General features: G+C 70.0%; 116 protein-coding genes, 3 tRNA genes and 2 pseudogenes. 63 read left to right on the forward strand and 58 right to left on the reverse strand.

Going from position 1 to position 108,233, the window contains the following annotated elements; genetic code table 11:
* Positions 1-172: 172 nt before the first annotated feature.
* Complete coding sequence (locus GN153_RS03240) at positions 173-484, forward strand: antibiotic biosynthesis monooxygenase (protein WP_159899787.1); 312 nt, start codon at positions 173-175, stop codon at positions 482-484.
* Here the strand turns inward: GN153_RS03240 and GN153_RS03245 are convergent, their stop codons facing one another.
* Complete coding sequence (locus GN153_RS03245) at positions 485-850, reverse strand: cupin domain-containing protein (RefSeq protein ID WP_159899789.1); 366 nt, start codon at positions 848-850, stop codon at positions 485-487.
* A 434-nt stretch (positions 851-1,284) separates the two neighbouring features.
* On the opposite strand from GN153_RS03245, the gene GN153_RS03250 reads away from it, so the two are divergent.
* Entirely contained in the window at positions 1,285-2,874 is a 1,590-nt protein-coding gene (locus GN153_RS03250) for an acyl-CoA carboxylase subunit beta (RefSeq protein WP_201287802.1), read from the forward strand.
* A gap of 37 nt (positions 2,875-2,911) precedes the next feature.
* Here GN153_RS03250 and GN153_RS03255 read toward each other — a convergent pair whose 3' ends face one another.
* Complete coding sequence (locus tag GN153_RS03255; RefSeq protein WP_159899791.1) at positions 2,912-4,348, reverse strand: amidase; 1,437 nt, start codon at positions 4,346-4,348, stop codon at positions 2,912-2,914.
* Between the two features lie 164 nt (positions 4,349-4,512).
* On the opposite strand from GN153_RS03255, the gene GN153_RS03260 reads away from it, so the two are divergent.
* Complete coding sequence (locus GN153_RS03260; RefSeq protein ID WP_159899793.1) at positions 4,513-5,652, forward strand: epoxide hydrolase family protein; 1,140 nt, start codon at positions 4,513-4,515, stop codon at positions 5,650-5,652.
* Positions 5,653-5,718: 66 nt separating this feature from the next.
* On the opposite strand, the gene GN153_RS03265 is transcribed toward GN153_RS03260, so the two are convergent.
* A complete protein-coding gene (locus GN153_RS03265) occupies positions 5,719-6,393 on the reverse strand; it encodes an MBL fold metallo-hydrolase (RefSeq protein WP_159899795.1) in 675 nt (224 codons plus the stop codon).
* A 124-nt stretch (positions 6,394-6,517) separates the two neighbouring features.
* Here GN153_RS03265 and GN153_RS03270 point away from each other — a divergent pair, with 124 nt between their 5' ends.
* Positions 6,518-7,249: an SDR family oxidoreductase gene (locus GN153_RS03270; protein ID WP_159899798.1), complete on the forward strand. Its 732-nt coding sequence runs from the start codon at positions 6,518-6,520 to the stop codon at positions 7,247-7,249.
* 115 nt (positions 7,250-7,364) lie between these two features.
* The gene (locus tag GN153_RS03275) at positions 7,365-8,717 is read left to right on the forward strand and encodes a glycosyltransferase (protein ID WP_159899800.1); all 1,353 of its coding nucleotides are present in this window, start codon (positions 7,365-7,367) and stop codon (positions 8,715-8,717) included.
* Positions 8,718-8,757: 40 nt separating this feature from the next.
* Here the strand turns inward: GN153_RS03275 and GN153_RS03280 are convergent, their stop codons facing one another.
* Positions 8,758-9,117 (reverse strand): hypothetical protein, encoded by a 360-nt coding sequence (locus GN153_RS03280; RefSeq protein WP_159899802.1) that lies wholly within the window; start codon positions 9,115-9,117, stop codon positions 8,758-8,760.
* 95 nt (positions 9,118-9,212) lie between these two features.
* Between GN153_RS03280 and srp19 the strand changes: the two genes are divergently transcribed.
* From srp19 to GN153_RS03295, 3 genes are all read left to right on the forward strand, one after another.
* Complete coding sequence (srp19, locus tag GN153_RS03285) at positions 9,213-9,491, forward strand: signal recognition particle subunit SRP19 (RefSeq protein ID WP_159899804.1); 279 nt, start codon at positions 9,213-9,215, stop codon at positions 9,489-9,491.
* Positions 9,492-9,493: 2 nt separating this feature from the next.
* Positions 9,494-9,718 (forward strand): H/ACA ribonucleoprotein complex subunit GAR1, encoded by a 225-nt coding sequence (locus GN153_RS03290; protein WP_159902162.1) that lies wholly within the window; start codon positions 9,494-9,496, stop codon positions 9,716-9,718.
* Between the two features lie 72 nt (positions 9,719-9,790).
* Entirely contained in the window at positions 9,791-10,867 is a 1,077-nt protein-coding gene (locus tag GN153_RS03295) for a presenilin family intramembrane aspartyl protease PSH (protein ID WP_159899806.1), read from the forward strand.
* A gap of 32 nt (positions 10,868-10,899) precedes the next feature.
* Here GN153_RS03295 and GN153_RS03300 read toward each other — a convergent pair whose 3' ends face one another.
* Positions 10,900-11,901, reverse strand: a complete 1,002-nt coding sequence (locus GN153_RS03300) for an ornithine cyclodeaminase family protein (RefSeq protein WP_159899808.1) — start codon at positions 11,899-11,901, stop codon at positions 10,900-10,902.
* A 178-nt stretch (positions 11,902-12,079) separates the two neighbouring features.
* Here GN153_RS03300 and GN153_RS17430 point away from each other — a divergent pair, with 178 nt between their 5' ends.
* Complete coding sequence (locus tag GN153_RS17430) at positions 12,080-12,247, forward strand: DUF7331 family protein (RefSeq protein WP_201287803.1); 168 nt, start codon at positions 12,080-12,082, stop codon at positions 12,245-12,247.
* 3 nt (positions 12,248-12,250) lie between these two features.
* Here the strand turns inward: GN153_RS17430 and GN153_RS03305 are convergent, their stop codons facing one another.
* Together GN153_RS03305 and GN153_RS03310 are read right to left on the reverse strand one after the other, a co-directional pair.
* Positions 12,251-12,676: a DUF3054 domain-containing protein gene (locus tag GN153_RS03305; protein ID WP_159899810.1), complete on the reverse strand. Its 426-nt coding sequence runs from the start codon at positions 12,674-12,676 to the stop codon at positions 12,251-12,253.
* Positions 12,677-12,685: 9 nt separating this feature from the next.
* Positions 12,686-13,240 (reverse strand): class I SAM-dependent methyltransferase, encoded by a 555-nt coding sequence (locus GN153_RS03310; RefSeq protein ID WP_159902164.1) that lies wholly within the window; start codon positions 13,238-13,240, stop codon positions 12,686-12,688.
* 153 nt (positions 13,241-13,393) lie between these two features.
* Here GN153_RS03310 and GN153_RS03315 point away from each other — a divergent pair, with 153 nt between their 5' ends.
* Positions 13,394-13,909, forward strand: coding sequence for a GNAT family N-acetyltransferase (locus GN153_RS03315; protein ID WP_159899812.1), 516 nt, complete (start codon positions 13,394-13,396; stop codon positions 13,907-13,909).
* Between the two features lie 9 nt (positions 13,910-13,918).
* Here GN153_RS03315 and GN153_RS03320 read toward each other — a convergent pair whose 3' ends face one another.
* Complete coding sequence (locus GN153_RS03320; protein WP_159899814.1) at positions 13,919-14,758, reverse strand: hypothetical protein; 840 nt, start codon at positions 14,756-14,758, stop codon at positions 13,919-13,921.
* A gap of 91 nt (positions 14,759-14,849) precedes the next feature.
* Here GN153_RS03320 and fen point away from each other — a divergent pair, with 91 nt between their 5' ends.
* Entirely contained in the window at positions 14,850-15,824 is a 975-nt protein-coding gene (gene fen, locus GN153_RS03325) for a flap endonuclease-1 (protein ID WP_159899816.1), read from the forward strand.
* On the opposite strand, the gene GN153_RS03330 is transcribed toward fen, so the two are convergent.
* Positions 15,821-16,366, reverse strand: a complete 546-nt coding sequence (locus tag GN153_RS03330; RefSeq protein WP_159899818.1) for a hypothetical protein — start codon at positions 16,364-16,366, stop codon at positions 15,821-15,823. The genes fen and GN153_RS03330 overlap by 4 nt on opposite strands.
* A gap of 123 nt (positions 16,367-16,489) precedes the next feature.
* Between GN153_RS03330 and GN153_RS03335 the strand changes: the two genes are divergently transcribed.
* On the forward strand, positions 16,490-17,902 hold the full coding sequence (locus tag GN153_RS03335; RefSeq protein WP_159899820.1) for a class II fumarate hydratase: 1,413 nt from the start codon (positions 16,490-16,492) through the stop codon (positions 17,900-17,902).
* Positions 17,903-17,983: 81 nt separating this feature from the next.
* Here the strand turns inward: GN153_RS03335 and GN153_RS03340 are convergent, their stop codons facing one another.
* Both GN153_RS03340 and GN153_RS03345 read right to left on the reverse strand, forming a co-directional pair.
* A complete protein-coding gene (locus GN153_RS03340) occupies positions 17,984-18,667 on the reverse strand; it encodes a uracil-DNA glycosylase family protein (protein WP_368372786.1) in 684 nt (227 codons plus the stop codon).
* A gap of 77 nt (positions 18,668-18,744) precedes the next feature.
* Positions 18,745-20,559: a S9 family peptidase gene (locus tag GN153_RS03345; RefSeq protein ID WP_159899822.1), complete on the reverse strand. Its 1,815-nt coding sequence runs from the start codon at positions 20,557-20,559 to the stop codon at positions 18,745-18,747.
* Positions 20,560-20,673: 114 nt separating this feature from the next.
* Here GN153_RS03345 and GN153_RS03350 point away from each other — a divergent pair, with 114 nt between their 5' ends.
* Entirely contained in the window at positions 20,674-21,990 is a 1,317-nt protein-coding gene (locus GN153_RS03350) for a PQQ-dependent sugar dehydrogenase (RefSeq protein WP_159899824.1), read from the forward strand.
* Positions 21,991-22,033: 43 nt separating this feature from the next.
* Here the strand turns inward: GN153_RS03350 and GN153_RS03355 are convergent, their stop codons facing one another.
* Both GN153_RS03355 and GN153_RS03360 read right to left on the reverse strand, forming a co-directional pair.
* A complete protein-coding gene (locus GN153_RS03355; RefSeq protein ID WP_159899826.1) occupies positions 22,034-22,675 on the reverse strand; it encodes a DsbA family oxidoreductase in 642 nt (213 codons plus the stop codon).
* 75 nt (positions 22,676-22,750) lie between these two features.
* Positions 22,751-22,821 (reverse strand) — tRNA-Gly (locus tag GN153_RS03360).
* A 96-nt stretch (positions 22,822-22,917) separates the two neighbouring features.
* Between GN153_RS03360 and GN153_RS03365 the strand changes: the two genes are divergently transcribed.
* Entirely contained in the window at positions 22,918-23,232 is a 315-nt protein-coding gene (locus GN153_RS03365) for an MTH1187 family thiamine-binding protein (RefSeq protein ID WP_159899828.1), read from the forward strand.
* A 61-nt stretch (positions 23,233-23,293) separates the two neighbouring features.
* Here GN153_RS03365 and GN153_RS03370 read toward each other — a convergent pair whose 3' ends face one another.
* From GN153_RS03370 to GN153_RS03385, 4 genes are read right to left on the reverse strand one after another with little or no spacing between them, the layout of a single operon-like run.
* Positions 23,294-24,121, reverse strand: a complete 828-nt coding sequence (locus GN153_RS03370; RefSeq protein ID WP_159899830.1) for an ABC transporter permease subunit — start codon at positions 24,119-24,121, stop codon at positions 23,294-23,296.
* Entirely contained in the window at positions 24,118-24,873 is a 756-nt protein-coding gene (locus tag GN153_RS03375; protein WP_159899832.1) for an ABC transporter ATP-binding protein, read from the reverse strand. Before GN153_RS03375 ends, GN153_RS03370 begins: the two co-directional genes overlap by 4 nt.
* Positions 24,863-26,791 (reverse strand): NosD domain-containing protein, encoded by a 1,929-nt coding sequence (locus tag GN153_RS03380; RefSeq protein ID WP_159899834.1) that lies wholly within the window; start codon positions 26,789-26,791, stop codon positions 24,863-24,865. The genes GN153_RS03375 and GN153_RS03380 overlap by 11 nt, the downstream gene beginning before the upstream one ends.
* Position 26,792: 1 nt before the next feature.
* Positions 26,793-27,449, reverse strand: coding sequence for a nitrous oxide reductase accessory protein NosL (locus GN153_RS03385; protein ID WP_159899836.1), 657 nt, complete (start codon positions 27,447-27,449; stop codon positions 26,793-26,795).
* 292 nt (positions 27,450-27,741) lie between these two features.
* Between GN153_RS03385 and GN153_RS03390 the strand changes: the two genes are divergently transcribed.
* The 7 genes from GN153_RS03390 to GN153_RS03420 all read left to right on the forward strand — a co-directional run bounded on the left by GN153_RS03390 (position 27,742) and on the right by GN153_RS03420 (position 32,772).
* Positions 27,742-28,407: an SCO family protein gene (locus GN153_RS03390; RefSeq protein ID WP_159899838.1), complete on the forward strand. Its 666-nt coding sequence runs from the start codon at positions 27,742-27,744 to the stop codon at positions 28,405-28,407.
* Positions 28,404-28,931, forward strand: coding sequence for a TlpA family protein disulfide reductase (locus GN153_RS03395; RefSeq protein WP_159899840.1), 528 nt, complete (start codon positions 28,404-28,406; stop codon positions 28,929-28,931). The genes GN153_RS03390 and GN153_RS03395 overlap by 4 nt, the downstream gene beginning before the upstream one ends.
* Entirely contained in the window at positions 28,928-29,584 is a 657-nt protein-coding gene (locus tag GN153_RS03400) for a cytochrome c biogenesis CcdA family protein (RefSeq protein ID WP_159899842.1), read from the forward strand. Before GN153_RS03395 ends, GN153_RS03400 begins: the two co-directional genes overlap by 4 nt.
* Before the next feature lie 114 nt (positions 29,585-29,698).
* Positions 29,699-30,526: a bacteriorhodopsin gene (locus GN153_RS03405; protein WP_159899844.1), complete on the forward strand. Its 828-nt coding sequence runs from the start codon at positions 29,699-29,701 to the stop codon at positions 30,524-30,526.
* A 114-nt stretch (positions 30,527-30,640) separates the two neighbouring features.
* Complete coding sequence (gene mch / locus GN153_RS03410; protein ID WP_159899846.1) at positions 30,641-31,570, forward strand: methenyltetrahydromethanopterin cyclohydrolase; 930 nt, start codon at positions 30,641-30,643, stop codon at positions 31,568-31,570.
* Positions 31,570-32,055 (forward strand): hypothetical protein, encoded by a 486-nt coding sequence (locus tag GN153_RS03415; protein ID WP_159899848.1) that lies wholly within the window; start codon positions 31,570-31,572, stop codon positions 32,053-32,055. The genes mch and GN153_RS03415 overlap by 1 nt, the downstream gene beginning before the upstream one ends.
* A gap of 39 nt (positions 32,056-32,094) precedes the next feature.
* Positions 32,095-32,772 carry an HAD family hydrolase gene (locus GN153_RS03420; RefSeq protein ID WP_159899850.1) on the forward strand — a complete coding sequence of 226 codons (678 nt, stop codon included), beginning with the start codon at positions 32,095-32,097 and terminating at the stop codon, positions 32,770-32,772.
* Positions 32,773-32,813: 41 nt separating this feature from the next.
* Here GN153_RS03420 and GN153_RS03425 read toward each other — a convergent pair whose 3' ends face one another.
* Positions 32,814-33,593 carry an SDR family oxidoreductase gene (locus tag GN153_RS03425; RefSeq protein WP_159899852.1) on the reverse strand — a complete coding sequence of 260 codons (780 nt, stop codon included), beginning with the start codon at positions 33,591-33,593 and terminating at the stop codon, positions 32,814-32,816.
* Between the two features lie 86 nt (positions 33,594-33,679).
* On the opposite strand from GN153_RS03425, the gene GN153_RS03430 reads away from it, so the two are divergent.
* Positions 33,680-34,336: a helix-turn-helix domain-containing protein gene (locus tag GN153_RS03430; RefSeq protein ID WP_159899854.1), complete on the forward strand. Its 657-nt coding sequence runs from the start codon at positions 33,680-33,682 to the stop codon at positions 34,334-34,336.
* A 21-nt stretch (positions 34,337-34,357) separates the two neighbouring features.
* On the opposite strand, the gene GN153_RS03435 is transcribed toward GN153_RS03430, so the two are convergent.
* Both GN153_RS03435 and GN153_RS03440 read right to left on the reverse strand, forming a co-directional pair.
* Positions 34,358-36,022 (reverse strand): GTPBP1 family GTP-binding protein, encoded by a 1,665-nt coding sequence (locus tag GN153_RS03435; RefSeq protein ID WP_159899856.1) that lies wholly within the window; start codon positions 36,020-36,022, stop codon positions 34,358-34,360.
* A 178-nt stretch (positions 36,023-36,200) separates the two neighbouring features.
* The gene (locus tag GN153_RS03440) at positions 36,201-36,935 is read right to left on the reverse strand and encodes a phosphoglycolate phosphatase (protein WP_159899858.1); all 735 of its coding nucleotides are present in this window, start codon (positions 36,933-36,935) and stop codon (positions 36,201-36,203) included.
* Between the two features lie 101 nt (positions 36,936-37,036).
* On the opposite strand from GN153_RS03440, the gene GN153_RS03445 reads away from it, so the two are divergent.
* Complete coding sequence (locus tag GN153_RS03445; RefSeq protein ID WP_159899860.1) at positions 37,037-37,921, forward strand: MBL fold metallo-hydrolase; 885 nt, start codon at positions 37,037-37,039, stop codon at positions 37,919-37,921.
* On the opposite strand, the gene GN153_RS03450 is transcribed toward GN153_RS03445, so the two are convergent.
* Positions 37,900-38,520 (reverse strand): J domain-containing protein, encoded by a 621-nt coding sequence (locus GN153_RS03450; protein WP_159899862.1) that lies wholly within the window; start codon positions 38,518-38,520, stop codon positions 37,900-37,902. The genes GN153_RS03445 and GN153_RS03450 overlap by 22 nt on opposite strands.
* Positions 38,521-38,985: 465 nt before the next feature.
* Here GN153_RS03450 and GN153_RS03455 point away from each other — a divergent pair, with 465 nt between their 5' ends.
* A complete protein-coding gene (locus GN153_RS03455) occupies positions 38,986-39,189 on the forward strand; it encodes a hypothetical protein (protein WP_159899864.1) in 204 nt (67 codons plus the stop codon).
* On the opposite strand, the gene GN153_RS03460 is transcribed toward GN153_RS03455, so the two are convergent.
* Both GN153_RS03460 and pyrF read right to left on the reverse strand, forming a co-directional pair.
* Complete coding sequence (locus GN153_RS03460; protein WP_159899866.1) at positions 39,186-39,890, reverse strand: sensor domain-containing protein; 705 nt, start codon at positions 39,888-39,890, stop codon at positions 39,186-39,188. The genes GN153_RS03455 and GN153_RS03460 overlap by 4 nt on opposite strands.
* A gap of 71 nt (positions 39,891-39,961) precedes the next feature.
* The gene (gene pyrF, locus GN153_RS03465; protein WP_159899868.1) at positions 39,962-40,777 is read right to left on the reverse strand and encodes an orotidine-5'-phosphate decarboxylase; all 816 of its coding nucleotides are present in this window, start codon (positions 40,775-40,777) and stop codon (positions 39,962-39,964) included.
* 113 nt (positions 40,778-40,890) lie between these two features.
* Between pyrF and GN153_RS03470 the strand changes: the two genes are divergently transcribed.
* Positions 40,891-41,547: an HAD family hydrolase gene (locus GN153_RS03470; RefSeq protein ID WP_159899870.1), complete on the forward strand. Its 657-nt coding sequence runs from the start codon at positions 40,891-40,893 to the stop codon at positions 41,545-41,547.
* On the opposite strand, the gene GN153_RS03475 is transcribed toward GN153_RS03470, so the two are convergent.
* Both GN153_RS03475 and GN153_RS03480 read right to left on the reverse strand, forming a co-directional pair.
* Positions 41,525-41,854: a hypothetical protein gene (locus GN153_RS03475; RefSeq protein WP_159899872.1), complete on the reverse strand. Its 330-nt coding sequence runs from the start codon at positions 41,852-41,854 to the stop codon at positions 41,525-41,527. The two genes, GN153_RS03470 and GN153_RS03475, sit on opposite strands and share 23 nt — an antisense overlap.
* The gene (locus tag GN153_RS03480; protein WP_159899874.1) at positions 41,854-42,294 is read right to left on the reverse strand and encodes a DUF2240 family protein; all 441 of its coding nucleotides are present in this window, start codon (positions 42,292-42,294) and stop codon (positions 41,854-41,856) included. The genes GN153_RS03475 and GN153_RS03480 overlap by 1 nt, the downstream gene beginning before the upstream one ends.
* A gap of 120 nt (positions 42,295-42,414) precedes the next feature.
* Between GN153_RS03480 and GN153_RS03485 the strand changes: the two genes are divergently transcribed.
* From GN153_RS03485 to ppk1, 3 genes are all read left to right on the forward strand, one after another.
* Complete coding sequence (locus tag GN153_RS03485) at positions 42,415-42,786, forward strand: 30S ribosomal protein S8e (protein ID WP_159899876.1); 372 nt, start codon at positions 42,415-42,417, stop codon at positions 42,784-42,786.
* Between the two features lie 93 nt (positions 42,787-42,879).
* Positions 42,880-43,581, forward strand: a complete 702-nt coding sequence (locus GN153_RS03490) for a metallophosphoesterase family protein (protein WP_159899878.1) — start codon at positions 42,880-42,882, stop codon at positions 43,579-43,581.
* The gene (gene ppk1 / locus GN153_RS03495) at positions 43,582-46,053 is read left to right on the forward strand and encodes a polyphosphate kinase 1 (protein ID WP_159899880.1); all 2,472 of its coding nucleotides are present in this window, start codon (positions 43,582-43,584) and stop codon (positions 46,051-46,053) included. It begins immediately after the preceding gene.
* Here the strand turns inward: ppk1 and GN153_RS03500 are convergent.
* Positions 46,050-47,048, reverse strand: coding sequence for a phosphate signaling complex PhoU family protein (locus GN153_RS03500; RefSeq protein WP_159899882.1), 999 nt, complete (start codon positions 47,046-47,048; stop codon positions 46,050-46,052). The genes ppk1 and GN153_RS03500 overlap by 4 nt on opposite strands.
* A 347-nt stretch (positions 47,049-47,395) precedes the next feature.
* Between GN153_RS03500 and phoU the strand changes: the two genes are divergently transcribed.
* Positions 47,396-48,070, forward strand: coding sequence for a phosphate signaling complex protein PhoU (gene phoU, locus GN153_RS03505; RefSeq protein ID WP_159899884.1), 675 nt, complete (start codon positions 47,396-47,398; stop codon positions 48,068-48,070).
* Positions 48,071-48,104: 34 nt separating this feature from the next.
* On the opposite strand, the gene radB is transcribed toward phoU, so the two are convergent.
* On the reverse strand, positions 48,105-48,800 hold the full coding sequence (gene radB / locus GN153_RS03510) for a DNA repair and recombination protein RadB (protein WP_236544746.1): 696 nt from the start codon (positions 48,798-48,800) through the stop codon (positions 48,105-48,107).
* Between the two features lie 110 nt (positions 48,801-48,910).
* Between radB and GN153_RS03515 the strand changes: the two genes are divergently transcribed.
* The gene (locus GN153_RS03515) at positions 48,911-49,660 is read left to right on the forward strand and encodes a hypothetical protein (RefSeq protein ID WP_159899888.1); all 750 of its coding nucleotides are present in this window, start codon (positions 48,911-48,913) and stop codon (positions 49,658-49,660) included.
* A 5-nt stretch (positions 49,661-49,665) separates the two neighbouring features.
* Here the strand turns inward: GN153_RS03515 and GN153_RS17635 are convergent, their stop codons facing one another.
* Together GN153_RS17635 and larC are read right to left on the reverse strand one after the other, a co-directional pair.
* A complete protein-coding gene (locus tag GN153_RS17635; protein WP_236544783.1) occupies positions 49,666-49,998 on the reverse strand; it encodes a DUF952 domain-containing protein in 333 nt (110 codons plus the stop codon).
* A 15-nt stretch (positions 49,999-50,013) separates the two neighbouring features.
* Positions 50,014-51,330, reverse strand: a pseudogene (gene larC / locus GN153_RS03520) (nickel pincer cofactor biosynthesis protein LarC); the annotation flags it as partial.
* Positions 51,331-51,444: 114 nt separating this feature from the next.
* On the opposite strand from larC, the gene GN153_RS03525 reads away from it, so the two are divergent.
* Entirely contained in the window at positions 51,445-52,266 is an 822-nt protein-coding gene (locus GN153_RS03525) for an ABC transporter ATP-binding protein (RefSeq protein ID WP_159899892.1), read from the forward strand.
* On the forward strand, positions 52,263-53,951 hold the full coding sequence (locus tag GN153_RS03530) for a hypothetical protein (RefSeq protein ID WP_159899894.1): 1,689 nt from the start codon (positions 52,263-52,265) through the stop codon (positions 53,949-53,951). The genes GN153_RS03525 and GN153_RS03530 overlap by 4 nt, the downstream gene beginning before the upstream one ends.
* A gap of 23 nt (positions 53,952-53,974) precedes the next feature.
* Here the strand turns inward: GN153_RS03530 and GN153_RS03535 are convergent, their stop codons facing one another.
* Entirely contained in the window at positions 53,975-54,427 is a 453-nt protein-coding gene (locus tag GN153_RS03535) for a universal stress protein (RefSeq protein ID WP_159899896.1), read from the reverse strand.
* A 126-nt stretch (positions 54,428-54,553) separates the two neighbouring features.
* Between GN153_RS03535 and GN153_RS03540 the strand changes: the two genes are divergently transcribed.
* Together GN153_RS03540 and GN153_RS03545 are read left to right on the forward strand one after the other, a co-directional pair.
* Positions 54,554-56,776: a CDC48 family AAA ATPase gene (locus GN153_RS03540; RefSeq protein WP_159899898.1), complete on the forward strand. Its 2,223-nt coding sequence runs from the start codon at positions 54,554-54,556 to the stop codon at positions 56,774-56,776.
* Between the two features lie 396 nt (positions 56,777-57,172).
* Complete coding sequence (locus GN153_RS03545; RefSeq protein ID WP_159899900.1) at positions 57,173-57,496, forward strand: hypothetical protein; 324 nt, start codon at positions 57,173-57,175, stop codon at positions 57,494-57,496.
* Positions 57,497-57,882: 386 nt separating this feature from the next.
* Here the strand turns inward: GN153_RS03545 and GN153_RS03550 are convergent, their stop codons facing one another.
* Complete coding sequence (locus GN153_RS03550) at positions 57,883-59,025, reverse strand: CBS domain-containing protein (protein WP_159899902.1); 1,143 nt, start codon at positions 59,023-59,025, stop codon at positions 57,883-57,885.
* A 141-nt stretch (positions 59,026-59,166) separates the two neighbouring features.
* Here GN153_RS03550 and GN153_RS03555 point away from each other — a divergent pair, with 141 nt between their 5' ends.
* Entirely contained in the window at positions 59,167-59,526 is a 360-nt protein-coding gene (locus GN153_RS03555) for a lycopene cyclase domain-containing protein (RefSeq protein WP_236544747.1), read from the forward strand.
* Here GN153_RS03555 and GN153_RS03560 read toward each other — a convergent pair.
* Positions 59,523-60,047 carry a hypothetical protein gene (locus tag GN153_RS03560; protein ID WP_159899904.1) on the reverse strand — a complete coding sequence of 175 codons (525 nt, stop codon included), beginning with the start codon at positions 60,045-60,047 and terminating at the stop codon, positions 59,523-59,525. The genes GN153_RS03555 and GN153_RS03560 overlap by 4 nt on opposite strands.
* Before the next feature lie 278 nt (positions 60,048-60,325).
* Here GN153_RS03560 and GN153_RS03565 point away from each other — a divergent pair, with 278 nt between their 5' ends.
* From GN153_RS03565 to GN153_RS03570, 3 genes are all read left to right on the forward strand, one after another.
* Positions 60,326-61,171: an SDR family oxidoreductase gene (locus GN153_RS03565; protein ID WP_159899906.1), complete on the forward strand. Its 846-nt coding sequence runs from the start codon at positions 60,326-60,328 to the stop codon at positions 61,169-61,171.
* Between the two features lie 111 nt (positions 61,172-61,282).
* Positions 61,283-61,441, forward strand: a complete 159-nt coding sequence (locus GN153_RS17435; RefSeq protein ID WP_201287804.1) for a hypothetical protein — start codon at positions 61,283-61,285, stop codon at positions 61,439-61,441.
* A 75-nt stretch (positions 61,442-61,516) separates the two neighbouring features.
* A complete protein-coding gene (locus GN153_RS03570) occupies positions 61,517-61,954 on the forward strand; it encodes a peroxiredoxin (RefSeq protein WP_159899908.1) in 438 nt (145 codons plus the stop codon).
* Between the two features lie 19 nt (positions 61,955-61,973).
* Here GN153_RS03570 and GN153_RS03575 read toward each other — a convergent pair whose 3' ends face one another.
* Together GN153_RS03575 and fdhF are read right to left on the reverse strand one after the other, a co-directional pair.
* Positions 61,974-63,176 (reverse strand): CaiB/BaiF CoA transferase family protein, encoded by a 1,203-nt coding sequence (locus GN153_RS03575; RefSeq protein WP_159899910.1) that lies wholly within the window; start codon positions 63,174-63,176, stop codon positions 61,974-61,976.
* 99 nt (positions 63,177-63,275) lie between these two features.
* Positions 63,276-65,318 (reverse strand): formate dehydrogenase subunit alpha, encoded by a 2,043-nt coding sequence (fdhF, locus tag GN153_RS03580; protein ID WP_159899912.1) that lies wholly within the window; start codon positions 65,316-65,318, stop codon positions 63,276-63,278.
* Between the two features lie 207 nt (positions 65,319-65,525).
* Between fdhF and GN153_RS03585 the strand changes: the two genes are divergently transcribed.
* Together GN153_RS03585 and GN153_RS03590 are read left to right on the forward strand one after the other, a co-directional pair.
* Entirely contained in the window at positions 65,526-66,218 is a 693-nt protein-coding gene (locus GN153_RS03585; RefSeq protein ID WP_159899914.1) for a haloacid dehalogenase type II, read from the forward strand.
* A gap of 79 nt (positions 66,219-66,297) precedes the next feature.
* Positions 66,298-67,422 carry an alanine racemase gene (locus tag GN153_RS03590; RefSeq protein ID WP_159899916.1) on the forward strand — a complete coding sequence of 375 codons (1,125 nt, stop codon included), beginning with the start codon at positions 66,298-66,300 and terminating at the stop codon, positions 67,420-67,422.
* A 25-nt stretch (positions 67,423-67,447) separates the two neighbouring features.
* On the opposite strand, the gene GN153_RS03595 is transcribed toward GN153_RS03590, so the two are convergent.
* Positions 67,448-68,644 (reverse strand): D-arabinono-1,4-lactone oxidase, encoded by a 1,197-nt coding sequence (locus tag GN153_RS03595; protein WP_159899918.1) that lies wholly within the window; start codon positions 68,642-68,644, stop codon positions 67,448-67,450.
* A 142-nt stretch (positions 68,645-68,786) separates the two neighbouring features.
* Here GN153_RS03595 and GN153_RS17440 point away from each other — a divergent pair, with 142 nt between their 5' ends.
* On the forward strand, positions 68,787-68,933 hold the full coding sequence (locus GN153_RS17440; protein WP_201287805.1) for a hypothetical protein: 147 nt from the start codon (positions 68,787-68,789) through the stop codon (positions 68,931-68,933).
* A gap of 52 nt (positions 68,934-68,985) precedes the next feature.
* Here GN153_RS17440 and GN153_RS03600 read toward each other — a convergent pair whose 3' ends face one another.
* Complete coding sequence (locus GN153_RS03600; RefSeq protein WP_159899920.1) at positions 68,986-69,489, reverse strand: NUDIX hydrolase; 504 nt, start codon at positions 69,487-69,489, stop codon at positions 68,986-68,988.
* A 124-nt stretch (positions 69,490-69,613) separates the two neighbouring features.
* Here GN153_RS03600 and GN153_RS03605 point away from each other — a divergent pair, with 124 nt between their 5' ends.
* The 4 genes from GN153_RS03605 (at position 69,614) to GN153_RS03620 (ending at position 73,179) form a co-directional block, all read left to right on the forward strand.
* The gene (locus tag GN153_RS03605; RefSeq protein ID WP_159899922.1) at positions 69,614-70,147 is read left to right on the forward strand and encodes a GNAT family N-acetyltransferase; all 534 of its coding nucleotides are present in this window, start codon (positions 69,614-69,616) and stop codon (positions 70,145-70,147) included.
* 134 nt (positions 70,148-70,281) lie between these two features.
* A complete protein-coding gene (locus GN153_RS03610) occupies positions 70,282-70,914 on the forward strand; it encodes a hypothetical protein (protein WP_159899924.1) in 633 nt (210 codons plus the stop codon).
* A gap of 406 nt (positions 70,915-71,320) precedes the next feature.
* The gene (locus GN153_RS03615) at positions 71,321-72,571 is read left to right on the forward strand and encodes a hypothetical protein (protein ID WP_159899926.1); all 1,251 of its coding nucleotides are present in this window, start codon (positions 71,321-71,323) and stop codon (positions 72,569-72,571) included.
* Positions 72,572-72,654: 83 nt separating this feature from the next.
* Positions 72,655-73,179 carry a hypothetical protein gene (locus tag GN153_RS03620; RefSeq protein WP_159899928.1) on the forward strand — a complete coding sequence of 175 codons (525 nt, stop codon included), beginning with the start codon at positions 72,655-72,657 and terminating at the stop codon, positions 73,177-73,179.
* A 212-nt stretch (positions 73,180-73,391) separates the two neighbouring features.
* Here the strand turns inward: GN153_RS03620 and GN153_RS03625 are convergent, their stop codons facing one another.
* Positions 73,392-73,721, reverse strand: coding sequence for a DUF4878 domain-containing protein (locus GN153_RS03625; RefSeq protein WP_159899930.1), 330 nt, complete (start codon positions 73,719-73,721; stop codon positions 73,392-73,394).
* A gap of 583 nt (positions 73,722-74,304) precedes the next feature.
* Here GN153_RS03625 and GN153_RS03630 point away from each other — a divergent pair.
* Positions 74,305-75,435, forward strand: coding sequence for an outer membrane protein assembly factor BamB family protein (locus GN153_RS03630; protein ID WP_159899932.1), 1,131 nt, complete (start codon positions 74,305-74,307; stop codon positions 75,433-75,435).
* A 140-nt stretch (positions 75,436-75,575) separates the two neighbouring features.
* On the opposite strand, the gene GN153_RS03635 is transcribed toward GN153_RS03630, so the two are convergent.
* Positions 75,576-75,650 (reverse strand) — tRNA-Val (locus GN153_RS03635).
* A 152-nt stretch (positions 75,651-75,802) separates the two neighbouring features.
* On the opposite strand from GN153_RS03635, the gene trpD reads away from it, so the two are divergent.
* Genes trpD through trpG form a run of 4 tightly spaced genes read left to right on the forward strand, consistent with a single transcriptional unit; the run spans position 75,803 to position 79,717 of the window.
* Positions 75,803-76,804: an anthranilate phosphoribosyltransferase gene (gene trpD / locus GN153_RS03640; RefSeq protein WP_159899934.1), complete on the forward strand. Its 1,002-nt coding sequence runs from the start codon at positions 75,803-75,805 to the stop codon at positions 76,802-76,804.
* A complete protein-coding gene (locus GN153_RS03645) occupies positions 76,801-77,433 on the forward strand; it encodes a phosphoribosylanthranilate isomerase (protein WP_159899936.1) in 633 nt (210 codons plus the stop codon). Before trpD ends, GN153_RS03645 begins: the two co-directional genes overlap by 4 nt.
* A gap of 35 nt (positions 77,434-77,468) precedes the next feature.
* The gene (trpE, locus tag GN153_RS03650; protein ID WP_159902168.1) at positions 77,469-79,106 is read left to right on the forward strand and encodes an anthranilate synthase component I; all 1,638 of its coding nucleotides are present in this window, start codon (positions 77,469-77,471) and stop codon (positions 79,104-79,106) included.
* Complete coding sequence (gene trpG, locus GN153_RS03655) at positions 79,103-79,717, forward strand: anthranilate synthase component II (protein WP_159899938.1); 615 nt, start codon at positions 79,103-79,105, stop codon at positions 79,715-79,717. Before trpE ends, trpG begins: the two co-directional genes overlap by 4 nt.
* A 39-nt stretch (positions 79,718-79,756) precedes the next feature.
* Here the strand turns inward: trpG and GN153_RS03660 are convergent, their stop codons facing one another.
* Positions 79,757-79,951 carry a hypothetical protein gene (locus tag GN153_RS03660; protein ID WP_159899941.1) on the reverse strand — a complete coding sequence of 65 codons (195 nt, stop codon included), beginning with the start codon at positions 79,949-79,951 and terminating at the stop codon, positions 79,757-79,759.
* Between the two features lie 362 nt (positions 79,952-80,313).
* Between GN153_RS03660 and GN153_RS03665 the strand changes: the two genes are divergently transcribed.
* The 3 genes and pseudogenes from GN153_RS03665 to GN153_RS17855 all read left to right on the forward strand — a co-directional run.
* A complete protein-coding gene (locus tag GN153_RS03665; protein WP_159899943.1) occupies positions 80,314-83,475 on the forward strand; it encodes an adenosylcobalamin-dependent ribonucleoside-diphosphate reductase in 3,162 nt (1,053 codons plus the stop codon).
* Positions 83,456-84,121: a rhomboid family intramembrane serine protease gene (locus tag GN153_RS03670; protein WP_159899945.1), complete on the forward strand. Its 666-nt coding sequence runs from the start codon at positions 83,456-83,458 to the stop codon at positions 84,119-84,121. The genes GN153_RS03665 and GN153_RS03670 overlap by 20 nt, the downstream gene beginning before the upstream one ends.
* Positions 84,122-84,186: 65 nt before the next feature.
* A pseudogene (locus GN153_RS17855) lies at positions 84,187-84,312 on the forward strand (HVO_2523 family zinc finger protein); the annotation flags it as partial.
* Positions 84,313-84,327: 15 nt separating this feature from the next.
* Here GN153_RS17855 and GN153_RS03680 read toward each other — a convergent pair.
* Positions 84,328-84,996, reverse strand: coding sequence for a TVP38/TMEM64 family protein (locus GN153_RS03680; RefSeq protein WP_159899949.1), 669 nt, complete (start codon positions 84,994-84,996; stop codon positions 84,328-84,330).
* A 34-nt stretch (positions 84,997-85,030) separates the two neighbouring features.
* Here GN153_RS03680 and GN153_RS03685 point away from each other — a divergent pair, with 34 nt between their 5' ends.
* Entirely contained in the window at positions 85,031-85,420 is a 390-nt protein-coding gene (locus GN153_RS03685) for a DUF5830 family protein (protein WP_394350877.1), read from the forward strand.
* 33 nt (positions 85,421-85,453) lie between these two features.
* Here GN153_RS03685 and GN153_RS03690 read toward each other — a convergent pair whose 3' ends face one another.
* Positions 85,454-86,668 carry a DUF7115 domain-containing protein gene (locus GN153_RS03690; protein ID WP_159899953.1) on the reverse strand — a complete coding sequence of 405 codons (1,215 nt, stop codon included), beginning with the start codon at positions 86,666-86,668 and terminating at the stop codon, positions 85,454-85,456.
* A gap of 129 nt (positions 86,669-86,797) precedes the next feature.
* Between GN153_RS03690 and GN153_RS03695 the strand changes: the two genes are divergently transcribed.
* The gene (locus tag GN153_RS03695; protein WP_159899955.1) at positions 86,798-87,037 is read left to right on the forward strand and encodes a hypothetical protein; all 240 of its coding nucleotides are present in this window, start codon (positions 86,798-86,800) and stop codon (positions 87,035-87,037) included.
* On the opposite strand, the gene purL is transcribed toward GN153_RS03695, so the two are convergent.
* Positions 87,038-89,299 (reverse strand): phosphoribosylformylglycinamidine synthase subunit PurL, encoded by a 2,262-nt coding sequence (gene purL, locus GN153_RS03700; RefSeq protein ID WP_159899957.1) that lies wholly within the window; start codon positions 89,297-89,299, stop codon positions 87,038-87,040.
* 161 nt (positions 89,300-89,460) lie between these two features.
* On the opposite strand from purL, the gene GN153_RS03705 reads away from it, so the two are divergent.
* Entirely contained in the window at positions 89,461-89,748 is a 288-nt protein-coding gene (locus GN153_RS03705) for a YgaP family membrane protein (protein ID WP_159899959.1), read from the forward strand.
* Positions 89,749-89,786: 38 nt separating this feature from the next.
* Here the strand turns inward: GN153_RS03705 and GN153_RS03710 are convergent, their stop codons facing one another.
* The gene (locus tag GN153_RS03710; protein ID WP_159899961.1) at positions 89,787-90,125 is read right to left on the reverse strand and encodes a hypothetical protein; all 339 of its coding nucleotides are present in this window, start codon (positions 90,123-90,125) and stop codon (positions 89,787-89,789) included.
* 88 nt (positions 90,126-90,213) lie between these two features.
* Between GN153_RS03710 and GN153_RS03715 the strand changes: the two genes are divergently transcribed.
* The gene (locus GN153_RS03715; RefSeq protein WP_159899963.1) at positions 90,214-90,582 is read left to right on the forward strand and encodes a cupin domain-containing protein; all 369 of its coding nucleotides are present in this window, start codon (positions 90,214-90,216) and stop codon (positions 90,580-90,582) included.
* A gap of 77 nt (positions 90,583-90,659) precedes the next feature.
* A complete protein-coding gene (locus GN153_RS03720) occupies positions 90,660-90,893 on the forward strand; it encodes a DUF2249 domain-containing protein (RefSeq protein WP_159899965.1) in 234 nt (77 codons plus the stop codon).
* A 46-nt stretch (positions 90,894-90,939) separates the two neighbouring features.
* Here GN153_RS03720 and GN153_RS03725 read toward each other — a convergent pair whose 3' ends face one another.
* The 4 genes from GN153_RS03725 to rqcH all read right to left on the reverse strand — a co-directional run bounded on the left by GN153_RS03725 (position 90,940) and on the right by rqcH (position 95,842).
* Positions 90,940-91,209 (reverse strand): DUF2249 domain-containing protein, encoded by a 270-nt coding sequence (locus GN153_RS03725; RefSeq protein ID WP_159899967.1) that lies wholly within the window; start codon positions 91,207-91,209, stop codon positions 90,940-90,942.
* Positions 91,210-91,295: 86 nt separating this feature from the next.
* Positions 91,296-91,370 (reverse strand) — tRNA-Glu (locus tag GN153_RS03730).
* Between the two features lie 83 nt (positions 91,371-91,453).
* Positions 91,454-93,427: a 3-hydroxyacyl-CoA dehydrogenase/enoyl-CoA hydratase family protein gene (locus tag GN153_RS03735; RefSeq protein WP_159899969.1), complete on the reverse strand. Its 1,974-nt coding sequence runs from the start codon at positions 93,425-93,427 to the stop codon at positions 91,454-91,456.
* A 288-nt stretch (positions 93,428-93,715) separates the two neighbouring features.
* On the reverse strand, positions 93,716-95,842 hold the full coding sequence (rqcH, locus tag GN153_RS03740; RefSeq protein ID WP_159899971.1) for a ribosome rescue protein RqcH: 2,127 nt from the start codon (positions 95,840-95,842) through the stop codon (positions 93,716-93,718).
* 140 nt (positions 95,843-95,982) lie between these two features.
* Between rqcH and GN153_RS03745 the strand changes: the two genes are divergently transcribed.
* Positions 95,983-97,356: a geranylgeranyl reductase family protein gene (locus GN153_RS03745; protein WP_159899973.1), complete on the forward strand. Its 1,374-nt coding sequence runs from the start codon at positions 95,983-95,985 to the stop codon at positions 97,354-97,356.
* A gap of 30 nt (positions 97,357-97,386) precedes the next feature.
* On the opposite strand, the gene GN153_RS03750 is transcribed toward GN153_RS03745, so the two are convergent.
* The gene (locus GN153_RS03750; protein ID WP_159899975.1) at positions 97,387-98,679 is read right to left on the reverse strand and encodes an amidohydrolase; all 1,293 of its coding nucleotides are present in this window, start codon (positions 98,677-98,679) and stop codon (positions 97,387-97,389) included.
* Positions 98,680-98,733: 54 nt separating this feature from the next.
* Positions 98,734-99,057, reverse strand: coding sequence for an uS10/mL48 family ribosomal protein (locus GN153_RS03755; RefSeq protein ID WP_159899977.1), 324 nt, complete (start codon positions 99,055-99,057; stop codon positions 98,734-98,736).
* 147 nt (positions 99,058-99,204) lie between these two features.
* On the opposite strand from GN153_RS03755, the gene GN153_RS03760 reads away from it, so the two are divergent.
* Together GN153_RS03760 and GN153_RS03765 are read left to right on the forward strand one after the other, a co-directional pair.
* Positions 99,205-99,642 carry a bis(5'-nucleosyl)-tetraphosphatase gene (locus GN153_RS03760; RefSeq protein ID WP_159899979.1) on the forward strand — a complete coding sequence of 146 codons (438 nt, stop codon included), beginning with the start codon at positions 99,205-99,207 and terminating at the stop codon, positions 99,640-99,642.
* A gap of 105 nt (positions 99,643-99,747) precedes the next feature.
* Positions 99,748-100,239 (forward strand): DUF7321 family protein, encoded by a 492-nt coding sequence (locus GN153_RS03765; RefSeq protein ID WP_159899981.1) that lies wholly within the window; start codon positions 99,748-99,750, stop codon positions 100,237-100,239.
* A 71-nt stretch (positions 100,240-100,310) separates the two neighbouring features.
* Here the strand turns inward: GN153_RS03765 and GN153_RS03770 are convergent, their stop codons facing one another.
* The 3 genes from GN153_RS03770 to GN153_RS03780 are packed head-to-tail and all read right to left on the reverse strand — an operon-like array spanning position 100,311 to position 102,261.
* Positions 100,311-100,709 (reverse strand): thioredoxin family protein, encoded by a 399-nt coding sequence (locus GN153_RS03770; RefSeq protein ID WP_159899983.1) that lies wholly within the window; start codon positions 100,707-100,709, stop codon positions 100,311-100,313.
* A gap of 60 nt (positions 100,710-100,769) precedes the next feature.
* Positions 100,770-101,456 carry an endonuclease III gene (gene nth / locus GN153_RS03775; RefSeq protein ID WP_159899985.1) on the reverse strand — a complete coding sequence of 229 codons (687 nt, stop codon included), beginning with the start codon at positions 101,454-101,456 and terminating at the stop codon, positions 100,770-100,772.
* A gap of 25 nt (positions 101,457-101,481) precedes the next feature.
* A complete protein-coding gene (locus tag GN153_RS03780; protein WP_159899987.1) occupies positions 101,482-102,261 on the reverse strand; it encodes a TrmB family transcriptional regulator in 780 nt (259 codons plus the stop codon).
* Positions 102,262-102,318: 57 nt separating this feature from the next.
* Here GN153_RS03780 and GN153_RS03785 point away from each other — a divergent pair, with 57 nt between their 5' ends.
* Entirely contained in the window at positions 102,319-103,113 is a 795-nt protein-coding gene (locus GN153_RS03785; protein WP_159899989.1) for a phosphotransferase, read from the forward strand.
* Positions 103,114-103,138: 25 nt separating this feature from the next.
* On the opposite strand, the gene GN153_RS03790 is transcribed toward GN153_RS03785, so the two are convergent.
* From GN153_RS03790 to GN153_RS03815, 6 genes are all read right to left on the reverse strand, one after another.
* Complete coding sequence (locus GN153_RS03790) at positions 103,139-103,621, reverse strand: SRPBCC family protein (protein ID WP_159899991.1); 483 nt, start codon at positions 103,619-103,621, stop codon at positions 103,139-103,141.
* A gap of 91 nt (positions 103,622-103,712) precedes the next feature.
* Complete coding sequence (locus GN153_RS03795; RefSeq protein ID WP_159899993.1) at positions 103,713-104,966, reverse strand: Glu/Leu/Phe/Val family dehydrogenase; 1,254 nt, start codon at positions 104,964-104,966, stop codon at positions 103,713-103,715.
* Between the two features lie 108 nt (positions 104,967-105,074).
* Positions 105,075-105,986: a class 1 fructose-bisphosphatase gene (locus GN153_RS03800; RefSeq protein ID WP_159899995.1), complete on the reverse strand. Its 912-nt coding sequence runs from the start codon at positions 105,984-105,986 to the stop codon at positions 105,075-105,077.
* Position 105,987: 1 nt separating this feature from the next.
* Positions 105,988-106,788 (reverse strand): class I fructose-bisphosphate aldolase, encoded by an 801-nt coding sequence (locus GN153_RS03805; RefSeq protein WP_159899997.1) that lies wholly within the window; start codon positions 106,786-106,788, stop codon positions 105,988-105,990.
* Positions 106,789-106,872: 84 nt separating this feature from the next.
* Positions 106,873-107,310 carry a universal stress protein gene (locus GN153_RS03810; RefSeq protein WP_159899999.1) on the reverse strand — a complete coding sequence of 146 codons (438 nt, stop codon included), beginning with the start codon at positions 107,308-107,310 and terminating at the stop codon, positions 106,873-106,875.
* 101 nt (positions 107,311-107,411) lie between these two features.
* The gene (locus tag GN153_RS03815; RefSeq protein ID WP_159900001.1) at positions 107,412-107,726 is read right to left on the reverse strand and encodes a PadR family transcriptional regulator; all 315 of its coding nucleotides are present in this window, start codon (positions 107,724-107,726) and stop codon (positions 107,412-107,414) included.
* 81 nt (positions 107,727-107,807) lie between these two features.
* Between GN153_RS03815 and GN153_RS03820 the strand changes: the two genes are divergently transcribed.
* On the forward strand, positions 107,808-108,134 hold the full coding sequence (locus GN153_RS03820) for a DUF7111 family protein (RefSeq protein WP_159900003.1): 327 nt from the start codon (positions 107,808-107,810) through the stop codon (positions 108,132-108,134).
* Positions 108,135-108,233: the final 99 nt, after the last annotated feature.

Consider the following 108,233-nt stretch of genomic DNA (forward strand, 5'->3'; position numbering starts at 1 on the left):
GCGCTGCGTGTGGGTTGCGCCGCGCGGCCGGGGGGGCGGGGGGGGGGGGGGGGGGGGGGGGCGCCCCCCCCCCCCCGACGCCGGGGGCTTTCCAGCGGTACGTGACTACGCCCGACGCACTACCGAAGCCTGTGACCCAACCACCTTCACCCCGGAGTCACAACCCCCGGCCATGATCGCGCGGCTGTGGCACGGCTGGACAGACCCCGACGACGCCGACGACTACGAGACCCTCCTCCGGGAAGAACTCTTCCCTCGCTTCGCTGATGAGGTCGGCGAGGGCTACGCGGGCGCGGAGCTGTTGCGCCGCGAGCGCGACGAAGACGTCGAATTCCTCACGCAGATCCACTTCGACTCCTGGGACGCCGTCGAGGCCTTCGCCGGCGAGGACTACGAGCAAGCCCACGTCCCGCCCGAAGCCGAGGAACTTCTCGCGCGCTACGAGGACGGGGCGACCCACTACGAGGTCCGCGAGCGGGCGTGATCAGTTCAGGTGGTCGAGGTCCGTCCGGGTGCGCTCGGTCTCGACATCGCCGGTGTTGCGCGTCTCCGCGGGCTCGAACAGGAGGATCTCGGCCTCCTCGTCGGCGACCGGGCGGTGTTCGACGCCGGCGGGGACCACGAGCAGGTCGCCCTCTCCGAGCGTGGCGGGCTCGCGGTCGCGGAACTCGATGTCGAGTTCGCCCGAGACGACGAGGAAGAGTTCGTCGGCGTCCTCGTGGCTGTGCCAGACGAACTCCCCCTCGACCTTGGCGAGCTTGACGGCCTGGCCGTTGAGTTCGGCCGCGACCCGGGGCGCCCACTGCTCGTCGAAGCCCTCGAAGGCCTCGCTGAGTGTGACTTGCTGCACGTGTGGACGTGGGTCTGTGCGCTCAAAACCCGTTCGACGACGCTGGAGGAAGTGCTTCGGTTCGTAATACCCGGTACGAGTGCTAGAAAGCCCCCGCGTTCTCGACTCGCGCGGCTCGCTGCGCTCCTCGTTACACTGCGGTGCTTGCGTCACCGGGCTTCGTCGAGAACGCGGCCCCCTCCAGTCCCACCCGGAGCCACACACCTCCCCAGCCGACTGCGCTCCTCGCTTCGCTGCGGTGCTCATCCCTCGCACGGCGGCTGTCGCGCGATGGACCGCGCGACAGCGCGCGCCACACAGTCGGTCCGGGTCTCCGAGGGGACTGGAGTTCTCCCGGGTCCATCTCGAAGCACTATCCGCCACCGTCGGCCGGTCTTTATGCCCGGTCGGCCCGAGGGTGGGGCCATGACAGCACTGGAGCGGGAGGCGAGTCGATGAAACGCGAGGACAGGGAGATGGACCGGCTGGTCGAGCGGGTCCGCGAAGCCAAGAAGGCGGTCGGCGACGAGGGCCGGCCCGAGGCCGTCGAGTACCAGCACGACCTGGGCAAGCTGACCGCCCGCGAGCGGGTCGACTACCTCTGTGACGCGGGCAGCTTCGAGGAGGTCGGCCGGCTCGGTGCCCCGCATCCGACAACTCCGGAGGTGTACGACTGGGAGCGGGAGGACGCCCCCGCGGACGGGATCATCACGGGCATCGGCGATGTCGACGGCCGGCCGGTCGCGGTGATGGCGACCGACTTCACCGTCAAGGGCGGCTCGATCGGCCACACCGGCGGCCAGAAGATGGCCCGCGTGGCCGACCTGGCCATCGAGCGCGGGCTCCCGTTCGTGATGTTGCACGACGGCGGCGGCCACCGGATCCAGGAGGGGCTGGACGCCGGGCCCTTCGCCTCCGGGGACGGCGGCTTCGCCAACACCCAGGAGACCATGTCGGGGTGGGTGCCGACCGTCGCCGCGATCATGGGCCCTGGCTTCGCCGCGGGGACCAACTTCGCCGCCTACTGCGACTTCGTCCCGATCGTCGAGGGGACGGCCACGATGGGCGTCGCCGGCCCCGCGCTCGTCGATGCCGCGCTGGGGGTCGACCTCTCGAAGGAGGAACTGGGCGGGGCGGACTTCCAGACCGCCGAGACCGGGATGGCCGACCTGGCCTGCGAGGACGACGAGGCGTGCCTCGATGCCATCAAGCGCTATCTCTCCTATCTGCCGGGCAACGCCCAGGAGGACCCGCCGGCGACCGATGGGTGGGAGCCCCCCGCGACGGAGCGGACCGAGCGGCTCGCGGAGGTCATCCCCGCGGACACCTCGAAGGGCTTCGACGTCTACGAGGTCATCGAGGGGATCGTCGACCGGGACGCATTCTTCGAGAAGAAACCCCGCTACGCCCGCAACGTCGTCACCGGCTTCGCCCGCCTCGAAGGGCGACCCGTCGGCGTGATCGCCAACAACCCCCGGATCAAGGCCGGCACCGTCGACACCGGGATGTCCGACAAGGCCGCCCACTTCGCGAGCATCTGTGACGCCTTCGGCCTGCCCATCGTCACGCTGGTCGACGTGCCCGGCGTCCTCCCGGGCCCCGACTCCGAGCGGGAGGGGGTCGCCCGCCACGCCGCCAAGCTCCCCTTCGAACTCAACCGCGCGACGGTGCCGCGGCTGAACGTCGTCCTCCGGCGGGGCTACGGCTTCGGCTACGTGGCGATGGGCGGCGGCCGGTCGACTGACAACGACCTGACCGTGGTCTGGCCCAGTGCCGAGATCGCCGCGATGGGGATCGAGGGGGCCGTCGACATCGCCTACCGCCGGGAGCTGGAGGCCGCCGACGACCCCGAAGCCAGACGGCGGGAGCTGATCGAGGAGTTCACCGAGCGGACGAACGCGGTCCGGGCGGCCGAGCGGCTCGGGGTCGACGCCGTCGTCGAGCCCGGCGAGACCCGCGACCGGCTCGTCACCGCTCTCGAGCGCTCCCGCGACCGGTCGGGCGACGACTGGCCGCCGAAGAAACACTCGATCAACCCGGTCTGACTGAGACCGACCCAGTCGCGGCTCGGCGGTCGGCGGGCTACGCGCCGGGGTAGCCCCAGGGGCTGACCTCCTCGACCGTGGCCGCGACCCCCAGCAGGTCCGCCTCCGAGAACGTCGGCCCGACGACCTGCATCCCGACCGGGAGCCCGTCTGCGAGGTCGGCGGGGACGTTCACCACGGGGTGACCGGTCAGATTGAAAACCCAGGCCATCGCCCAGTCGGTGGGCATCCCTTCAGTTTCGACGCCGTCGATCTCCGGCGGGAACGGCTCGTCGTGGGTCAGCGGCGGCGTCGCCACCGTCGGACAGACCAGGGCGTCGTAGTCTCCCACGACCTCCTGGACGGCCCGGTAGAGGTCGGTCCGCGGGAAGTTGCTGTTCGTGTACGCCGTGATGTCGTGGCTCTCGCCCACCTCGACGATCTCCCGGAGCTGGTCGGGGACCTCCCCTTCGTGTTCCTCCAGCAGGTCGTAGCCCAGGTCGCGGTTCAGCTCCTCGACGGTCTCCGCGAAGTAGGCCGTGACCGTCGTCATGTAGGTCTCGTTGACGGTGTGCCGGTCCGGCGTGTCAAGCTCGACCTCCTCGACGGTCGCGCCCGCGCTCTCTAGGTCACCGAGGGTGGACTCGATGGCGTCGCGGGTCTCGGGGGCGACCGGGAACAGATCCAGTCCCGGCGAGTACGCGATCTCGAGGTCGGCCGGGTCGCGGGACTCGGCCGCTCCCTCGTAGTCGTCGGTCGCGGGGACGCTGAAGGGGTCGATGGGGTCGACGCCGGCCATCACGTCGAGCATCCGGCCCAAACTCCGCGTGTCGCGGGCCATCGGCCCCCGGACGGAGACGGGGGTGTGGCCGTGAAAGCCGTTCAGGTCGCTGCCGTTGGGGACGAGCCCGTGGGTCGGCTTGACCGAGACGACGTTACAGCACGCGGCGGGATTTCTGAGCGAGCCGCCGACGTCCGAGCCGGTGGCGAGCGCGACCAGCCCGTCCGCGAGCGCGGCCGCGGACCCGCCCGAGGAGCCGCCGGCGTTGCGTTCGGGGTCGAAGGGCGTCCCCGTCGGCCCGACCACGTCGTTGACCGTCCGGACCGTGTGGCCGAGCGCCGGCGTGTTCGTTGTGCCGACCGGGACCGCCCCGGCCTCCTCCAGCCGCCGGACCGTCAGCGCCGTCTCGTCGGCGACGTCGTCTGCCAGCGGAGCCAGCCCTCTCGTGTGGACAACACCCTCCTTGGTGTCGCCGAGGTCCTTGATCCCCAGCGGGACGCCCGCCAGCGGGAGGTCCTCACCGGCCTCGACGCGCTCGCGGACCTCGCGGGCCTGTTCGCGGGCCTCTTCGGCGATGACGGTCACGAATGCGTTTGTCACGTCGTTTCGCTCCTCGATGCGCTCGACGGCGGCGTCGACGACCTCGACGGGGTCAGCCTTGCCTGCGTTCACATCCGCCGCGATGTCGACCGCCGACCGGTAATGGTCTGCCATGACACCCACCTCGCAGAGACGCGCGAAAAGGATTGTGTCAACATCCGGTCACTGGGCCGCGCGTGGCGGAGCTATTAGTGAGCCACGCACGTCCGGTGGGGTATGGACGCCACGACTCCGGGAGAACACAGTCACAGGGAAACGCCGCCGGCCGGGAGGCGGTCATGAGCGCGGACGTCGAACCCTTCGAGGTGGACGTCGAGGAAGGGACGGTCGCGGACCTGCGCGAGCGGCTGGAGCGCACCCGGTGGCCCGACCAGCTCCCCGACGCCGGCTGGGACTACGGGATGGAGCGGGAGACGCTCCGCGAGATGTGCGAGTACTGGCGGACGGAGTACGACTTCGCGGGCTACGAGCGCCGGATGAACCGCTTCGACCAGTACACGACGACGGTCGACGGCCAGCGGATCCACTTCTACCACGTCGAGTCCCCGGAGCCGGGCTCCCGGCCGCTCCTGCTCAGCCACGGCTGGCCGGGGTCGGTCGTGGAGTTCCACGACGTTCTGGAGCCGCTGACCGACCCTGCGGCCCACGGCGGCGACCCTGAGGAAGCCGTCGACGTGGTCGCGCCCTCGCTGCCGGGCTACGGCTTTTCGGGGCCGACGACCGACCGCGGCTGGGACATCCCGCGGATCGCCGACGCCTTCGCGGAACTGATGGCCCGCCTGGGCTACGAGGACTTCCTCGCCCAGGGCGGCGACTGGGGCTCGCTCATCACCGTCAACCTCGGCGCCAGCTATCCCGACCGCGTCGAGGCCATCCACACGAACATGCTGTCGGTCCAGCCCTCCGCGCTGGGCGTCGAGGACCCGATGAGCCTGCTCGACGAGGAGGGCCGCGAGACGGTCCGGGAGGTCCGGTCGTTCCAGGGCGCAGAGACGGGCTACCAGGAGATCCAGTCGACCAAGCCACAGACCCTGGCCTACGGACTCACGGACTCGCCGGCGGGACTCGCGGGGTGGATCCTCGAGAAGTTCCAGACGTGGGCGGACGGCGGGCTGGAGGCCTTCGACCGCGACCGGCTGCTCGACAACCTCACCACCTACTGGGTGACCGAGACGATCAACGCATCCACCCGCCTGTACTACGAGACCGACACCGAGGAGGCGCTTCCCTCGAGCGTCGACGTGCCGACCGGGCACGCCCGGTACCCCGTCGAGATATACAAGACCCCGCGGCCGTGGGCCGACCGCGTCTACGACATCGTCCACTGGGCGGAGTTCGAGGAGGGCGGCCACTTCGCCGCGATGGAAGTGCCGGAACTGTTCGTCGACGACCTCCGGGAGTGGATGCGGGTGGTCTGAGATAGCGCTGTCCGGCGTAGACTGGCGATTATCGCGGCGGTCCCGCCGGAGACTGCGGTGCCCCTCCTACCGCATCGATGCGACGACCTCACGGACCCGCTCGCCGTCGGCCTCGACGTAGCCGCCGTGATAGCAGAGGACTCCCTGAATGTCGCGGTCGGTGAGTCGCTCCGCCGAATCGAGTGCCTCGTCCATCTCCAGGGTGAACTCCTCGCTCGGCCCCTGGAGCCCCGACGCGTCGGCGGTCAGGGCGTCGGCCGCCAGCAGCGTCCCCGAGTCCGGGAAGTGCAGCGAGACGTGACCCGGCGCGTGCCCGGGCGTGAAGACGACGTCCATCGGGCCGGCCGCGGTCCGGAACCGGACGCCGTCGACGAGTTCGACGTCCACATTGACGGGCTCGTAGCGCTGACCCTCGGGGCTCTTGATGGGGTGTTCGCGGCCGTCGACGTAGGGCGCACACCGCTGGTGGGCGTAGACGACCGCGCCGGTGCGGGCAACCAGTTCCGCGAGCGCGCCCGCGTGGTCGCCGTCCTGGTGTGTGACCAGCGCGGCGCGGACGTCGCCCAGGCTCAGGCCCGCATCGGCCAGGCCGTCCTCGAGCTGGTCGAGTTCGCCGGCGTAGCCGACATCGATGAGGACGACGCCGGTCGGCGTCTCGACGGCGGCCGGGTGGATGGTGACGGTTCGCTCGCCCCGTTCGACGGTCTGTGTGAGGTGGTGGACGCCTTCGGGAAGCGACATGCGTGGACCGACGGCGAGAGCTGTCAAAACACCCGGGGGTGACGGTGCCGGCGCAACGGGTGGCAGACGACATCCGGCCGACGGCCCGCGGTGGCTTGAAGACGCCGGGGGGCGCAGGGAGCGTATGACACTCGACGACGAGGTCATCATCGTGACGGGCGCGAGCCGCGGGCTCGGGAAGTCGATGGTCGAGCGCTTCTCGGCGGAGGGCGCCCGCGTCGTGCTCACCGCACGCGACGAGGACCGGATGGAAGAGGTCGCCGCGGACCTCCCGACCGAGTCGCTGGTCGTCCCCGCGGACGCCCGCGACGCCGACGACGTTGAGCGGGTCGTGGAGGGGACCGTCGACGCGTTCGGCCGGGTGGACACGCTCGTGAACAACGCCGGCGTGAGCATCCTCGGGATGCAGGACGACCGGAAGTTCATTCAGGACGTCACCGAGGAGGAGTACGACACCGTTCTGGAAGTGAACCTCAAGGGAGTGTTCCTGTTCACCCGCGAGGTCCTCCCGCACATGTACGACCGGGGGCGGGGAAACGTCGTCAACATCTCCTCCGGGCTGGGTCGCAACGCCATCGCCGGCGCGGGCTGTTACGTCGCCTCCAAGTGGGGACTGGAGGGGTTTACCCGCGTGACCGCACTCGAGGGCGAGGGTCGGGGCGTCAACGCCAACGCGCTTGACCCGGGCGGGCGAGTCAACACCGATATCTGGGCTCACCTCCCGCAGGAAGAGCGCCAGCAGATCCTCCAGCCGGACGTGATGGACGACGCCGCTGTCCTGTTGGCAGCCCAGGGACCCGACGGTGTCTCCGGGGAGTCGATGACTGCCGAGGAGTGGGAACAACACTTCGAATAGGTCCGACCGCGCGGCGGCCGTCGGGTGTCGTCGTCCGCCGGTGTCTCGGTCCGGAGCGGGAGCAGCCGACAGACACTTGACAACCTTGATATGACGCGCAATCGTGGGGTCGGCCATGGACGTAAAGACGGTTGACGAAACCTCCTTCTCCTACCGGAAGGTGCTTTTCTACTTCCTGGTCACGGTGGGTATCTGTGCGGTGGTCGTCGCGCCGGTGTTCGTCTCCCAGCCCTACGGCCGGCTGCTGAACACGGTCATGCTGCTGGCGCTGTTCGGGCTGGTCACCCGGACCGTCGTCTCCTCGGTGCTCACCTTCGCCCGCGTCGACAGGCCGGAACTCCCCGACGACGCCGACCTCCCCGACGTCAGCGTCGTCATCCCCGCGTACAACGAGGCGCCGGTGCTCAGAGACACCATCGAGGCCTGCCGGAACCTCGAGTATCCCAAAGAGAAGCTGGAGGTAATTCTCTGTTACGAGGCGGCCTCCGTCGACGGGACCTGCGAGCTCGCCGAGCGGCTGGCCGCCGAGGACGACATCACGAGGGCCATCGAGCGCGACGAGCCCGGCGGGGGCAAGGCCAAGGCGACGAACTACGCGCTGCAGTACGTCACCGGGGACGTCATCGCCAGCATCGACGCCGACCACGAGTTCGAACCGCGTGCCGTCAGGCGCGCGGTCGCGTGGTTCCTCGACGACGAGGACACCTGGTGTGTCAAGGGTCGGTGTTACGGGCGGAACCCGACGGACTCGGTGATCGCCCTCCACGCCACCGTCGAGCGCCACATCGCCGAGAAAGGCGAGATCGCCGCCCGCGAGCTGTACGACGGCTACACCTTCTTCGGCGGCGGGCAGGCCTTTTTCCGGGCGGAACTGTTCGAGGAGATCGGCCTCTTCGACGAGCAGATCATGGTCGAGGACATCGACATGTCCTCGAAGATCCACGAGGCCGGGAAGGACCTGCACGTCGACCCGACGGTCATCACCTACGAGGAGAACCCCGCGACGCTCGATGCGTGGTGGAGCCAGCGCAAGCGGTGGGCCCGCGGGTGGATGCAGGTGACGAATCGTTACCTCTCGCGGGTGCCGAGCACGTCGACGCTATCCCCCCGCCAGCGCCTCGACGGCATCTACACGATGATGTACGCCGTCGTCCCCGCGCTTCTCGTGCTCGCCTTCCCGATGGGGATCCTGTCGGCGCTGACCAGCATCAGCGCGCCCACCTACGTCCCCCTCTCGGACAGCACGCTTTGGACGCTGCCCTTCCTCGCGCCCGGTGCCGTCTTCGGGCTCATCGCCCTGCAGGACTACCGGGACGGCCTCTCGCACAACCCCGCGGAGTACCTGGCGGCACTGACGCTGGGGCCGTATCTCATCTTCCAGACCGCCGTCTACGTCACCGCGTTCATCCAGGAGTACCTCCTGCGCAAGCCGAGCGTCTACGTGACGACCTCCAGAAGCGACGGCTGAGCAGCCGCGTCACACTCCGCGTCGCGTCCGGGTGGTAAGCCTACTCCCTGCCGACCAGCTCCGGCTCGCCCTCGGGCGGCTCGACGCGCACCTCGTGGCGGGTGTGGCGGGCGTGGGTCTCGGCCCACCGCCGGGCGGGCGCTGCCGAGAGGAAGGCGTCCTCGTCGGGGCACTGCCGGCAGTCGACCAGCCACGGCGTGACGTCGTCGGGGAAGTGACCGGTGTGGCGGCGGTGGTCGAGCGCGAACCGCTCGAGGGCGCGGTTACCGACCTGGAGCTCGTCGAGTTCGTAGCTCAGCTCCCAGCTCTCCCCACACCGCGAACAGCTCACTGTCGGTGTCGTCTCGGGCTCTGTCGGGGGTTCGGCCGGACCGTCGCCGTCGGGACCGTCGTCGGGCACACACGACCCGAGGTCGTCCGCACACTTAGCCGGAACGGCCGGGCGACCGGCGGCCGAAGAGACAGCGGTTTCAGGCGGGGGGAAAAAGGGAGGATATGGTCGAGAACGTCATCTGGCCGGCGTACCTCGATGCCGACCTGAGCCGCTCGGAGGGACGGCGCGTCCCGGAGGACCTTGCGGTCCCCGGGCCGACGGTCGACGAGATCGCCGAGGCGGTCGGCCAGGTGGGCTACGACGCGGTCATCGAACGCGACAAGACCTACTCCCGGGAGTACGAGCCCCGCGGGCGGGTCCTCGTGAAGGACGCGGACGACGCGAGCAAGAGCGACCTCCTCGGTGCCGTCGCCGCCTACCTGGGAGCGATCCGCGCGTGAGCATGCGACGGGCCGGCGAGGTCGTCCGGGCCGCCCAGGGGCTCGCGGTCGTGCGCGCGCCCGGCGAGGAGTTCCCCGGCGAGGGTACGACCCTCGTCGACGAGTCGCTGGCGGAGGTCGGCGAGGTGGTGGCGGTGTTCGGCCCCGTCGAGCGCCCCTACCTCGCGGTCGCGCCCGCGGCCGGGCCGGTGGCACGGCTGGTCGGCGAGGCCGTCTACGCGCGATGAACCCGGACAGCGAAGCGGGTCGCACGCGCCGATGACGAAACCCTCAACACCGTTCCCGCCGCCGTGGGGAGTATGAACGGCCGGGCGCGAGTGCTTGCTGCCTGTGGCGGGATCGCCGCCATCTTCCTGTGTGTCCAGCTCGGCGCGCTGGCGCTGGTCGACCCCCTGAAGGCCGGCGGCAACCAGTTCGTCGAGAACACCGGCGACCCGACCAACAGCATCGTCTACATCGCGCTGATCCTCGTCGCGACGGCGGGCATGCTCGCGGTCATCAAACTCGGTCTGGAGTGGGTCCTCCGGGGCCTCGTCATCTTCTCTGGGGTCTACATCGCGTGGTACGTCTTCCGGGTGGTCGTCCCCGGCGTCTACGTCCCCGTCGGCGGCTTCCCGGTCAACGTCCTCGCGGTCGCCCTCGCAGTCGGGCTCGGGGCCGCGCTGTACGTCTATCCGGAGTGGTACGTGGTCGACGCCGCGGGCGTCGTGATGGGGGTCGGTGCGGCCGGACTCTTCGGGATCAACTTCGGCATCCTCCCCGCGCTGGTCCTGCTGACGGTGCTCGCGGTCTACGACGCCATCAGCGTCTACGGGACCGAGCACATGCTGACGCTCGCCTCCGGCGTGATGGACCTGCGGATCCCGGTCGTCCTCGTCGTGCCGCTGACGCTCTCTTACTCCTTTCTCGACGCCGACCTTCCGGACCCGGAAGCCGAAGAGGCCGACGAACAGACTGACCCGGCGGCCGCCGACGGGGGAGAAGGCGGGGCGGTCGGGGACGAAGGCGCCGACGCCGACGAGGGCGGCCCCGACACCGCCGACGGTAGCGACGCCGAGGCCGACTACGGCCGGGACGCGCTGTTCATCGGGCTCGGCGACGCGGTGATCCCGGCGGTGCTCGTGGCGAGTGCGGGCTTCTTTCTCACCGATGTGCCCGCCCTCCCGGTCCCCGGCCTCGCGCTGACGCTGCCGGCGGCGACGGCGATGGCGGGGACCTTTCTCGGGCTGGTCGTCCTCCTGCGGATGGTGCTGGCGGGCCGGGCCCACGCCGGCCTCCCGCTTCTAAATGGCGGCGCGATCGCGGGCTATCTGGTCGGCGCGCTGGCCAGCGGGCTGTCGCTGACGCAGGCGCTGGGTCTCGAGGGGCTGCTGTAGCGTGCCCGTCGTCGCGGCGCTCTTGCTCCCGCTCAGAACGCCTCGCTCGCAGGCGTGACCGAGATCGTCTCTCCCAGGTCCTGCTCGCGGGCCCGCTCGTAGAGCATCCCCGCGGCGGCGACCGTCTCGATGCCGGTACCGCCGCTGTCGAACAGCGTTACCTCCGTGCTGCTGGTGCGACCCGGCTCGGTTCCGGCGACCACTTCGCCGAGTTCGGCGTGGAGGTGGTCCGCGTCGACGGCCCCCTCCCGGACCGCCTGGATGTAGGCACCTGCGTCGCCGGTCTCGAGGTCCGCCCGCGCCCGCAGGTCGGGAACGTACTTCGCCCGGGCGACGGTCGTGCCGTCGACCTCGCGGGCGTCGGGGCTGTACTGGCCCATGGCCGTGACGTGGGCGCCCTCCGCCAGGTCATCGCCGTCGAAGACCGGTTCGGTGGCCCGCGTGGCCGTGATGACGATGTCCGCATCGGCGACGGCGGCTGCCGGCGAGTCGACCGCCGAGACCGCCGCCGTCCGCAGCCGGTCGTCGAACTCCGCGGCGAAGGACGCTCTGCTCTCGGGGGTCGGCGAGTAGACCCGCACGCGGTCGAGGTCCCGGACGGTCGCGGTCGCGGCCACCTGTGCGCGGGCCTGCGAGCCGCTGCCGATGACCGCCAGCTCCGCGGCGTCTTCGCGGGCCAGTGCGTCCACGCCCACGGCGCCGGCTGCGCCGGTCTTGTAGGGGTTCATGCTCGCGCCGTCGAACAGCGCCAGGGGTTCGCCGCTGTCGGCGTCGAACAGCGGAAGCAGGAAGTGGGCGTCCTCGGCCCCGAAGCCGGCGGCGTAGGTGTAGGTGCCCATCGCCCCGGTCTCGGGCAGGATCGCCATGTACGCGGTCAGAAAACCCGGCGGGTCGGCGCTTGTAAGGCTCGTCCGGGGCTTCGCGGGCGCACCCTCGCCGACCTGGCGGTACCCCTCCCTGACGGCGTCCACGTAGTCGGCGTACGACGCGAGCCCGGCCACATCGTCGCTTCCCAGAACGCGTACCTCGGGCATGGCCGCCCTATAGGGGCGGGCGGTATAGACCTTCGGAGAGACTGTCCGGGCCGGTCCGGGCGGGTAGCCGGCGCGGCCGCGGCCCAGTATCAGTCCCGAGAGCCGGCCAGAAAGCTTCTTACGTGGGGTGTGTGTATCCCTGCCACGGACGCGGGACGGCCCCCGCACGCCTCCAGCGATGACTCCCGACACGGGCGACGACACCGAGCGGGCGGGTGCGGACGGCGGGACCAGCCGGTACGGCGAACTCGAGGTCGGCGACGAGGAGGTCGTCATCTACGACCGCGAGAACCACCGGGCCTGGCTCCAGTCCTCCGTGACGGTGACTGTCGAGGACCGTCGCTGACCGTCACGTTGCGGGCGGTTTCGAGACGAACACCGCCAGCGCCCGCCAGCCGAGCAGGAATGCACCCCCGACGACCGCCGAGATGACGACGAACGCGACGGCGGTGCTGCCGCTGACCAGGATCCGCAGGCCGTGTGCGACCGGCAGTGCGACCAGCCAGGCCGGCAGCGCCCACCCCAGCCCCCGTCGGAACGAGGCGAGCGCGTCGTCGGTGTACAGCCCCCCGAGGACGGCGACGGCGACCCAGGCGAGTACGAAGGGGAAAAGCGCCTCCAGATAGGCGAGCGGGTTCGCCAGCGGCTGCATGCTGTGGCCGAACTGCTGGCCGATGAAGACGAAGGCACCCAGCGCGAGGACGTCCCCGACGAGGAGGCCGGCGGTGGAGGCAGAGGGGTCCACCCGCGTCCGGAGGTACGTGCTCGTGCTCATACCCACCGCTCAGGCGCGCCCGGACTTGTGTCTCCCGCTTCCCGCCACGCTCCCGCTTCCCGCCACGCCGACGACCGTGTAGCCGAACCCGCCGTCGAGGACCGTCGCCTCGAACCCCCCCGCCGCCAGCAGGTCGACGAGGGCGGCAGGCGCGTGGAAGGTGGAGTCGAACCCCCAGGCGCGCTCGGCGGCGACGAGCGCCCGGCCGCGGAGCGTCGTCGGGTCGAACTCGCGGACGACGACCACGCCACCCGGGCGAAGCACCCGGTACAGCTCCGCGACCACTGCGGGGTGGTCGGGCATGTGGTGGAGCGCGTCGACGACGAGGGCGGCGTCGACGGAGGCGTCGGCGACCGGCAGCCGCGTCGCGTCGCCGGCGACCGCCGCGTGGCCCTTCGACCGCGCCCGCCGGAGCATCCCCGGTGCGGCGTCGACGACGACCGTCTCCGGGCGGATGGCCGACGCCCCGCGCCCGGTGCCGCCGCCGAGGTCCAGCGCGCGGTAGACGGGGCGCTCGGCGCGGGCCAGCCCCTCGACCAGCGGCGTCTCCCTGGTCGGGGGCATCGCCAGGTCGTACAGCCGCGCGAGCCGGTCGAAGGTGGAGACGTCCCGGGTGACAGTCGAGCGGTCTCCCCGGGTGACAGTGGAGGTGTCGTCCACGGCTCGCGTACGCGCGGGCGACACAAATCCCTTACTCGCCGAGGCCCCAGTGGCGGTATGGAACTGGCCGTCCGGAACTGGCCGCCAGAGGGCGAGGCGCTGGCGCTGGACCACGAGCGGTTCATCTACGGCGGGAAGTTCAACACCGGGCGGACGGCCAAGGCCGTCGCACGCGAGGACGGCGAGGTGGTCGCCGCCGTCGCCTTCAACGAGGACCGTACCGACGCGGACACGCTGCGCTTCCGGTACGTCTCGGTCCGGGTCGACCGCCGCGCCGAGGGGGTCGGACCGCGGCTGCTGGCCTTCGCGGCCGACCGCGCCCGCGAGCACGGCTACGAGCGCGTCGGGATCGCCGTCAACAATCCCTACGCCTACGAGGCCTGCTACCGCGCCGGCTTCGCGTTCACCGGCGAGGAGACCGGGATGGCGGAACTCCTCATGACCTACCCCCCGGAGGACCGCTCGCCGGCGCGCTACCGGGAGGGGCTGGACGTCTTTGCTGAGCGGGACCTCCCGACCGACCAGGCCGACTTTGTCGCCCGGACCGACGACACGCCGCCCGAGACCATCTAGGGCTTCCAGTCAGACGGGCGTCTCGAACAGCCGGGCGCCACAGTCCGGGCAGGCCACCGCCGCGACCTCGCGGGTCGAACAGCAGGACTCGACGGTCTCGGTGCCGAACTCGGGAGTGCCCGAACAGGCCGGGCAGGTGTCGACGAACAGCCGGAGGCCGTTGAGCAGTTGCCCGCGGGCTCGCACCGGGAGGTCGCTCCACCCGCCGTACCGCTGTTCGAGGGCGTGGGCGGCCCCGAGGTCGGCGAGGAAGGCCGCCCGCGACTCCCACCGGCCCGCCTCCTTCCCGTCGACGACCAGCCGGAAGGCGTCGCCGAACTCCTCGGTTTCGGCCCCGCCGGGAACCCCGAGGGCGTCGCGCAGTGCCCCGCGGTCGGCGTCGCGGGCCTGCTCGACCCCGGCGTTCCACGCCCTCCGGAACGACTCTGTGAGACAGAGGTCGTCGCTGTCGGCACACTCCTCCAGCGCGCCGACATCCATGAGGACAGCCTCGGGGTCGAGGTTCTCGGCGTCCGGGGCCGTCTCCTCACTGTCGGCCCCGGCCACCCCCGCGAACTCGCCGGCCGGCTCTTTCCCGAACAGCGCCAGCAGCCACGGCGGGAAGTACCGCTTGGTCAGCGTCGGCGTCCCGGGGACGAGATAGCCACGGAGGTAGATGGCCGCAAGCGAGAGCCCGACCAGGATGGCGCCCGCCGCGAGCCCGATGCCGGCGTTGCTGGTCGCGACACCGGCCGCGGCGACGGCCCCGCCGAGGGCGATGGCGATGAGAACGTTCACGACAGTACAGGGGAGACACCGGTTCTCGCCGGTGTACTCGGGTTGTCGAAACCGACTGACTGCGCCGCTCATGCCCGGGGCCTCGGGCGCAGCCGGCATCAACGTTGCGTCGCGGTCGCGCCGGTCGGGGGATTCAAGCCGGTCTCGCCCCTACGGAGGGGCGATGGGAAACGCGGACCTTCGTGACCTGGCGGTCATCGAGGAGGTGTCGTTCGACGACCTCTCGGGCGTGGTCGCCGTGGACGCCCACAACTGGCTCTACCGGTACCTCACCACCACCGTCAAATTCACCGACAGCCGCGCCTACACCACGGCAGAGGGTGAGGAGGTGGCAAACCTCATCGGGGTGGTCCAGGGGCTCCCGAAGTTCTTCGAACACGACCTCACGCCAGTGTTCGTCTTCGACGGCGCCGTCACAGACCTCAAAAGCGACGAGGTCGAGCGCCGCCGCGCCCAGCGCGAGCGCTACGAGGAAGACCTGGCGGAGGCCCGCGAAACCGGCGACGAGGTGGCCATCGCCCGCCTCGACTCGCGGACACAGCGGCTCACCGACACCATCGTCGAGACGACCCGGGGGCTGCTGGAGCGGCTGGACGTGCCGGTCGTCGACGCGCCCGCCGAGGGGGAGGCCCAGGCCGCCCACATGGCCCGCCACGGCGGGGCCGATTACGCCGGCAGCGAGGACTACGACACCCTCCTCTTCGGCGCGCCGCTGACCCTGCGCCAGCTCACGAGTTCGGGCGACCCCGAGCTGATGGACTTCGAGGCCACCCTCGCGGACCTGGAACTGACCTGGGAGCAACTGGTCGACGTCGCCATCCTCTGTGGAACCGACTTCAACGAGGGCATCTCGGGTGTGGGGCCGAAGACGGCAGTCGACCTCGTCCGCGAACACGGCGACCTCTGGGCGGTCTTCGAGCGCGAGGGCTACCACGTCGAGGGGGCCGACCGCATCCGTGACCTCTTTCTCGACCCCGCGGTGACCGACGTCGAGGTGGACACCGACGTCGACCCGGACTTCGACGCCGCGCGCCGGTACGTCACGGAGACCTGGGAGGTCGACGCCGGCGAGGTCGAGCGCGGTTTCGAGCGCATCGAGGAGGCGCTCGTCCAGACCGGCCTGGACCGCTGGAGCTAGGAGAGCCGCTCGCGAAGCTGTTCGGTCTGCTCGCGGAGCTGGTCGATCTGGTCCTGGAGCTGACCGCTCGCGTCCGCCTGCATCTCCTCGAGCTGCTCCTCGGTGCGGTCGAGGAACTCCTCGGCCCGCGTCTCCATCTCCTCGTGGGCCTCGACGAGCACGTCGAGTTGCTGGGAGACGGAGTCGAGATACGCCGCCGAGAGGTCGTCGTACCCCTCGAGCCCCTCCTCGGCGAGGTCGGCGGCCTCCGAGCGGGCCTGCTCGGCGGCCTCGAACTGCTGGTCCATCGCCTCGCGGACCTGCTCGACGCCCGCTTCCGAGCCGGGGACCGTCGACTCGATGGCCTCGAGGTAGCGCTCGATGGCTTCGTGGGTCATCTCGGCGCTCCGCGCGCTCGCGTCGGTCCCGCTGTCCATCCCCTCCACCATCGCCTCGTTGAGCCGCTTCTGGAGTTCGACCGACTGTTCGAGGGCCTGCTGGCTCCGTTCGAGCGTGCGCCGCTGGAGTTCGAACGCGGCGGCGATCGGGTTCCGGTCGGCCATACCCCCAGGTTCGTCCGGGGCCCACATCAAACCACAGGCGGCCCTGGATTAGCGGAGGGGGTCCCCGCGGACACCCGGCGCCGTACCGGAGGCTTTTACGCGCCGGCGGGCGACTCCTCTCCCATGAGCGAGGACAGCGAGTACCGGACAGAGCGGGACAGCCTCGGGGAGATGCAGGTGCCGGCGGACGCCTACTGGGGCGCCCAGACCCAGCGCGCGCTCGGGAACTTCCCCATCAGCGACGTCACCTTCGGGCGCCGATTTATCCGCGCGCTCGGCGTCGTCAAGAAGGGCGCGACCCAGGCCAACCGGGAGCTCGGGCTGCTCGACGAGGAGACAGCCGAGCACATCGTCGCGGCCGCGGACGAGGTCATCGACGGCGAGCACGACGACCAGTTCCCAGTCGACGTCTTCCAGACCGGGTCGGGGACCTCCTCGAACATGAACGCGAACGAGGTGATCGCCAACCGCGCGACCGAACTCGCCGGCGGCGAAATCGGTTCCCGGGAGATCCACCCCAACGACCACGTCAACTACGGCCAGTCGAGTAACGACGTGGTCCCGACGGCCATGCACGTCGCCAGCGCCGAGGCAGTCGAGAAGGACCTCCGGCCCGCCCTGGAGACGCTTCGCGACGCGCTCCAGGCAAAGGAAGAGGAGTTCGACGACGTGGTCAAGACCGGCCGCACCCACCTCCAGGACGCCACCCCCATCCGGCTGGGCCAGGAGTTCTCGGGCTACCGCGCCCAGGTCGAGAAGGGGGTCGAGCGCCTCGACGCCGTCCGGTCACACCTCCGCGAGCTCGCGCTCGGGGGCACCGCAGTCGGGACGGGGCTGAACACCCACCCCGACTTCCCGGAACTCGCCGCCGAGTACATCAGCGAGGAGACCGGCGTCGAGTTCCGCGAGGCCGACAACCACTTCGAGGCCCAGGCCGCCCACGACGCCATGAGCGAGGCCCACGGCGCGCTCCGCACCGTCGCTGGCAGTCTCAACAAGATAGCCAACGACCTCCGGCTGCTCGCGTCGGGCCCGCGCAACGGTCTCGGCGAGGTCGAGCAGCCCGAGAACCAGCCCGGTTCCTCGATCATGCCCGGAAAGATCAACCCCGTGGTGGCGGAGGCGGTCAACCAGGTTCACAAGCAGGTGGTCGGCAACGACGCCGCCATCTCTGCGGGCGCCGCCGAGGGCCAGATCGACCTGAACCTCTACAAGCCGGTCATCGCCCACAACTTCCTGCAGTCCGCCAAGCTCCTCGCGAACGGTAGCGAGGTCTTCGCCGAGAAGTTCGTCGCCAAGCTCGAAGCGAACCGCGAACACTGCGCCGAGCGCGTCGAGCAGTCGATGGCCCTCGCCACGGCGCTCAACCCCGCCATCGGCTACGACAAGGCCTCGAAGGTGGCGAAGCAAGCGATGGACGAGGGCAAGACGATCAAGGAAGTCGTCGTCGAGGAGGGCTATCTCACTGCCGAGGAAGCCGAAGAGGTGCTCGACCCGGCGAAGATGACCGAGCGGGTAATTCTCGGCGGCGAGTAGGCGGCGAGGACTGTTCCGCGTGTCCGAGCCGCAGTCGCCGGCGAGCAGGAGACGACTGAACTCCGATCGCGGCCACCCTGGCTACCGCACGAAGTAGGGCTCGTCGCCCGGGTGAAAGCGCCCGAGGTCGGAGGTCTGGCGATAATCCGACTCGCGGAGCGCCACCAGGGCGTCCGCGAGCGCGTCGGCGTGGGCGTCGTTCCAATCTGTCGGCTCCAGGACTGGAACAACGAGCCACCCCGACCCCTTGGTCTCGGTCGCGTGCAGCGCCTCCATGTCGACCTCCGCCTCGCGCGAGCGGCTGGTGTACGCCTCGAAGACGTGCCGGGTCGCCCGTTCGCCGACGGGGAGCAGGACGTGGGCCGTCACCGCCCGGAGTTCGGCGTCGAAGTACGGCTCCAGGGCGGCGTAATCGCTCTCCGTCGGCGAGCCGGCCGCGTCCCCCTCTGTGGGTGCGTCGGCCCCGCCCGTCATGCTCCCGGGTGCACACGTGTGCAGGTAGGAGAGGAAGGTACGCCGGACCCGAACCTCGCCACTGTCGGGGTCGACGCCGTCGACGAGCCCGCCCCGCGAGAGCGCGTCGAAAAACGACGGCGACCAGGGGCGACCCGTGAACGGGACCCGGGCCTCGAGGCCGCCGTGTACGCCGGGGTGGTCGCCGACGACGTGGAAGTGTGCCCGCGTATCGCCGTAGCCCGGGACCGAGTGCTCGCAGGGTGGGTCCATTCCGAACGGATTCCGGAGCGTGTCGGCGACGTACTCCACAGGGGAGCCAGCCCCGCGAGCGACAATAGTCTGCCGGCGGCCGACGACCGTCGGGGCCGCGATACCGCGCGACCGGCTCAGACGTGCTCGTCGAGGAAGTCGACGACCCGGGTGTAGGCCTCGACCTGGTTCTCCAGTTTGGCGATGCCGTGTCCCTCGTCCTCGAATACGAGTTTCTCGACGGGGACGCCCCGCTCGCGGACCTCCTCCACGATCTGCTCGGCCTCACCGACCGGGACCCGCGGGTCGTTGGCGCCGTGGAGGACGAAGAGCGGCGCCTCGATGTTCTCGACTCTGTTGATGGGGCTGATCTCCTCCAGGAGCTCGCGGTCCTCGGCCAGCGAGCCGTACTCGGCCTCCCGGAGCTCCCGGCGCCAGGGGCCGGTGTTCTCGAGGAACGTGACGAAGTTGGCGATGCCGACCGCGTCGACGCCCGCGGCCCAGCGGTCGGGGTACTCCGTCAGCGCCGCGAGCACCATGAACCCGCCGTAGGAGCCGCCCTTCGCGACCACGCGGTCGGCGTCGAGCTCGGGCTGTGCGACCAGCCAGTCGACCGCCGCGTCGATGTCCCGCACGGCGTCCATCCGCTTCTCCACGTCGTCGAGGTGGGTGTACGCTTTCCCGTAGCCCGTCGAGCCGCGGACGTTGGGCTCGAAGACCGCGTAGCCACGCGAGAGGAAATACTGGGTGAGGCCGGTGAAGGAGGGACGGCGCTGGCTCTCCGGGCCGCCGTGGATGTCGACGACGACCGGCGCGTCGTCGGGCTCGCCGCGCTCGACGCCCTCGGGGACCGAGTAGAGGGCGGGGACCTCCCGGCCGTCGAAGGTCTCGTACCTGACGAGGGCGGGCTCGACGAAGGTCTCGCGGGGGATCCCCGCGGTCCCCGCGCGAGTCCACTGGCGCGCGCCCCCGCCCTCGCGCAGCCCCGGGACGGGGACGACGAAGACGTTGGTGTTGAGCGCGCGGCCCGACGCCGACAGCGCCAGGCGGTCGCCCGCGGGGCCGAAACTCACGCCCCCGGCGACGTCGCCGGGCAGGTCCGGGAGCGGGTACTCCGTGAGGTCGGTGCCCTCGACGTCCGCCAGCGTGAGTTCGGTGTAGCCGTCGACGTTGCGGGAGTACACGAGCAGGCCGTGCTCGTCGTCGACGGCCACGCCGTCGATGTTCCACTCCCCGCCCTCGCGGACCGGCTCCAGGTCGCCCGTCTCCGGGTCCAGCCGGGCGAGATACAGCGTGTCGCTGCCCTCGTCGGTGACGGTGTAGAGCCCGCCGTCCGGCCCCCACTCGACGCTGCCGTAGCGCACGTCGCCCTCGTGGGGCGTGAGGTGGGTCCGCTCACCGGTCCCGATGTCCAGCACGTAAACGTCCTGGTCGAAACTGGAGTGAGCCTCAGTGAGGACAAGCCGGTCGTCGGCGGGCGCCCAGCCGCCGACGGTGAGCCAGCCGTCGCCCTCGAAGACCAGGTCGGCGTCGTCGCCGCGTTCCTCGCGGCCCTGGGTGTAGATGTCGAAGACCGACTCGTCGCGGCGATTGGAAGCGAACGCGAAGCGGTCGCCGCCGTGGCTCCAGCCGCCCCACCGGTGTTTCGCGTCGGGCAGCCCGGTCAGCTCTGCGATGGTGCCGCCCTCGTCTAGCCGGTACAGTTGCATCCGTTCGTTGCCCCCCTCGTCCATGCCGAAGACGAGCTCCGGCCGGGTCGGCGAGTAGCTGGCGAAGGAGACGGGCTCGTCGTAGAAGGTCCGCTGGGTGGGCCAGCCGCCGGGCTCCTCCAGCGTCCACACCTGGCCGGTCCCGGTCGTGTCCATCAGGAAGGCGAGCGTCCCGTCCGGCCCCAGCGTCGCGCCGTAGGCCCGCCGGACGGTCAGGTACCGCTCGAGGTCGTACTCGTGCACTCCCGAGGGCACGGGTGGCGCGCACATAGGTCTGTGGCCGCCGATTCGGGCCCGAGGGTCCGGAGCGCCAGCCCGGAGGCCCGCGCTTTTGTGGGTCTGGCCCCTACCGGGCTCATGCGACGCCGAACGCTCCTCGCAACCCTCGCCGGCGGCGCGGCGGGGCTGGCCGGCTGCAGCCAGGGCGCGCCGTCCGGGAACGGAAACGACGGCGACCGCCCGGGGGACGGTAACGGCGGTGGGTCCGGCACACCTCTCGACGGAGTCCCCGACGCTGTCGCTCTCGACCCCGTCGCCGAGGGGTTGCGCGCGCCGCTCGACATCGCCTTCGCCCCCGACGCCGACCGCCGCTACATCGCCGAACAGCAGGGGGTCGTTCGCGTCCACGGGACCGACGGGCTCCGCTCCGAACCGCTGCTCGACCTCCGGGAGACGGTCGTCACGGGGTTCGAGCAGGGACTGCTCGGGCTGGCGCTTCACCCCGACTTCGCGGAGAACCGCCGGCTGTTCGTCCGCTACTCCTCGCCGCCCCGGAGTGGGACGCCCGACGGCTACAGCCACACCTTCGTCCTCGCGGAGTTCCGGGTGAGCGAAGACGGCCGGACGGCCGTCCCGGACTCCGAGCGAACCGTCCTCGAGGTCCCCGAGCCACAGGCCAACCACAACGCCGGCAGCGTCGTCTTCGGCCCGGAGGGGTATCTCTACGTCGGGGTCGGCGACGGCGGGGCCGGCGGCGACCAGGGAGAGGGGCACGTCGAGGACTGGTACAGCACCGTCCCCGGCGGCAACGGCCAGGACGTCACCGAGAACCTCCTGGGGAGCGTCCTCCGGCTCGACGTCGACGGGCGGGAGGACGGCAAGGGGTACGCCGTCCCCGACGACAACCCCCTGGTCGGGCGGGAGGGACTCGACGAACAGTACGCCTGGGGGTTCCGAAACCCCTGGCGGCTCTCGGTCGACGGCGAGGCGCTGTACGCCGGCGACGTGGGCCAGAACCGCTACGAGGAGATCGACCGCGTCGAGCGTGGCGGGAACTACGGCTGGAACGTCCGGGAAGGACGGCACTGCTTCGGCGCGGGCGAGTGTCCCGACAGCACGCCCGAGCGCGTCCGCGACGGCGAGCCGCTGCGCGAGCCGGTGCTCGAATACCCTCACTCCGGCGCCGCCGTCAGCGGCATCTCGGTCATCGTCGGCAACGTCTACCGCGGCTCGACGGTGCCGGGGCTGGACGGGCACTTCGTCTTCGGCGACTACCGGGCCAACGGCCGGCTGTTCGTCGCGGACCCGGCCGACGGCTGGACCAGCGGCGTCCTGCCGGTCGCCGGCGACGACACGGTCGAGCGGGTCCTCTCCATCGCCCGCGGTCCCGAGGGCGAGATGTACGTCCTCGGAACGGGCGAGCGCGGCGGCGTCTACCGGCTCACGTCAGGCTGAGCGCAGGGTCGCTCCGCCGGCTCCCGCCGGTCTCCCGTTCGCGCTACCCTCCGGTCCCTTCGACGAGCCGCTGGAGGTGCTCGGGCGGGACCGCACCCCGCGCGGCCGTACCGTCGCAGACGAAGGTCGGCACGCCCGTGACCCCCTGCTGTTTGGCCCGGTCGAACTCGGCCTCCAGTTCCTCCCGGAGGGTGTCGTCCTCAAGCGCTCCCTCGACGACGCCGGGGTCGATGCCGATATCGGCAGCGATATTCTCGAGCACTTCGGGGTCGCCGATGTCCTGTCCCTCTTTCCAGAGGGCATCGAAGACCGCCTCGTCGAAGGCCAGCCAGGTGCCGTAGGCCTCGGTCTCCCTGACCCGGTAGGAGACCAGCTGGGCGTTCAGCGAGTCCACGTCGGTCCGGAGTTCCTCGACCATCTCGACGTCGTACTGCTCCTGTAGCCGGCGGACGTTCTCCCGGGCCTGCTCGTAGTAGGCCTCGTCCTTGCCGTCGTCGGCCTCGTGGTCGATGGTGCCGTCCTCGTTGCGCTTGCCCGCCCGGAGGCCGAAGGGGTGCCAGTCGATCCTGAGAGGGGCCTCGCGGGTCTCCTCGTACTGTTCCAGGGACTGGCGCCCGAGATAGCAGAAAGGGCAGACGTAGTCCGAGTATACCGTCACCTCGGCCGTGGTCTCTGTCTCGCTCATGCCCCCGCTACGGCCCGGGCACTGATAAGCGGGCAGGCACGCGGCGGTTCGGCCGCCGCTCGCGATGGAGAGAAGTGCGCTGGCCGAGATTTGAACTCGGGTTAGGACCGTGGCAGGGTCCTGTGATACCACTACACCACCAGCGCCTGTCCCAAACTGGGAGCAAGGGAGACAAAAGCGTTCCGAATACCGGCGGCGTCACCTCCCCGGGACTTAGGCGACCCCCGACCCTACCCCCGGCCATGACAGTGATCGCGATGCTGTCGGTCGCACCGGTTCGCGAGGGGAGCATGGCGGGCGACGTCGCCGACGCCGTCGCGGCGCTCGAGGGTTTCGACGTCTCCTACGAGACGAACCCGATGGGGACCGTCATCGAGGCCGAGGACATCGACACCCTCCTCGCGGCCGTGGCCGCGGCACACAAGGCCGTCGACGCCGACCGGGTGAGCACCTTCCTGAAGGTCGACGACAAGCGGACCGTCGACCAGCGCGCGCGGGAGAAAGTCGAGGACGTCGAGGCGGAACTCGGCCGGGAAGCGCGCAGCGACCCGGCCTGACCGCGGCCGGCGTGCGGTTCCGGACGGGACCGCAAACGCCCCCCGGCCGGTAGAGCGCCGCTCAGGGGCGGAAGACGACGGCCCTGGCGGCAGCCAGCGAGACGCCGAACCAGGCGACGAGCCCGAGTGCCGCCGGGAGCGTGGCCGCGGCGACGGGGAGTTCGCTCGCGCCGGTCGGCGCGACGGCGAGCGAGAACACCAGGCTCCTGTAGGCGGCGTTCGGACTCAGCGCGAGCAGCGCGGTCAGGTCCGCCGGCGAGACCAGCCCTCCCGAGAGTGCGGCGACGAAACTGCTGTCGAAACCGACGACCAGCGCGAGCACCAGGCCGGTGGCGAGCGCCAGACCGGCACGCGTCGAGCGCGCGACCGTCGAGACCAGCACCGCCAGCGCGAGCACGACTGCCGCGAAGACGGCCGTGACGACGACAAAGCGCAGGAACGTGACCGGCGTGTCGACGGTGTTGTGGACCGCGATGACGGAGACCGTCTCGCCGCCGCCCGCGGTGGTCACCGCGACGCCGACGCCGACGAGCGAGAGGAGGACGACGCCGAGCAGGGGGACCAGCCGCCCGAGATACACCCCGAGGACGTACTCGCCGGCCGAGACGGGGAAGGTCCGGATGGCCTCTATCTCACCGCGGTCGTGGTCGCCGAGCACCGCGCGGTAGCCGAGCGCGAACCCCAGCACCGGGAGCAGGACCTCGTGGGGCAACAGCAGGTCAAGCACGGCCGGCAGGTAGCCACCCGGCGCCGAGAGCAGCGTGAGCCCGACCACGAGCCCCACGTAGCCGACGGCGAGGGCGGCCACCGTTCGGCTCCGGAGGACGGTCTGGAACTCCCGCTGGGCGACGGCCATCGTCCGGGCCGTTCGCGTCCGGGCGGGGCTCACTCCTCCTCACCCCGCTGTCTGCCGGCGTAGACTGTCGGCATCTCCGCGCCGACGAGCGTCTCGAGGGCGTCCGCGAGCGAGTCCGTCCCGGTCTCCGCCAGGAGCTCTCCGGGCGGGTCGGCCGCGACGAGCGTCCCTCGGTCGAGCACCAGCACCACGTCCGCGACGCGCTCGGCGGCGGTCAGGTTGTGCGTCGCGAGCACGACCGCGTCGCCGGTGTCGGCGACGTCCCCGATGACGCCGGTGATGTAGGCGGTCATCATCGGGTCCAGCCCGCTCGCGGGCTCGTCCAGCAGGAGCACGCCGGGGTCGCCCACGGTGGTCAGTGCCAGCCCGAGCAGGCGGGTCATCCCGCCCGAGAGGGCGTCGACGGGTCGGTCGGCAACCGGCGTCAGCCCCACCCGCTCCAGCGTCGCGTCCACGTCGACGTCGGTCTCGACCAGCGAGCCGTAGAAGGCGACCGTCTCGGCGACGGTGAACTGCGGGCGGAACGCGGGGGTCTGTGCGAGGTAGCCGACCGGCCGGTCGCCCCTGGCGTCGACCTCGACGCTGCCGTCTGTCGGCTCGATCAGCCCGCCGAGCAACCGCATGAGCGTGCTCTTGCCGGAGCCGTTCGGCCCGATGAGACAGGCGACCGTCCCCGGCGCCAGGGCGAAGGAGATCTCCTCGAGCACCGTGAGGTCGCCGTAGGCGTGGCCCAGCCCCTCGACGTCGATGACCGGTCCCTCGGCGGGGTCCTGCTCATCCGTCACGGCTCGTCACCCCCGTCTCCACGCCGAGCCGGTCGAGGACGTCGGGTCTGACGGGCCGGCTCAGCGGGGCGGGGTCGATGGCCCCCTCCGCGCGCAGCCCGGGGACGGCGCGCTGGAACCCCCGCATTACCGTGACCGCCGGCGAGTCGGCCAACGTTGCGGCCCCGGCCGACCGGTTCGCGGCGCTGTCGACGGTGTCGGTCGGCCGGTAGGGCCGGTCGATCACCCCGTCACCGTCCCGGTCGCGGCCCGGGATCGGGCCCCAGTAGTTGCCGCGACCGCCGACGGCCCAGGTGTCGCGGCTCCCCGGCGCGACCTCGACCGGTCGGCCGTTCGCGAGGATATCGTTCTCGGCGATGTCGTTGGTGGGCAACAGCGTCCCGTCGCGTACCCCGACGTCGTTCCGGACGACGGTGTTGTGGGTCACCAGCGAGCGGTCGGCACCGACCGAGATCCCCAGCCCGTTGTCAGCGACCACGTTCCAGGCCACGAGGGAGGTGCTCCCGTCGACGGAGACCCCCCGTCCCGAGTCCCGGACGTCGTTGCCGACGACCAGGTTCCCCTGCGGCCGCGTCATCACGACGACCCCCACCTGTGTCTCACGGACGGAGTTGTTGGCGACCAGCGTGTCCCGCGTGTACATCTCGTGGACCCCGTACCGCATCCCGCGCATGGTGTTGTCCCGGACCACGAGCCCGTCGGAGTAGTGGGTGTAGACCCCGTCGCGACCGCCGCGGAAGGCAGAGTCCTGGACGACCGCGCGGGAGTACATCGCCAGCACGCCCATGAAGCCGTCGCCCCAGTCCTCGGCCCCGCGGACAGTCACGTTCGTGACGGCGGCCCCCGAGCTGTTGAGCAACACGATACCGTTGGCGGGGGTGTCGACGGTGACGTCGGCCACGAGCGAGCCGCGGGCGTCGGCCATCCGGATCCCGGCGTCACCCTCGCCGTAGACCAGGCGCACGCGCCGGTCCCACTCGGAGCCGTCGTCGTCGTCGGAGGCGTTCCCGAGGTCACGGTCGCCGACGCCGGTCACGCGCAGGTCGGTGACCGCGACCCGCGGCGAGCGGACCGTCAGGACGCTCCCGGTCCCGTTCCCGTCGATGACTGTCGCGTTCCCGGCGCCCGCGAGCGTGACCGGTTTGGTGACCGTCACCGGGCCGTCGTAGGTCCCCGGCGGGAGGCGGACCGTCTCGTTCGCCTCCGCCTGCTCCAGTGCCGCCTCGAGCGTCGGGGCGTCCCCCTCCCCGACGACCACTGAGACCGGACGGTCGCGAAGCTCGCTGGCGTCCGCGACGGTCCGGTTCGCCCACGCGTGCTGTTCGCCGATCCGCTCGCGCAAGACCGCGCCGCGCGCGCGCTCCGTCCCGGACCGGCTCTTGACCGCCGCCCAGCCGACGACCGTCCCGCCGTACCGGTCGGTGAAGGCGGTCGCGTCGGCCCGGTCGCCGAAGGGGAGGACGGCCGGTCCGGCCGGCGTCCGGGCCTCGCTGTCCACGACGAAGTGCGCCTCGGACGCCCGGACCCATCCGCGCCTGACGTCGTTCTGAAGCGTGACGTAGCCGGCGTCGGTCAGCTCGGGTGCGGTCCCGGAGTAGTCTGTCACGAACACCGCCAGCGGGCGGCCGTAGGTCCCGCCTCCGCCCGTTCCGACCTCCTCGACCAGCGCCTCCATCCCGTAGTAGCCGACGACGTACTCGTACTGGGCGTAGAAGGCCTGGGCCCGGGGGACCGACCAGCCCCGCGACTCGGCCTGGCGGACGTCGACGCCGGTCATCCCGGTCGTCAGGGTGTCGTCGAAGGCGACCGGCGAGAACGACTGGCCGGCGTCCGGGCTGACCAGAAAGCCCGTCCCGGCGAGGAGGAGCACGACCGCGAGCCCCAGCCCGACCCACGCGACCCTGACCCGGCCCACCATCTCAGTTCATGCCCAGCCCGGCGACCGTCTCCCTGGTGACGTCCCCGAACGAGAGCAGCGTCCCGCCGTGCTCGTCGCTGAACGAGTCGGCGTCGGCCTCGGCCGAGAACCCGATGAGGTCACGGCCCATGGCCCCCTTCACCTCGGAGTTGGCGACGAAGGTCACCTCGGTCGCGTCGACGAAGGCGTCGGCCTCGGGGTGGGTACTGATCAGCGTCGAGTCGCCGTCCTGGGTGAGCGTGTAGTCCACGCTCGAGTAGTCCGTGACGTAAAACGCCGTGCGCTCCCAGCCACGGTCCTGGCGCTCGAAGTCGTACTGGAACGCCTCCCACGTGCTGTCGAACCGAGCGGGGTTGTCGTGGCCAGACGGCTGCTCGTCCCGGTAGAATATCTCCGTGCTCGGCCCGGGGTGGTTCGGGATCACCATCCCGCAGACCTCACACTGGTCTTCGGTCGTCAGCGTGACCGGCTCGGGTGTGTCCCCCTCGCCGCCGCCCCCGAGGCAGCCGGCGACGCTCGCGGCGGCTGCCGCACCCACCCCTCCCAGTACCCGACGGCGCGTGACGTCCCCGACCCGGCGTCCCCGCTCCGGCCCCTCTCCGCCCCCGTGCGAGGGGACGTGTGAGTGCCCGTGAGCGTGATGAGAGTGGTCGCACATCGTTGGCTACTGTTGGCACTGTCTACTGAAATACTCGTCACTCCTTCCCGGACGGCTGAACTCGACGACGGATTTATGCGACCCGGTTTTGGCGTTCTAGACGCGTACTACGCCCGCCGCCGCGACCGCGGGCGAGCGGCCGCCGGCGCCCGGTCCCAGCCGACTGCCCCTCTCGGGCGCCGGCCGCAACCGACCGCCACTCCCTGGCCCCGGCCGAAACCGACCGCAGTTCCCGGATTCGAGGATCACACCAGACGACTCTTGTGTGGAAATTCCAAAGCTCGAGTCGTAGATGAGGCGACGCACATACCTCCAGGTGGCTGCAACGCTCGGCGCGGCGGGGCTGGCGGGCTGCTCGGCCAGCGGCGCCGGTAACCCCGACGTGGTGCTCCCGGAGCCGGACCGGGAGTTCGACAGCAGCGACCTGCCGTACCCGGCCTGGGGCGAGCGGCTCCCCGACGTCACGCTCCCGGCGCCGCTGGCGGACCGTGAGGTCGCTCTCCGGTCCGTCGACCGCCCGCAGCTGCTGACGTTCTTCTACAGCCACTGCAACAGCGTCTGTCCGGTGCTCATCTCGGCGCTCCGGAACGTCCAGACGCACGCGCTGAACGAGGGATACGGCGACGAGGTGGCGTTTCATCCGACCACCTTCGACCCCGAGCGCGACGACGCCGACCGCCTCCGGACCTACGGCGAGGAGATGAACGTCGACCTCGCCGCGGGTAACTGGCGGTTCCTCCGGCCGGCATCGAGAGGGCGGGCCGAGGAGGTCGTCGCGGAGCAGTTCGGCGTCTCCTTCGAGCGGACCCATCCCGAGGAGATGGAGGTGTACATGTTCGCACACGCCGCGCTGACGCTGCTCGTGAACGCCGACGGGTACGTCGAGCGCGCTTACCGGGAGAAACAGCCCGACCCCGAGACGATGATCGCGGACCTGGAGACGGTAAGGAACGGATGAACCGGCGGCGACTCCTCACCGCACTCGCCGGGCTCGGGCTGACCGGCGGGAGCCTGCTTGCGGTCAGCCAGGGGCTCCCGGGCGGCTCCGACGGGCTCTCGGTCCGCGTCGAGACGGTCGACGCCGCCGGGTCGGAGGCCGGCCAGCTCGGCCTGCCAGTCCGCGGGCAGCCGGTGACCGTCGTTGACCTGTTCGCGACCTGGTGTGCGCCCTGCAGGGAACAGATGGATGCGCTCGGCGCGGTCCACCGCGAGTACGGCGACCGTGCGGCCTTCGTCTCCGTGACCAACGAGCGCGTCGGCGGGACGCTCACCCGGGCCGACATCAGGGAGTGGTGGCAGCGCCACGACGGCAACTGGACGGTGGGACTCGACCCCGAGAGCGCCCTCATGGCCGCGCTGGGCGCCGACGGCCTGCCCTACCTCGCGGTCGTGGACCGGTCCGGGACGGTCCGCTGGGAGCACGCCGGGCTCGTCGATGCCGACACTCTCGGCGACCGGCTCGACCGTCACCTGGAGGCATGACCGGAGCAGTTCCGGGCGCCGGCGTCCTGGCCTTCGCCCTCAGCGCCGGCCTGACGACGTTTTTCGCCCCGTGTGCGTTCCCGCTGTTGCCGGGTTACGTGGGCTACGCCCTGCAACAGAACGGCGTCCCCGGGGTCGCGGCCGCCGGGGCGGCCGCGGCCGGCGCGCTGGCGACGCTCGCCGCCGTCTCGGGGCTCGCCTTCGTCTTCGGGCGGGCGCTGACCGGCGTGTTGCCGGCGTTCGAACCGCTCGTCGGCCTCGGATTGGTCGTCTTCGGGGCACTGGTCGCCACGGACCGGGTCCCCGAGGTGCGGGTGCCGCTCTCCCGGCGTCCGGACTCGGTCGCCGGGTTCGGCGTCTTCGGCGCGGCCTATGCACTCGCCGCGGCCGGCTGTGTCGTCCCGCTCTTTCTGGGGGTGGTCGGCCAGGCGGCGACGCTCCCCGCACCCGCGGGCGTCGCAGTCCTGGGCGCGTACGCGGCGGGCGTCACCGCCCCGCTCGCGGGCATCACCCTCCTGACGGGAGCGGGCGTCGGCTCCTGGCGCTCCGCCGGCCGGCTCTCGCAGTACGTCAAGCCCGTCGCCGGTACCGTGATGGTCGCCGCCGGACTCGGGCAGCTCTACCTCTCCGTCGCTGTGCTCGACGTGCTGTAGAACCTCCTGACTCGGGCCCTCCGGGGCGGACACCGCGCCCGCCCCAGCGGATCCCGTTTCGTTGTTCAGCAGGGGTCATTTTAATGTATCGTCAATCCTTACTTAAATTCGGTCATGTTCGAAGCAGTACTCGGCGGAGAGGGTGCGCTACCGGCACTGGTCCCGCTCCAGGCAGACCTGATACAGGGCGACCAGCTGTTGAGTTCGTCGCTGTGGGTCAACGTCGCCCTGGCCGGGCTGGCGGCGCTGCTGTTCGCCTATATGGGCCGGAACGTCCGGGGGGACCGCGCCAGGATGATCTGGGTCGTGACGCTGTTCATCCCGCTGGTATCGATCTCGAGTTACCTCGGACTGCTCTCGGGGGTGACCATCGGCGTCCTCGAGATGCCCGCCGGACACCCGCTCGACGAGGCGGTCAGCCAGTGGGGGCGCTATCTCACGTGGGCGTTCTCGACGCCGCTGATCCTGGCGGCGCTCGGGTGGCTGGCCGACGTCGACCGCGCCGACCTGCTGGCCGTCGTCGCCGCCGACATCGGGATGTGTCTGACCGGCCTGGCGGCGGCGCTGACTACCTCCTCGCTTCTGATGCGGTGGGTGTTCTACGCCGTCAGCTGTGTGTTCTTCGCCGTCGTGCTGTACGCGCTGGTGTTCAAGTGGCCCGTGAGCGCGGAGGCCGCCGGAACCAGCGAGATCTTCTCGACGCTGCGGGCGCTGACGGTCGTCCTCTGGCTGGGCTACCCGATCGTCTGGGCGGTCGGCATCGAGGGGCTGGCGCTCGTGGAGTCGGCCGGGCTCACCTCCTGGGGGTACTCCGCGCTCGACATCCTCGCGAAGTACGTCTTCGCGTTCCTGCTGTTGCGCTGGGTCGCCGACAACGAGTCGGTCGTCGAAAGCGCGGGGAGCGGTGCCGGGACCGCCGGTGCCACCCCGGCCGACGACTGACACTTTCTGCTACTCGCCTTCGGTCCGTCCGCTCGTGGTCCCGTGGCGGTGACCGGACGGTCGGGAACCGGCAGGAGTCCACGCGTTCTTAACGGTGGCCGGCCAAGCCGGCCCATGGAGACGCTCAACCGGATGGCCACCGAACTCGTCGACGAGGCCATCGACTTCGCCGAGGAACTCACTATCGGGGTCCACGGCCTCACCGGCGACGCCGCGGTACTGGATTTCGGGGTCGAGCGGCCGGGTGCCGTGGAGGCCGGACTGTTGCTCGCGGAGGTCCAGACCGCCGGGCTGGCGACCGTCCAGACCGGCGTCGAGACCGTCGGGGGCGCCCCGCTGACCCACGTCGAACTCTCGACCGACCACCCGGCGCTGGGCCTGCTCTGTGCCGGTAAGGCCGGCTGGGAACTCAGCGTCGGCGACTTCGAGGGGCTGGGCAGCGGGCCCGCCCGCGCGCTCGTCGCCGAGGAGGACATCTTCGGTCGCGTGGGCTACCGGGAGGACGCCGACTTCGCCGTGCTGGCGGTCGAGACCGACCAGCTCCCCGGCGAGGAGGTCGCCAGCGCCGTTGCCGAGCGGGCCGGGGTCCCCGAGTCGGCGGTGTTTCTCCCCGCTTACGCCACAGCCTCTGTCACGGGCAGCGTCGTCGCCGCCTCCCGCGCCGCTGAGCTCGCGACCCTCCGGCTGGCGGAGTCCGGCTACGACCCCGCGAGCGTGCTCTCGGCGACCGGGCGGGCGCCGGTCGCGCCGGTCGCCGACGGGGAGGAGGCGGCGATGGCCCGGACGACCGACGCACTCGTCTACGGCGGGCAGGTCCACCTCCACCTCGAGGACCCGGTCGAAGACCCCGAGGCGGTCGCCTCGACGGCTGGTGGGGAGTACGGGCAGCCCTGCGCGGACGTTTTCGAGGACGTCGACTGGGAGCTGGCCGACCTGCCCGTCGACTTCTTCGGCCCCGCGCAGGTGACGCTCGACGTCCTCGGCGGGGAGACCCACGTCGTCGGCGAGACTCGCCCCGACGTGCTCGCCGAGAGCTTCTACTGATGCGCTACAAGGTGGTCCCCGGGCCGGTCGACGAGGACCTGCTCCACGCGGTCAGCGAGGCAGTCCCGCTGGTCCCCGGCAGCGTCGAGGACTGCTGTACCCGGATCCGCGACCGGACTGGCGTCCCCTCCCGGGAGGAGGCACGCGAGTGGCTGACGTTCTGCCAGGCGCTCGGCCTGGTCGACGAGACCGACCGCGGCTACTACCGGGTGCGCGACCCGCCAGACGGTGAGGCGCTCGCGGCGGCCTTCGAGGACGGCGTCTTCGGCGCGCGGGAACTGCTCGAGGTGCTCGATGCCGCCGACGAGCCGCTCGACGCCGCGACGGCATTCGCGGCGGTCCGCGACCGCGTCCCGAGGTGGGAGCGGGACCGCGACCCCGACTGGGAGGCCGAGTGGCACGGGCGGGTCCGGCGGCTGCTCGAGTGGGGCGTGGCCCTCGGCCACCTCGAGCGAGCGGACGACGGATACCGGCCCGCCGGGTGATCGCGTGACTTATTCCTCTCAGTCGGGTACGTGACCCCGATGACCGACGCTCCGGTCGAGGCAGTCCTGTTCGACATCGACGGCACGCTCGTCGAGTACGAGCGAACGCCCGGCGACCTGCTGCCGCTGGCTTTCGAGGCGGCCGGCGTCGACCCCTTCTTCGACGCTGCCGACTACGAGGCGCGTTACGGCGAGTTCGCCGAGGAGAGCGAGGACGTGCAGGACCTCCGGAAGCGGTGTTTCGCCGACATCGCCCGCGAGGAGGGTCGGGACCCGGAGGTCGGCCGGGCGGTCGCGCGGGCCTACGCGGCCGAGCGCGACCACACCAGGGTCGACCCCCTCCCGGGCGCGCACAGGGCGCTCAACGCGCTCGACTCCCGGTACAGCCTCGCCGCGGTCACGAACGGCGGGCCGGGGATGCAGGGGCGGAAGCTCGCTGCCGTGGGCCTCGACGACCGGTTCGAGACGGTCGTCCACGCCGGCTACGAGACGGCTGCCAAACCGGCTGTCGAGCCCTTCCAGGCGGCGCTGGAGTCACTCGGCGTGGCTCCCGAACGGAGCGTCTACGTCGGTAACTCCCTGGAGGCCGACGTCGCGGGCGCGAACCGGGCGGGCGTTCGGTCGGTGTGGTTCGACCGCGACGGGGTTGCGGACCCCGAGCCGGAGCCACACGGCCGCGTGAGCTCGCTGCACGCGCTCGTCGACGAGCCCTGGTGAGGCCCGGCGGCCCCCCGGACGTCACCAACTCGGGCCGGCCTCTACCCGGCGCCGGCCCGGTGCTTCCGGAGCCACTCTTCCCAGGTTACCGTCCCGACGGCCCGGTCCGGGCAGGTGGCGTGGCCGGCACGGAACGCCGCGGCCGTCGACCCGGGGAGCGGCAGGCGGAGGACCGGCCGCCGAACCCCCAGGACCTCGCGGTACGTCTTCGCGAGTTCGCCGACCGACTCGACCTCCGGACCGCCGACATCGGGGACCCGGCCGGCCGCCTCGACCGTCGCGTACTCGGCGACGGCGTCGGCGACCTCGCCCACGTCGACCGGCTGGTTCTCGAACCGCGTCGGGAGGGGCCACACCGGGAGCCGCGCCACGGCCCCCAGCAGGTCGTGGACGAACGGGTGAAACTGCGTCGCCCGGAGAACGGTCGACGGGACGTCGCTGTCTGCGACGAGTCGCTCGGCCGTCAGTTTGTGCTCGTAGTAGCTGTACGGGATGTCGTCGATACCGACGATGGAGGGGTGGACGACGTTCTCGACCGCCTCCTCCGTCGCGGCAGTCAGGAGCCGCCGGGTCCCGTCGACGTCGACCGCCTCGGTGTCTCCCCGGGGCGCGGTGGCGGCGTGGACGACCACGTCGACGTCGTCGAGGGCGGCGTCGAGGCCGGCCCCGGTCGCGAGGTCGACCTCGACCCACTCGGCGGTTCCGCCGTCGTCGGGTGGCGAGCGGCTGGCGGCGCGCACTTCGTGGCCGGCCGCTGACAGGCGTGGTCGCAGTGCACTCCCGAGTGTTCCGGTCGCACCGGTCAGTAGCGTGACTCCCATACGAGTCGGTTCGGTCCGGGTGGCCGAGTCGACACTGCCGGAGTCGCCCGGGGGGGTTTAAGTCCGGCGGCCGGCCCGACACCGGCATGAAGCACGTCCGGGTGACGCTGACCGCCGACGGGCGCGAGACGGAGGTCCATCCGATGTACGACATCGTGGCCAACGCGGAGTTCGTCGAGCGCGCGACGGCCATGCAGTGGAACACCGCGGACGACGAACTCGGGATCCTCCACTACGTCGAGGGGGACCTCGAGGCGTTCGAGGCAGCCGTCTCCGGCGTCGACGAAGTCATCGACTACACACTCGAACCCGCCGGCGACGACGCGTTTTACGCGTACGTCTGGGACGCCATGACGGAGTCACTCCGTGAGTTCTTCGGAGCTATCGCCCGGGGTGGCGTGGCCGTCGTTCCACCCATCGTCTACCACGAGGACGGAACGGTGACCCTGTCTGCCTTCGGCCCGTCGGAGGCGCTCCAGGAGACGCTGGTGGCCGACTATTCGCCTGTCGAACTGACCGTCGAGGAGATCGGCGGCCTGTCGGCCATCGGCGCGGCAGCCGAGAGCCGCCTCAGCGACCGCCAGCGCGAGGCGGTCGAGGCTGCGCTCGACCTCGGGTACTACGAGGTGCCTCGCGAGGCCGACCACGAGGCGGTCGCCGACCGGCTCGGCTGCGCGCCCAGCACCGCGGCCGAACACCTCAGAAAGGCGGAGTCGAAAGTCCTCCGGGCCACCTTCGCGTAACCGGCCGCCCCTCCGTGGCCATTACTCTCCGGGATGCAGGTCCGTGACGGTTCCAACACCCTTCGACTGTCCTTCACGGAAGACGAAGCGCTGCCCCTCTTCGACGAGATACGGACGGAACTTGAACCGGACGCGAGCCCGTCCGGTGTCCCCGGGCAGAAGCTGGTCGTTCTCGGGGTACAGCGCCGCGGCTTCGCTGACCGTCTCGATGTGAACCACCGGCTCGTAGCCGGCGCCGATCCGGGTCGGGTGGTTGAGCACCATCACCTCCGCCTCGAACTCCCGGCTTGGCTCGGGGTCGGCCTCGCGCGGCAAGAGGGTCATCCCGCGCTCGATCTCCTCCTCGCGGACGCCCTTGAGCGCGATGCCGACGATCCGGCCGGCGCTGGCCTGGTCGACACGGTGGTAGTGCATCTCGATGCTCCGGGCCTCGACCTCCCGGAAACTGCCGTCCTGCATCGGTCCGAGCAGGAGTTCGTCACCGGCGGCGACCTCGCCGGACTTGATCGTGCCGGAGGCGACGGCCCCGACGCCGGTGACGTTGTATGTCCGGTCGACGTACATCCGGAACTGCTCGTCGACGCCCGACCCGGCCGTCTTCGGGAGCCGGGCGAACATTTCGTCGAGAACCTCCAGGCCCCGCCCGGTGACGGCGCTTGTCGTGACGACTGGCACGACGGTTTCGCTGATCTCCTCGATAGCCGACTCGACGCCGTGTCGTTCGACGCGCAGTGGCGTCTTCTCGACTTCCCGGAGCAGGCGCTCGACCTCCCGCTCGACCTCAACAAGTCGCTCGTCGTCCACCAGATCCGCCTTGGTGATGGCGACCATCGTCGGCAGGTCTGTCGCCAGCAGGATCCCCAGGTGCTCGCGGGTCGTGTCGGTCGGACCGTCGTCGGCCGCCACAGTCAACAGTCCGTAGTCGAGTTTCTGCCCGACCAGTCCGCGGATGGTCGTCCGCAGCCAGGGTTCGTGACCTACAGTATCCACGAACGACACGAGCCGGTCGGCCTGCTGGACGACCCGGGCGCGGTCGCCCTTCCGGTGGGGGTTGTCCATTCGGACCGGGCCCTCGCTGTCGAAGCCGTAGACGCCGTAGGAGAGGTCGGCCGACAACCCTCGCTCGATCTCGTGGGGCTGGACATCCAGAAACGAGCGGGTCCCTCCCTCCCCGTCATCGGCCTGTCCGGTCACCAACGAACCGACGAGCGTCGACTTGCCGTGGTCGACGTGGCCGGCCGTCCCGACGACGACGTGCTCGTCGTCCTCGATCGCGGTCCCCTCGCGGATGGTTGCGAGGCCGACGATCCCGCCGTCCTCCGGCCCCGCGGCGCTCCCGGTCCCGTCGCCGTTCGTCGCGCTGGCCGACCCGTTCCCGACGCCCCAGGTCTGGACCTCCTCGATGTGTGCGCCGGCTTCCTCTGCGAGCAGGGAGAGCACGTCCATCGACTCGGAAAAGTCCTCCCGGGGGATGCCCGTTATTCCACCATCGTCGGTGACGCCGACCACGTACGTCGCCTCGCCGTCGCCCGACAGCACGCGGTGGCGAAGCTGCGCCGCGAGACTCTCGAATCGCCCCTCGCTCGCGTGCAGTTCCTTCGTGAGCCGCTCTTTGAATTCGACGCTTCCACCCTCGCGTTCGCCGCGCTCGACGGTCCGCTCGAGGGCGGCCCGGTCGGGGCTCATGAGGACCGATAGCGGACCGCCACGCAAAAGCTTTCCCCGGATTCGTGGCTCTATCCGTAGCTGAGTCGGTCGTTGCGAACTGGCGACACGCTCCCCTCGCGCCGTGGTGTGTCGCACGACCGCTGGCCACGACGCGCCGGCTGTCAGGTCACGGGGTCGCTGGTCCCGGTTCGGTACTTCAATCCTCGGACCCGTCGGCGACCCAGCCGGCTGCTTCCAGGAAGCCGTCGGCGTACGCCGCCGCTGTGACGTGGTCTGCGGCTGCCCGCGCCGTCGCGTCGGCGTTCGCGACGGCCGCGCTCCGGCCGGCCGCGGAGAGTATCGGCGCGTCGTTCTCCGAATCCCCGACGGCGGCGAAGTCACTGGTATCGTGGCCCAGCGCTTCCGCGACCGCCGCGAGGCCGGTTCCCTTGTCTACGTCCGGTGAGGTGACGTGGTAAGCAAATCCCGTGTCGAGGACGACAAGCCCGTGGTCGCCGGCGACCTCCTCGAGCGGCCCGAGAGGCTGGTCCCGGCTGACGGCGAGTTCGGTCTCGCGCCAGCGGTTGACCAGGTCCGCAGCCCCCCACCCGAGGTCGTATCCCCGGTCGCGGTACTCCGCAAGGACCGCCTCGGCGGCCGCGCGGTCGCCGCGGATCTGGAGGTCCCCGGCCCGGCCGGTCAGGACGACCCCGCCGTTCTCCGCGACCACCAGCGTGTCGATCCCCAAAAATTCACAGAGAGCGACGGGATAGGGCATCGACTTCCCGGTGGCGATGACCACCGGTGCGGCCCACTCCCGGAGGACAGGGACCACCCGCGGGTCCACCCGGCGGCGGTCGTCGGTGAGCGTTCCGTCGATATCCACCACCAGCGGCGACACGTTCCCGTCCCGACCCACACGCCCGACGCGGCTGTCGTCTCCGTCCGGCATCATCCCCTCGTTCCGGCCCGGGAATCATCAACCCCGCGGCCTGTACTGCGCTGGCCGGCGTCGAGGAAAACGCACATGCCGCCCGGCTCCCACCCTCGGGTATGGACGTTCCACCGGTCGACGTCGAGCGGTGCCCGGACATCTATCTCGTCGACCACCTGCTCGACGGTATCGAGGGCGGAATGGCCACCTACCTGCTCGACGCTGACCGTCCGGCCCTGCTGGACGCCGGCCCCGCCAACACCGTCGACCGCCTGCTGGACGCGATGGCCGTGGTGGGGATCGACCCCGAGGAGGTCGCCTACATCCTCGTGAGCCACCTCCACCTCGACCACGCCGGCGGGGCGGCGGTGCTCGCCGAGCGCTGCCCGAATGCGACGGTCGTCGTCCACGAGCGGGGCCACCGGTACCTCACCGAACCCGACAGCCTCGCGCGCCTCGTCGAGAGCGTCGAGGCCGCCGTCGGCGAGGAGAAGCCCTTCGGCGACCCCGACCCCGTCGACCCCGACCGGTGCCGGACGGTCGCGGGCGGAGAGCACCTCGACCTGGGGGACCGCACGCTCGCGCTGTACGACGCACCCGGCCACGCCCCCCACCACTACACCGCCCTCGAGCCCGACAGTGGCACCCTGTTCGCGGCCGATGCGGTCGGGGCCTACTACGAAGGTCGCGTGATGCCCACCACGCCGCCGCCGAGTTTCGACCTCGAGGACACCCTGGAGACCGTCAGGAGGATGCAGGATCTCGACCCCGACCGGGTCCTGTTCTCGCATTTCGGCCCCGGCGGGGATGCCGCCGCGGACCTCGAGCGAGCGGAACAGGTCCTCCCGGAGTGGGTCGAGGCCGTGCGGGGGGCACACGAGGCTACCGGCGGCGACCTCGGGGCGATGATAGAGCGGCTGGCCCCGGAGTGGGGGACGCCGACGCTCCCGCGGGACATCGTCGGTATCCTCGACTATCTGGACTACTCGGTCAACCGGTCGTAGGCAGCCTGGACCCGCTTGAACTCCTCGGCGTCGCCGTCGGCGGCGTCGGGGTGGACATCCTTGATCCGCTCGCGGTAGGCCCGCTTGACCGCCGATTCGTCGGCGCCCGGCTCGACCCCCAGCGTCTCGTAGGCCTCCCGGGCGGTCGGCCCGCTCGTCTCTCCCGGCCTGCTGGCGCGCCGTTGCCGGCGCTGCCCGCGCCCCCTGTCGGCCGCGCGCCCCTGCCGGGCCCGGGCCTGCTGGCGCGCGCGCCGGCGGGCCTCCTCGGTAACACTCCGACCCTCGCGGGGAGCGGTCCACTCCTCGCGCGGGCCCGCGCCGAACCCACCCCGGTCGCTGCCGCCCCGCTGTCGCTCGCGACGGGCGCGCTGCCGGCCGCCCCCCGCGGCACCCGCGGTCCGGGCCTGGTTCTCGACGCTCCGGTAGAGCCGCCCCATCAGCCGCCCGGTGGCGTGGGACCAGAGGACGTAGGTCATCGCCGCGAACAGGGCCGCGACCGGCAGGAGGATGAGACTCCCGGCGAGTCCGCCGACCGCGAGGACGACGGTCATCAGGGCGAACGCGCCGGCGAGGCCGGTGACGAGCCGCGAACGGTGCACACCTGTGCTTGGGGCGGCGAGCCCGTAAGCCTCCCGGCTGCGGGGTGGTGTTCGGGGAGGTGGGGCCACCCACGGGATCTACAGGACCTGGCGCGCGCTGTCGCGCGTATCTTCGCGCGACAGTCGCCGTGCGAGGGATGAGGAGCGCAGCGAACGCAGTGAGCAAGCACCGCAGTCGGCTGGGGAGGAGTGTGGCTGTGGGTGGGACTGGAAGGGGCGAGACGTTGCGGGAAGACGGACGACGCAAGCACCGCAGGGAGCGAAGCGACCGAGGAGCACAGCGAGTGCGAGGCCGACCGAATGGAGACCTCGGCCCGCTCGAACGGTGACTGCAGGGAACCGCGAGAGCCCCTCGACCGCAACGTCTCGGGGCTTTCTTGCAGGACTGAATCCCCATCCCGCTAAAGCAAACACCACCAGGCATCGCGGCCGAGGGTTCAAACCGCTGGGTGCGGTAACTCCAGTATGAGCGTCTCGAGCCCCTGTGAGATCTGCGCGAGCGCCGACGTCGAGGGGGCCTGCCAGCGCTGTGGCCAGCTGGTCTGTGAGCGCCACTTCGAGGAAGACCTTGGTCTCTGTGTCGAGTGCGCCGCCGAAGTCGGGGACCGGCCGACGAACGTCCCCTCGGAGGAGGACATGCCCGACGGCGTCGACACCTACCAGTTTTAGCGAGTGAGCAGCGTCTGGGTGACCGCCCCGTGAACGCGGCCGGCGGCGTTGAATACGTGTAGCGCGACGAGCCCGAGCACCGCTCCGAACAGGGATGCAACCAGTGCCTCTGGGAGAGTGTCGACCGCGACGAACCCGACGGCGTCGGCGGTGACAGTCAGGTCAACCGGACCCAGGTCCACGGCCACGTCCCCTACCGTCCCGGCCCCGCCGTAGGTGACGCCGGGGAGCCAGAACAACAGCGGAGCGAGGAGATAGGCGAGCGCCACCGTGAACGCGACCGTGACGGCGACGAACGCGAACGTCCCGACGAAGAACGTCGCCAGGAAAAAGGCGACCAGGAGATAGCACCGAGGGTCGGTGCCGACGGTCTTGAAATACGGCCAGACCGGGAGTTTGCTCAGGTCGGCCGGTTCCCAGGTCGCCTCGCGACCGAGCAACCGCCGGAGCAGCGCCGCCTCGACGAGTGCGACGTGGTCGGCCAGCCCGAGCACGGCCGCGAGTATCGGTACGCCGACCGCGAGCGGGACCAGCGCCACCCCGAGGGCGACCCCGGTCACGAACGCCGTGAAGTACGCGACCCCCAAGGGGAACCGCAACAGGAGGTACGCGATGTGCCGGTAGGTCCCCCCGTCCGTGACGACGCCGAACACCCGGCCGGACACGGACCGGCTGCGCGTCGCCGTTGCTGGTTCGGCCATACCTGCCAGAAGGACACCCGGCAGCAAAGAGGCTGGACCAGTGTCGCCGAGTTCGCATTTCGGCACAACGTTTATTTATAGTGATTGAGCCGCTGTTTCAGCCGCTTCGCGGCCTCGCCGGCCGCGCCGAAGTAGGCGTCCGCGCCGCGGGCGTCCTCGCCGGCGAAAATAATGCCGCGCGAGGAGTTGACCAGCCCGACCCCGTCGACCAGTCCGTACTCCACGGCCGCCTCCGCGTCCCCGCCCTGGGCGCCGACGCCAGGCACCAGGAAGGGCAGGTCGGGCACCAGCCCGCGGACCGCCTCCAGTTCCTCGGGGGCGGTCGCGCCGACCACGAGGCCGACGTTGTCGTTGCGGTTCCACAGGTCCGCCAGCCCGGCCACCTTCTCGTAGACCTGGTCGCCCGAGGCGAGTTCGAGGTCCTGCAGGTCCGCGCCGCCCGCGTTGGAGGTCCGACAGAGCACGAACACCCCTTTCTTTTCGCGGGCGAGAAAGGGCTCCAGGGCGTCCCGTCCCAGGTAGGGGTTGACGGTGATGGCGTCGACGGTATCGAGGATGGAGGCGTACTTCCGTGCGGTGTTGCCGATGTCCCCGCGCTTGGCGTCCAGCAACACGGGCACGCCCTTCCCGTGGGCGTAGGCGACGGTCTCCTCGAGCGCGCGCCAGCCGTCGGGGTCCTCGTAGAAGGCGGCGTTGGGCTTGAAGCAGGCGGCGTGCTCGTGGGTCGCGTCGATGACGCGGCGGTTGAACGCCCAGCGTGGCAGGTCGGCGTCTTCCACGGCGGCGGGGAGCCGGTCCGGGTCGGGGTCCAGCCCCACGGAGACGACGCTGTCGACCCGGTCGATGCGCTCGCGCAGACGCTCGAAGAACGGTACGTCGGTGTCCATACCCCGACCACGAGCGGCGGGACTGAAAACTGTCGGATCCGGGCGGGGAGAGCACCGTCGGTGCCCGGGACGGTCACCAACACTCATGTCTCGGGCCCGTCAAGGGGCACTCGATGGCGATCCACGCGGTGGCCTTCGACCTCGACGACACGCTGGTCGTCACCGAACGCGACCGCCAGACGCTGCTCGACGAGGCCACCGACGCCGCCGGAGTACGCGGGATCGACCGCGGGGAGTACCTCGACGCCCACGGCGCCGACCTGGCCACCGAGACCCGCGCGCCCATCTTCGACGCCATTCTGGACAACGGCGACGCCGAGCCCGTCAGCCGGGCCTACCGCGATGCGGTCAACGACGCGCTCGTCCCCGTCCCCGGCGTCCCGGACCTGCTCGCGGAGCTCCGCGAGCGGTACTGCGTCGGGCTGCTGACAGACGGCCCCAGCCGCGCCCAGCGGAGCAAGCTCGAGCGGCTCGGCTGGACCGACCTGTTCGACGCCGTCGTCGTGACCGGCGAACTCCCGGCCGGCAAGCCCGACCTGCGGGCCTTCGCCGCGCTGTCCGACCGGCTCGGCGTCCCGCCGGAGGAGACCGTCTACGTCGGCGATAACCCGACCGCCGATGTCCGCGGCGCCAAGCGCGCGGGGATGCTCGCGGTTCAGGTGCTGGGCAGTGAGGACGACGACCCCGACCCGGCGGCCGACGACACCGTGGTCCGCGAGTCGCTGGTCGAGGGCGTCCGGGACGTGCTCAGCCGTCAGCAGCGCCTCTGAGCTGCTCGCGGACGGCGTCGACCGCTCGCTTGACCGCCGCGCCGCTCTCGACGGCGAGCTTCCCGCCGGTCTCCGACTCCTCGACGCCGAGGTCGACGACGACCCGCCCGGGATACATCACGACCGCCCCGACGGCCTCCCCCTCGACCGTCACGCGGTACGCGACGGTCCCCCCGGAACTGGGTTCGGCTTCGGGGTCGGCGTCGGTCACGGCGACGGCCCCGAGCGGGCCGGTCTCCAGCCCCGTCAACTCGGAGGCCAGCAGCTGGGCGATCCGCTTGCCGTCGGTGACTCGGTCCTCGACCATCACAGCTCCTCCCGGGCGCGGTCGACCAGCCCGTCGACGTCGACGCCCTGACGGCTGGCGTACAGCAGCGCGGCGGCCTCGACGGCGACGTCCAGCTCGGCCTGGAGCCGGTTGATCCCGGCGACGGCCTCCTGTTTCTCGACGCCCGCGTCGACGACGGCCCCGAGGGCCCGCTCGAAGACCGAGCGCTGCTGGACGACGGACTCGTCGGGGACGAATCCATCGGGCACCGTCACCCCCGCCGGGTCGAAGGTGACGGCGACAGTCTCGTCGGCGCGCTCGAGCAGCCCCTCCGTGACGGCGGCGTCGACCAGCCGCTGTGCCTGGTCGGGAGAGAACCAGTCCCGGTCCAGCGACAGCGCGACGACGAACTCGCTCTCGCGCAGCTCGTCGACGCCGCGCTGGCGGAACGGTGCGGCCACGGTCCGCCGGAGACTCATCGCCACAAGGGCCGACCCGACGGCCCCTAAAGCTGTCGAGGGCCGGACGGCCACCCGAGCGGCGTCCCGGGGCCGCGGCGAGACGAGGGGTTGAAGTACGCCCTGGTACTCCCTGCGGGTATGAAAGACCACGCACGCTCGACGCGCACGCGGACCGGCGGCCGGCGCCGGCGGAGTAGCGACCGCAAGAAACACCAGCTCGGCTCGGAGCCCACGGAGACGACCGTCGGCGAGCGCCGGCTGAAGACCGTCGAGGCCCGCGGCGGGACCGAGAAGGTCCGCGCCATGCAGACCGACACCGCGACGGTCGCCACCGACGACGGCACCGTCGCCGCGACCATCGAGAGCGTCGCCGAGAACCCCGCGAACCCCAACTACGCCCGCCGGAACATCCTCACCAAGGGCGCGGTCATCGAGACGGACGCGGGGCGGGCCCGCGTCACCTCCCGGCCCGGCCAGGACGGCCAGGTCAACGCCGTCCTGGTGGAGTAGCCGAACGTAGCCGTATATAGGGGTTTACCCGTAACATATAAAGGGTATTTACCGCCGCGGTTCGAGGGGGAACATCGCCGTCAGGATCCACACATGGCGAACCACTCCCTCGACGACGCGCTCCCCGTCGAACACTGTCGCATCGACGCCGACGAATACGACGACATCTACGTGGTGGGCGACATCCACGGCTGCCGGCGGACGTTCGAGGTGCTTCTGGAGCGGCTGTCGCTCGGGCCCGACGACCTCCTCGTGGCCGTCGGAGACCTCGTCCGGAAGGGGCCGGACAGCGGCGGTGTTCTCGACGTCGTGCGGGTCCAGGAGAACGTCATCAGCGTTCGGGGGAACAACGAACAGCACCTGGTCAGCGGCCGCAAGAGCCACCCCGACCACGGGGCCGAAGACATCGCGTTCATGGAGTCGCTCCCGGTCGCCGTCTCGTGGGACGACGCGCTGGTCGTCCACGGGGGTGTCGACCACCGCAAACCGCTCCGCGCCCACGACCAGCAGGACCTGCTGAACATGCGCTCGCTGGCGGGTGACGGCTACGAGCGACCCTACTGGTTCGAGGACAGAGGGGACCGACCGCGGGTGTTCTTCGGCCACACCGTTCTCGACGAACCCTTCGAATCCCCGTACGCCGTGGGGCTGGACACGGGCTGTGTTTACGGCGGGCAGCTCACCGCCTACGACTACCGGCGCGAGCGGTTCGTTTCTGTCGACCCTCCAGCCACCCACCTCCACCGTGACGAGGGGAACATCGTCAGCCCGCAGCAGGCGGGCCGGACGGCGTAGATGTCGCCTGACACCGACGACTCCCACGACGTCGACCTCGCGGACCCCGCGTACTACCTGAACCGCGAGCTGAGCGAGCTGGCCTTCCAGCGGCGGGTCCTTCACGAGGCGCTGGACGACCGCACCCCGCTGCTCGAGCAACTCAGGTTTCTGGCGATCGTCACCCGTAATCTCGACGAGTTCTTCATGAAGCGGGTCGGCGGACTGAAACAGCAGATCGACGCTGGAATCACTGAGCGGACGGCTGACGGACGCACCCCCGAACAGCAGTGGCACCAGGTCCTCGAGACTGCCCGCCCACTGCTCGAACGGCAGGCCTCGCGGTATCAGGAGCACGTCCGGCCGGCACTGGCGGACGCCGGGATCGCGGTCGTCGACTACGACGACCTCCCGGTCGGGGAGCGGACCGAACTCCGGGAGCTCTTCGAGAGCTCCGTTCTGCCGACGCTGACGCCGCTGTCGTTCGACCCCGCACACCCGTTCCCGTTCATCTCGAATCGGAGCCTCTCGCTTGCCGTGCTGACGCGGGGTCGCGGCGAGGAGAGTCCCACGTTCAACCGGGTGAAGGTCCCGCCCAACCGCCCGCGGTTCGTCCCGGTCGGCGCGGAGGAGGAGGACCGGTACGTCCGGGTCGAGGAGGTGATCCGGGCGAATCTGGACCTGCTCTTTCCGGGCACCGAAGTGGTGGACACCGCGCTGTTTCGACTGACGCGAAACGCCGAGGTTCGGCGCGACGAGGAGGTCGCGGAGGACCTCATCGAGATGGTCGAGGAAGTCCTGGAGGAGCGGCGGTTCGCCACAGTCGTCCGCCTAGAACTGGAGGCCGGCGCTCCCCGGCAGGTCCGCCGGACGCTCGTCGACCAACTCGACCTCGACGAGCGGGAGGTGTTCGAGCTCCCGGCGCCGCTTGATTTCCGGGATTTCGAGACGCTCGTCGACCTCGAGTATCCGGAGCTGAAACCCGACCCCTGGACGCCACAGCCCCACTCCCGCCTGCCAGCCGGCTGGCACGGCTACGACGAATTCGGCGAGGACCGCGAGCACGACATCTTCGCCGAAATCAAGGACGACGACATCCTGTTGCACCACCCCTACCACTCCTTCACCGACACGGTCCAGCGGTTCCTCGACGAGGCCGCTAACGACCCCGACGTGCTCGCGATCAAGGCTGCGATCTACCGGACAGCAAGCGATTCGCAGGTGATCCAGAGCCTGATCGACGCCGCCGAGAACGGGAAGCAGGTGGCGGTGATGGTCGAACTCAAAGCGCGGTTCGACGAACAGAACAACCTCGAGTGGGTGCGAACCCTGGAGGAACACGGTATCCACGTTGCCTACGGGACCGTCGGCCTGAAGACTCACACCAAGACGGCGCTCGTGGTCCGCGAGGAGCCCGAGGGGGTCCAGCTGTACTCACACGTCGGCACCGGGAACTACCACTCCGAGACTGCCAAGGGGTACGTCGACCTCGGGCTCCTGACCGCCGACCAGGATATCGGCCACGACCTGGTGAAGCTGTTCAACTCCTTCACCGGCCCGACGCTCGAAGACCAGTTCCGGAAGCTACTGGTCGCGCCCGTCACGATGCGCGGGCGGTTTACCGACCTCATTCGCAACGAGGCCGCACACGCTCGCGAGGGCGAACGCGCCCGGATGGTGGTCAAGGTCAACAGCCTCGAAGACCCAGCGATCATCAGGGAACTGTACGAGGCCGCGATGGCCGGGGTCGACATCGACCTCGTCGTCCGGGACATCTGCCGACTCCGCCCCGGCGTCGAGGGAGTCAGTGAGACCGTCGACGTCTACAGCATCGTCGGGCGGTTTCTCGAGCACTCCCGGATATTCTACTTCGAGAACGCGACGGCCGTCGACGAAGAAGGGACGCGGGCCGACGCCGACCCGGGGTACTACACCGGGTCGGCGGACTGGATGACCCGCAACCTCGACAGGCGCATCGAGGCCGTCACACCCGTCGAGGACCCCAGGCTCCGCGAACAGCTACGGTTCGTGTTGGACCTCGCGCTGGCGGACAACCGCCGGGCCTGGGAGATGCACCCCGACGGCTCGTACACCCAGCGCACTCCCGGGGACGGCCGGGTGGTCGACACACAGACCGTCCTCATGTCTGAGGCCGAAGCCGCGGCTAGCAGCGACCAGGTGACCCGAGGGATCCCCTGTGCGTTCGACCTCCCGGGGAGTGGGCTCGACATCGGTGACGGTCCCGACCGGTCCCGGGCCGACGCCGCGAGGCCGGGGGTCGGCGGCGGGGCCGGCCGACGCGACCCCGGTGTGACAGCCGGGGACGACGACCCCGACGAGACGTTGCCGGAGGCGTTACTCGCACACCCCGACCGGTGGTACCGCCCCGACAGCGGGACCTACGCGTTCGCGGTGCGCACGCCCGACGGCGACCGCGTCTACCGGAAAACCGCCGACGCCGCCGCGGCGCTGGTCGACGAGTACTGGAGTTAGGGGTCCGGGGCGGCCTTCTGCAGCGCGTTCTCGGCGATGTTACCGCCGTAGTCGGCGGTCCGGGACAGCGAGTCGACGACCAGCCCCAGCCCCTGCGCCGTCCCGGGGTCGAGCTCGCGGATCTCCTTGTCGACCTCGCGGGCCTTCCCGTCGACGTCGTCGATCCGGGCCCGGGCCGAGGTGGCCAGCTCGGTCGCCTCCTCGGGGTCGTCGGTCAGCAGGGCGTCCATCGCCATCTCGGGGACCGTCGCCGCCTCCTCGCGGAGCGCCCGGAGCGGGCCGACGGCGCTGTCGGGCACCTCCTCGAGTTCGAGGGCGAGGTCGGCGATCTTGGTGGCGTGGTCGGCGATCCGCTCGAGCTGGCGGGCGCTGGACTGGAAGTCGAAGCAGGTGTCGCGGGGAAAGCCGATCTCGGTCGCCGCGGTCGGGTTGCGGAGGACGGTCCGGAACACCCGCGAGACCATATACCACAGCCGGTCCACGTCGTCGTCCCGCTCCATCACGTCCTGTGCGAGGTCGTCGTCGTGCTCGATGAGCGCCTCGACGGCGTCCTCGAGCATCGTCAGCGAGACCAGCCGCATCCGCGTGATCGCGTTGTGTACCGACAGCTCCGAGGAGTCCAGCAGGTCCCGCAACACTACCCGTTCGGACGTCTCCTCGATCACCTCCAGCCCCACGAGCCCCTGCGTGGCCTCGCGGATGATCCGGCGCTGGGCGGCGGTGATCCGCGTGGTCTCCAGCCTGATGACGTCGAAGCCGCTGACGTACATCGTCATCACCGCGCGCGTGAGCTCGTGCTCGTCCTCCAGCCCGGTGATGTCGAGCGTCCCCTCCGTGCGCTCCTCCTCCCGACGCGGCGAGAGCAACAGGAGGTCCTCCTCGGAGTGAAACTCCACGACGCTGCCGGCCTCGACGTCGTTTGCCGTCGCCCACTCCTTCGGCAGGGAGACGGTGTACGTCGACCCACCCGTGACCTGCACCTTGCGTGTCTCCATACGCCACCGTTCGACCCAGGGGGATAATAAACTTCTGCAAATCTATATATATCAGTCAAGAGTAACGTATTCTGTGCTGCGAGCACCCCCGCCTGCGCCGCGCGGCAACCGGCAGCCGCCTTCCGTGGTCGCAGTTCCCGGGTCATCCGGAGGGGACGTTGCGGGGTTCGGAGCGGGATGACCGGCCGACTCCAGGCCGGAACAGCCCGGGACGTGACCACGAGACTCCCGGATATATAGGTTACAGTCCGTCTCGGCAACCCGCGACCCGAGTACGCACACGTTCGGGCCGGCGCCGGACGCGCGTCATACGAACGGTTATGTGTTGTCAGCGGCGAGATGGGTCCATGCCACGGGAAGGATACCAGGAGCGTCTCGCGGGCCTGCGCGAGGACGTCCTCTACATGAGCGAGGTCGTCCTCGAGCGCCTGCGGATGGGGCTGGACGCGCTCCAGGCCAAAGACGAGGAGCTCGCCTGGGAGGTCATCGAGGGCGACGACGAAGTGAACGCGCTCTATCTCGACCTCGAGGGGGAGTGTATCGACCTGCTCGCGCTCCAGCAGCCGGTCGCCGGCGACCTGCGCTTCATCGCCGCCTCGTTCAAGATCATCACCGACCTCGAGCGGATCGCCGACCTCGCGACCAACCTCGGCGACTACACCCTCGACGCCGAACGGGACGTCTACCCGGACGTCGACGTCCAGGAGATCGGCGAGGAGGTCACCCGGATGGTCGAGCGATCCATGGAGGCCTACGCCGAGGAAGACCCGGATGTCTGTTACGAGATCGCCGACTACGACGACCGGGTTGACGAGCTCTGCGAGCGCGCCTCCGAGGCGGTCGCCCGCGACCTCATCGAGCGCGAGGACGCCGACAGCGACGAGGAAGTCGAGCGCCTGATGCGGGACGTCCACCGGCTCCTGCTCACGATCCGCGACCTCGAGCGGGTCGGCGACCACGCGGTCAACATCGCCGCACGGACGCTGTACATGGTCGAGAACGACGACGACCTGCTGTACTGACCGTCCCGGTCGGAGGCCCGCCGGGGGGCTACGGCTACGGGTGGTCGGCCTCGACGAGCCCCTCGCCGGTGATCTTGAACCCCGCCTGGGCGCCGGCCTCGCGGCTGTGGTGTTTCTCCAGAGTCGCCCGGCGGTTCCCCCCGCGAAAGCGGTCCAGTCGCAGGATGACCGCCGACCAGTGGTCGAGCGTGTGCCCGCCCAGCGCGCGCGCCGCATCCGAGTCGGGGTCGGTGAAGACCTGGTTGGTGAAGGCGACGGCGAGGTCGTGTCGCCGGGCCAGCGAGAGCAGATGGGTGACCTGCCGGGCGACCGCGCGCAGTGCCTCCCCTTCCTCCTGCTCGGTACGTTCCAGCCGGTAGAAGCCGGTGGCGCTGTCGAGCACCACGAGGTCGACCTCCCCGGCGACGTCCGTGGCGTCCCGGACTGCCTCCTCCTGCTCCTCAAAGGACAGCGCCTCGCTGACGACCAGCCGGCCCGCGAGGTCGTCGACGCTCCGGCCCTGGCCGGCGTGGGCCGCGGCGAGTTGCTCCATCCGGTCGACCGACAGCCCCTCGGTGTCGATAAACAGCGTCGAGGCACCGGCGTCCGCGGCCTCCATGGCCGCCGAGAGGACGACGTTGGTCTTGCCGGCGGCCGGCGGGCCGTACACCTGCGTGACGGCGCCGCGTTCGAACCCCCCGCCGAGGAGTCCGTCGATGGCGTCGCAGCCGGTCGGGATGGGCTCTGTCACACTCCGGGCTTGGGCCACCTTCGCATAAAAGGCCGCGTCTCGCCGGCGTTCACTCCCCCGCCCCCCGCGTGGCCCGGATCCGCTAAGTGGCCGGCTCGCCTACCGCGGGTGTGATCGTCGTCGCGACGGCGGATTTCGAACTCTACCACGAGGTGGTGACCGCGCTGCGGGAGCGCGGCGTCGACTTCACCACCGTCGAGCCCGGCGAGGACCTCCCCGAGGGAACGACAGCGCTGGTCCGCGGGGTCGACGACGAGGGGGCGGTCCCGGGGGAGGCCGACGTGGCGGTCGTCGAGGCCGAGCCCGGGGACCCCCGGGCGGCCGTCGACGCCGTCGCGGCCACCCTCCGGGACGGAGAGGGGCGGACGGTCGTGGGGGTCGACCCCGGCGACCGCCCCGGGGTCGCGGTGCTGGAGGGTGACACCGTCACTGCCGCCTTCCAGGTCCCCGCCGAGCGGGTGGCCGATGTCGTCCGCGAGGAGGTGGCCGACGCCGTCGACCCGCTCGTGCGCGTCGGCGACGGCGCACGGCTGGTGGGTGCGCGGCTACTCGAGGACCTGTCCGAGGTCCCCGTCGAGCTGGTCGACGAGTCCGGAACCACTCCCTACCTCGGGACCGGCGCCCGCGGGATGGGGGACGTGCTCGCCGCGGTCAACATCGCCCGCCGCGAGGGCGAACGCATCGGGGGCCGCGAGGTCGAGCCCACGGCCGGGGAACTCACGCGGATCCAGGACCGCTCCCGGGAGCAAAGCGAGGAGAACCGCGCCATCGACGCCGACCTCGCCCGGCGGGTGGCGGCCGGCGACCTCTCTATCGAGGAGGCGCTTGCCGAACACGCCGACGACACGAACGCATCCTGAGGCGCTCAGACACCCCGCAACCGCCGAGGAAGGACATAGCGCCCGTCCTCGCGGGGGAACTCGACGATGTCGACGACGGCGTCTGTGTTCAGCGAGCCGTAGACGTGCGCGAATCCCCCGAGCGGTCCTTCCTCGTACCGGATCTCGGCGTCGACAGCGCCGGGGTCTACGACCAGAAGCCGGGGGTTCTCCGCGTCGGGGTAGTGACTCTGTGCGACCGCGAGCACCTGTTCGGGGGTCGAACAGTGGACGAACCCCTCCTCGGAGAGCGACGGGGGGCGGTACGCCCCGTCCGCGGTGTGGGCCTCGTAGTCGTCGCCCTCGACGACGTGGACCAGGCGGTCGGCGTACCCCTCCCTGACCGCGGCTTCTGCGCGCCGCAGCACCTCCCGGACTGGCAGGCCGGCCTCCCGGGCGACCGCGAGCGCGTCGTCGTACTCCGCGCTGACGTCGAAGACCGCACCGCCGTCGGTCGCGTCGATTCCTCCGCCGGCCCCGCCGCCGACGCTCGCCACCTTGACGCCGACCTCGTGGCGCTCTCCGCCGACTGCGAGGGTCGCCGTCACGACCTCGCGGTCGGCGACGAAGCGGTGGCCGGCGCCGTGTTCGCGCACACCGAGGGTGCCGGTCTCCTCGGCCAGCCGGCGCGCGACCCGCTCGGCGTCCTCCGGTTTGACGACGACCTTCACCAGGTGGCCCGGCCGCGACTTCTTCATCGTGAGTGGGACCACCGAGACGTCCCGGGCGCCGGCCTCGGCGAGGGTCTCCTGGAGCCCGCCGAGTACCTCCGGAGCGGCGTCGTCGAGGTTGGTCTCGAGCACCGTGATGGGGTCCCGGCGAAGTCGCTCGGTCTGACCGACCACGGCGCGGAGGACGTTCGGCCGGTCGTGGAAGTCGTAGCCGCCCGCGCCGTACCCCGACTCCTCGACCCGCATCGACGGCAGCGACGCCACACCCCTGGCGACCTCGGCGAGGATGGCTGCCCCGGTCGGCGTGAGCAACTCCGCCTCCACGGGCCCGCCCCGCAGCGACCACGCCGCACCCTCGGCGAGTTCGACGACGGCTGGCACCGGGACCGGGTAGGTGCCGTGGCCCGTCTCCGCCTCGCCGCCGCCTGTGGCCAGCGGGGTCGTCACCACCCGGTCGACCTCCAGGTCCGCGAGCAGCAGCGCAACCCCGACGATGTCCGCGATGGCGTCGTCGGCCCCGACCTCGTGGAAGTGTGTCCCCTGGAGGTCGGTGCCGTGGACCGCGGCCTCCGCCTCGCCCAGCCGCTCGAATACCGCCAGCGCTCGCGCCTCGACGTCCGCCGGGAGGTCCATCCCCTCGACGGCCCCCACCACCTCGGGGTAGGTTCGCGTCGGGCCGTGTCCCTCCGCGTGTGTGTGGTCGCCGTGGTCGTGGCCCTCCTGGCTGTGGTCGTGGTTGTGTCCGTGGTCGCGGGGCTGGTCGTCGTGGCTGCCATCCCCGTCGCTGGCCTCGTCGGTCAGCAACACGTCGACGGCGGTGGCGCCGACCCCCGCTTTCGTGACCTGGCGGGTCCGGTAGCGGACGTCGATCGCGTCCTCGACGGGGGCCAGCGCGTCGCGGTCGGCCCCGGCGGCGAGCAGCGCCCCAAGGAGCATGTCCCCGCTGGCGCCCATCCGGCCGTCGAAGGCGAGCGTTCGCATGGTCGAGCGGAGGGACGGCCGGGACAAGAACCTTGCCGGCCTGCCCCGGCCGGAGACCGCCGCCGGCGACCCTCTCCGGTATCTTGAAGCACCGTCGTGTGAAACGGATGTCACATGGACGCAGACGCTGACGTCCGGGAGCGGTCCCCCTCCGAGACGCCCTCACTCGCCATCGAGACGACCGGCCTGACGAAGCGGTACGGCGACGTGACCGCGGTCGAGGACCTCGACCTCTCCGTGCCGCAGGGGGCGGTGTACGGCTTTCTCGGCCCGAACGGGTCGGGCAAGACGACGACGATGCGGATACTGACGAGCCTGACGCGCCCGACTTCGGGCTCGGCGCGGGTCGTCGGCGTCGACGTCGCCGACCGGAGCGACCTGATCCGGGAGATCGGCTACCTGCCGGAGGAGCCGCCGCTGTTCGACGAGCTGACCGGCCGGGAGCAGCTGCGCCACGTCGCCGCGCTGCACGACCTGCCCGCCGACGTGGCCGACGAGCGCATCGCGCGGTATCTGGAGCGGTTCGACCTCGTCGGGGCGGCCGACCGCCGCCAGGAGGGGTACTCGACGGGGATGCGCAAGAAGGTCGGGCTGATCGCGACGGTCATCCACGAGCCCGGCGTCCTCTTCCTGGACGAGCCGACCTCCGGGCTCGACCCCCGGGCGGCCCGGACGGTCAAGGACCTGGTCGCCGAACTCGCGGGCGGCGAGACCACCGTCTTCCTCTCGACGCACATCCTCTCTGTGGTCGACGAACTCGCCGACAGCGTCGGCGTGCTCAACGAGGGGCGGCTGGTCGCCGAGGGTGCCCCCGACGACCTCAAGCGGCAGGCCGAGCGCGGCGAGGGGACGAGCCTGGAGGACGTCTTCCTCTCGGTGACCGCCGACCACGCCGACGAGGTCGAGGCCACGGGCCCGGACCCGGAGCCCCGATGAGCGGCCTCGCTCACGTCCTCCGGATAGCGCGGGTCGACGTCACCCGGATGGTCCGGAAACACACCGACACGAGCGGGGGGCTGGGTCGGCTCGCCTCGCTTCTCGTCTTCGTCGTGCTCGCGGGGGCTGCGACCCTCGGCGGCGGCTACCTCGCCTACCGGGCCGGGGGCGCAGTCGGGCCCGGTGACGTCGCCGTCGGCCCCTTCTCGGCGACGGCGGCGCTGCGGGGGATCGTCGCGGTCTTCGGGCTCATCGGCGCGGCCGTCGTGGCCCTGCGGGCGGTCGGCCAGCGCGGCACGCTCACCAACGCCGAGGGCGTGCTGACGGTCGTCCCGACCGGCGAGGCCTTCCTGGGGCTGTTGCTCGCGGAGTACGTCTACGTCCTGCTCTGGCTCGGTGGGCCGGCCGTCGGGATAGGCGTCGGGCTGGCGCTGGGCACCGGGTCGGCGCTGGCTGCGGTGACGGTCCCGCTCGGGGTCGCGGCCGTCGGGGCCACGGTCGTCGCCGTCGGCTTCCCGGTCGGCCTGGGGCTGAAACACCTGCTGAGCCGGATCGCCTTCGTCGCCCGCAACAAGGGCGTGCTGATAGCCGTCGCCTTCCTAGTCTACTTCGCCTTCGTGGTCACCGGCTCGCTGAACGCGACCGTCGTCGCGCTGTTCGAGCCCATGCAGGCCTCGCCGACCGGCTGGCCCGCCGACCTGATGCTCGCCGGGACGGGCCTGCTCGCGCCCAGCCCGCTGCTGGCCGCGGGGACCGTCGCCGTCGTGGCCGTCGTCGGAGCCGCCGGCGCCGCCGCCGGGACGCGGGTGGCCACAGCCCACTGGTTCTCGGACCCGGTGCTCGCCGGCGAGAGCGAGGAGGAGTCAGCAAGCAAGCAGGAGTCCGGAGCGGTCGGAACCACCGGCGTCGCGTTCCAGCGCCGGCTGGCTGCGGCCTTCGGCCGGCCGACCGCCGCGCTCGTCCTCCTGGCCTGGCGGCGCGCGGCGCGTGCGCCGCTGAAGCTGCTGTACGTCGTCTACCCGCTCTTCTTCGCGGTCGGCGTCTTCGCCGACATCTTCCAGACCGGCCGGATCCCGGGCTATCTCCCGTACGGGACGGTCCTGTTCGTCGCGTGGGCGGCCGGCGTCGTCTTCACGCTGAACCCGCTGGGCGACCAGGGCGCGGGGCTTCCGGCGACGCTTCTGAGCCGGGTCGACGGCCGGCAGTTCGTCCGCGCACACGTGGTCGCGAGCCTGGTCGTCGCGGTCCCGTTCGGGACCGTCCTCACTGCCGCCGTCGCCCTCCTCAGCCCGCTGCCCACGACGAGGACGGTGCTTCTGGTCGCCGCGACGCCGCTTCTGATCGCCGTGGCGACCGTCCTCTCGGTGGGGATCGGGACCGCGTTCCCCCGCTTTCGGGCGGTCAACATCACCCGGTCGATGAAGACCGTCGTCCCCAGCACGCTGGCTTTCGCGCTGTTCTCGGTCCACCTGGTCGCGACTGTCGCCGCCGCAGTCGTCGTCTCCGACGAGGGCGCACGTGGGCTCGGAGCGGCGCTGCTGACGTTCGTGTTACCGTTCGGGCTCGGCGTCGACGCCGAGACGCTCTCCCTGGCTGCGGCGGTGCTGCTCGTCGTCCTCGTCGTCACACCGGCGCTGTCGTACCGGTACGCAGTCCGCCGGTTCGACCGGTACACGCTGGACTGACGCCGTGACGCGCCGGACCGGGCTCAGGCCCGCTTTCGCCGCACCAGGTGGAGGTCGTATGGGGCGTCGGTATCGACCGAGCCGAAGGGGGTGGTCATGCGGTCTTCCGCGCCGGCCCCGTCCCCGTCCTCGGGGCGTCCGGTGCCGACGAAGACGACGCTGGCGTCGACGTCGACGGCCGTCTGCCGGACCTGGCTGGAGACCCCGTCGCCCGGCGACTCCGCGCCGGGCTCGGTGAACTGCCGCTCCGCGTCGTCGGTCGCCTCCTCGATCTTCCGTCTGAGGTCAGCGCTCGCGGTCTCGACGGCGAAGTCCTCGTCGGGCTCGATCCACCGGCGGCGCTGGGCGTAGGTGTCGCCGGTCGGGACGAAACTCACCGCGACCACCTCCTCGCCGAGCGCGGCGCCGTGTTCGACCGCGCGGGCGAGCGCTGCCTCCGAACTCGCGGAGCCGTCGTACGGGACCAGAAAGACCATACCTCACCGTTGCGCCGACGGGATTATCAATCTATTCGACGGCCCGGTTCTGGTCCCCCTCGGGACCGCCGGTAACAAAAGGCATATCTCCCGCCAGGGCCGACTGTCAACACATCCCAGACCACAATGAATGAAGTCCAACTAGAGGTGGCAAAGGCGTATCCCAACGACTCGGGGCGCGGCATCGCCCGGCTCGACCCCGACACCCTCCTGCATCTCAAGCTCTCGCCGGGGGACATCATCGAGATCGAGGGGGCCGACCGGACCGCCGCGAAGGTCTGGCGGGCCGACCGGCAGGACTGGAACACCGATACTGTGCGCATCGACGGGTTCACCCGACAGAACGCCGACGTGGGGATCGGCGAGCGCGTCGAGATCCGGAAAGCCGAGGCCGAGAAAGCCGACACGCTCGTGCTCGCGCCACCCGAGGAGGCGAGCGTGCAGTTCGGCTCGGACGCCGCGGGGATGGTCAAACGCCAGATCCTCAAGCGGCCGGTCGTCGAGCGCGACATCGTCCCCGTGATGTCGAGCACGAACCACCCGTTCATGCGCTCGCCCGGCCAGGCGATCCCGCTGATCGCGGTCGAGACGGAACCCGAAGGGGTGGTGCTAATCACCGAGGACACCGAGGTCGAACTCCGGGAGGAGCCCATCTCCGGGTTCGAGAAGACCGGCGGCGGGATCACCTACGAGGACATCGGCGGCCTCCAAAACGAGATCCAGCGCGTCCGGGAGATGGTCGAACTCCCGATGAAGCATCCCCAGATCTTCAAGAAACTCGGCATCGAGCCACCGCAGGGGGTGCTCCTGCACGGCCCGCCCGGCACCGGCAAGACGCTGCTCGCGAAGGCCGTCGCCAACGAGACCTCCGCCAGTTTCTTCTCTATCGCCGGCCCCGAGATCATCTCCAAGTACTACGGCGAGTCCGAGCAGCAGTTACGGGAAATCTTCGAGGACGCTACCGAGGAGTCGCCCTCGATCATCTTCATCGACGAGCTCGACTCCATCGCCCCCAAACGCGAGGACGTCACCGGCGAGGTCGAGCGGCGCGTCGTCGCCCAGCTGCTGACGATGATGGACGGCCTCGAATCCCGGGGCCAGGTCGTGGTCATCGGCGCCACCAACCGCGTCGACAGCGTCGACCCCGCGCTCCGGCGGCCCGGCCGGTTCGACCGCGAGATCGAGATCGGCGTCCCCGACGAGACGGGTCGCGAGGAGATCCTCCAGATCCACACCCGAGGGATGCCGCTCTCTGACGACGTCTCGCTGCCCGAACTCGCGGAGGACACCCACGGCTTCGTCGGCGCGGACATCGAGAGCCTGACCAAGGAAGCCGCGATGAAGGCCCTGCGCCGCTATCTCCCGGAGATCGACCTCGACGAGGAGGACATCCCGCCGAGCCTGATCGACCGGATGATCATCAAACGCGACGACTTCCGCGGGGCGCTCAACGAGGTGAGCCCGAGCGCCATGCGGGAGGTGCTCGTCGAGCTACCGAAAGTCTCCTGGGACGATGTCGGCGGCCTCGAGGACGCCAAGGCGAACGTCCAGGAGTCCGTCGAGTGGCCGATGACCTCCCCCGAGAAGTTCGAGCGCCTCGGCGTCGAGCCGCCGGCAGGCGTCCTGCTCTACGGCCCGCCCGGCACCGGCAAGACGCTGATGGCGAAGGCCGTCGCCAACGAGACCGACGCCAACTTCATCTCCGTGCGGGGGCCACAGCTGCTCTCCAAGTGGGTCGGCGAATCGGAGAAGGCGATCCGGCAGACCTTCCGGAAGGCCCGGCAGGTCTCCCCCACAGTCATCTTCTTCGACGAACTCGACTCGCTTGCGCCCGGCCGGGGCGGCGAGACGGGGTCGAACGTCTCCGAGCGGGTGGTCAACCAGCTCCTGACCGAGATGGACGGCCTGGAGGAGATGGAGGACGTGATGGTGATCGGCGCCACCAACCGGCCGGACATGATCGACCCGGCGCTGATCCGCTCGGGACGGTTCGACCGCCTCGTGATGATCGGCGAGCCCGACACCGAGGGCCGCGAGCAGATCCTCAAGATCCACACCGACGACACGCCGCTGGCCCCGGACGTCAGCCTGCGCGAACTCGCCGAGCGCACCGAGGGCTACGTCGGGTCGGACCTGGAGTCGATCGCCCGCGAGGCGGCCATCGAGGCGCTGCGCGAGGACGACGACGCGGCGGATGTCGACATGCGTCACTTCCGGAAGGCCCTGGAGAACGTCCGGCCGACGCTGACCGACGACATCCGGGAGTACTACGAGCAGATCGAGGAGGAATTCCGCGGCGGCACCGGCCCCGAACCCCGGACCCGCGGCGGGCGGATCGGCTTCCAGTAGACCACTTTTTACTGCGTCGGGTGCGCTCCCTTCGGTCGCGCACCGCTCCTTGTAAAAACGTGGGGAAAAACACCTTCACGCTCACTCGCTTGCGCTCGTTCGCGTGAAGCGAACCGCGCTCGCTGCGCTCGCGCGGATGCTCGCCATAGAGCGTGTATGCCGTACGGGTGAGACATCGATTTCACCGAGGTTGGACCGAATACACCGCTCAATTCAGCCCGCTTACGCCACAAAACATATTCCACGCTGCTTGCTAGCTTCTGACGTGAAAGAGCGGCGTGAATTACTCGGTCTATTGGCTGTTACTGTCAGTAGTACGCTGGCAGGCTGTTTTTTCCCGGTGGTCCAGAGTCAGGTGATCTAGTGATAAATAACGAAGACGAAACGGCCCACACGGTGAGCGTCATAGTTTCAAAAACGAGTGACAATCCCGACCGTGTTTCTCGTGACTATCCTCCCCCAACGCCCGAGGTGACTCCGGAGTGGAAACGGACGCACGAGTTTGACATCGGACCATATCAAGAACGTATCGAGGAGGATTTGTTCACGGAGCCAGGTGCCTATTACGTCGAATGTCACTTAAACGGTGGCGGGATGGCTGCCACCTGGCTTGGCCTGTATTCAGCAGGCCCAGACGGCTCAGAGGTCGCAGAAGAACTCTTTCGACTGACGATTTCCGATGACGCAACCCTAAGTATCATGACTGGGGTTGACGATTAGTCTGTATTACCCACGCTCCACCCCATAGCGACTGGAAAGATTCTATTTCGACCCAGTAATCCTTTGTCTATATTGAACGACTGAGATAGTCGCCTACTGGTTGGAGTCGGGTGACGGATACGCGGACGTACTGAGCGGACGGCATTTGCTGATCGAAACAAGACGGGACTGTAGGAAGCTCTCCGAAATACGGACGGAAGCGGTTTTCTGGGATGGCGTCGCCAGCACAGATGCTGTCGTCCAGCATCCGCGCGAGCGCAGCGAGCGCGGTTCACTTCACGCGAACGAGCGCAAGCGAGTGAGCGTGAAGGTGTTTTTCCCCACGTTTTTACAAGGAGTGGTGCGCGACCGTAGGGAGCGCACCCGACGCAGTAAAAAGTGGGAGGTTATAGTTCACCGAGCTTCCGCAGCAGCTGGCCGCGGTACTCCTCGTCGGCGCGCACGCCCTTCAGTTCGAGGACGTTCCGTTCGAGCTTGTCGAGCGCGACCCGGAAGGCGTTGTCCGCGCCGTAACCCTCGCCGGAGCCGGCGGCCTGGCCCTTGTTGGTCCGCAGCCGGATCTGGGCCTGGATCAGCGGCGTGCCGCGGTGGGTCTCCTTGTGTTCGTGAAACCGGACGTGAGCGTGCTGGACCTGCATCTGGCCGTACTTGTCGGCGACGCCCTCGATCTGCTGGCGGACCTGCTCGCGGGTCAGCGTCTCCAGCAGCCGGATGTTGGTGATCTGGACGTCCATGTGCTCCTCCTCGGTGTAGGTCAGCGCCCGGAGCACGTCGGTTTTGGTGATGATACCGTCGACGACGCGGTCGTCGTCCTCGGGCGTGACCACGAGCCCCGCGTAGTCGCTGTCGAGCATCCGCTGGACGGCCGCGCGCACCGACTCCTCGCCCGTCGTCGTGGCCACGGGACTGGACATGATGTCGTAGACGGGGATGTCGAGTACCCGGTCGTTGCCGCCCGAGCGGTCCCCGCGCGTCGTCTTGTCCATGTCCCGGACGACCACTTCGACGATGTCGTGGGTGGTGACCATCCCCGAGAGGTGGCCGTCCTCGTCCAGAACGGGGAGCCGGGAGACGTCGTTCTCCCGGAGGAGGTTGATCACGCGGCCGATGTGGGTGTCCTCGTCGATCGTGACGACGTCGTCGGTAGCGATCTCCCCGACAGTCAGCGCGTCGAGGTTCTCCAGAACTGCCTCGAGGATGTCGTCTTCCGAGACGATCCCCCACAAGCGGTCGGCCTCGAAGACGGGGGCGATCTTGGTCTTTCCCTCGACGAGCACGCGGGCGACCTTCCGGACGTCGGCCGTCCGGTCGACCTTGGGGGCGGACTGCATCAGGCGTTCGACCTTGGCGTCGTCGTCGACCCGGGACTGGACGAGCTGGCGCTGGGCGAGCACCCCGGCGTACTCGCCGTCCTCGGTGACGACGAGCCCCTTCGGGTTCTCGCGCTCGAAGATCGACCTGACCTTCCCCAGTCGTTCGTCCGTTTCGACGGCAACGTACTCGCTGGTCGCGATATCGGCAATATCCATCGTGGGGTCCCTCTCTCCGGAGGTTCGACGCGCGCGGTAATCAAAGTTGGTTCTCGCTCCCATCCCCGGGCAGTCCCCGAAACCCACACCCGCCCCGGCCCGGCGTACACGCTTTTCTCCCGCCAGCCCCTCTCGGGTAGTGTGCTGCCCGATATCACCGTCTTCGGCGAGTACACCTACCTGGCCACCGAGCTCATGTGGGGGACCGTCGCGCTCGCCCTGCTCGCGTACGCCGGCGCGTGGCGGGCGGCCGCCCGGACCGTCCTGGTGCTGTACCCCTTCGCGCTCGCGTGGGACTGGTACACGCTGACCGTCGGCGTCTTCGAGATCCCGCTGCGGACCGGCGTCGAACTGCTCGGGGTCCCACTCGAGGAGCACATCTTCATGGTCCTGGTGCCGGCGATGGTCGTCGGCACCCACGAGAGTCTCCGGAAGCTGCGCGGTCCCGCGGGTGCCGGGCGAGCGGACGAGTCGGGACCGGAGGCGGGAGAGCGGGTCTAACTGTTCTGGGCTGCCGCGGTCACCATGCCGACGCTCTGGCCGACCCCGACGCCCGCGAGCCCCCCGATGACCCACTCCGGACCGACCCCCATCCCGTTCGCGGCCGCGGCCGCGTACACGACGGCGCCCGCGAGCGAGAGTACGCCCGCGAGGAAGTACACCTGCCGGAACGGCGCGTCGGTCACGAGGTTGCCGGTCTGGAGGTACGCGGCCCCGGGGAGCAGCATCCACCCGTACAGCGACACACCCAGCAGCGCCTCGTTCGGGGGCGAGAGCCAGAGGCCGACGGTCCCCGCGAGAGTGAGCGGCAGGCCGGCAAACAGGACCAGCCGCCAGATGCGCAGCACCGGCCCGGTCATCTCGGCGGCGCCGGCCACGATGAAGGCCACGAGCAGCACGTCCATCACGACCAGCGCGATCAGGAGCGTCCGCTCGCTCACCGCGCCCTGGTGGGCGCCGGCAGTGACCAGCCAGGCCGCCGGGACGAGCCCGGCCGGCGCGAGGTCGGTTACGCGCCCCATGCCTCCGGCTGTGACCGGCGCGCTGTTGGCTGTTCCGGTCGCATCCCGGCGAGAATCCGGGTCACTGTCGGCCCACCGCCCCGGCCGACGGCCGGCGTCGACGGTGGCCGGAGACGGTCCTGGCCTGTCGTGTATCTCGCATTACAGGTACGGTTACGGCCGGCCCGGATTAGTGTTACGTACCGTTCGCGTGAGAGGTGCGTACCACCGCGAGTCCGCGCCACCGCCCGGCATTCGGTGAGGGCACCTTTTTGCCCGTGGGGTCCGACCAGTACTGCATGGCAGTACCAGCCCCCGACCTCTCGGGACAGGTGGCAGTCATCACGGGATCGACACGCGGCATCGGGCGCGCGCTCGCGCTCCAACTCGCCGAGTACGGCGCCGACATCGTCTCGACGGGCAAGACCGTCGACGACAGCGATTCCGACCTCGAGGGAACGATCCACAAGACCGCCGACGCGGTCCGCGAGCGCGGCTCCGAGGCGCTTGCGGTCCAGCTGGACGTGCGCGACCCCGACAACTGTCAGCGCGTCGTCGACGAGACCCTCGACGAGTTCGGCCGGCTCGACATCCTCATCAACAACGCCTCGGCGATCCAGATGGGGGAGATCGGCGAGCTCCCGATGAACCGGTTCGACCTGCTGATGGAGGTCAACGTCCGCGGGACATACGCGATGACACAGGCGGCCCTGCCGGCGCTGCGGGACGGTGGCGGGCGCGTCATCACGAACGCGCCGCCCCTGGAGGTCGACCGCGTCCCCGGGATGGCGCCCTACGCTTTCTCGAAGATGGGGATGGCCTTCATGACCCTCTCGCTGTCCGGCGAGGAGGAGGACGTCGCCGCGTCGACGCTGTGGCCGGTCACCGCCATCGAGACCCGCGCGACCCGCTACTTCGGGATGGGCTCAGAGGAGGACTGGCGGAGCCCGCAGGTCTACACCGACGCCGCCTCCGTCCTGCTCGACCGCGACCCCGCCGAGGTCGACGGCCACTCCTTCTACGACGAGGAACTGCTCGCGAGCGTTGGCGTCGAGGACTTCGACCAGTACGCGCTCGTCGAGGGGTCGAACCCGCCGCCGTCCTCCGCCGAGATGTTCGGCGCCGACTTCGCCCGGGACTGGTAGCAGGGCACGTCGCCGCGCCACCGGCCGGGCAACTGTGGCGCGTCGGCCCCGCCCTCTCCCCGACCCGTCATCGTAACGATTAACAACTCACTCAGTGACACGTTAGATACGATGAACGTCGAGCCCTCCACCGAAGACCAGCTCGGTCTGCTCGTCTATGCTCTGTTCCTCGTCGGCGCCGTGCTCGTCGGTCCCCTCGAAGCGGTACTGGGGCTGGCCCTCTACTGGCTCCTCGCCAGGTGGCGGACGGCCGCGGGTAAGCCAGCCTGACCGGCGGCCGACCGGCCGCGCGAGCGTGACTGTCGACACCCAAACCCATACCGTGCTGGGCTGTGAACGGATGGTATGCTCGAGCCTGGCGATCCGGCACCGGCAGTCAGCGCACAGAACCAGCACGGCGAGACGGTCTCGCCGGACTTCGAGGAGCCGACGGTCGTCTACTTCTACCCGAAGGACTTCACCGGCGGCTGCACCATCGAGGCAAACGACTTCCAGGATACCCTCCCGGAGTTCCAGGAGGCCGGCATCACGGTCTACGGCGTCTCGATGGACGACGTCGAGACCCACGCGGACTTCGCCGAGGAGGAGGGGGTCACCTTCGACCTGCTCGCGGACCCCGACGGCGACGTAGCAGAGGCCTTCGGCGTCGACACCAGCGAGGGGTACACCGACCGGGTGACCTTCACCGTCGCCGGCGGGGAGGTCGCGGGCGTCTACGACCCCGCGCTCGCGGACCCGGAGGGTCACGCCGAGGAGGTCCTGCGGGACCTCCGCGGGGAGTAAGTCCCCGCCAGGCGACGCCTCAGTCGACGACGCCCTGCTCGCGGAGTCGTTCGACCTCCTCGTCGGAGTAGCCGTGGGCAGCGAGCACGTCGTCGGTGCTCTCACCCAACTCCTGTGGCGGGACCCGGAGGCTCGTCGCCAGGTTCCGGAAGTGGATCGGGTGGTCGATCACCTGGGCGTCCTGGCGCTCGTCGCGTTCGGCGGTCACCTTCAGCCCCCGCTGGGTGACGTGGTCGTCCTCCCAGACCGACTCCGTGTCGTGGATCGGGCCCGCCGGGACGCCAGCGTCGTGGAGGCGTCCGACCCACTCCTCGACCGTCGCCTCGGCGAGGGACTCCTCGAGCTCGTCGCCGAGCTGGTCGGTGTGCTCGACGCGCCTGTCCCGGTGGTCGAAGCGCTCGTCGGTCAGCAGGTCCTCGCGACCCAGTTCCGCACAGAGTGCCTCCCAGAGGCTGTCCGTGCTCGCCGCGATGACGAGCGAGCCGTCGGCGGCCTCGAAGACGCCGAAGGGGGCCGCGGAGGGGTGGTAGGTGCCGAAACGGGGGAAGGGCTCGCCGGTGCCCCAGGTGTAGCCCGCCCGGGCACAGAGCCAGGAGATGGCGGCGTCGAACATCGGCACCTCGACCCACTCCCCCTCGATCTGTCCGGTCTCGCGGGCGTACAGGGCGGCGAGAACGCTCTGGACGGTGTAGGTCGCCGCCGCGAGGTCGCCGCTGGGCAGCCCGGACCACAGCGGCGGCGTCTCCTCGGTCCCGGTGATCGACATGATCCCGCTCATCGCCTGGACCACCATGTCCCAGGCGGGGACGTCCTCGTAGGGGCTGTCCCGGCCGAAGCCACTGATCGAGCAGTAGACGACCTCCGGGTTGATTTCGCGGACATCCTCGTAGGACAGGCCGAAGTTCTCGACCCGGCCGGGTTTCATGCTCTCGACGAAGACGTCAGCGTCCTCCAGCAGCGTGCGAGCGACCTCCTGGCCCTCCTCGGATTTGAGGTCGAGTGCGACGCTGTGTTTGTTCCGGTTGATGGTGTCGAAGTACTCGGGGTAGGGGCTGAACTCCCGGGCGCGGTCGCCCCGGCCGATGGCCTCGATCTTCACGACCTCGGCCCCGAGGTCGCCCAGAAGCATCGTGGCGAAGGGGCCGGCGATCACCTGCGTGAGGTCGACGACCGTGACGTCGGAGAGGGGGAGCTGCTCGGCTGTGGCGTTCGTCAGTGGCATCTCCCCTGGGGTACCGCCCCCCGCGCCTTAGAGGTCGGGGTCCGGGCCGGCCCCGCGGTTCGCGCTGGCCCGGAACCGCTCGGCCGGTCGCGGCGGTGCTCACTCGACGGGCTCGACCCGGACGGCGCTGTGTTTGTACTCGGGGATCTTCGCCTCCGGGTCGAGCGCGTCGCCGGTCAGCGTGTTCACCAGCGGGTCCGCGTAGTGGAAGGTCATGAAGACGGTTCCCTCGCGGATGCCGGGGGTCACCTCGGCCTCGACGGTGACCGACCCGCGGTCGTTTGCGACCCGGACCTCGTCGCCGTCGGCGACCCCACGCGCGGCGGCGTCGTCGGGGTGGATCTGCAGGACGTCCTCGCCACGCATGCGCACGAGCGTCCCGGAGCGGCGGGTCAGCGCCCCGCTGTTGAAGTGCTGGAGCACGCGGCCGGTCGTGAGCACGAGGTCGCCGTCCGCCAGGTCGTCGGCCGGCGGGACGTGGTCGACCGGGACGAGCGGCGCGGTCGGCTCCCCGGCCGCGAACTCCTCCTCGTGGAGGACGTCCGTCCCCGACTCCGCGCCCTCGGGGAACGGCCACCGGCCGTAGCCGTCGCCGATGGACTCGTAGCTCAACCCCGCGTACAGCGGGCTCACGCCCGTCAGCTCCTCGAAGACTGCCTCCGGGCCGTCGTACCGGAACGCCTCCGGCCGGTCGGTGACGCGTGCCGCGACCGTCCGGAGGACCTCGAGGTCCCGGCGGGCCTCGCCCGGTGGCTCGGCGTTGGCGCGCATCCGCATCACGCGGCGGTCGGTGTTGGTTACCGTCCCCGACTTCTCGGCCCAGGCGCTGCCCGGGAGGACGACGTCGGCGAGTTCGGCGGTCTCGGTCTCGAAGAGGTCGAGCACGACGAGGAAGTCCAGGTCCGCGAAGGCCCTGGCGACCTCGGAGGCGTTGGGCTCGGTCACCGCGGGGTTCTCGCCGAAGACGAACGCGCCCCGTATCTCCTCGCCGAAGCGGTGGGTCAGCTCGACCTCCGTGAGGCCGGGCTCGGCGGGCGGCTCGACGCCCCAGGCGTCCGCGACCCGTCGGCGGGCGTCGGCGTCGGTGACCGGCTCGTAGCCCGGGAGCACCGAGGGTAAGGCTCCCACGTCGCCGGCGCCCTGGACGTTGTTCTGCCCGCGCAGCGGGTTGACGCCGGTGCCCGGCCGGCCGACGTTGCCCGTCAGCAACACGAGATTCAGCAGCGCGTGGACGTTGTCGGTCCCGCAGTGGTGCTGGCTCATGCCCATGCCCGTGAACGCCGCCGCCCGGTCGGCCGTGGCGAACGTGCGGGCGGCCTCCCGGAGGTCCGCAGGGTCGACCCCTGCCATCTCGGCGTTCGCGTCCACGTCCACGTCCGCGAGGTGGTCCCGGAGCGCGTCGACCCCCTCGGTCCGCTCGTCGACGAACGCCCCGTCGACGAGGCCCTCCTCGAGGACGACCTTGCACATGGCGTTCAGCAGGGGGATGTCGTAGCCCGGGCGGACGGGGAGGTGCAGGTCCGCGGCGTCGGTCGTGTCGTTCGACCGGGGGTCGACGTGTATCAGGTCCGTCCCCTCCCTGACCGCCGGCAGCAGGTACGACCGGAAGATGATCGGGTGTTGTTCGGCGGGGTTGGCGCCGGTGACGAGATAACAGTCCGCCTCCGTCAGGTCCTCCAGGGTGTTGGTCATCGCGCCGACGCCGAAGCGGGCGGACATGGCGGCGACCGTCGAGGAGTGACAGAGTCGCGCGCAGTTGTCGACGTTGTTGGTCCCGAGGACGCGGGCGAGCTTCTGGAAGAGGTAGTTCTCCTCGTTGGTGCAGTTCGAGGAGGCGAAGAAGGCCAGCGCGTCGGCGCCGTGCTCGTCGACGATGTCGCGCATCGCCGTCTCGACGCGGCCGAGCGCCTCGCCCCAGGGAGCCGTCACGAGCGTCCCGCTCTCGCGGACCAGCGGCCGCCGCAGGCGGTCGTCGTGGTCGACGACCTCCCACGCGGCCGCGCCCTTCGGGCAGATCTCCCCGCGGGTGTTCACCGGCGCCTTCCAGCCCGTCGCGCGCCCGTCGCCGGCGTACTCGATACCACAGCCGACCCCACAGTACGGACAGACCGAGTGTCGTGGTTCGAAGCTACGTTCGCTCATACTCTCAGTACGACGCGGGTCGTATCAGTGTGTAGGGTGAGTGCCACATCCGCGACATGCCGTCACACGGCGTGTTTTTATGTCGGGGGCGGCCCGCCTCGGCCGGGGCCCGGTCAGGCCGGTGAGCTGCCCCGGGCCCGGTCCGGCCGGTGGGCGGGCCGCCGTCGTGGCCCCGGGGTCTATGTAGCCCGCCCGCCTCGTCCCGGCATGGCAGACAGCTTCGACGCCGACCGCGTGGAGACGGTGATGTTCGACTCCTTCGGCACGCTCGTGGACACGACCTCCGCTTCGCGGGTGCTGGAGGACCTGGTCGAGGAGCCCGAGACCGTCGCGCGCCGGTGGCGCTCGAACGCGTTGACCTACTCGCTGGTCGCGAACGACCTCGACCGGTACGAGACCTACTTCGAGCTGCACCGGCTGGGGCTGCGCGACGCGCTGCTGGCGGAGGGCGTCGACCTCGACGACGACCGACTGCACGAGCTCACCATGGTGTATCACGACCTCGACCCGGTCGAGGGGGTCGCGGAGGGGATCAGGCGGCTCGCGGAGGCCGGCTACCGCCCCTCGGTCTGCTCGAACGGCAACCCCGAGATGCTCGAGGCGCTCGCGGAGTCTGCGGGCATCGCGGACAGCGTGGCGGAGCTGGTCAGCGCCCACGAGATCCGGCGGCTCAAACCCGCCCGCGAGCTCTACGAACACGCCGCCGCCCGGGTCGGTTCCCCACCCGGCCGGGTCGCCCACGTCACCGCCCACTGGGTCGACGTCCAGGGCGGGATGAACGCCGGGATGCAGGGTGTCCACCTCCGGCGGGAGGAGGGCGGCGAGTGGCCCTCCTTCGGCCCCGGCCCGACGCTCACCGTCGACTCCTTCGAGGAGCTGTGTGACCGGCTCGGGGCATGAGAGTTCACACCGGACCGGAGACCGCCACTCCGTGGCCGTGCGGGCCAAGCTATAAGCGCCCGACCGGCGAGTGAGTGGCATGGTCAACCCCACGTTCACCGACATGCGTCCGGAGCTCGGCCAGCCGGTCGAGGATCTGGAGACGCCGGTCGTCGTCGCCGACCTGGACGCCATGGAGCGCAACCTCAAGCGCTTCCGCGAACTGGCCGACGAGCACGACGTGGCCGTCCGTTCGCACACCAAGGCCCACAAGACGCCGGCGGTCGCCCGCCGACAGGAGGAGGCCCTCGAGGGGGGCGTGCTCTGTCAGACGCTGAGCGAGGCGGAAGTGATGGCCCGGTACGGCATCGAGGACGTGCTGCTGGTCTGTCCGGTCGTCAGCGAGCCGAAACTCGACCGGCTGTGCTGGGTGGCCGACCACGTCGACCGCTTCGCGGTGCTGGCCGACGAGCCGGAACACGTCGCGAGGCTGGGGACCGCCGCCGGGCGCAACGACACGACGGTCGGGGTCGTCCTCGAGGTCGACGTCGGGCTGGGCCGCCTCGGTGTCGAACCCGGTAAGCCAGCGGTCGACGTCGCCGAGGCCGTCCGCGAGCAGCCCGGCCTTGCCTTCGACGGCATCCTCGGCCACGACGGTCACGTTCCCTACATCGCGTCCTCGGAGTCGGAACTCGAGGAGCTGTGCGCGGGCGTCGCTGCGGACCTCGAAGAAACAGTCGAGGCACTCGAAGGGGCCGGAATCGGGGTCGACCGCGTGACCAGCGGCGCGACCGCCACGGCCCCGCTGATGGCCGCCGAGGACGTCGTCACGGAACTGGACCCCGGCCGGTACATCTTCAACGACGCCGCACTGCTCGAGCAGGGGGCCGTGGACCGCGCGGACTGCGGGGCGACGGTGGTGACGACGGTCATCGGGCGGCCGACCGGGGACCGCGCCATCGTCGACGCGGGGTCGAAGACCCTCTCCTACGTCGACGGCCCCGACCCCGTCCCGGTCGGACGCGACGACGTCTCCTTCTACCGGAAGTCCTCCGAACACGGGTTCGTCGACGTCAGCGAGGCCGACGTCGCGGTCGGCGACCGCCTGGAGTTCGTCGTGCCGAACCTCTGGGCGGTGGCCAACCTCCACGACACTCTCCCGGCGGTTCGGGACGGGCGCGTCGAGGAGGTCTGGCACGTCGAGGCCAGAGGCAAGGACACCTGAGCGACCCGCGTCGAGGACCGGACGGCTACCTCCCGAACAGGTCCCGGACGTAGTCGTTGAGAAAGACGCCGTCGGGGTCGAGTGACTCCCGGACCGTCTGGAAGTCGTCCCAGCGGGGGTACAGCGACGCCAGGTCCGCGGCCGTTCGGTTGTGGTGTTTCCCCCAGTGAGGGCGCCCGCCGTAGGAGCGGAATATCTCCTCGGCGCGCTCGAAGAAGTCGGCGTAGGGTTTCTTGTGGTACTTGTGGATGGCGATGAAGACGGTGTCGCGGCCGTGGGCCGGGCTCAGCAGGATGTCATCGCCCCGGACGTAGCGGTATTCGACGGGGAAGGAGACGTCGTCGCGGCTGGCGACCAGGTCGCTGACCTCGCGCATCGCGGCGGGACCGTCCTCTGCGGGGACACCGTACTCCATCTCGTTGAACCGGATGTCACGGACGGAGGGGAAGACCTCGTGGCTCGGCCCGGTCTCGGTCTCCTCGACGGTCGCACCCGGGAGGTCGGGGCCGTGTTCCCGCCCGACCCGGTTGATCGTCTTCACCTTGGCGACGTCCTCGTCGGGATACCAGAAGAACTCCGCGTGGCGGTTTCGAGCGAGGAGGCCGTCGATCTGCTCCAGCGCGACCTCGAGGTCGACGGCCCGCTTGACCATCTCCACCTCGTAGGCCGGCAGCAGGTCCAGCGTCACCGCGGAGACGATCCCGAGCGCGCCCAGCGAGACCTGCCCCGCCCCGAACCGGTCGCCGTCGGCGGGCGAGAGGGTCAGGACCTCCCCGTCGGCGGTCACCAGCCGGAGTTCGGCGACCTGGGTCGCGAGGACGCCGAAGTCCGTTCCGGTGCCGTGCGTGCCGGTGGCCAGCGCGCCGGCGAGCCGCTGCTGGTCAATGTCGCCCATGTTCTCCATCGCCAGCCCTTCCTCGGCGAGGGCGGCGTTCATCTCCTCCAGACGCGTGCCCGCGCGAACCGTCGCGTACCCGCCCTCGCCGGCGTCCCCCGCCCCGTGGTCGACGGATTCGACGCCGGTCAGCCCCTCCATCGAGACGAGGATGTCGTCGGTCTCGCCCAGCCGTGTGAACGAGTGGCCCGCCCCCACTGCGCGGATGGTGTCTTCCGGCGCGTGTCGTTCGACGACCTCGACCAGCTCGGCCTCGGATTGCGGCTCGTAGACGTCCGTGGGCGCGGCCTCGACGCTTCCGGACCAGTTCTTCCAGTGCTCGCTCATCCCCGGAGACGAGAACCACCAGCGTGAAAACGGTTGCCACGCCAGGCCCGCGAGCCGTCCACGTCGCGGCCGTGACACGGCCGGCAACTCGGTTCCCGCCACGACCGCGGCAGTAATCACCACAGCCCGCGTAGCAGGCTCCATGCGCGACGAAGAAGAGATCCGCGAGCAGTACGAGTTCCTGAAAGCCGAACTGGAGAGCGACCAGATGCGCCACGAGAACATCCGACAGCTGTTCACCTACTACAAGCGCGCGCTCGGGTGGGTCCTCGAGGAGGAGTACATCTGAACCCTCGGCGACAACCCCGTGCCGGGGTCGGGAGTCAACCTCGCCGTCGTCGCTAGACGTCCCGAAGCGTCGCGACCAGTTCGCGGTCCAGCGTGTTCTCGGGCAACCGGTCGACCCACTCGGCGGTCTCGATCCCCTCGCCGTCGAGGCCGGGCTGTGTCGCGACGTCGGTCGTCACGGGAGTCGCAGTGTAGGTGGCGAACCCGAACTGGGTCTCCCGGTTGCCGTGAACGGCAGTCTGTTCGGTCACCGCACACAGTTCGTCGACGGAGACCCGGACGCCAGTCTCCTCGCGCACCTCGCGTCGCAGTGCCTCCTGGAGGCTCTCCCCGGGCTCGACGCCGCCGCCGGGGACCGACCACCGGTCGCGCTCCCGGATGAGGAGGACCCGCCCGTCGTCGTCGGTCACGACCGCGCCGACGCCCCACTCCAGCCCGTTCCGGACGCGCCGTTGCAGCCTGTCGAAGACTTCGCGGTCGAGTGGTCGCGTCTGTTCCCGGTGGCGGACCCCGGCGTGTCGCTCCAAGAGCCCCTCGACCGTGGGTGCCGAAGCCATTGCCAGCCCCCACCGGGCTGGCGGAAAAATAGCTACCGGAACCGTGTCGGGCCCCCCGGGGCCGGCGACGCGCACGGCCACACCGACACTTACCACCCCGGCGGGAGAAGAGGTCGCCACGAGGATGTACGGGGGACACTTCCCGCCACAGGGACACGAGGAGATGCTCCGCTCGCCGCCGTTCGCCTTCGTCGACGGCGAGAACCGGGAGGTGGACGTCCGCGTCTACGGCCACGGACCCGTGGACGCGGAGTTCGAGGCGCTGGTGGAGATGTACCTCGATTTCGACCCGTCCTTTCGCACGCTCGGGATCCCGCCGGTCGACGAACCCCGGGTCCGCGAGTGGCTCGAGACGATCCTCGAGGGGTACAGCACGGTCGCCTGGCACGACGACCGGGCCGTCGGCCACGCCGTGCTGGTCGAGGAGCCCGACGACGGCCACGAACTCGCTATCTTCCTCCACCAGGAGTACCACGGCGCCGGCATCGGAACGCAACTCCTCGAGGCGTTGCTCACCCACGGCCGCGAGCACGGCGTCGACCATGTCTGGCTGCTCGTCGAGGGGGACAACCGCCCGGCCGTGAACCTCTACAACGACGTCGGGTTCGTGGTCACCGACAGCTTCCAGGGCGACGTCGAGATGGCGCTGGCGATGTGACGGCCGGCCGCGCGCCGTCACGGCGCAGCCGGCCTCTCCGGGGTCCACTCCGCCTCCGACCCGCACGTATCGGCAATCCAAACGTCACCGAGACGCTCGTACGTTTATCAATCGCCGTCGTGTCACTCGATGTGATGTTACGTCGGGAACTTCTTCGGGCAACTGGGGGACTCGGCGCCGTGGCCGTTGCCGGCTGTAGCGGTGGGGCGGACGGCCCGGCCTTCGAGGAGGGCTTCGAGGACGGGCTGGGTGACTGGGAGAGCGGGGCTGCCATCGGTCCGGAGGTCGAACTCGAGGACTTCGAGTGGGAGTTCGGCGTGTCCGGGGCCGAGGCGGCGTCCGGCGAGCGCTCGCTGCGGATCTGGAACGAGGGGGACCACGACGACGGCGTGACCTGGGGGGTGCATCCGGTCCCCGTCGAACCCGGGAGGGCCTACGAAGTCACGGTCACGGCCCGGTTCTGGAGCGAATCGGAGTCGTTCAACACCCTCCGGGATGCGGTGATGCGGCTCGGACCGCAACCCCCGGACGCCGAGGAAGATTTCCCGCAGCCGGGCGTGAATACGACCGCTCTCGGGGAAACACCCTACGGCGGACTCCGGGAACCCCTGTGGCTCGCCGACGGCTGGCGGGAGTACCGGTTCGTCTGGACGACGCCCGAACTATCCACCGACACGCTCTACGTCGCGCTCGGCCACGCCGTGATCTGGGAAGGCGACGCGACCCACTACGTCGACGACATCAGCGTCGAGTTCGAGGAGCGGTGATGACGGGCTCGTTTGGGCGTGACCTCTCCGGGAAGAAGTCGCCCGGCGATGACCATCGGTCTGCCTCGGTACAGGGGGGGTCGGTCCGCGACCAGCAAAAACGTGTGACACCAGGGGGGCTGGTGGTCACGGGGGGTGGGGACAGGGGGGATAGGGCGGCAACGTTCGCCGCCAGCAGAGCGTACGGTGGGGACATAAAAATGGATGTCGCACGTTTTCAGAGCCAGCAAACCTGGGACGCGCCCGTTCCGTAGCCAGGCAGGCCCGTCGCCGGAGCGGGTGGTGTGGCCGGACTGGCAGTCACTCTCTCCGTTTCCAAAAATATAAATATATATTCACATCATTCGGATATCGAAGATGTGCGGGAATCAGTACATTTATCCTCTGGTGGTTTTTCGGCAAGTGTGTGACAAACCAATACAGTCGACGATCTCTCATTTCTGCCCTCGTGGCGAGTGGTGCAGTGGCAACCGCCGGCTGCAGTTCGCTGACCGGCGGAGGTGACGGAGGAGAGTCACCGACAGTCGACGACCCGGCCGACGCTGCCACCCCGGGGGAAGCAGATCCGACGGAGACGCCGACTGCGGAACCGACAGACACAGCAACGGAAACCGAAGAACGAACCCCGACACCCGAACCGACGCCGGCGCTGGAAACACTCGGAGACCGGATATTCGCCCAGGAGGCTTGGTTCTTCGACGAACAGCCCCGCCAGCGGGCTGTGCTCAACCAGCTTGCCGATGACCTCCTTTCACGGGTTGACGAGTTCCGGGCAGCACCGGCAGACGTCACGACCGAGGATGTCGAAACTCTTGTTCGTGATGTCGATAACCTCGCGGACAGATTAAGCGCTGTTGGGACCGAGCACTACACTACTGGCGAGGATATCAGTATCTACGAACGGCCCTTCAAAGAATTCTATGCCGAGAAACGAACTGAGGCTGCTTCAGCTATCAAAGAAGCGATCGAATTCCAAGATACTGATACGATCAAGAAAGAGCTGAACGAATTCTGGAGGGGGATTCCGGACCCAGGGTGGAGTACGACCGACTCGGGTGCTGAAACTACGCCAGGGACCGTACTCAATATTTACAGCAACGTTCGTAACGACTCATTTGATGACCACCTCTTGGACACCGGCATATTCCGGTTGCCGTACTTGGTGCTCGGGAATCTTGAAGGAAAGAGTTTTACCGTGACTTGGCCCGATCTGTATTTTCCACGCCGCGACGAACGGTTGACGATCAGCGGAGGATTAAATGATATCGAAACGCTCCGCTCGCGCGCAGGTCGCTATCGCCAACCCTTCGAGACGGGGGCTGCTGTCGACGAGCTCTTCTGGACGGCGAAGATCACAGGTGACCGCTTCGATAACCGGTTCTCGGAAGGGCACCTGTATCAGTTCTCGGACGACGCCACAGCCGCAGAGACGTACTCTTCATTCATCGACGCGGTTCCGACTGAGGGGACTGCGGAATTCAAGGTCGGCACGGCCGACAAGGTTGGCCTCGTCTCGGAGGGTGGCGGCGATACGCTGTATGCCTACAGTATCCAGCGCGGGTCCTACGTGCTCATCTTCAACGGCCACGTCCAGCGGTGGGAGGAGCGTGGATTCAAAAACGACATCGGCCTGTGGTCGTACCGTGGTGAGCTCTGAGGAGAAATGAGGCGTACCTTTTGTCGTTCGAACGCGGGACGCGGACTGCTTGTTCGCGCCGTAACAGATGCAGGTGGCAGTCGATGAACCGTCGAACGTACCTGCAGGCGGTCGTCGCGACGGGTGTAGGAGCCGGTCTGTCCGGCTGTCTGGATGGCGAGTCCGGACTGGCGGGAAAAGAAATCACGACGCAGACGCCAGTGCCGTTCTCCCCGGCCGACGACCCGTGGCAAGAGTTGACGGAAAATCGGGACCGGAATTCGATCTCCGCCTCGGGACGGGGGAGGCTACAGCGCGGGGAATACGCCTCGTGGCAATTTCAGACCGGGCTGAATCCGAGTCTCTCGTACAGCCTGACTGTCGACGGCGAACACTCGCTCGACGTGTTTCCGATGGCAGGCGATGCGTATGGCGTCTACCGGGAGCGGCGGGAGGCCCGGTTCTACGACAACGTGGTTGCTGTCGGCGCGTCTGATACGACTCGCGGGGGCGAGATCGGGAGAGGTGCAGTCTACCAGCTGGTCTTTGACAACACCGAGGTCTTCGGGAGCGCCGCGGAGTCAGCCGTCCCGTTCGAGTTCGAAGCAACGGCAACCTACGAGACGTAACCTGCCTTCGTATCCGACATCGCCGCGCTGGCCGGATCGCCAGCAAGCCGGAGGCGAGGAGCACAGGGTAGCACCACTCGCGCGTTTTGTTCGGTACGTCCCGTCGGAGAGCCACGTCGGGTAACTCGAGGAGTGGCAACGGAACGGGATTGGAAGCATCCCGTCGAGGTCACGGCGGATATCCGCGTGCCAACCGACGGTTCGACTCCCCTTCAGGCCATGTCCCAAACCTTCCACTGGTCCCCGTCCTTTCGCATCTCCAGTTGGAGGGAGCCAGTCTCGCCGCGCACGGATGCCGTGACCTCGACGATGGCCGAGTCGTCGTTTTGCTCGACGACCTCCGTTCCCTCGACGCTGACGTCCGCCTCTTCCATCATACCCAGCCCTGACCCGGTGATCTCTCCCCGGACGGGACTCTCGGGGTGAACGAGCGAGCGGACTTCCTCGGCGTTGCCCTGGTTCGCAGCCTGGATGAAGTTCTCGGCCGCACCGCCTGGCCCACCGCCGCCGACGATCGGGAGACTATCTATACACCCTGACATAGCACTCGTTACCACGATCCCGCTAAGGCCCAGGAACTGTCGACGTTCCATGCCGGGAAAACAAAAAGGAACTAAATAAACAAATTCCGGAACGTATCTCGACAGTATCTCTGGGACGGAACAGGTCGGTGGTGGCTCATGAGCGGACCGGTGTACCGGTATAGTGCTCTGCGCCCGAGCTTCTACCACTTCCCAGTCACACCTCCCCGCAGTGCAACAAACGTCGCCACCCCGTTGGACTTTCTCCGCTCGCGGGTAGGACCGATAGGATAGTGGTGGTAAAACTCACCAGCAGCGAAAGAAAATATATGAAAGCGACGGGGGAAGCGGACCTTCCCTAAATTTGACCGTTCCTCTTTCGTCCCCTGTGTCCTCGTTTTCGATGACTTGCGCCTCATACATGCACCACCGCCGACCGGCAAGGAATGCGGTCGTGGTCTTCACCGGGGGCCGGGACTGCTCGTCCGGCACGGCTCGCGAGGCAGGCTGGGGGACGGCTCCAACGCACCGGTGGTCGGGCGGCCGCGTTCGAAGTGCACCAGTTATTTGTAGACACTGACCAGCACCGTAGCACAACCAACGGATGACCAACGAGCAGTACTCACGACGGGACTGTCTCCTCGCGGCTGGAACAGTCGCTGCAGTCGGCTCAGCTGGCTGCACGAACGCGCTCTCGGGCGCGACTCAAACACCGCCGATAGAGAGCATCGAGCCGGACTGGACAGTTGATGTTGCCGGATACTTCGAGTCAGACCCGGTCATCGCTGGTGACACACTGTACGTCGGGGCAAATGAGCCCGACCGGCCGAGGAATACGCTGTATGCACTCGACCACACGGACGGGTCGGAAACGTGGACAGCGACGGTCGAAGGCGGGCTTGAGGCACCGCCAACCGTCGCCGATGGAGTCGTGTACGCGGTGACGAATGAGAATCGCGTCTACGCGTTTGACGCCAGCGAGGGCACCGAACAGTGGCAGTTCAGGCGTACCGCGGGGGACACGCTGCGTGCGGCACCAGCCGTCGCTGGTGACACCGTCTACGTGGGGGCACTGAGCACGACCACGGACGGGAGAGTCGCCGGGCTGTACGCGCTCAACCGGGCCGACGGGTCACAGCAGTGGATGCAAAAGACACGGGGCGGTGTCGGAGGGGCGCCAGTCGTCGTCGATGACACCATCTATTCGGCGACGGTAGATGGCTGGCTGACAGCACGGAACACGTCCGATGGGACCAGACAATGGCGCCAAATCATTGCGAGCGACGCGACGAACGCAGGGCCAGTGGTCGTTGGCGATACCATCTATGCGGGCGGAGTGAACGGCTTCGACGGGGCGGCTGTCGCGATCGACCGCGCCTCCGGGGACGAACTGTGGCGAGCCGAGCTCGAGGATTGGCCAGGCGCGTCCGTCGCTGTTGCAGGAGAGACAGTCTACGTCGGGATCGAGGAACCAGCATTAGTCTACGCACTCCGCACTAGTGATGGGAGTACCCGGTGGTCACACGAACTCGGCGGCCAGATCCACTCCCAGCCCGTCGTCACCGAGAACCACGTTTATGTCGCAGGTGACAACGTCCTCGCACTCGACAGAGACGGCGGTACACCCCGCCTGCGACTCGAATCCGAGGGATATCACTATCTCTCCACAATCGCAGAGGGAACTCTCTATGTCGTGAATAGTGAGGGCAGACTCCAGGCGCTCCCGACTGCCTGACGTGCTTGGCCGGTGACGATCTGCTGGCAATGTTGCGGTATCGATACCCGTCCTTGACGGCTCACCGCCACCATCTACGGAAACCGACAGGTAAGCGGTGGTCAGAATCACCTATGCCCCAAGAAACCGTCTTAAGGGGATGGGTTCGGGCAGATTTGAACTGCCGGCCTCCTCCATGTCAAGGAGGTGTCATAACCAGCCTAGACCACGAACCCTCGGTCTGTTTCAGTGCACTCTCCAGTTCCCCGCAGGGATAATTGAATGTTTCGAACTCGCGGACGCCGCGACCCCGGCCCGCGGGCGACAGGGTTAAGTTGATGTACGGATTTGTCCACTATAACACGGATACGTACACTGGTGACAACACATGCAAGAGTACATCGAACGGGTGACCGAGGGCGACGACCTCACACAGACAGAGGCCCGCGAGGCGGCCACGGCGGTCTTCGAGGGGGCGACGGAGGCACAGATCGGCGCGCTGCTGGCCGGGCTCCGCTCCAAGGGCGAGACCGAGACGGAGATCGCGGGCTTCGCCGAGGGGATGCGCGTGGCTGCCCGCACGATCGACCCCGACCGGGAGACGCTGGTCGACACCTGCGGGACCGGGGGCGACGACCACGACACGATCAACGTCTCGACGACCAGCGCGATGGTCGCTGCCGGAGCGGGCGTCCCCGTCGCCAAGCACGGCAACTACTCGGTCTCCTCCTCCTCGGGCAGCGCCGACGTGCTCGAGGAGGTCGGCGTGAACGTGGAGGCAGAACCCCCGGCCGTCGAGAGCCACATCGAACAGGAGGGCGTCGGGTTCATGCTCGCGCCGGTCTTTCACCCGGCGATGAAGGCGGTCATCGGCCCCCGGAAGGAACTCGGGATGCGCACCGTCTTCAACGTGCTCGGCCCGCTGACCAATCCCGCCGGCGCGGACGCACAGGTGGTGGGCGTCTACGACCCGGAGCTCGTTCCCGTGCTCGCCCGCGCGCTCGGCCGGATGGACGTCGAGCGCGCGATGGTCGTCCACGGGTCGGGGCTGGACGAGATCGCCGTCCACGGCGAGACGACCGTCGCCGAGGTCGACAACGGAGCTGTCTCGGAGTACACGCTTACGCCGGCCGACCTGGGACTGGAGCAACACCCCATCGGGGCCATCGCCGGCGGTACCCCCGAAGAGAACGCCGCGGACATGCAGGCGATCCTCGACGGCGAGGAGCGGGGCGCAAAACGGGACATCATCCTCGCGAACGCCGGCGCCGCGGTCTACGTTGCCGGCGCCGCGGGCTCCCTCGAAGCGGGCGTCGACCGCGCGGCGGAGGCCATCGACTCCGGCGCTGCCGCCGCGAAACTCGAGGCCCTGCGGGCGCTGGAGGCATGACCCGCGTGAAAATCTGCGGGGTGACCCGCGAGGCCGACCGTGAGGCTGTCGTCGCGGCAGGGGCCGACGCGGTCGGCGTCATTGCCGACGTGCCTGTCGACACGCCCCGCGAGGTGACGGCCGAGCGGGCCGGTGACCTCGTGGCCGGCGTCCCGCCGCTCGTGACGAGTGTCCTCGTGACGATGCCCGACAGCGTCCAGGGCGCCGTCTCCCTCCAGCGCGAGGTGGCCGCCGACGCCCTCCAGGTCCACGCCACACTCCCCCCGGAGAAGGTCGGCGGGCTCCGGGCTCGCGTCGACGCGAACGTCGTCGCCGCCGTGGACGTCGACGACGACCTCGCGGGCTACGCCGCGGTCGCCGACGCCCTCCTCGTGGACTCGACGGACGAACAGGGTGGCGGCGGCACCGGCGAGACCGTCGACTGGGAACGGACCCGCGAGCGGGTGGCGGACCTGGAGGTCCCGGTCGTGCTCGCGGGCGGACTCACCCCCGGCAACGTCGCGGAGGCCGTCGAGACGGTCGACCCCTTCGCCGTCGACACTGCCACGGGCGTCGAGCGCGAGGGCGGCGTCAAGGACCACGACGCGGTGCGTGCCTTCGTCGGCGCGGCCGGGAGGGGAGCGGCGTGACCGACACGGGCGCCGCGGACAGCGGCGAGGGGGCGATGGACTGCTCGCGGGAGGCCTTCGTCGACCGGGCGGCCGGCGAGCGCCCGGCGGTCGTGCGAGCGACGGCCAGCCTGCCCGACGTGGAGCCGCTTTCGGCCTACGCCGCGCTGACCGGCCGGACGACCGACGCCGACGCGAGCGAGTACGCCTTCCTGCTGGAGAGCGCCGAAAAGGTGGCCTCGAGCGACCCCGACGGTGCGTTCGCGCCCGCCCGCGAGGACCGCCACGCGCGCTTCTCCTTCGTCGGGTACGACCCCGAGGCGGTCGTGACCGTCGACCCGGACGGGGCGGGGGTGGACCTGCTCGCCGACCGCTACGCGGACCTGCTCTCGCCGGCGGGCGAGGACACGGTCGACCGCCTGCGGGGAGCGCTGCCGGACCTGCCGCTGCGCGGGTTCCCGGACAGCGACCGCCAGCACCTCGAGGGCGGTCTCGTGGGCTTTCTCTCCTACGACGCCGTCTACGACCTCTGGCTCGACGAGGTCGGGCTCGAGCACCCTACCTCCCGCTTTCCCGACGCGCAGTTCGTCCTCACGACCCGGACGCTCGTTTTCGACCACGCAGAGGACAGCGTCCAGCTCGTGTTCACGCCGGTCCTCCGCGAGGGCGAGGACGCGGGCGCGTGCTACGACCGGCTGGCGGCCGAGGCCGACCGGGTCGCGGGCCTGCTCGAGGGAGCGCGGGCGCCCGAGACCGACGGCTTCCGCCGCGAGCGCGAGGAGGCCGGCCCGCGCGAGGAGTACGAGGCGGCCGTCGAGCGCGCGAAGGAACACGTCTACAGCGGCGACATCTACCAGGGGGTCATCTCCCGGACCCGGGAACTCTACGGCGAGGTGGACGCGCTGGGCTTCTACGAGGCGCTGCGCTCGGTCAATCCCTCGCCGTACATGTACCTGCTGGGCTACGACGACCTCCAAGTGGTGGGCGCGAGCCCGGAGACGCTGGTCTCGGTCAGCGGGGACGAGGTGATGTCCAACCCGATCGCGGGAACCTGTCCGCGCGGGACGAGCCCGGTCGAGGACCGCCGGCTGGCCGGCGAGATGCTCGCCGACGACAAGGAACGGGCCGAGCACACGATGCTGGTCGACCTGGCGCGCAACGACGTCCGCCGGGTCGCAGAGGCCGGCAGCGTCCGCGTCGAGGAGTTCATGAACGTGCTCAAGTACTCCCACGTCCAGCACATCGAGTCGACGGTCACGGGGACGCTTTCGGCCGACTGTGACGCCTTCGACGCCGTCCGCGCCTCGTTCCCCGCGGGGACGCTCTCGGGCGCCCCGAAGATCCGGGCGATGGAGATCATCGACGACCTCGAGCGCACACCGCGGGGTCCCTACGGGGGCGGCGTCGGCTACGTCTCCTGGCAGGACGACGCCGACTTCGCGATCGTGATCCGGTCGGCGACGGTCGAAGCACTGGACGAGGACGAGCGCGAGCACGAGGGCGAGCGCCAGCGCGTCACCGTCCAGGCCGGCGCCGGGATCGTCGCCGACAGTGACCCCGCCGCGGAGTTCGACGAGACCGAACAGAAGATGGACGGCGTGCTGGCGGCCCTCGAGCGGATCGAGCGCGAGGACGCCGACGCCGGAACCGGGGAGGGGGCCGAGCCTGGCCCCGAACCGGAGGTGGACGGATGAGCGCAGAGAGCGCCAGTGCGAGCGGGGGTACGACTCCCCGCGTTCTCTTCATCGACAACTTCGACTCCTTCACCTACAATCTCGTCGAGTACGTCAGCGAGCACGCCGAGACGACCGTCCGCCGGAACACGACGAGCCTGGAGGAAGTCCGGCAGGTCGACCCGGACGCCATCGTCGTCTCGCCGGGGCCGGGCCACCCGAAAAACGAGCGCGACGTCGGCGTCACGAACGACCTTCTGCGGGAGGTCAGCCCCGAGGTGCCCACGCTGGGGGTCTGTCTGGGGCTGGAGGCGGCCGTCCACGCCTACGGGGGCGAGGTCGGGCGCGCGCCCGAACCGGTCCACGGGAAGGCGGTCCCGATCCACCACGACGGGCGGGGCGTCTACGCGGGGCTCGACCAGGGCTTCCAGGGCGGCCGGTACCACTCGCTGGTCGCCGTCGAGGTGCCGGACTCCTTCGAGGTGACGGCGACGACCGAGGCCGACGGCGAGGAGCTGGTGATGGGTGTGCGCCACCGCGAGCACCCCATCGAGGCCGTCCAGTTTCACCCGGAATCGGTGCTGACGGCGGTCGGTCACGACGTGATCCGCAACTTCCTGGACGGCGTCTGAACCGTCGCCCGGCGCCGGTCCCCGCTCACCGGCCGCCGCTCAGAACACGCCGGTCTCGAAGCCCAGGCCGGCGAGCACCCAGAGGGCGACCGCGACCGCGAGCGCGATGAGCACCAGCCGCCACGCCACCGCGAGCACGACCCGGCCGATGAGGACGATAGCTGCCAGGACCACGAGCGCGACCAGCAGCGCCGGTGGCGACCCGAGCGGCCCGAACTGGAGGACCCAGAACATAGCCGAACTGGTCGCCGAAGAGGTATAAGTCAGGTGGCCGACCGTCCGTCCAGATCTCCACCCGAAACCCCCTTCCGGTTCCACTGCGGACCCCGCGCTGTCCCCGATTCCTTCCCGGCCAGTTTCAGTTTCACTCCGGTCGCGTCACCATTAAGAGGAGCCAACCACTTGATGAACTCCGTAGCACCCACCCCGGTCGGACGGGCGAATCGGGGAAACACAACAGCATAGTGACAACGATATCGAAAGGGCAGAACCACCGGAGGGAAACCTTATTCCCCCCGGAGACCGATCCAACATTCGCTACAAATGAAACACGAGGGGACACACGCACGACGCCGCATCGCACGAGGTGAGCAGGGATGAGCGCGCCCGGCGCCGACGAGCTGACGCTACCGATCAAGCGCACGGAGGGGAACACACTCGAGGAGCGGCTGACGGACAACGCCTACCACAACATCCTGCCGGCGCGGTATCTCCGCAAGGACGCCAACGGCGACCTGGTCGAGGACCAGGAGGACCTCTTCGAGCGGGTCGCGAAGAACATCGCGCTGGCGGAGGCCGTCTTCGAGGCCGACAACCGCGGCGTGGAGGTAACGGTCACACCCGGTCAGCTCAAGCCCGACCACCCGCGGCGGGACGAGCTCGCCGAGGAAGTCTTCGGGAAGGGAGTTTCGGCAGACGACGACGTCGAGACGGCCCTGACGGAGTACAACGTCAACAAGTTCGCCTACGAGACGGTCGTTCCGGAGCTTCCCGCCGAGGTCCGCGAGCACGTCGAGTCCGTGGCCGCGGAGTTCCAGGGGGCGATGGAGGACCTCTCCTTCATGCCGAACTCGCCGACGCTGATGAACGCGGGCGACGAGCTCCAGCAGCTCTCGGCGTGTTTCGTGGACTCCCCCGAGGACGACATCGACGACATCCACCAGACCGCAAAGGAGGCCGCCCAGGTCTTCCAGAGCGGCGGCGGGATGGGGTATGCCTTCTGGCGGCTCCGGCCCTACGGCGACCCCGTCGGTTCGACTGGAGGTATCGCCTCCGGCCCCATCACGTTCATGCGGACCTACGACCAGATGTGCGAGACCATCGCCCAGGGCGGCGCCCGGCGGGGCGCCCAGATGGGCGTGATGCGGGTCTCTCACCCGGACGTCATCCAGTTCATCCACGCCAAGAACAAGGACGTCTCGCTGGCCCACACGCTGCGGCTGAACGACCCCGACGACTTCACGCACAACTCCTTCGCCGAGGCGCTGGAGGAAGCCCGCGAGCTGATCGATGACGAGGGCCGCGTGCCCGAGCACCTCCGGAACGCCGTCGAGGGACACCTCTCGAATTTCAACATCTCCGTCGGCATCACCGACGACTTCATGGACGCCGTCAAGGCGGGCGAGGAGTTCACCTTCACCAATCCCCGGACCGGCGACCCCCACGTCGCCACCCCCCAGACCAAGGAACTGTACGAGATGTTCGACCTCGGCGAGCACGTCGAGGTCGGCGAGGAACTGTCCGTTCCCGCGGAACTCGTCTGGGAGCGCATCGTCGAGGGCGCCCACGAGAACGGCGAGCCCGGCGTCGTCTACCTCGAGCGGATCAACAAACAGCACTCCTTCGACGTCGAGGAGCATCCCGACCACCGCATCCTCGCGACAAATCCCTGTGGCGAGCAGCCGCTGGAGGAGTACGAGGCCTGCAACCTCGGGCACATCAACCTCTCCACGCTCGCCGCGGAGGACGCCCCCGACTGGCGAGTCTGGTCGGACCGGCACGCCGACGCCTACGACACGGAGGCCGAAGCGGTCGGCGCCTTCCTCGAGGAGGCCGTCGACTGGGAGGAGTTCGACAGGCGGGTCGAACTCGGGACGCGCTTCCTCGAGAACGTGGTAACGATGTCCGACTTCCCGGTCCCGGAGATCGAGCAGAAGGTCCGGGAGATGCGGAAGATCGGGCTGGGGATCATGGGCCTGGCCCAGCTGTACATCCAGCTCGGCATGAAGTACGGCAGCGACGCCTCCAACGAGGTCGCCCGCCAGCTGATGGTCCACATCAACCACGGCTCCAAGCGGGCCAGTCACGACCTCGCGGAGGAGCGGGGCTCCTTCGAGGAGTGGGACAGCTCGAAGTTCGCCGACCCCACCGCGTATCCGGAGTGGTTCGAGCACCACACCGGCGAGGACGCCGACGAGTGGGCCGACGGCTACCCCATCAGGAACCACAACACGACGACCATCGCACCGACCGGTACCACCTCGATGGTCGGCAACACGACGGGCGGCTGCGAGCCCATCTACAACGTCGCCTACTACAAGAACGTCTCCGACGACGTCCAGGGCGACGAGATGCTCGTGGAGTTCGACGACTACTTCCTGCGGGTGCTCGAGGAGAACGGGATCGACGTCGACGCCGTCAAACAGGAGGCCCAGGAACAGATGGCCGACAACGCCTTCGACGGCGTGTCCGGCCTGGAGACGGTGCCGGACGCCGTCGGCGAGCTGTTCGTGACGACGGGCGACCTCTCCGCCAAGGACCACGCCGGCGTCCAGGTCGCCTGCCAGGCGGGCGTCGATTCGGCCATCTCGAAGACGGTGAACGCGCCCAACGACTCCACCGTCGAGGACGCCAAAGAGGTCTTCCAGTACATCTACGACCACGGCGGCAAGGGAGTCACCTACTACCGCGACGGGACCCGCTCGAAGCAGGTGCTCACGACCCGCGCGAAGAACACCGAGTTCGCCGACGAGAGCGAGGCAGCGGAGGCGCTGGTCGAGCAGATCGAGGAGGTCTTCGGCGGGATCGAGGCCTTCGTCGGGAGCGAGGAGGTCCAGGCGGTCATCGACGACCAGGTTGAGGAGCTGTTGAGCGCGGCCGACCGCGCCGAGGAGTTCGCCCAGAAGCAGGACCGGCCGGACGTCCTCCACGGCGTGACCCAGCGCATCGACACCGGCTACGGGAAGCTCTACGTCAACATCAACGAGGACCCCGAGGCCGACCGTCCCTTCGAGCTGTTCGCGAACATCGGCAACTCCGGGGGCTTCACGGCCTCCTTCACCGAGGCGCTCGCGAAGACCATCTCGACGGCGCTCCGGGCGGGTGTCGACCCCTGGGAGATCGCCGAGGAGCTCCAGGGCATCCGCTCGCCGAAGGTCGCCTGGGACAAGGGCGAACAGATCCAGTCGATCCCCGACGCCATCGGGACGGCGATGCGCCGCTATCTGGAGGGCGACGTCGAGCGAGCCTACCCCCAGCAGCAGACGCTGGAGGAGACGGCCGGGGAGACCGGAGCCGACGCGCCCGGTGACGCCGACACGGCCCAGCCCGGCCCGATGACCGGCCCCGAGCCCGACGGGGGCGTGGCCAGCGAGGCCGGCACGGCGCCGGCCACCGAGGCGGCGGCCGAGGACATGGGCGACGACCAGGCGCTGATCGACGCCGGCGAGAGTCCGGAGTGTCCGGAGTGTGGCTCGATGTCGCTGTACTACGCGGAGGGCTGCAAGACCTGCGAGTCCTGTGGCTGGTCGGAGTGCTGAGCCCGGCCCGTCGGTCGCCGACGGGCTCGCCTGGCTCGCCGGCAAGCGTGTGACACTCGGGGCCGTCGCGCTCGTCGTCGCGGTTTTCGCGGTTCAGACCTTCGTTAGCGTCGCCTACGGCCTCGGTGGCTGGGCGTACATCTTCGTCGCCGGGCCCGACCCCTCACCGGGGTGGGTGCTCGCACCGTTCTCCCACCGTGGTCTGCCACACCTGCTGTCGACGCTCGCTGTCCTCGTCGTCTACGGCGCCCTCGCGGAGACGGCGCTGTCCGAGACGCGGTATTTCCTGTTCTGTCTCGGGGCAGCCTACGCCTCGACGGCGGCCCAGGTGGCGAGCTACGCGGCCGGCGCGCCCGGCCTGGGGACGCTCGGAGCCAGCGGGGTCGCGCTCGGCGCGGTCGCCTACGTCACGATGCGCACGCTCCTCGGCGGCGGGCTCCTCGAGCCGGCGACGGAGGTGGACTGGGTGTTCGCGCTCTCGGGGGCCTTCATCGTCGGCTACCACCTCGCCAACGACTTCCTGCCGGGCTTTACGCCGCTGTCCGGGACGGCGCCCTACGGCCACGCGGCGGGCATCATGGTCGGGCTGGCGGTGGCGCTGTGGGAACTCGGCCGGACAGAAGGCACAAGCCCGAGGGCGCCGTGACCCCTCCCATGGACGACGCAAGCACGGGGACGGCGGACCGCGAGCGGGAGGGGCAGGGCGGCCCGGACGCGTCGGACGGCCAGGGCGGACGCCCGTGTCCGGCCTGCGGGCGCGCGATGTACCGCCGGCACTGCAAGTACGTCTGCCCCAGCCACGGCGTCGTCTTCGACTGTTCGGACACGTTCTACTGACTGCCGGCGGACGGGCTACTGACCGCCCGAAGAGCGCCCGCTCGGCCCGGCGAGGTGGCTGTACACCGGCCCCGCGAGGACGAGCAGCGACAGGCCGGCGGCGGCGGCCACGAGCTCTATGGAGGGCGCGAGCGACGACAGCGAGAGGCGGCGCATCGAGTCACCGGTCAGGACGGCGACGGTCGCCCAGGGCACCTCGCCGACGACTGTCCCGACCAGAAAGCTCCCCGTCGAGATCCCCGACAGGCCGGCGCCGTAGGAGACCGCATCGCCGGGCAGCGGGAGCAGCCGGGCCGCGAGCACGCCGCGGACCTCCCCGACGGCCCCGACCAGCCGGTCGCCGGCCGCCCCGAAGGGCGCGAGCAGCCCCGCCTCCGCGTCCGCGCGGCGGGCGATGAGAAAGGGCGGGAGGTTCGAGAGCCCCGTGCCCGCGAGTGCCACCGGAATCCCGACTGCGGGGCCGTAGAGGTAGCCGACCAGGACCGCAAGCGCCGTCACCGGCCACAGCAGGAACGGCCGGGCCAGGTAGACCGCGCCGAGCACGGCGACGAAGGCGACGGGGTCGGCGGTCAGGCCGGCCAGCCGGTCGACCAGCGCCCGCGGCGAGAGCGTCAGGGCAGCCAGCAGGGCGACCGCTGCGAGCCCCGCGACCCCCAGCGCCTGTCGCCGTGCTGCCCGGTTCATACACTTCCGGCCGGCCGGCCCGGACAAACGCTTTGTGGTGGGCGGGCCAACCCCCGCCGTGGAGCGTTCCGACCACGAGACCGTCGAGCTCGGGGTGGAGCTGCTGGCCCATCTTGAACACGCCGAACTCGACCTGGCGGAGGCGGTCGACCGGGTCGAGACCGTCACGACCGACCCCCACCTCACCCGCGAGATCCTCGACACCGCCGAGCTCCGCGGGGTCATCGACCGCGAGGAGGGGATCGTCCGGCCACGGAGCGGCGAGTACGTCAGCTTCGAGGCCGACGTCGTGGCTCGCGAGGGCGAGTTCACCTGCCGGCGCTGTGGCGCGAGCATCTCGACCGGCCACTTCGTCCAGTTCGAGGCCGGGGAACACGGCCCCTTCGGCTCCTCGTGTATCAGGAAGGTGACCGGCCGGGAGTGACGCGACCGGGCGGGAGTAACAGAACGGGGGCCGTCAGCGTCCCTGCCGGAGTTCCTCGATCAGTTGCTCGACGGTCTCGCCCTGCTTCTGGACGGCCTGGCGCTGGCGGTCGACCGTCTCCTGGTACCCTTCGAGGATCTCGTTTTGCCGCTTGACCGCCTGCGTCAGGCGGTCGACCTGTGCTTTCAGTTCCTCGAACTCCTCCCGGTCGACGGTCCCCTCGGTCGCGGTTCCGGCTCCCGGCTCCGCGTTCGCGCCCGTCGCCGACTCCGCACGGCTGTCGGGCGTCGGTGTCACCGTCGCGTCCGTGGGGTCGTCGTCGGACCCGGACGGGCGGTCGCTCTCGGCGGGCGTCCGGCCCGGCTCGGCCGCCGTCGTCCGCTCCTCGTCGCCGGACTGGGTCGTTCCGGCGCCCGGTCCACCGGCCGTGTTACGCCCGGCACCGGAGCGGCCGCCGGCGTCCGCGGCCGGTTCCGAACCGCCACCCGCGTCGGCGTCCCGCCCGGCCCCGGCGTCGAGCCCCGCGTCCGACCCCTCCCCGACCAGCGGCGAGATGCCGTCGCTGAAGCCGATGTCGTCCCCGCCGGACCGGTCAGCCTCGTCGTCCTCGTCCTCGCCGACGGCCGCGTTCAACGCCTCCAGGGAGTCGACGTCGTGGTACGCGAACAGCGCCTCCTGGAGGGTCTCCCGGACCATCCGCGCCTCGTCGTTGGGCGCTTTGATGCGCTCGGGTCGCCCGCCGACCGCGAGGACGACCTGGGTCGCGACGCTCCCCTCCTCGAAGGAGAGTCCCGTCACATCCGCGAACGGGTACACCTCGAAGTCCTCGTCCCAGACGGGCGTCCCGACGTGTTTGACCAGCCGGGCCTCGGTGACCACCAGCGAGAGTTCGCTGAACCGGAAGACGCCGGCGATCGACTCGGTCGGTTCGATGACGCCGGCCGTGGTGAGGACCCCGTCGAGGAGGCGCTCGAGGACCGCCTCGCGCCGCTTCCCGGGGACGGTAAAGGAGTCGGTCCCGTCGACGTAGCCCAGGACGAACTTCGTCTTCCGGCGCCCCTCCGAGACCTCCAGCGTCTCGACGTCGTGGGAGAAGACCTCGACGCCCTCGTCGCTCAACAGCCCCTCGCCGCGGTACAGCAACGTCCGGGACTGGGTGAAACAGACCACGTCCTCGTCGCCGAGGCTCACGGCCGTCTCGATGTCCTCGTCACCGAGGCGGTTCCTGACGAGGCTCGGTATCTCCATGGGGGAGTGTACCTGTCGTCGGATATAAAACCGGGGGTGGGAGTGTCCGCGATCCCATCCCCGCGGCGTGCAGCAGCCGGCGGTCGCGGGGAAGCCGTTTTTATACGCCCAGCGGGCATACGCCCGGGTATGACCCCCCGATCCGGCGTCCGGGCGCCCACCGACGAGCTCCTGCTGGGGATCCTCCTGGCGGTCGGTGGCGTCGCGGTCGGCAGTGGCCTGAACACCGAGCTCGGAACCGCCCTCGCCCTCCTCGGCCTGCTCGTCGGCGTCGGCGCCTATCTCGTGACCGCCCTCTCCGCCGTCGGGGACCCGCCAGCCGACCGGGAGGCCTCGGCCGCCGACCGCGACGCCCCCGGCGACCAGTGATCAGTCCAGTGCCCGCTCGATTGTCCCGCGCCACTCCGTCACGGTCGCGGCGTCGACCGACAGCTCCGTCCCGCCGACCGAGAGCGACAGCGTCCCGGAGCCGTCGGCGGTCCCGAGGTCTGCGACCGGCGCGACGCCGTCGAAGGCCTCGCGGACGCCCCCAGGGTCGGTCGTCTCCACCACGACCCGCCCCGGCTGCTCGTGGAAGAGGTGACCGGCCGAGGGGAGCGAGGCGTCGGCACCGGCACCCTCGTGGACCATCTCCGCCAGCGTCACCGCCAGCCCGCCGTGACTGGCGTCGTGGGTGGCCAGCGTCGTCTCGCGGTTCGCCACCTCGGCTACCGTCTCGACCAGCTCAGCGGGCCGCTCGGGGAGGACGGGGTACCGGTCGCTCCCGCCGAACTGGGCGAGGTACTCCGAGCCGCCCAGCCGCGGGTCCGCGCTCGTCGCCGCGTCCCCCGCGTCGCCGGCCCCGCCAGTGAGCGTCCGGTCCCCGACCACGAGCAGGTCGCCCCGACCCTCCAAGTCCAGCGGCGGCGCGGCGTAGCCCTCCTTCGTCCCGACCATCGCGAGCGTCGGCGTCGGCGGGACCGGGCCGGCCGGCGAGTCGTTGTAGAGGGAGACGTTGCCCCCGACGACCGGCACGGAGAGGTCGGCGCACATCTCCGCGAGCCCGTCGACGATCCCCGTGAAGCCGCCGTAGACCTCGGGTTTCTCGGGGTTGCCGCCGTTGAGACAGTCGACCGCCGCCAGCGGCGTCGCCCCCTTCGCCGCGATGTTGGTCGCGTTCTCCAGAGCGACGCCGCGGGCTCCGTCGTAGGGCGCCGCGGCGGTCCAGTTGGGGTCGGCACCCGCCGAGAAGGCAAGCCCGACACCGCCACCGGCGTCGCCTCCGCTGGTCGCGCCGGCACCTCCATCCCCTCCCGCGGCCTCTCGGATTGCGAGGATGGCTGCGTCGTCGCCGGGCCGGCGCGCGGTGCGGACGCCGACCTCGTGGTCGTACTGGCGGTAGACCCACCGCTTGGAGGCGGTGTTCGGGCTCGCGACCACGGCCTCCAGGGCCCCCGCGAGGTCGACCGCGGGCAGGTCCCGGTCGGGCGTCGGCGGCTCCTCGCTCGGCAGGTCGTTCATCGGCGCGCCCTCGCCGAGGAAGTGGGCGTCGACCTCGACGACCGTCTCCCGCTCGCCGTCCTCCCCCGCGAAGGTACAGACGTAGTCGCCGCTGGTGACCTCACCCACCACCGACGCGCCCAGGTCGTACCGCTCGGCGATTGCCCGGACGCGGTCGACGTTCTCAGGGCGGACCTCGTAGAGCATCCGCTCCTGGGATTCGGAAAGCAGGACCTCGAGGGCGTTCATGTTCGGCTCGCGCTGGTGGACGGCGTCGAGGTCGACCCGCGCGCCGAGCCCGCCCTTGGCGACGAGTTCGCTGGAGGCTCCGCCCAGCCCCGCGGCACCGAGGTCCCGGGCAGACTCGACCAGCTCCTCGTCGAGCAACTGCTCGTTGGCCTCGATGAGCAGCTTCTCGGTGTAGGGGTCGCCGACCTGGACCGCGGGTCGGTCCTCGGTCTCGGCGTCTTCCGAGAGGTCCTCGCTGGCGAAGGAGGCCCCGCCCAGCCCGTCCCGGCCGGTCGCGTTCCCGACGAGCACGAGTTTGTTGCCGGGCTGCTGGGCCTCGGCAGTGACCATGCGTTCGGGGTCGTCGATCAGCCCGATGCAGGCGACGTTCACCAGCGGGTTACCCTCGTAGCCGTCGTGGAAGGCGACGCTCCCGGCGACTGTGGGGACGCCGATGCAGTTGCCGTAGTGGCTGATCCCCTCGACGACCCCCTCGAAGAGATAGCGGGCGTGTTCGTCCTCGAAGTCGCCGAAGTACAGCGAGTCGGCAAGCGCGATGGGGTAGGCCCCCATCGAGAGGGTGTCCCGGACGATGCCGCCGACGCCGGTCGCCGCGCCGTCGAACGGGTCGACGTAGGAGGGGTGATTGTGGCTCTCGATACCCATCGTGATGTAGGTCTCTCCAGCCTCCTCCCCGTCACCGTTCTCCCCGTCTCCCGCCGGGAGGGCGACGACGGCGGCGTCGTCTCCGGGGCCGACGACGACCCCCTCGCCCTCCGAGTCAAAGGCCGACAGCAGCGGCCGCGAGGAGCGGTACGCGCAGTGCTCGCTCCAGAGGTTCTCGAAGAGTGCCGCCTCGGCCGGCGTGGGCTCGCGCCCGAGTTCCTCGACGACGAGCTCCCGGTCCGAATCGGCCAGAGTCATTACCGCCCCGTTGCCGCAGGCCGGCTAAATCCCTTTCCATGCACCGACGGCTGGCGGAGCCGTTCGACCGGGTGCAGATTCTCCCGGGTACGAATCCGGTACGCATGTCGCCATACTCGTTTATGCTCTCAGCTGTCATCTCTCCAGTCGGTGAACGTACCATGGAGAGAAACGTCGGTGGCTACGACCGCATCGCCCGCTTCATCCTCGGCCCGCTGCTCGTCATCGTCGCGGCGGCCGGCTTCGCCGGCTACGTGACGGTCGCGTCGGGGCTTCTCGGAGCCGCGGTGCTCTGGGCTGCCCTGCTCGTCGGCGCCGTCTTCCTCGTCACGGCGACGACGCAGAAGTGCCCGCTCAACAGGGTGCTGGGACTCGACACCTTCCGGGGCGGCCGCGAGGGACCCGGCGACGAACCGGACTCCGCACCCCGCGGCGACCGACCGGCGTAGAACGACCGCTCCTTTTTCCGGCGCTCCGGCCCGACAGCTCAGTCCACGACGTACGACTGCAGCTCCCCGCGAGCCCCTACATCGACGAACCGGTAGCGGTCCCCGCCCGCCAGGTCGCCCGCGAAGGCGGGCCCCTCGGCGCCCACGTCGTGGACCTCGTTGTACCCACGCAGGCCGTGCTCGCGGAGCCGCTCTTCGACCGCTGCGGGCAGGTCTTCCCCGGCGCCGGCTTCGACCACGAACAGCCGGTCGGTGAAGCTCTTGGCCGTCCAGGCGTCAGCCACGTCCTCGCGCGCCGCCAGGTCCGCCGCCAGCGCGCGAAGCTGTTCGCCCCGGTCCGTCGCGTCGCCCCGGTCCGCCGCGTCTCCCCCGTCCATCGGCTCCTCCTCCGAGCGCGGCCCGGTTGTCACCTCCCCCGAACATCTCCGGGACAGCCGACTCCGGGCCGGGGCGCACAGTTCGTGTATGGTCGCGACCAGCCTCGACGCCGAGCGCAGCTACGGCGACCAGTTCACCGCGCGGACTGTCCACGAGACCAAGCGTCAGAAAGTCGTCTGTGGGTACTTCGAGCCCGGACAGTTCATTCCCGTCCACGCTCCCGACAGCGACGTGGCTATCACCGTCCTCGAGGGTGGGGGAGTCGTCCGCGACGGCGACCGCGAGCACGAGGTCGAGCCGGGGGACGTGGTCGCCGTTCCCGCCGGCGAGAACAGAGGGGTCAGAGCCACCGGGGGACGGCTCGAGGCGACGCTCGTGACCGCGCCGCCGCCGACCGACGCCGAACACGAGCCGGTCCGGCGTGGGCTCCGCCGCGGCGAGTTCGACCCCGAGTGACGCTCGCCTGTTCCCCGCTCCGGAGGCGAACGTATTCGGGACAACGACCTCACCGTGGCTTCGCGTACCGACGGTGTATGCCAGCCGAGACACTCGACCTGCGCGACGTGCCCCCGCCGCGCCGCCACGGCAAGATCCACGACGCCTTCGCGGCCCTGGCTCCGGGCGAGACGCTGCGCATCGTCAACGACCACGAGCCCCGCCCGCTGTACTACGAGATGAAAGCCGAGGTGGAGGCGTTCGACGCCGAGGGCTATGAGGTCGAGAAACGCGGCGACGAGGAGTTCGTCGCCGACCTGCCCAAGGAGTAACGACTCGCGACCGCGCCCGTCCCTCCGTTTGATTGCGTGTCCTCGGTCACGGACACCATACCGCGGTCAGCACCCCGTCATCTCCCTCTCCGGTCGCGTACTCGTACCCCCGGTCCTCGAGCTTCGGATAGAGGTGCTGTGGCGCGCGGTCGTTGACCTGCAACAGAAGTGTCTCCCCGTCCAGCTCCACCAGCGTCTCCAGTGTCTCCTTCAGCGGTGCTGGCGGCCCCATCTCGCGGACGTCCAGCCGCTCGACCGGGCGGTCCGCGGGCGCGTCGAGCTGTTCCACCAGCCGTCCCGGGTCCTGTGTCGCCATATCCGGGGGTTCCGGCGAGACGGCCCCAACGGTTGCGCCGAACGTGTTCGCCGTACCCAGCGGTTGTCGGCTTGTCCCGTGTAGAATGCTCGGTCGGGGATTTGAACCCCGGTCTTCGGCTCGAAAGGCCAAAATGATTGGCCGGACTACACCAACCGAGCGCGTTCGACGGTCGGAGGCTGCTGGACATAAAGCCTGCCTTTCCGACCGACGGTACTCTATTCCGGCCCGCGTCGGGTCGTCGCTACTTCCCCTCGAACTCGGGCTCTTCGTCACTGCCCATCTTCGAGACCCCTTCGAGGAAGTCCTCGCTGGTGACGACGTGGCCGAAGGCCTGGGCCTCGACCTCGAGGCCAGCGTCGGTGTCATCCCGGCCCGCGAGGAACGCGCGCTTGATGTACTCCTGGGCCAGCGGCGGCCCCGCGGCCAGGTCCTCGGCCAGGTCGAGTGCCGTCTCCATCAGGTCGTCGGCGGGGACGACCTCGTTGACGAAGCCGTAGTCGGCCATCGTCTCCGGGTCGTAGTGGTCGCCGGTCAGGACGATCTCGCGGGCCCGACCCTCGCCGATGATGGGGCTCAGCCGCTGGGTACCGCCCCAGCCGGGGAGGATGCCCAGGTCGCGCTCGGGCTGGCCGAAGGTCGAGCGCTCGCTTGCCACCCGCACGTCCGCACACGCCGCCAGTTCCATCCCGCCGCCGAGCGCGAAGCCGTCGACCGCCGCCACGACGGGGACGGCGAGTTCCTCCAGCCGACCCCACGCCTCCTGTCCCTTCCGGGAGAGTTCGACGGCGCGGGCGCTGTCTGCGTCGCCGGCCATCCCGGCGGCGTCGGCCCCCGCCGAGAAGGCCCGGTCGCCCTCGCCGGCCACGACCAGCGCGCGCACCTCGTCGTCGGCCTCGACACGGTCGAGTGCGGCCTCGAATTCCTCCAGGACTTCGGGCGTGACCGTGTTGAGCTGGTGTGGCCGGTCGAGGACGACCCGAGCGACACGGTCGCTGGGATACTCGAGGCGGACGGTTTCGAACGCCGCGTCGTCCGCATCGTTCCCGTCCTCTCCGCCGTAGAAGCCACCCTCCGCGGCGGCCGCCTGGAGTCCCGCGGAGACCTCGTAGCGGGCGCCGCCGGTCTCGTCGTGGGCCGCTTCGAGGGCCTCGACGAGCGAGCCGAGGCCCGCGTCGTCGGCCATCCGGGCCGGGCCGTCCGGGAAGCCGCCGCCGAGCTTGACCGCGCGGTCGACCTCCTCGACCGGTGCGATCTCCTTCTGGAGGAGCTTGCCGACCTCGTTGGCCATGACCGCGAGCAGGCGCGCCTCGACGTCGTCGCGACCCTCGTCGGGCGGCACGTCGACGCCGCCGTCCTCGTAGTCGTAGAAGCCCTCGCCGGTCTTGCGTCCGAGCCGCTCTTCTTCGACTACCTCCACGAGCATCGGCGCGGGCTCGTAGGCCTCCCCCAGCACCTCCTCCATGTACCGGAGCACGTGCAGGATGACGTCGTTGCCGACCTGGTCGCCGAGTTCGAACGCGCCCATCGGGATGTTGAGGCCGTACTTCGCGGTCGAGTCGACCTCGGCGATGGTGGCCTCACCCTCGCCGACGAGCCAGCAGGCCTCGTTCATCAGCGGAACGAGCACGCGGTTGACGACGAAGCCGGGCTCGTCCTTCCGGACGCGCACGGGGGTCTTCCCGAGATCCTCGGCCAGCCCCTCCACGGCTTCCAGCGTCTCGTCGCTGGTGTGACCGCCGCGGATGACCTCGACCAGTTCCATCCGCACCGGCGGGTTGAAGAAGTGCATCCCGCAGAACTGCTCGGCCCGGTCGGTCGTCTCCGAGAGCTCCGTGACCGACAGCGAGGACGTGTTCGAGGCGAAGATCGTCCGCTCGGGCGCGAGGTCGTCGAGTTCCCCGTACACCTGCTTTTTGATGTCCATGTCTTCGACGATCGCCTCGATGACGACATCGGCGTCCTCGACGGCGGTCTCGAGGTCGACGACCGGGTGGACCCGATCGAGTGCGGCCTCGTGGTCGTCCTCGCCGATGGCGCCGTTCTCGGCCAGCTTCTCGAGACTCCACGCGATCTGGTCGTAGCCCTCCTCGACGAGCTCCTCCTCGATGTCACGGAGGTAGACCTCGTACCCGGCCAGCGCTGCGACTTCCGCGATCCCGTGGCCCATGGTGCCCGCGCCGAGCACCGCGAGCGTCTCGATCTCTTCGGTCTCCATGTCTCCGACCGCGGGCGCGGCGGGCTTCAGCGTTGCCATCGCCGGGCAGCGAAGACGCGACGCCCCGTCGCCGGCGACTTAAAACGCCCCACAGTTTTCCCGCGGAAGTCAGGGCCGTCCGCCCGATACGTCCGCTTGCCGGGAGAGATACACCCGGCACTCACCCACCGGTCGCCAGGCACGTCGGGTCGCCTCGCCACCGACCCACGTCTCTACTCTCTCGCGGTCTCGGAACGACTCACACATCGTACCGCAACCGTGCGGTCGGCGTGCGATGACCTTCGAGACCTACTCCACCATGCGGCTTCCGCCCGGCGGCAGGAACTCCTGGATCCTGTCCGGGCTCGCCACCTTCCTGACGAAGGCGTCGTCGGCAAACCGGTCGCGGAACTCCCGGTAGAGCCGTTTCGCGATGTCGTTCTGTGCGTACCGGCCGGGCTCGACCGCGACCGCGGTCTCCGCACGCTCGCGGACGGGCTCGGGCGGCCCGCCGATGACGCGGGTCTCCGGCTCGCAGGTGATCCCCACCGCCACCCCCACCGGAACGTCCCGGAAGTAGGTACGCTCGCCCCGGATCGCGAACCCGCCCTTCTCGAGGTACTCGCCGCTCTCGGGTGTCTTGCTCACCTGGTCGGGGCCGACCATGTAGGCGTCGCCCGCGAAGCGGCCGTCCTTCCAGACCGAGGAGTAGGAGACGGCAAACCGGGCGGCCTGCTCCTTCGATCGGTCGGGCACCTCGATATCGGGGTCGGCGGGCTCGCTGGGGCCGGTCGTCTTCAGCACCGTCGCCGGCCCGCCGTGGGCCTGAGCGTGAAAGAAAAGATCCCCGGCGTCGAGGTACTTTTTGACCAGCGCCTCGTTGTCGTCGGCGTCCCGGCCGCCGATCACGAGAAAGCCGTCGCTCGTGTGGAACCACCGGAACTGCTCGTACCACTGCTCGGAGCTCCTGACCGGGATCGAGGCCCGGGAGAGCCAGTCGACCTCCTCTTCTTCGTCCCCGCCATCCCCGTCGTCGCCAGCCTCCCCCGCCTCGCCCGCTTCCCACTGCTCGCGCCGCTCCCGGAGCCGCTCCAGTTCCGCCCGCGTCTCCGCGACGGCCTCCTCGGCGCCCTCCTTTTTCCCCTCGACCTCCTTGGCCTCCCGGTAGAGCCGGTCGGCGTTCTTCTCGACGCCGTCCTTGACCCGCAGCGTCGCCTCGTGGTCGCCGACGGCGACGGTGACGGTCCCCTCGCTGCCGTCGACCTGCCTGACGGCCTCGGCTGCGGGGATCCCCTGCTCTCTCCCCTCCTCGAAGCGCGCCTCGATCTCCTCCCAGGGGACCTCCTCGGCGCGGGCCTCCCGGACCGTGGTGAGCAACTCGTCGACGAGGTCGTAGTTGGCGTACAGCGCCTCCGCGCGCTCGCGGTGGGCCCGGGCTTCTTCTTCGAAATTCTCGATGGCTCCCTCCTGCTGGTCGATGATCCGCTGCTGTTTCTCGATCTCGGCCTCGAAGTCCGGGCGGTCCCGGCCGCCGCTCTCGGCCTCCTCGCCTCCCGGCTCGTCCTCGGTCGCCAGCGCGTGGAAGTACTCGTCGAGCGCCTCTGTGAAGCGGTCGAAGGGCTCGACCGCCCAGTCCTCGGCCTCGTACTCGGCCATCGGCACCGGCGTCACGTCGGCGACCCGGTCGTCATCGCGGTAGAGCCGCGGGTCCAAATCGCCCGCCTGGAGCCGCTCGGCCAGGTCTCCGACCGTGCTGTACAGCGTCCGGTAGACCTCGTCGTCGGCCTCATCGATCGGGAGGGTCTTCTCGACGCCGGCGCGGGTACAGAGCTCCTCGGCCCAGGTGCCACCGAAGTTCAGCTGGGTGGCGATGGTCTGAACGACATCGGTGTCGGACTGTTCGAACCGCGCCCGGAAGCCCTCGAAGTCCACGGAGAGGGGGTTGAAGCGGGCGTCTGGGTACTCGTACTGCGCGCCGGGCGCGACGGTCCGGGACTTGAGCCGGACGGTGTCGAGACAGTCGACCACCTCGCCGGCCCCGTCCAGGACGGCGATGTTGCCGTCCCCGAACAGCTCGGCGACGACCGTCGTGGAGTCGTCCTCGCGCTCGAAGCGCAGCCGGAGGATGCGGTCGAACTCGAACTGCTCGACCGCGGCGAGTTCCGCGCCGGCCAGCCGGTTGCGCAGCATCATCGCGAAGTTGGGCGGGCGCTCGGGCGCCGGCGGAACCCGGTCCGGACTGGCGACCCGGGCGTGTTTGGTCTCGCCGGTGTCGACTAGAAGCTCCACCCGGCCGCGCTCGTAGTGGCGCAGCTTCAGCCGCAACAGGCCGTCCTCGTAGAGGTAGGCCTTGCCGAAGCCGGCCCCCTCGTAGGCCCCCAGCTCGCCGACCAGCGCGGCGATGTCGACGCTCGTCAGCTCCCGCTTGCGGTCCATACGCCCCGTTCCGCCGGCTGCGGCAAAGGGGTGTCGTTGCCCCGTCGACCGGGCGGGGAGCGACCGGAGCCGCCCGGAGCAGAGGGGTCGCCCCGACCGGGTCGTAAAGAGTTTTGCACCTCCACCCTGCAGAGGGACACATGACAGCTACGGTCGGCGAGTACGATGTCGCCGTCGTCGGGGCGGGGACCGCGGGGTGTTACGCGGCGGCGACGCTCGCCCGCGCCGGGTACGACGCCGTCGTCGCCGAGCGCAAGTCCGAGCAGGAGGCGGGCCACATCGCCTGCGGGGACGCGCTCAAGGGCGCGAGCACGTTCCCCGAGGCGATCCCCAAATCCCGGATCGAGCCCGCCTTCACCAACACCGGCGTCGACCACGGGCGCTTCGAGATCCCCCAGCTCGAGACGGAGGTCGACATCCCCGTCCCCGGCGAGCTCGCGGTCATCGACCGCTGGGAGTACGGCCGCCGGCTCATCGGGGGAGCCGAGGACGCTGGCGCCGACTTCCACTACGACACCGTCGTCCGGGACGTCATCCAGAAAGAGGGTCGCGTCGAGGGCTTGCGGGCGGTCCGGGCGGGCGACTCGCTCGAGTACGACGTCGACCTCGTGGTCGACGCGGCGGGCGCGCTCTCGATCCTGCAGGACAAGACCGACTTCTCCGGCGCCACGTTCGACACCAACGTCACCTACTCGCAGTTCTGCTCGGCCTACCGGGAGATCGTCCACGTCGACGAGCCCGTCGAGTGGTCCGACGCGCTGGTCTTCAAGCCGACCGAGCGCGCCGCGGGCTACCTCTGGTACTTCCCGCGGACCGAGACGGAGATCAACGCCGGGCTGGGCTTCCAGATGACCGAGGAGCCGATGCAGCTTGTCGACGACCTCAAGGCCGACCTCCGCGGGCGCCCGGAGTTCGAGGGCGCGGAGGTCGAGGACAAGCTCGGGGCCGCCCTCCCCACGCGCCGGCCCTACGACTCGGCGGTCGCGCCCGGGTTCGTGGCGGTGGGGGACGCGGCCGGCCACGTCAATCCCACCACCGGTGGCGGCATCGCCGGCGCGGCATACGCGGGCACCTACGCCGCCGAGGAAGCGATCGAGGCGCTGGACGACGGGACCGTCGACGAGGGCGCCCTCTGGGAGTACAACAGCCGCGTGATGGACCACTTCGGCGCCCGCTACGCCGCGCTCGACGTCTACAACATCTTCACCACCGCCTACGACGTCGACGACCTGATGGGCCTCCTGGCGGCCCTCCCCGTGCGAAAACTCTCGGAGGCGCTATACTCCGGGTCGACGGACCTGGGCTGGTGGCTGAAGGCAAAAACCGCCGTGAAGTCCGTCGGCCACTGGGGGACCATCTACGACCTCTACCAGACGAAGTCCGTCGCCGACCGCCTGCTCGCGCACTACGAGGACTACCCCGACTCCCCGGACGGGTTCGACGCCTGGCAGGCCGACCGCGACGCGCTGATGGAGGAAGTCTACGAGATCACCGGCGCGGACGCGAAGTACTGACCGGGGCTGTTCTGACGCCGGCAGTCGCGCTCACTTCGCCTTCGCGATGTCCAGCACCGACTCGGTGAGCACCTCGACGCCGATAGCCAGCGAGTCCTCGTCGACGTCGAAGGTCGCGGTGTGGTGGCCGCCGGGGTGGTCGGTGCCGATGCAGACGTAGGCCGCCTCGCCGCCCTGTTCCTGCACGCGGTGCATCAGGTAGGTGGCGTCCTCGCTGCCGCCGAGCTCGTCCCGTTCGAGGACGCTACTCACCCGGCCGGAGCGCTCGGCGACGGCCTTGACGCGGTCGACGACGGACTGGTCGCTGGTGGCACTGGGTGCCTCGCCGTCGAACTCCACCTCGACCGAGCAGTTGTGCATCTCCGCGGCGCTCTCGATGACCTCCCGCGAGCGCTCGCGCATGTACTCCATCAGCTCGGTGGTCTCGCCCCGGACTTCCCCCTCGATGAAGGCCTCTTCGGGGATGATGTTGGTCGCGCTTCCGCCGCCGACGTGGCCGGCGTTGACCCGGGTGGCGCCGTCCTCGTGGCGCGCGATGCCGTAGAGATTCTGGACAGCGGTGGCCATCGCCTGGACGGCGTTGTCCCCCTGGTTGGGCTGGCCGCCGGCGTGGGCGGGTTCGCCCTCGAACTCGGCGTCGATGTGCGTCACAGCCAGGAAGCCGTCGACGCCCGCGACCACCTCTCCGGTCGGGTGGTCCAGGCCGACGTGGACAGCCAGGAGAGTGTCAACGTCGTCGAGCAGCCCGCTCTCGGCGACGGGTTTGCCGCCGGCGATCATCTCCTCGCTGGGCTGGAAGAGCACCTTGAAGGTGCCCTGGAAGTCGCTGTCCATCACCGCCTTCAGGACGCCCAGCCCGATGGTCGCGTGGGCGTCGTGGCCGCAGGCGTGCATCGCGCCCTCGTGCAGCGAGCGAAAGCCCTCCTGTACGGGGTGGTGGTCCTCGCTCTCGGACTCGGCGCGGGGGAGCCCGTCGATGTCCACCCGCAGGGCGATGGTGGGCCCCTCGCCGCGTTCGACGGTGGCGAGCGCGCCGGTGTATCCTCCCTTCATCCGCTCCAGGAGGTCGGGGTCGGCGCCGGCCTCGCGGGCCTGCTCGTACCACTCCGCGAGCACGTCGTCGTCGGGCAGTGCCGAGCGCTCGCCGTCGGCGAGGATCTCCGGGCCGACGAGCACGTCGTCGACGCCCATCGATTCCAGTTCCTCGACGACCCGGGCGGTCGTCCAGAACTCCCGCCAGGCGGGTTCCGGGCGCCGGTGGAACTCCCGGCGCAGCGAGCGCAGCCAGTCCTCGTCGAGACGAACCGTTGAGTCGGTTGCCATACCGGAACGTGGACGGCGGGGACTAATTATCCGTCGGCTATCCGCGCTGACGCCTTACTGACCCTGTCCGCGGACCTGTTCGACCTCGGCGGCGAGGTGGACGCTGTCGGGATACGCGCGGCCGGCGACCGAGCGGGCGAACTCGTCGTGGCCGACGATCTCGATGGTCCGGGTGTAGACGGTGTAGTGCCAGGGGTCGAACTCCCCGCCGCCCTCGACGCGCTTGTGCTGGGGGACGCGGAGCTCGGTCGGGGGCTTGGGGTGGGGACCTTTCAGCTCCGCGCCCTTGCGCTCGGCGCGGCGTTTGATGTCGCCGACGACGGACTCCAGGGTCTCCCGGTCCCCGCTCTGGAGCCGCAGTTTCGTCACGAAGGGCATACCACTGGATGGTCGCGGCGGGCTCAAAACCACTTCGCTTCCGCCGTCGCCGCGCCGGCGCGGTGCGGGCCACCCGACGGCCCGTCCGCTCGCCTCCCCCGACCCGCTCCGATATCCTCTTAACGGCGGCCCCAATACACACCGGTAATGATAGAGGCCACGAGCGCGGGAGCCATCCTCTTTCGCGACACGCGTGGCCGGCGGGAGTACCTCCTGCTGAAGAGTCGCCCCGGCGACTGGGAGTTCCCCAAGGGCGGCGTCGAGGGGGAGGAGGAGCTCCAGCAGACCGCCATACGCGAGGTGAAAGAGGAGGCCGGGATCGAGGACTTCCGGCTGCTCGACGGCTTCCGCAAGGACTACGACTACGTGTTCGAGGCGGGCGGTGACACCATCCACAAGACCGTCCACCTCTTCGTCGCCCGCTCCTTCGAGGCGTCGGCGGAGCTGAGCGAGGAGCACCGCGACATGCAGTGGCGCGACTACGAACAGGCCGTCAACACGGTCACCCAGGACGGCCCCCGCGAGATACTCAAAGACGCCCACGAGTTCCTCGACGAGAAGCTGGAGGACGACGACGAGGAGTGAGCCGGCCACGCCCCGCTTTCCCCGGCTGCCGGCCCCGGCGTCTCCGGCCGACGGCTCCGGCGTGTTCCACCACCCTTTAGCGGTCTCACCGCCTATCGCCCGTGAATGGTCTCCGACGCGGCTATCGCGACCGTCGTCTTCGTCGCCGTGACGCTGAGCTTTCCCTGCTTTCTGTACGGTGCGTGGATCGTCATCGACAACGACCCCATCACCTGGGACGTACTCACCTCGCACCTGAAGTTCATCGTCACCGGCCTGGCGCTGACGACCATCCCGATGCTCCTGTGGATGGTTCCCCGGTTGTTCGAGCAGTTCCAGGGGACAGCCCTGGTGCATGCCTTCCTCGGGTTGCAGGCCTACGCCATGCTCGTGTTCGCCGGGACCGGCATCGTCCGCATCTTCCGGGCCAAGCGCCGCCACGACCTCTATCACGACTACGACGAGGACGTCCTGCTCGACGAGATCGGCGACGAGAACATGCAGTTCTGGCGCCGCCGACTCCGGGTCGGCGTCTTCGGCTACGTCTTCTTCTGGCTGCTCGCCTACCTCGTCGGCGTCGTCAGGTATCTCTCCCGGTACGCCCTGCTGCCGTTCTGAGCGCCCGGCGGTGGGCCCGCAGCTCACGCCAGCCTCGCCTGCGCCGTTCTACCCCGACCCCGACGGTGCCGTTATGCGCCGGCCTCGCCCGTGTCGCCCTCGCTGTCGACCCAGGAGACCAGGTCGTCGGCCCCGACGAACCCCTCCGAGCGCCGCGCCACGGGCTCGCCGTCCACGAATAGCACCAGCGTCGGCACGCTCCGCACGTCGAACCGGTCGACGAGAACCGGGTCGTCCCGCGGGTTGACGAGCCCGACCGCCGCCCCGCTCGCCCGGGCGACGTTGCCAAGCACCGGCTCCATGCTCGCACACACGCCACATCCCTCGGTGTAGAACTCGACGAGCGCGACCGGGTTGGCCCCGACGAATTCGTCGAGCTCCGCCTCGTCGTCCAGGTCGACCGGTCGCTCGGTCTCGGCTTCGGCCTCCGGTTCCGCCGGCCGCTCGGGCTCGCTGTCTGCGGTGTCCATGCCCCCGTTACGTCGTCGAGGGCCCTAAGCCATCCGGCGTCCGCTCGGCCACCGGGCCGGTCAGGCCCAGGCCTCGCCGCTCGCCAGGTCGACCTCGCCGTCCAGCTTCGAGGACGGACAGATGTCCTCGAGCACACAGTCCTCGCAGTCGGGGTTGCGCGCCGTGCAGACCGCCCGGCCGTGGCTGATACAGAGGTGGGTAAACTCCTGCCACTCCGCCTCCGGGAGCAGGTCCATCAGCTCCTGTTCGATGGCCCCGGGGCGCTCCTCCTCGGTGACCCCGAGCCGTCGAGTCAGCCGCTGGACGTGCGTGTCCACGACCACGCCCTCGACGACGTCGTGGCCGTGCTGGAGGACGACGTTCGCGGTCTTTCGGCCCACGCCCTTGAGGTCGGTCAGCTCGGCCATCGTGTCGGGCACCTCCCCGTCGTGCTCCTCGAGGATCTGCCGGCAGGCCGACCGGATGTACTCGGCCTTGTTGTTGTAGTAGGTGACGGAGTTCAGGTCCTCGGCGAGTTCCTCCTGGTCGGCCGCGGCGTAGTCCTCCACGCTCGGGTACTTCTCGAAGAGGTCGTCGGTCACGCTGTTGACTCGCTCGTCGGTGCACTGCGCGGAGAGGATGACCGCGACCAGAAGCTCCAGCCGGGTCGAAAACTCCAGCGAGATGGTGGTGTCGGGGTACTCCTCGTGGAGGCGCTCGGTCACCGCCGCCGCCTGTGCGGCCGGGTCGTCGTGTGGCGTGCCCATACTCCGGCGTCGGCCGCGACCGGCTTCAGTCCCGCGGGTCCGGGCCGGCGTCGAACGGGCCCGCCAGCTGTCCCCCGGTGAGTTCGACGAGGACGGTCGCGAAGGTCGACCCCTCGCTCCAGAAGGCCATCTCCTCGATCCCGTTTCCACCCGCGGCCGTCGAGAAGACGCTCAACAGGATCGTGTCGTCGTCGACGAGCAGAACCCGTCCGACCGGCAGGTCCGGGTCCTGGTCCTCGGGGACGGCGTGGGTCACGACCGGCTGCTCGACCGCCCCGCGGACGGCCCCGTCGGCGCTCGCGACGACTGCAGTCAGCCCGCGCTCGGCGGCCTCCCGCAGTGCGTCCACGACGGGCGCGTCGAGCATCCCGGGGTCGTCGACGCCGTAGACGACCCGCTCGTCGGCCTCGCCGACGAGTTCGGCCGCCCGCGAGACGACTGCCTCGGTGCCGTGAACCAGCCAGATGTCCTCGCTGTGCTCCCCGTCGCCCGCCGACCCCTTGACGCCCTCCAGGTAGTCGAAGGCCTCCGCGCCGGTCTCGGCGAGCTGGTCGAGCAGCCGCGTCCGCGCCACGTCGGGTTCGGCCGGGCGGTACACCGTGGGCGTGGACTGGCGGGTCTCGACCAGCCCCCGCTCCTCCAGCCCCTCGGCCGCGCCGTACACCTGGGAGCGTGGCACCTCCGAGATGTCGGCGACGTCGCTCGCGGTCCCGCTGCCCAGCCGCTGGAGGGCGACGAACACCCGCGCCTCGTAGGTCGTCAGTCCGAGCCGCGTCAGCCCCTCGATAGCGTCCTCGTCGTCCATCGCGTTCTCAGTTCTGGAGCCCGAAACGGCTACAGCCTTTCGGTGTGAAGGGGTGCCGTGTTCCGCCGACTCCTCCGGGGTTCGGTCTCCGAGCCTACCCTCTCGCGGCTCGGGACTGCCGTCGCCGAGCGCAACGGCGAGCCCCTGGAGTCGGTCCGCCCCCTGGAGGCCGACAACTGGCTGTCGACGCCCTGCGTGGTCAACGACCGGTACTTCCTGAAGGTGATCACCGGGCAGAACTCCCTGGTCCACGCGCTGTTGACCGTCGGCCGGAACCTCGGCGCGTTCTCCAGCGGCCGGGCGGGGTTTTTCGACCACGTCGCCACGCCCCTCGAGATGGCCGAGCGCGAACTCGCGGCCACGCGGGAGATGCGCGCGCTCGGCGTGAACGCCCCCGAACCGCTCGAGGCCTTCGAGTTCGAGGGCCACGGCGTGCTCGTCCTCGAGTACCTGCCGGCCTTCCGCACGCTCGACTCGCTCTCGGAGCCGGAGGCGGCCGCCTTCGTCCCCGACCTGTTCGCCGCGCTCGCGGCCCTGCACGACAACGGCCTCGCACACGGCGACCTCCGGGCGGAGAACGTCCTGGTCGCCGCCGGTGACCTGTACTTCATCGACGCGACGACCGTCAGCGCCGACGCGGTCGCGGACGCGCGGGCCTACGACCTCGCCTGCGCGCTCGCGGCTCTGGAGCCGCTGGTGGGTGCTCGCGCGGCCGTCGGGGCGGCCGCCGACGCCTACGACGCCGACGCGCTGCGCGCGGCCGTTCGGTTTCTCCCCTTCGTCGCCGTCCGCCCGGACCACGACTTCGACGCCATCGCACTCCGCGGGGAACTCGACAAGGAGCTGGGGTGACTCCCGGACGGCCCGCCCTGTCGGCTCAACCCTCCAGCAGTTCCCTCGTCCGGCGGTGGCGGTACCGGAACATCGGCTCGAGGCCGACCCGCGCCAGCGGGCCGACCGCATCGCCCAGCGCGCCGAAGGGCAGGGCGTACTCCACGCGGTCCCGGACCACCGTCGCGCCGTCGTCGGCGTAGAACATGTGGGTGTGGGTCCACTCCCGGAAGGGCCCGTCGCTCATTACGTCCCGGAAGTACGCCGACCCGCCCTCGTGCTCGCGGGCGACGATGTCGGAGACCCAGGCCTGGCGGGGCCCGACCCCGAAGGGTCGGACCGACGACTCCACCACCGACCCCGCCTCCAGCACGTCGGGGTCGGGATCGCCGTCGGGCCCGCGGACCGCGTCGATCCGGATGTTCATCCACCCCGGCGTGAGCGCGACCAGCCCCTCTTCGGTCGAGTGGAAATCCCAGACCTCTGCGAAGGGAGCCTCCACCCGCACCGACCGCTCGTACGTTGGCATACCCGGGCTTGGGGCGAGAGCGGCAAAAGGGAGGCGGTCCGGCGGTCGGTGTGGCAGTCACGGGTTACGCACCCGACGGTGCAAACGGTACTCAGGGCCAGACGCCGGACTGCTCGGCGGCCCGGCGCACCCGCTGGAGGGCGACGACGTACATCGCCTCGCGGAAGGTGCCGAGTTCGCGCTCCTCGAAGGTGTCGACCAGTTCGTCGAAGGCCTCGGTGACGACCCGTTCGAGTTCGTCGTTGACCCGCTGTTCGGTCCACTGGAACCGCTGGCGATTTTGAACCCACTCGAAATAGGAGACCGTCACCCCGCCGGCGTTGGCGAGGATGTCCGGCACGACGAGCACGTCCCGCTCTTCGAGGATGTCGTCGGCGTCGGGGGTCAGCGGACCGTTGGCGGCCTCGACGATGATGTCGGCGGAGACGTCGGCGGCGATGTCGGCGTCGATGGCGTTCTCGAGCGCGGCGGGCACGAGCAGGTCCACGTCGGCGGTGAGCAGGTCCCGGTTCGTCCAGGCCCCGGCGCCCTCGAAGCCGGCCACGCTGCCGGTGTCGCGCTTGTGGTCTTTGACGGCGACGGGGTCGAGCCCGTCGGGGTCGTGGATGGCGCCGCTGGAGTCGCTGACGGCGACGACGGTCGCGCCCATGTCTTCGAGCAGGTCCGCCGCGACCCAGCCGGCGTTGCCGTAGCCCTGGACGGCGACGGTCGCGTCGGCGACGTCCCCGCCGCGGTAGTCGAACGCCTCGCGGGAGACGATGGCGACCGACCGCCCCGTCGCCTCCACCCGGCCCTCGCTGCCGCCGCTCTCGACGGCCTTGCCCGTGACGACGCCCGGTTCGGTCGTGTTCTCGAGGCTCTCGTAGGTGTCCTTGACCCAGTTCATCTCCCGCTGGCCGGTGTTGACGTCCGGTGCGGGGATGTCGCGGTCCTCGCCGATCAGCGGCCGGAGTTCCTCCGTGTACGCGCGGGTGACCCGCTCGAGTTCGTCCGCCGAGTACCCGGACGGGTCCAGCGCGATACCGCCTTTGCCGCCGCCGAAGGGGATGTCCACCGCGGCGCACTTGTAGACCATCCACCCCGACAGCGCCTTCACCTCGTCGCGGTTCACGCCGGGGTGGTACCTGATCCCTCCCTTGTAGGGGCCGCGGTCGCCGTTGAACTGCGAGCGGTACGCCCGGAACGTCTCGATGGCGCCGTCGTCCATCTCGACCGACAGCGTCGTCTCCAGCACCCGCTCGGGGTTCTTGAGCCGTTCGAGCACACCCGGGTCGATGTCGAGGTGTACCGCGGCGTCGTCGATCTGCTCCTGCATACTCTCGAACGGGTTGACCTCCTCGCTCATGGCTCACTCTACCCGAGTAGGTGGGAAATAAATGACGCACACGCGCGTAACCGCTGGCTACCCCCGCGGGGACGGGTACTTCCCGCACGGCCGCCGGTCCGGACCGTCTCAGGAGAGGGCTGCCTCCAGCCGCCCGACCAGCCCCTCGCTGCCGACGAACACCGGCGAGCGCTCGTGGAGTTCAGCGGGCGTCTTCGCGAGCAGCGACTCCCCGCCGTCGGAGGAGGCCCCACCCGCGGCCTCAAGGACGGCAGCCATCGGGTGCCCCTCGAACTGCAGCCGGAGTTTCCCCTCGGGGGCGTCGGTGAGCATCGGGTAGCCGAACAGGCCGCCGTAGGTCAGCACCTGGTTCACGTCGGCGACCATCGCGCCGCCGTAGCGGAGTTTCAGGCGGTCGGCCTCGACCGCCTCGACGAACGCCGCGAAGTCCGCCGGCCAGTCCGGCGCCCGGCCGCCGAAGCCGTAGACCGTCGGCTCCGCCGGGAGGGTCACGTCCTCGGTGAGCACCTCCCTGTCGCCGTCCTCCAGGAGGTACTCCGTCACGGTCTCCCCCCCGGTCCAGACCATCGTCGTGATGGGGCCGTAGAGGACGTAGCCCGCGGCCAGAAGCGCGTCCCCGCCCGCGGGAAGGGAGTCGTCGTAGACGCCGACGATGGTCCCCATGCCGTTGTTCGAGCGGAGGTTCGAGGAGCCATCAAGCGGGTCACAGGCGACGTAGACCCCCCCGCTCCCGCCGCCATCCCCGTCGGCGGTCACCACGCCCTCCCGTTCCTCGCTGGCGTAGCCGGCGACGCCCTCGACACCGAGCAGCCGCTCCTCCAGCAGCCGGTCGGCGTAGACGTCGGCGGCGAGCTGGCGGTCGCCGCTGGGGTTCTCGGCCGCCTCGTAGGAGCGCCGTTCCGCCAGCGCCCCACGAACGTCGGCAGCCGTGTCGGCGACGACATCGACGACGGCCTCGACGGTGTCGTCGGTTCCGGCGGCGTCGGCGGTGCGGTCGTCCCCGTCGCCGTTGCCGCCCATCTCACTCCCCGGCGGCCGCCAGGGCGGTGTCGACCGAACTCTCCTCGTAGATGACCTTCTCCAGCGCGTCGAGGATGCGGGTTGGGTTCTCCCGCTGGAAGACGTTCCGGCCGACCGCCAGCCCCGCGCCGCCGGCGTCAATGACCGCCTTCACGCTCTCCAAGAAGTCCCGGTCCGACGTTTTGGAGCCGCCGGACATCACCACTTTGGTCCGGCCGGCCATCCGGACCGCCTGCTCCATGGCCTCTCTGCTGCCGGGATATTTGACCTTCGCGACGTCGGCGCCGAGTTCGTGGGCCTGGCGGGCGGCGTAGGCGATGGTGTCGGGTTTCTTGTCGTTTTTCAGCCCCTGGCCGCGGGGGTACGACCACATCACGACCGGGAGGTCGTACTCGCGGGCCGTCTCCTGGGCCTCGCGGAACTCCTCGGCCATCTCGATCTCGTTGTTCGAGCCGCCATACAGGGTGAAACCGACCGCGTCCGCGCCGAGCTCTTCGGCGGCGTACTCCACCGAGCAGTTGACCGCCGAGTCCGGCTCGCCCATCCAGAGGTTCGAGGTGCCATTTAATTTCGCCAGCAGGTCCACGTCGTCCTCGTAGGAGGGGTAGTAGGCCTCGGCGACCCCTTTCTGGACCGCCAGCGTGGTGACGGCGTCGTGGGTCGCCACCTCGAAGACCCGCTCGGGGTTCGCGCTCTCGGGGACCTCCTCGAAGTCGACGGGGCCGTGTTCCAGCCCGTGGTCGTAGGCGAGGATGAGCACCTTTCCGTCTCTAGCCAGTGGCGTGTCGTCGAACGGTCGCATGGGCTGAGATGTGGCGACTGCGAGTAAAGTTCTTTTGGGGTGCAGTCGGCTCCGGGACGCCTCGGAGCGCGCGGCCCCGCTCGCTCAGCTGGTGTCACCGTCGATGTGGACGACGAAGACCGGCACGCGGGCGTTCTCGACGACCCGCTGCGCGACGCTGCCGAGGCGGACGTACCGCTCGTGGTCGCTTCGGCCGTGGGTCCCGATGACGATGACGTCGACGTCTTCGGCGTAGTCGAGGACCCGCTCGGCGGGTGCCCCCTCCCGGACTGCCGTCCGGACCGGAACGTCGCCCTCCTCGGCACGCATCGCTACCTCGTCGACCGCCCGCTCGGCCCGCCGGTGCATCGTCTCCATGGCCTCGTCCCGGCGCTCCTCCGGGAGGCTCCGGGCCTTCCGTTCGTCGACGACCGCGAGCGCGTGCAGCGTCGCGTCGTGGTTCCCCGCGAGTTCGACCGCGTGCCGCAGGGTCTCCGCCGTCCCCTCGCTGCCGTCTGTCGGAACGAGTACGTCGTCGTACATACGAACAGGTCCCCACCACGGGCACAAGAACGGCGCGGGGATTCCTACACCGTGGGACCGCCCCGGTAAGACGAGCCGGCTCGCGCCGCTCGGCGGAGTGGCTACCGGGACGAGTCCGACCCGGTCCGGGCCCCGTCCGTCGCTGCGTCGCCCAGCTGTTCGCCGAGCCAGTCGTAGTGCTCGCGCAGCCGTCGCTCGCCCGCGTCCGTGAGCGCGTACACGTCGTGGATCCCCTCGGCCCGGGTCTCGACGAACCCTTGCTCCTCCAGTGTCTCCAGCGCACCGTAGAAGGAACGGGGCTCGATGCGCTCGTCGTAGTGCGATTCCAGCCTGGACTTCAGCGCCTGGGCCTGCAGGGCCTCGCCGGCCAGCAGCGCACACATGTCCCGGCGTCGCCCGCTCTGGAGGAATTTCATGTCCCACCCACGCCCGGCTCCGACTCGGGGCTTTCGGCTCCGGACCGGTACGTTTGCCTGCCTCCAGCCCGACACCCGGATATGAGCGACGGGACGGCCGACGAGGCTGAGGGCGCCGGCGGGACCGACAGCGGGCCCGGGGAGACTGCCGAGGCGAACGGTATCGTGGCCCGGTACCGCGAGACCGGAACGGAGCGACTGCTCACCTTCGAGCGCGACGGCCGGACTGCGGCGGTCGCTCAAAACGTCGAGGGCTACGCCATGCTGAAAGTCCGGACGGGCGCCGACGGCGACGAACTCGAGCGCTACTACGGGTTCGACATGGCCCTCGACCACGCCGCCGAGCTGCTTGGGGTCTCCCGACACGACCTGCCGGTTCCCGACGCGGCCGAAGACATGGGGATGTGACACTGCTTTGTACGCCCGAGCGGGACCCCGCTCGGGCGTAAATAATAAAAACCGCCCGCCGCCCGACCCCCGCGGTCTCGTTGCGAGTGACCGCTTGGC

It is taken from the genome of Salinirussus salinus (assembly GCF_009831455.1).
Classification (GTDB): Archaea; Halobacteriota; Halobacteria; order Halobacteriales; family Haloarculaceae; genus Salinirussus; species Salinirussus salinus.

Excerpts from the sequence above, each read along its gene's own strand:
- GN153_RS03535 (WP_159899896.1), bottom strand. The coding sequence starts at position 54,427 with ATGGTCTTTCTGGTCCCGTACGACGGCTCCGCGAGTTCGGAGGCAGCG.
- fen (WP_159899816.1), top strand. The coding sequence starts at position 14,850 with ATGGGAAACGCGGACCTTCGTGACCTGGCGGTCATCGAGGAGGTGTCG.
- GN153_RS03625 (WP_159899930.1), bottom strand. The coding sequence starts at position 73,721 with ATGTCAGGGTGTATAGATAGTCTCCCGATCGTCGGCGGCGGTGGGCCA.
- GN153_RS03385 (WP_159899836.1), bottom strand. The coding sequence starts at position 27,449 with ATGTGCGACCACTCTCATCACGCTCACGGGCACTCACACGTCCCCTCG.
- GN153_RS03605 (WP_159899922.1), top strand. The coding sequence starts at position 69,614 with ATGTACGGGGGACACTTCCCGCCACAGGGACACGAGGAGATGCTCCGC.
- GN153_RS03475 (WP_159899872.1), bottom strand. The coding sequence starts at position 41,854 with ATGGTCGAGGACCGAGTCACCGACGGCAAGCGGATCGCCCAGCTGCTG.
- GN153_RS03540 (WP_159899898.1), top strand. The coding sequence starts at position 54,554 with ATGAATGAAGTCCAACTAGAGGTGGCAAAGGCGTATCCCAACGACTCG.
- GN153_RS03550 (WP_159899902.1), bottom strand. The coding sequence starts at position 59,025 with ATGGATATTGCCGATATCGCGACCAGCGAGTACGTTGCCGTCGAAACG.
- GN153_RS03610 (WP_159899924.1), top strand. The coding sequence starts at position 70,282 with ATGTTACGTCGGGAACTTCTTCGGGCAACTGGGGGACTCGGCGCCGTG.
- GN153_RS03525 (WP_159899892.1), top strand. The coding sequence starts at position 51,445 with ATGGACGCAGACGCTGACGTCCGGGAGCGGTCCCCCTCCGAGACGCCC.
- GN153_RS03570 (WP_159899908.1), top strand. The coding sequence starts at position 61,517 with ATGCTCGAGCCTGGCGATCCGGCACCGGCAGTCAGCGCACAGAACCAG.
- trpE (WP_159902168.1), top strand. The coding sequence starts at position 77,469 with ATGGACTGCTCGCGGGAGGCCTTCGTCGACCGGGCGGCCGGCGAGCGC.
- GN153_RS03725 (WP_159899967.1), bottom strand. The coding sequence starts at position 91,209 with ATGGCGACACAGGACCCGGGACGGCTGGTGGAACAGCTCGACGCGCCC.
- fdhF (WP_159899912.1), bottom strand. The coding sequence starts at position 65,318 with ATGAGCGAACGTAGCTTCGAACCACGACACTCGGTCTGTCCGTACTGT.
- GN153_RS03240 (WP_159899787.1), top strand. The coding sequence starts at position 173 with ATGATCGCGCGGCTGTGGCACGGCTGGACAGACCCCGACGACGCCGAC.
- GN153_RS03405 (WP_159899844.1), top strand. The coding sequence starts at position 29,699 with ATGTTCGAAGCAGTACTCGGCGGAGAGGGTGCGCTACCGGCACTGGTC.
- GN153_RS03310 (WP_159902164.1), bottom strand. The coding sequence starts at position 13,240 with ATGCCCCCGACCAGGGAGACGCCGCTGGTCGAGGGGCTGGCCCGCGCC.
- GN153_RS03590 (WP_159899916.1), top strand. The coding sequence starts at position 66,298 with ATGGTCAACCCCACGTTCACCGACATGCGTCCGGAGCTCGGCCAGCCG.
- GN153_RS03805 (WP_159899997.1), bottom strand. The coding sequence starts at position 106,788 with ATGCGACCGTTCGACGACACGCCACTGGCTAGAGACGGAAAGGTGCTC.
- trpD (WP_159899934.1), top strand. The coding sequence starts at position 75,803 with ATGCAAGAGTACATCGAACGGGTGACCGAGGGCGACGACCTCACACAG.
- GN153_RS03770 (WP_159899983.1), bottom strand. The coding sequence starts at position 100,709 with ATGGACACCGCAGACAGCGAGCCCGAGCGGCCGGCGGAACCGGAGGCC.
- GN153_RS03790 (WP_159899991.1), bottom strand. The coding sequence starts at position 103,621 with ATGCCAACGTACGAGCGGTCGGTGCGGGTGGAGGCTCCCTTCGCAGAG.
- trpG (WP_159899938.1), top strand. The coding sequence starts at position 79,103 with ATGAGCGCAGAGAGCGCCAGTGCGAGCGGGGGTACGACTCCCCGCGTT.
- GN153_RS03585 (WP_159899914.1), top strand. The coding sequence starts at position 65,526 with ATGGCAGACAGCTTCGACGCCGACCGCGTGGAGACGGTGATGTTCGAC.
- GN153_RS03750 (WP_159899975.1), bottom strand. The coding sequence starts at position 98,679 with ATGGCAACCGACTCAACGGTTCGTCTCGACGAGGACTGGCTGCGCTCG.
- GN153_RS03270 (WP_159899798.1), top strand. The coding sequence starts at position 6,518 with ATGACACTCGACGACGAGGTCATCATCGTGACGGGCGCGAGCCGCGGG.
- GN153_RS03295 (WP_159899806.1), top strand. The coding sequence starts at position 9,791 with ATGAACGGCCGGGCGCGAGTGCTTGCTGCCTGTGGCGGGATCGCCGCC.
- GN153_RS03250 (WP_201287802.1), top strand. The coding sequence starts at position 1,285 with ATGAAACGCGAGGACAGGGAGATGGACCGGCTGGTCGAGCGGGTCCGC.
- GN153_RS03705 (WP_159899959.1), top strand. The coding sequence starts at position 89,461 with ATGGAGAGAAACGTCGGTGGCTACGACCGCATCGCCCGCTTCATCCTC.
- pyrF (WP_159899868.1), bottom strand. The coding sequence starts at position 40,777 with ATGGACACCGACGTACCGTTCTTCGAGCGTCTGCGCGAGCGCATCGAC.
- GN153_RS03760 (WP_159899979.1), top strand. The coding sequence starts at position 99,205 with ATGATAGAGGCCACGAGCGCGGGAGCCATCCTCTTTCGCGACACGCGT.
- rqcH (WP_159899971.1), bottom strand. The coding sequence starts at position 95,842 with ATGGACCGCAAGCGGGAGCTGACGAGCGTCGACATCGCCGCGCTGGTC.
- GN153_RS03355 (WP_159899826.1), bottom strand. The coding sequence starts at position 22,675 with ATGAGCGAGACAGAGACCACGGCCGAGGTGACGGTATACTCGGACTAC.
- srp19 (WP_159899804.1), top strand. The coding sequence starts at position 9,213 with ATGGTCGAGAACGTCATCTGGCCGGCGTACCTCGATGCCGACCTGAGC.
- GN153_RS03290 (WP_159902162.1), top strand. The coding sequence starts at position 9,494 with ATGCGACGGGCCGGCGAGGTCGTCCGGGCCGCCCAGGGGCTCGCGGTC.
- GN153_RS03810 (WP_159899999.1), bottom strand. The coding sequence starts at position 107,310 with ATGTACGACGACGTACTCGTTCCGACAGACGGCAGCGAGGGGACGGCG.
- GN153_RS03710 (WP_159899961.1), bottom strand. The coding sequence starts at position 90,125 with ATGGACGGGGGAGACGCGGCGGACCGGGGCGACGCGACGGACCGGGGC.
- GN153_RS03490 (WP_159899878.1), top strand. The coding sequence starts at position 42,880 with ATGGCGAACCACTCCCTCGACGACGCGCTCCCCGTCGAACACTGTCGC.
- GN153_RS03500 (WP_159899882.1), bottom strand. The coding sequence starts at position 47,048 with ATGGAGACACGCAAGGTGCAGGTCACGGGTGGGTCGACGTACACCGTC.
- GN153_RS03260 (WP_159899793.1), top strand. The coding sequence starts at position 4,513 with ATGAGCGCGGACGTCGAACCCTTCGAGGTGGACGTCGAGGAAGGGACG.
- GN153_RS03595 (WP_159899918.1), bottom strand. The coding sequence starts at position 68,644 with ATGAGCGAGCACTGGAAGAACTGGTCCGGAAGCGTCGAGGCCGCGCCC.
- GN153_RS17435 (WP_201287804.1), top strand. The coding sequence starts at position 61,283 with ATGAACGTCGAGCCCTCCACCGAAGACCAGCTCGGTCTGCTCGTCTAT.
- GN153_RS03565 (WP_159899906.1), top strand. The coding sequence starts at position 60,326 with ATGGCAGTACCAGCCCCCGACCTCTCGGGACAGGTGGCAGTCATCACG.
- mch (WP_159899846.1), top strand. The coding sequence starts at position 30,641 with ATGGAGACGCTCAACCGGATGGCCACCGAACTCGTCGACGAGGCCATC.
- GN153_RS03575 (WP_159899910.1), bottom strand. The coding sequence starts at position 63,176 with ATGCCACTGACGAACGCCACAGCCGAGCAGCTCCCCCTCTCCGACGTC.
- GN153_RS03780 (WP_159899987.1), bottom strand. The coding sequence starts at position 102,261 with ATGGACGACGAGGACGCTATCGAGGGGCTGACGCGGCTCGGACTGACG.
- GN153_RS03350 (WP_159899824.1), top strand. The coding sequence starts at position 20,674 with ATGCGACGCCGAACGCTCCTCGCAACCCTCGCCGGCGGCGCGGCGGGG.
- GN153_RS03365 (WP_159899828.1), top strand. The coding sequence starts at position 22,918 with ATGACAGTGATCGCGATGCTGTCGGTCGCACCGGTTCGCGAGGGGAGC.
- GN153_RS03420 (WP_159899850.1), top strand. The coding sequence starts at position 32,095 with ATGACCGACGCTCCGGTCGAGGCAGTCCTGTTCGACATCGACGGCACG.
- GN153_RS03460 (WP_159899866.1), bottom strand. The coding sequence starts at position 39,890 with ATGGCCGAACCAGCAACGGCGACGCGCAGCCGGTCCGTGTCCGGCCGG.
- GN153_RS03660 (WP_159899941.1), bottom strand. The coding sequence starts at position 79,951 with ATGTTCTGGGTCCTCCAGTTCGGGCCGCTCGGGTCGCCACCGGCGCTG.
- GN153_RS03320 (WP_159899814.1), bottom strand. The coding sequence starts at position 14,758 with ATGAGCGGCGCAGTCAGTCGGTTTCGACAACCCGAGTACACCGGCGAG.
- GN153_RS03630 (WP_159899932.1), top strand. The coding sequence starts at position 74,305 with ATGACCAACGAGCAGTACTCACGACGGGACTGTCTCCTCGCGGCTGGA.
- GN153_RS03695 (WP_159899955.1), top strand. The coding sequence starts at position 86,798 with ATGACCCCCCGATCCGGCGTCCGGGCGCCCACCGACGAGCTCCTGCTG.
- GN153_RS03720 (WP_159899965.1), top strand. The coding sequence starts at position 90,660 with ATGCCAGCCGAGACACTCGACCTGCGCGACGTGCCCCCGCCGCGCCGC.
- GN153_RS03315 (WP_159899812.1), top strand. The coding sequence starts at position 13,394 with ATGGAACTGGCCGTCCGGAACTGGCCGCCAGAGGGCGAGGCGCTGGCG.
- GN153_RS03645 (WP_159899936.1), top strand. The coding sequence starts at position 76,801 with ATGACCCGCGTGAAAATCTGCGGGGTGACCCGCGAGGCCGACCGTGAG.
- GN153_RS03395 (WP_159899840.1), top strand. The coding sequence starts at position 28,404 with ATGAACCGGCGGCGACTCCTCACCGCACTCGCCGGGCTCGGGCTGACC.
- GN153_RS03560 (WP_159899904.1), bottom strand. The coding sequence starts at position 60,047 with ATGGGGCGCGTAACCGACCTCGCGCCGGCCGGGCTCGTCCCGGCGGCC.
- GN153_RS03445 (WP_159899860.1), top strand. The coding sequence starts at position 37,037 with ATGGACGTTCCACCGGTCGACGTCGAGCGGTGCCCGGACATCTATCTC.
- phoU (WP_159899884.1), top strand. The coding sequence starts at position 47,396 with ATGCCACGGGAAGGATACCAGGAGCGTCTCGCGGGCCTGCGCGAGGAC.
- GN153_RS03425 (WP_159899852.1), bottom strand. The coding sequence starts at position 33,593 with ATGGGAGTCACGCTACTGACCGGTGCGACCGGAACACTCGGGAGTGCA.
- GN153_RS03380 (WP_159899834.1), bottom strand. The coding sequence starts at position 26,791 with ATGGTGGGCCGGGTCAGGGTCGCGTGGGTCGGGCTGGGGCTCGCGGTC.
- GN153_RS03665 (WP_159899943.1), top strand. The coding sequence starts at position 80,314 with ATGAGCGCGCCCGGCGCCGACGAGCTGACGCTACCGATCAAGCGCACG.
- GN153_RS03470 (WP_159899870.1), top strand. The coding sequence starts at position 40,891 with ATGGCGATCCACGCGGTGGCCTTCGACCTCGACGACACGCTGGTCGTC.
- GN153_RS03600 (WP_159899920.1), bottom strand. The coding sequence starts at position 69,489 with ATGGCTTCGGCACCCACGGTCGAGGGGCTCTTGGAGCGACACGCCGGG.
- GN153_RS03690 (WP_159899953.1), bottom strand. The coding sequence starts at position 86,668 with ATGGAGATACCGAGCCTCGTCAGGAACCGCCTCGGTGACGAGGACATC.
- GN153_RS03530 (WP_159899894.1), top strand. The coding sequence starts at position 52,263 with ATGAGCGGCCTCGCTCACGTCCTCCGGATAGCGCGGGTCGACGTCACC.
- GN153_RS03275 (WP_159899800.1), top strand. The coding sequence starts at position 7,365 with ATGGACGTAAAGACGGTTGACGAAACCTCCTTCTCCTACCGGAAGGTG.
- GN153_RS03265 (WP_159899795.1), bottom strand. The coding sequence starts at position 6,393 with ATGTCGCTTCCCGAAGGCGTCCACCACCTCACACAGACCGTCGAACGG.
- GN153_RS03815 (WP_159900001.1), bottom strand. The coding sequence starts at position 107,726 with ATGAAATTCCTCCAGAGCGGGCGACGCCGGGACATGTGTGCGCTGCTG.
- GN153_RS03680 (WP_159899949.1), bottom strand. The coding sequence starts at position 84,996 with ATGAACCGGGCAGCACGGCGACAGGCGCTGGGGGTCGCGGGGCTCGCA.
- GN153_RS17430 (WP_201287803.1), top strand. The coding sequence starts at position 12,080 with ATGACTCCCGACACGGGCGACGACACCGAGCGGGCGGGTGCGGACGGC.
- GN153_RS03715 (WP_159899963.1), top strand. The coding sequence starts at position 90,214 with ATGGTCGCGACCAGCCTCGACGCCGAGCGCAGCTACGGCGACCAGTTC.
- GN153_RS03765 (WP_159899981.1), top strand. The coding sequence starts at position 99,748 with ATGGTCTCCGACGCGGCTATCGCGACCGTCGTCTTCGTCGCCGTGACG.
- GN153_RS03305 (WP_159899810.1), bottom strand. The coding sequence starts at position 12,676 with ATGAGCACGAGCACGTACCTCCGGACGCGGGTGGACCCCTCTGCCTCC.
- GN153_RS03300 (WP_159899808.1), bottom strand. The coding sequence starts at position 11,901 with ATGCCCGAGGTACGCGTTCTGGGAAGCGACGATGTGGCCGGGCTCGCG.
- GN153_RS03820 (WP_159900003.1), top strand. The coding sequence starts at position 107,808 with ATGAGCGACGGGACGGCCGACGAGGCTGAGGGCGCCGGCGGGACCGAC.
- GN153_RS03390 (WP_159899838.1), top strand. The coding sequence starts at position 27,742 with ATGAGGCGACGCACATACCTCCAGGTGGCTGCAACGCTCGGCGCGGCG.
- GN153_RS03455 (WP_159899864.1), top strand. The coding sequence starts at position 38,986 with ATGAGCGTCTCGAGCCCCTGTGAGATCTGCGCGAGCGCCGACGTCGAG.
- GN153_RS03755 (WP_159899977.1), bottom strand. The coding sequence starts at position 99,057 with ATGCCCTTCGTGACGAAACTGCGGCTCCAGAGCGGGGACCGGGAGACC.
- GN153_RS03440 (WP_159899858.1), bottom strand. The coding sequence starts at position 36,935 with ATGCCGGACGGAGACGACAGCCGCGTCGGGCGTGTGGGTCGGGACGGG.
- GN153_RS03255 (WP_159899791.1), bottom strand. The coding sequence starts at position 4,348 with ATGGCAGACCATTACCGGTCGGCGGTCGACATCGCGGCGGATGTGAAC.
- GN153_RS17440 (WP_201287805.1), top strand. The coding sequence starts at position 68,787 with ATGCGCGACGAAGAAGAGATCCGCGAGCAGTACGAGTTCCTGAAAGCC.
- nth (WP_159899985.1), bottom strand. The coding sequence starts at position 101,456 with ATGGGCACGCCACACGACGACCCGGCCGCACAGGCGGCGGCGGTGACC.
- ppk1 (WP_159899880.1), top strand. The coding sequence starts at position 43,582 with ATGTCGCCTGACACCGACGACTCCCACGACGTCGACCTCGCGGACCCC.
- GN153_RS03735 (WP_159899969.1), bottom strand. The coding sequence starts at position 93,427 with ATGGAGACCGAAGAGATCGAGACGCTCGCGGTGCTCGGCGCGGGCACC.
- GN153_RS03745 (WP_159899973.1), top strand. The coding sequence starts at position 95,983 with ATGACAGCTACGGTCGGCGAGTACGATGTCGCCGTCGTCGGGGCGGGG.
- GN153_RS03400 (WP_159899842.1), top strand. The coding sequence starts at position 28,928 with ATGACCGGAGCAGTTCCGGGCGCCGGCGTCCTGGCCTTCGCCCTCAGC.
- GN153_RS03620 (WP_159899928.1), top strand. The coding sequence starts at position 72,655 with ATGAACCGTCGAACGTACCTGCAGGCGGTCGTCGCGACGGGTGTAGGA.
- GN153_RS03795 (WP_159899993.1), bottom strand. The coding sequence starts at position 104,966 with ATGAGCGAGGAGGTCAACCCGTTCGAGAGTATGCAGGAGCAGATCGAC.
- GN153_RS03430 (WP_159899854.1), top strand. The coding sequence starts at position 33,680 with ATGAAGCACGTCCGGGTGACGCTGACCGCCGACGGGCGCGAGACGGAG.
- GN153_RS03435 (WP_159899856.1), bottom strand. The coding sequence starts at position 36,022 with ATGAGCCCCGACCGGGCCGCCCTCGAGCGGACCGTCGAGCGCGGCGAA.
- GN153_RS03485 (WP_159899876.1), top strand. The coding sequence starts at position 42,415 with ATGAAAGACCACGCACGCTCGACGCGCACGCGGACCGGCGGCCGGCGC.
- purL (WP_159899957.1), bottom strand. The coding sequence starts at position 89,299 with ATGACTCTGGCCGATTCGGACCGGGAGCTCGTCGTCGAGGAACTCGGG.
- GN153_RS03335 (WP_159899820.1), top strand. The coding sequence starts at position 16,490 with ATGAGCGAGGACAGCGAGTACCGGACAGAGCGGGACAGCCTCGGGGAG.
- GN153_RS03330 (WP_159899818.1), bottom strand. The coding sequence starts at position 16,366 with ATGGCCGACCGGAACCCGATCGCCGCCGCGTTCGAACTCCAGCGGCGC.
- GN153_RS03480 (WP_159899874.1), bottom strand. The coding sequence starts at position 42,294 with ATGAGTCTCCGGCGGACCGTGGCCGCACCGTTCCGCCAGCGCGGCGTC.
- GN153_RS03415 (WP_159899848.1), top strand. The coding sequence starts at position 31,570 with ATGCGCTACAAGGTGGTCCCCGGGCCGGTCGACGAGGACCTGCTCCAC.
- GN153_RS03800 (WP_159899995.1), bottom strand. The coding sequence starts at position 105,986 with ATGGGCGGCAACGGCGACGGGGACGACCGCACCGCCGACGCCGCCGGA.